The sequence below is a fragment of the Nonomuraea sp. ATR24 genome, from assembly GCF_041950485.1.
GTDB classification, from domain to species: Bacteria; Actinomycetota; Actinomycetes; order Streptosporangiales; family Streptosporangiaceae; genus Nonomuraea; species Nonomuraea ceibae.
In genome coordinates this window covers 1-110145 of the sequence record NZ_JBGNUU010000025.1, presented here as the reverse complement: position 1 = coordinate 110145, position 110145 = coordinate 1, and the positions used below count along the sequence as shown (strand labels likewise).

Annotated in this window: 113 protein-coding genes, 2 tRNA genes, 1 other RNA gene and 1 pseudogene (1 of these 117 only partly in view); 60 read left to right on the top strand and 57 right to left on the bottom strand. The window is 70.9% G+C overall.

Translation table 11 applies throughout. From position 1 onward, the window contains the following. The 5 genes from yidC to ACBI99_RS39480 form a co-directional block, all read left to right on the top strand. A protein-coding gene (gene yidC, locus ACBI99_RS39500; protein ID WP_219504366.1) for a membrane protein insertase YidC crosses the window boundary here: on the top strand, nucleotides 1-366 show its 3' end. 582 nt of this gene lie to the left of the window's left edge; the window shows 366 of its 948 coding nt (coding positions 583-948); the start codon falls outside the window, past its left edge; it ends in the stop codon at nucleotides 364-366. Nucleotides 367-386: 20 nt separating this feature from the next. Then, a complete protein-coding gene (locus ACBI99_RS39495; protein ID WP_219504368.1) occupies nucleotides 387-875 on the top strand; it encodes a R3H domain-containing nucleic acid-binding protein in 489 nt (162 codons plus the stop codon). Between the two features lie 195 nt (nucleotides 876-1070). Further along, the gene (rsmG, locus tag ACBI99_RS39490) at nucleotides 1071-1742 is read left to right on the top strand and encodes a 16S rRNA (guanine(527)-N(7))-methyltransferase RsmG (protein ID WP_219504370.1); all 672 of its coding nucleotides are present in this window, start codon (nucleotides 1071-1073) and stop codon (nucleotides 1740-1742) included. 137 nt (nucleotides 1743-1879) lie between these two features. Beyond that, on the top strand, nucleotides 1880-2800 hold the full coding sequence (locus tag ACBI99_RS39485) for a ParA family protein (protein ID WP_219504372.1): 921 nt from the start codon (nucleotides 1880-1882) through the stop codon (nucleotides 2798-2800). A gap of 1014 nt (nucleotides 2801-3814) precedes the next feature. Further along, on the top strand, nucleotides 3815-4777 hold the full coding sequence (locus tag ACBI99_RS39480) for a ParB/RepB/Spo0J family partition protein (RefSeq protein ID WP_219504374.1): 963 nt from the start codon (nucleotides 3815-3817) through the stop codon (nucleotides 4775-4777). Nucleotides 4778-5300: 523 nt separating this feature from the next. Here the strand turns inward: ACBI99_RS39480 and ACBI99_RS39475 are convergent. The 3 genes from ACBI99_RS39475 to ACBI99_RS39465 all read right to left on the bottom strand — a co-directional run bounded on the left by ACBI99_RS39475 (nucleotide 5301) and on the right by ACBI99_RS39465 (nucleotide 9637). Continuing rightward, a complete protein-coding gene (locus ACBI99_RS39475; RefSeq protein ID WP_375074797.1) occupies nucleotides 5301-6341 on the bottom strand; it encodes a threonine aldolase family protein in 1041 nt (346 codons plus the stop codon). Nucleotides 6342-7242: 901 nt separating this feature from the next. Then, nucleotides 7243-8199: a D-alanine--D-alanine ligase gene (locus ACBI99_RS39470; protein ID WP_219504378.1), complete on the bottom strand. Its 957-nt coding sequence runs from the start codon at nucleotides 8197-8199 to the stop codon at nucleotides 7243-7245. A gap of 205 nt (nucleotides 8200-8404) precedes the next feature. Beyond that, a complete protein-coding gene (locus tag ACBI99_RS39465; protein ID WP_246644667.1) occupies nucleotides 8405-9637 on the bottom strand; it encodes a PLP-dependent aminotransferase family protein in 1233 nt (410 codons plus the stop codon). Between the two features lie 266 nt (nucleotides 9638-9903). On the opposite strand from ACBI99_RS39465, the gene ACBI99_RS39460 reads away from it, so the two are divergent. After that, the gene (locus ACBI99_RS39460; protein WP_375074796.1) at nucleotides 9904-10521 is read left to right on the top strand and encodes a GNAT family N-acetyltransferase; all 618 of its coding nucleotides are present in this window, start codon (nucleotides 9904-9906) and stop codon (nucleotides 10519-10521) included. A gap of 87 nt (nucleotides 10522-10608) precedes the next feature. Here the strand turns inward: ACBI99_RS39460 and trxA are convergent, their stop codons facing one another. From trxA to ACBI99_RS39415, 9 genes and pseudogenes are all read right to left on the bottom strand, one after another. Next, nucleotides 10609-10923: a thioredoxin gene (gene trxA, locus ACBI99_RS39455; RefSeq protein ID WP_219504385.1), complete on the bottom strand. Its 315-nt coding sequence runs from the start codon at nucleotides 10921-10923 to the stop codon at nucleotides 10609-10611. 12 nt (nucleotides 10924-10935) lie between these two features. Beyond that, nucleotides 10936-11868 (bottom strand): thioredoxin-disulfide reductase, encoded by a 933-nt coding sequence (gene trxB, locus ACBI99_RS39450; protein ID WP_219504387.1) that lies wholly within the window; start codon nucleotides 11866-11868, stop codon nucleotides 10936-10938. Nucleotides 11869-11996: 128 nt separating this feature from the next. After that, the gene (locus ACBI99_RS39445) at nucleotides 11997-12710 is read right to left on the bottom strand and encodes a hypothetical protein (RefSeq protein WP_246644567.1); all 714 of its coding nucleotides are present in this window, start codon (nucleotides 12708-12710) and stop codon (nucleotides 11997-11999) included. 81 nt (nucleotides 12711-12791) lie between these two features. Then, a pseudogene (locus tag ACBI99_RS39440) lies at nucleotides 12792-12893 on the bottom strand (hypothetical protein); the annotation flags it as partial. Continuing rightward, on the bottom strand, nucleotides 12883-13518 hold the full coding sequence (gene sigM, locus ACBI99_RS39435; protein WP_219504391.1) for an RNA polymerase sigma factor SigM: 636 nt from the start codon (nucleotides 13516-13518) through the stop codon (nucleotides 12883-12885). The pseudogene ACBI99_RS39440 and the gene sigM, both read right to left, overlap by 11 nt. Nucleotides 13519-13533: 15 nt before the next feature. Further along, entirely contained in the window at nucleotides 13534-15051 is a 1518-nt protein-coding gene (locus ACBI99_RS39430) for a protein kinase family protein (RefSeq protein WP_219504392.1), read from the bottom strand. Between the two features lie 164 nt (nucleotides 15052-15215). Next, the gene (gene murJ, locus ACBI99_RS39425; protein ID WP_357592557.1) at nucleotides 15216-16820 is read right to left on the bottom strand and encodes a murein biosynthesis integral membrane protein MurJ; all 1605 of its coding nucleotides are present in this window, start codon (nucleotides 16818-16820) and stop codon (nucleotides 15216-15218) included. Beyond that, entirely contained in the window at nucleotides 16817-18919 is a 2103-nt protein-coding gene (locus tag ACBI99_RS39420) for a hypothetical protein (protein ID WP_375074795.1), read from the bottom strand. Before ACBI99_RS39420 ends, murJ begins: the two co-directional genes overlap by 4 nt. 47 nt (nucleotides 18920-18966) lie before the next feature. Continuing rightward, a complete protein-coding gene (locus ACBI99_RS39415) occupies nucleotides 18967-19482 on the bottom strand; it encodes a YbaK/EbsC family protein (RefSeq protein WP_357592559.1) in 516 nt (171 codons plus the stop codon). 147 nt (nucleotides 19483-19629) lie between these two features. Between ACBI99_RS39415 and ACBI99_RS39410 the strand changes: the two genes are divergently transcribed. Beyond that, nucleotides 19630-21027, top strand: a complete 1398-nt coding sequence (locus tag ACBI99_RS39410) for a CCA tRNA nucleotidyltransferase (protein ID WP_375074794.1) — start codon at nucleotides 19630-19632, stop codon at nucleotides 21025-21027. Here ACBI99_RS39410 and ACBI99_RS39405 read toward each other — a convergent pair. Beyond that, nucleotides 21017-22303 (bottom strand): MFS transporter, encoded by a 1287-nt coding sequence (locus ACBI99_RS39405; RefSeq protein ID WP_375074793.1) that lies wholly within the window; start codon nucleotides 22301-22303, stop codon nucleotides 21017-21019. The genes ACBI99_RS39410 and ACBI99_RS39405 overlap by 11 nt on opposite strands. An 86-nt stretch (nucleotides 22304-22389) precedes the next feature. Between ACBI99_RS39405 and idi the strand changes: the two genes are divergently transcribed. Beyond that, complete coding sequence (gene idi, locus ACBI99_RS39400) at nucleotides 22390-22983, top strand: isopentenyl-diphosphate Delta-isomerase (RefSeq protein ID WP_219504402.1); 594 nt, start codon at nucleotides 22390-22392, stop codon at nucleotides 22981-22983. A 22-nt stretch (nucleotides 22984-23005) separates the two neighbouring features. Here the strand turns inward: idi and ACBI99_RS39395 are convergent, their stop codons facing one another. Together ACBI99_RS39395 and ACBI99_RS39390 are read right to left on the bottom strand one after the other, a co-directional pair. Next, complete coding sequence (locus tag ACBI99_RS39395; RefSeq protein ID WP_219504404.1) at nucleotides 23006-24085, bottom strand: inositol-3-phosphate synthase; 1080 nt, start codon at nucleotides 24083-24085, stop codon at nucleotides 23006-23008. A gap of 13 nt (nucleotides 24086-24098) precedes the next feature. Further along, nucleotides 24099-24683 (bottom strand): PadR family transcriptional regulator, encoded by a 585-nt coding sequence (locus ACBI99_RS39390; protein ID WP_219504419.1) that lies wholly within the window; start codon nucleotides 24681-24683, stop codon nucleotides 24099-24101. 79 nt (nucleotides 24684-24762) lie between these two features. On the opposite strand from ACBI99_RS39390, the gene ACBI99_RS39385 reads away from it, so the two are divergent. The 4 genes from ACBI99_RS39385 to ACBI99_RS39370 all read left to right on the top strand — a co-directional run bounded on the left by ACBI99_RS39385 (nucleotide 24763) and on the right by ACBI99_RS39370 (nucleotide 30403). Next, nucleotides 24763-25209, top strand: a complete 447-nt coding sequence (locus ACBI99_RS39385; protein ID WP_375074792.1) for a DUF5318 family protein — start codon at nucleotides 24763-24765, stop codon at nucleotides 25207-25209. Between the two features lie 140 nt (nucleotides 25210-25349). Continuing rightward, complete coding sequence (locus ACBI99_RS39380; RefSeq protein WP_357592567.1) at nucleotides 25350-28016, top strand: transglycosylase domain-containing protein; 2667 nt, start codon at nucleotides 25350-25352, stop codon at nucleotides 28014-28016. Next, complete coding sequence (locus ACBI99_RS39375; protein WP_219504409.1) at nucleotides 28010-29335, top strand: glycosyltransferase family 87 protein; 1326 nt, start codon at nucleotides 28010-28012, stop codon at nucleotides 29333-29335. Before ACBI99_RS39380 ends, ACBI99_RS39375 begins: the two co-directional genes overlap by 7 nt. A 3-nt stretch (nucleotides 29336-29338) precedes the next feature. Further along, nucleotides 29339-30403 (top strand): mannosyltransferase family protein, encoded by a 1065-nt coding sequence (locus ACBI99_RS39370; RefSeq protein WP_375074791.1) that lies wholly within the window; start codon nucleotides 29339-29341, stop codon nucleotides 30401-30403. A gap of 63 nt (nucleotides 30404-30466) precedes the next feature. On the opposite strand, the gene ACBI99_RS39365 is transcribed toward ACBI99_RS39370, so the two are convergent. Further along, the gene (locus ACBI99_RS39365) at nucleotides 30467-31210 is read right to left on the bottom strand and encodes a deoxyribonuclease IV (RefSeq protein WP_219519980.1); all 744 of its coding nucleotides are present in this window, start codon (nucleotides 31208-31210) and stop codon (nucleotides 30467-30469) included. Nucleotides 31211-31286: 76 nt separating this feature from the next. Here ACBI99_RS39365 and ACBI99_RS39360 point away from each other — a divergent pair, with 76 nt between their 5' ends. Then, the gene (locus ACBI99_RS39360) at nucleotides 31287-31466 is read left to right on the top strand and encodes a hypothetical protein (RefSeq protein WP_219519978.1); all 180 of its coding nucleotides are present in this window, start codon (nucleotides 31287-31289) and stop codon (nucleotides 31464-31466) included. 45 nt (nucleotides 31467-31511) lie between these two features. Here ACBI99_RS39360 and ACBI99_RS39355 read toward each other — a convergent pair whose 3' ends face one another. Further along, nucleotides 31512-31823 carry a hypothetical protein gene (locus tag ACBI99_RS39355; protein WP_219519976.1) on the bottom strand — a complete coding sequence of 104 codons (312 nt, stop codon included), beginning with the start codon at nucleotides 31821-31823 and terminating at the stop codon, nucleotides 31512-31514. Between the two features lie 187 nt (nucleotides 31824-32010). Here ACBI99_RS39355 and rpsF point away from each other — a divergent pair, with 187 nt between their 5' ends. The 7 genes from rpsF (at nucleotide 32011) to ACBI99_RS39320 (ending at nucleotide 36305) form a co-directional block, all read left to right on the top strand. Continuing rightward, nucleotides 32011-32301, top strand: a complete 291-nt coding sequence (rpsF, locus tag ACBI99_RS39350) for a 30S ribosomal protein S6 (RefSeq protein ID WP_026214314.1) — start codon at nucleotides 32011-32013, stop codon at nucleotides 32299-32301. 78 nt (nucleotides 32302-32379) lie between these two features. Then, nucleotides 32380-32946 carry a single-stranded DNA-binding protein gene (locus ACBI99_RS39345; RefSeq protein ID WP_219519973.1) on the top strand — a complete coding sequence of 189 codons (567 nt, stop codon included), beginning with the start codon at nucleotides 32380-32382 and terminating at the stop codon, nucleotides 32944-32946. A gap of 62 nt (nucleotides 32947-33008) precedes the next feature. Beyond that, entirely contained in the window at nucleotides 33009-33245 is a 237-nt protein-coding gene (gene rpsR / locus ACBI99_RS39340; RefSeq protein ID WP_020543048.1) for a 30S ribosomal protein S18, read from the top strand. A gap of 14 nt (nucleotides 33246-33259) precedes the next feature. Then, nucleotides 33260-33706 (top strand): 50S ribosomal protein L9, encoded by a 447-nt coding sequence (rplI, locus tag ACBI99_RS39335; protein WP_219519971.1) that lies wholly within the window; start codon nucleotides 33260-33262, stop codon nucleotides 33704-33706. A 147-nt stretch (nucleotides 33707-33853) separates the two neighbouring features. Then, nucleotides 33854-34720: an ABC transporter substrate-binding protein gene (locus tag ACBI99_RS39330; RefSeq protein WP_375074790.1), complete on the top strand. Its 867-nt coding sequence runs from the start codon at nucleotides 33854-33856 to the stop codon at nucleotides 34718-34720. Then, nucleotides 34681-35565: an amino acid ABC transporter permease gene (locus ACBI99_RS39325; protein ID WP_375074789.1), complete on the top strand. Its 885-nt coding sequence runs from the start codon at nucleotides 34681-34683 to the stop codon at nucleotides 35563-35565. The genes ACBI99_RS39330 and ACBI99_RS39325 overlap by 40 nt, the downstream gene beginning before the upstream one ends. Then, nucleotides 35562-36305 carry an amino acid ABC transporter ATP-binding protein gene (locus ACBI99_RS39320; RefSeq protein ID WP_219508155.1) on the top strand — a complete coding sequence of 248 codons (744 nt, stop codon included), beginning with the start codon at nucleotides 35562-35564 and terminating at the stop codon, nucleotides 36303-36305. The genes ACBI99_RS39325 and ACBI99_RS39320 overlap by 4 nt, the downstream gene beginning before the upstream one ends. On the opposite strand, the gene ACBI99_RS39315 is transcribed toward ACBI99_RS39320, so the two are convergent. Next, a complete protein-coding gene (locus ACBI99_RS39315) occupies nucleotides 36302-37783 on the bottom strand; it encodes an APC family permease (protein WP_246645505.1) in 1482 nt (493 codons plus the stop codon). The two genes, ACBI99_RS39320 and ACBI99_RS39315, sit on opposite strands and share 4 nt — an antisense overlap. Nucleotides 37784-37850: 67 nt before the next feature. Then, entirely contained in the window at nucleotides 37851-39152 is a 1302-nt protein-coding gene (locus tag ACBI99_RS39310; protein WP_219508157.1) for an MATE family efflux transporter, read from the bottom strand. Nucleotides 39153-39433: 281 nt separating this feature from the next. Here ACBI99_RS39310 and dnaB point away from each other — a divergent pair, with 281 nt between their 5' ends. Continuing rightward, nucleotides 39434-41638 carry a replicative DNA helicase gene (gene dnaB / locus ACBI99_RS39305; RefSeq protein WP_375074788.1) on the top strand — a complete coding sequence of 735 codons (2205 nt, stop codon included), beginning with the start codon at nucleotides 39434-39436 and terminating at the stop codon, nucleotides 41636-41638. A gap of 13 nt (nucleotides 41639-41651) precedes the next feature. Here the strand turns inward: dnaB and ACBI99_RS39300 are convergent, their stop codons facing one another. From ACBI99_RS39300 to ACBI99_RS39280, 5 genes are all read right to left on the bottom strand, one after another. Beyond that, a complete protein-coding gene (locus ACBI99_RS39300) occupies nucleotides 41652-42683 on the bottom strand; it encodes a hypothetical protein (protein ID WP_375074787.1) in 1032 nt (343 codons plus the stop codon). 4 nt (nucleotides 42684-42687) lie between these two features. Beyond that, the gene (locus ACBI99_RS39295) at nucleotides 42688-43191 is read right to left on the bottom strand and encodes a SigE family RNA polymerase sigma factor (RefSeq protein WP_219508160.1); all 504 of its coding nucleotides are present in this window, start codon (nucleotides 43189-43191) and stop codon (nucleotides 42688-42690) included. Nucleotides 43192-43306: 115 nt separating this feature from the next. Beyond that, entirely contained in the window at nucleotides 43307-43786 is a 480-nt protein-coding gene (gene soxR / locus ACBI99_RS39290) for a redox-sensitive transcriptional activator SoxR (RefSeq protein WP_219508161.1), read from the bottom strand. Nucleotides 43787-43796: 10 nt separating this feature from the next. Continuing rightward, nucleotides 43797-44516, bottom strand: a complete 720-nt coding sequence (locus ACBI99_RS39285; RefSeq protein WP_219508162.1) for a metallophosphoesterase — start codon at nucleotides 44514-44516, stop codon at nucleotides 43797-43799. Between the two features lie 9 nt (nucleotides 44517-44525). After that, a complete protein-coding gene (locus ACBI99_RS39280; protein ID WP_357592579.1) occupies nucleotides 44526-44963 on the bottom strand; it encodes an Lrp/AsnC family transcriptional regulator in 438 nt (145 codons plus the stop codon). Between the two features lie 49 nt (nucleotides 44964-45012). On the opposite strand from ACBI99_RS39280, the gene ACBI99_RS39275 reads away from it, so the two are divergent. Further along, nucleotides 45013-45906 carry an SMP-30/gluconolactonase/LRE family protein gene (locus ACBI99_RS39275; protein WP_375074786.1) on the top strand — a complete coding sequence of 298 codons (894 nt, stop codon included), beginning with the start codon at nucleotides 45013-45015 and terminating at the stop codon, nucleotides 45904-45906. A 2-nt stretch (nucleotides 45907-45908) separates the two neighbouring features. Here the strand turns inward: ACBI99_RS39275 and ACBI99_RS39270 are convergent, their stop codons facing one another. Both ACBI99_RS39270 and ACBI99_RS39265 read right to left on the bottom strand, forming a co-directional pair. Continuing rightward, on the bottom strand, nucleotides 45909-46643 hold the full coding sequence (locus ACBI99_RS39270; protein WP_375074785.1) for an ABC transporter permease: 735 nt from the start codon (nucleotides 46641-46643) through the stop codon (nucleotides 45909-45911). After that, nucleotides 46640-47545 carry an ABC transporter ATP-binding protein gene (locus ACBI99_RS39265; protein WP_219508166.1) on the bottom strand — a complete coding sequence of 302 codons (906 nt, stop codon included), beginning with the start codon at nucleotides 47543-47545 and terminating at the stop codon, nucleotides 46640-46642. The genes ACBI99_RS39270 and ACBI99_RS39265 overlap by 4 nt, the downstream gene beginning before the upstream one ends. A gap of 109 nt (nucleotides 47546-47654) precedes the next feature. Between ACBI99_RS39265 and ACBI99_RS39260 the strand changes: the two genes are divergently transcribed. The 3 genes from ACBI99_RS39260 to dnaN all read left to right on the top strand — a co-directional run bounded on the left by ACBI99_RS39260 (nucleotide 47655) and on the right by dnaN (nucleotide 50900). After that, nucleotides 47655-49082 carry a sensor histidine kinase gene (locus ACBI99_RS39260; protein WP_375074784.1) on the top strand — a complete coding sequence of 476 codons (1428 nt, stop codon included), beginning with the start codon at nucleotides 47655-47657 and terminating at the stop codon, nucleotides 49080-49082. 3 nt (nucleotides 49083-49085) lie between these two features. After that, nucleotides 49086-49736: a response regulator transcription factor gene (locus ACBI99_RS39255; protein ID WP_219508168.1), complete on the top strand. Its 651-nt coding sequence runs from the start codon at nucleotides 49086-49088 to the stop codon at nucleotides 49734-49736. Nucleotides 49737-49802: 66 nt separating this feature from the next. After that, entirely contained in the window at nucleotides 49803-50900 is a 1098-nt protein-coding gene (dnaN, locus tag ACBI99_RS39250) for a DNA polymerase III subunit beta (RefSeq protein ID WP_219508169.1), read from the top strand. Here dnaN and ACBI99_RS39245 read toward each other — a convergent pair. Beyond that, entirely contained in the window at nucleotides 50886-51326 is a 441-nt protein-coding gene (locus ACBI99_RS39245) for a MarR family winged helix-turn-helix transcriptional regulator (RefSeq protein WP_357592587.1), read from the bottom strand. The genes dnaN and ACBI99_RS39245 overlap by 15 nt on opposite strands. 106 nt (nucleotides 51327-51432) lie before the next feature. Here ACBI99_RS39245 and ACBI99_RS39240 point away from each other — a divergent pair, with 106 nt between their 5' ends. Beyond that, on the top strand, nucleotides 51433-52269 hold the full coding sequence (locus ACBI99_RS39240) for an SDR family oxidoreductase (RefSeq protein WP_219508171.1): 837 nt from the start codon (nucleotides 51433-51435) through the stop codon (nucleotides 52267-52269). 4 nt (nucleotides 52270-52273) lie between these two features. Here the strand turns inward: ACBI99_RS39240 and ACBI99_RS39235 are convergent, their stop codons facing one another. The 5 genes from ACBI99_RS39235 to upp all read right to left on the bottom strand — a co-directional run bounded on the left by ACBI99_RS39235 (nucleotide 52274) and on the right by upp (nucleotide 56266). Then, the gene (locus ACBI99_RS39235) at nucleotides 52274-52954 is read right to left on the bottom strand and encodes a FadR/GntR family transcriptional regulator (protein WP_219508172.1); all 681 of its coding nucleotides are present in this window, start codon (nucleotides 52952-52954) and stop codon (nucleotides 52274-52276) included. A 101-nt stretch (nucleotides 52955-53055) separates the two neighbouring features. Beyond that, the gene (locus ACBI99_RS39230) at nucleotides 53056-54399 is read right to left on the bottom strand and encodes a helix-turn-helix transcriptional regulator (RefSeq protein WP_219508173.1); all 1344 of its coding nucleotides are present in this window, start codon (nucleotides 54397-54399) and stop codon (nucleotides 53056-53058) included. A gap of 96 nt (nucleotides 54400-54495) precedes the next feature. After that, nucleotides 54496-55029, bottom strand: coding sequence for a PH domain-containing protein (locus ACBI99_RS39225; RefSeq protein ID WP_219508174.1), 534 nt, complete (start codon nucleotides 55027-55029; stop codon nucleotides 54496-54498). Between the two features lie 253 nt (nucleotides 55030-55282). Beyond that, on the bottom strand, nucleotides 55283-55501 hold the full coding sequence (locus ACBI99_RS39220; protein WP_219508175.1) for a hypothetical protein: 219 nt from the start codon (nucleotides 55499-55501) through the stop codon (nucleotides 55283-55285). Between the two features lie 126 nt (nucleotides 55502-55627). Beyond that, on the bottom strand, nucleotides 55628-56266 hold the full coding sequence (upp, locus tag ACBI99_RS39215) for a uracil phosphoribosyltransferase (RefSeq protein WP_219508176.1): 639 nt from the start codon (nucleotides 56264-56266) through the stop codon (nucleotides 55628-55630). Nucleotides 56267-56424: 158 nt separating this feature from the next. Here upp and ACBI99_RS39210 point away from each other — a divergent pair, with 158 nt between their 5' ends. From ACBI99_RS39210 to ACBI99_RS39195, 4 genes are all read left to right on the top strand, one after another. Next, nucleotides 56425-56940, top strand: coding sequence for a tRNA adenosine deaminase-associated protein (locus ACBI99_RS39210; protein WP_219508177.1), 516 nt, complete (start codon nucleotides 56425-56427; stop codon nucleotides 56938-56940). A gap of 15 nt (nucleotides 56941-56955) precedes the next feature. Then, entirely contained in the window at nucleotides 56956-57432 is a 477-nt protein-coding gene (locus tag ACBI99_RS39205) for a tRNA adenosine deaminase-associated protein (RefSeq protein ID WP_219508178.1), read from the top strand. Further along, nucleotides 57429-57884 (top strand): tRNA adenosine(34) deaminase TadA, encoded by a 456-nt coding sequence (tadA, locus tag ACBI99_RS39200; protein WP_219508179.1) that lies wholly within the window; start codon nucleotides 57429-57431, stop codon nucleotides 57882-57884. Before ACBI99_RS39205 ends, tadA begins: the two co-directional genes overlap by 4 nt. 10 nt (nucleotides 57885-57894) lie before the next feature. Next, nucleotides 57895-57981, top strand: a tRNA-Ser gene (locus ACBI99_RS39195). 79 nt (nucleotides 57982-58060) lie between these two features. Here ACBI99_RS39195 and ACBI99_RS39190 read toward each other — a convergent pair. Continuing rightward, the gene (locus ACBI99_RS39190; protein ID WP_219508180.1) at nucleotides 58061-58357 is read right to left on the bottom strand and encodes a type II toxin-antitoxin system VapB family antitoxin; all 297 of its coding nucleotides are present in this window, start codon (nucleotides 58355-58357) and stop codon (nucleotides 58061-58063) included. Between the two features lie 48 nt (nucleotides 58358-58405). Further along, on the bottom strand, nucleotides 58406-59242 hold the full coding sequence (locus ACBI99_RS39185; protein WP_357592593.1) for a neutral zinc metallopeptidase: 837 nt from the start codon (nucleotides 59240-59242) through the stop codon (nucleotides 58406-58408). A gap of 61 nt (nucleotides 59243-59303) precedes the next feature. Here ACBI99_RS39185 and ACBI99_RS39180 point away from each other — a divergent pair, with 61 nt between their 5' ends. Beyond that, a complete protein-coding gene (locus ACBI99_RS39180) occupies nucleotides 59304-59945 on the top strand; it encodes a LysE family translocator (RefSeq protein ID WP_375074783.1) in 642 nt (213 codons plus the stop codon). 69 nt (nucleotides 59946-60014) lie between these two features. Then, a complete protein-coding gene (locus ACBI99_RS39175) occupies nucleotides 60015-60713 on the top strand; it encodes a DUF4097 family beta strand repeat-containing protein (protein ID WP_357592595.1) in 699 nt (232 codons plus the stop codon). A gap of 15 nt (nucleotides 60714-60728) precedes the next feature. Here ACBI99_RS39175 and ACBI99_RS39170 read toward each other — a convergent pair whose 3' ends face one another. Genes ACBI99_RS39170 through ACBI99_RS39160 form a run of 3 tightly spaced genes read right to left on the bottom strand, consistent with a single transcriptional unit; the run spans nucleotide 60729 to nucleotide 62397 of the window. Further along, entirely contained in the window at nucleotides 60729-60878 is a 150-nt protein-coding gene (locus tag ACBI99_RS39170) for a hypothetical protein (protein ID WP_375074782.1), read from the bottom strand. After that, complete coding sequence (locus tag ACBI99_RS39165; protein WP_375074781.1) at nucleotides 60817-61812, bottom strand: SigE family RNA polymerase sigma factor; 996 nt, start codon at nucleotides 61810-61812, stop codon at nucleotides 60817-60819. Before ACBI99_RS39165 ends, ACBI99_RS39170 begins: the two co-directional genes overlap by 62 nt. Before the next feature lie 48 nt (nucleotides 61813-61860). Beyond that, a complete protein-coding gene (locus ACBI99_RS39160) occupies nucleotides 61861-62397 on the bottom strand; it encodes a helix-turn-helix transcriptional regulator (protein WP_375074780.1) in 537 nt (178 codons plus the stop codon). 101 nt (nucleotides 62398-62498) lie between these two features. On the opposite strand from ACBI99_RS39160, the gene ACBI99_RS39155 reads away from it, so the two are divergent. Further along, on the top strand, nucleotides 62499-63545 hold the full coding sequence (locus ACBI99_RS39155) for a serine hydrolase domain-containing protein (protein WP_357592603.1): 1047 nt from the start codon (nucleotides 62499-62501) through the stop codon (nucleotides 63543-63545). A 3-nt stretch (nucleotides 63546-63548) separates the two neighbouring features. Here the strand turns inward: ACBI99_RS39155 and ACBI99_RS39150 are convergent, their stop codons facing one another. Then, nucleotides 63549-63902: a cupin domain-containing protein gene (locus ACBI99_RS39150; protein ID WP_219508188.1), complete on the bottom strand. Its 354-nt coding sequence runs from the start codon at nucleotides 63900-63902 to the stop codon at nucleotides 63549-63551. Nucleotides 63903-64096: 194 nt separating this feature from the next. Between ACBI99_RS39150 and ACBI99_RS39145 the strand changes: the two genes are divergently transcribed. Then, complete coding sequence (locus ACBI99_RS39145) at nucleotides 64097-65083, top strand: hypothetical protein (protein ID WP_375074779.1); 987 nt, start codon at nucleotides 64097-64099, stop codon at nucleotides 65081-65083. Nucleotides 65084-65228: 145 nt separating this feature from the next. Here the strand turns inward: ACBI99_RS39145 and ACBI99_RS39140 are convergent. Next, nucleotides 65229-65316: transfer RNA gene (locus ACBI99_RS39140), tRNA-Ser, on the bottom strand. 93 nt (nucleotides 65317-65409) lie between these two features. Here ACBI99_RS39140 and ffs point away from each other — a divergent pair. Further along, nucleotides 65410-65507, top strand: an RNA gene (gene ffs / locus ACBI99_RS39135) — signal recognition particle sRNA small type. A 30-nt stretch (nucleotides 65508-65537) separates the two neighbouring features. Further along, nucleotides 65538-68222 (top strand): DNA polymerase III subunit gamma and tau, encoded by a 2685-nt coding sequence (locus tag ACBI99_RS39130; protein ID WP_375074778.1) that lies wholly within the window; start codon nucleotides 65538-65540, stop codon nucleotides 68220-68222. A 100-nt stretch (nucleotides 68223-68322) separates the two neighbouring features. Here the strand turns inward: ACBI99_RS39130 and ACBI99_RS39125 are convergent, their stop codons facing one another. Further along, nucleotides 68323-69753 carry a GAF domain-containing protein gene (locus ACBI99_RS39125; RefSeq protein ID WP_219508190.1) on the bottom strand — a complete coding sequence of 477 codons (1431 nt, stop codon included), beginning with the start codon at nucleotides 69751-69753 and terminating at the stop codon, nucleotides 68323-68325. Between the two features lie 326 nt (nucleotides 69754-70079). Between ACBI99_RS39125 and ACBI99_RS39120 the strand changes: the two genes are divergently transcribed. The 5 genes from ACBI99_RS39120 to ACBI99_RS39100 all read left to right on the top strand — a co-directional run bounded on the left by ACBI99_RS39120 (nucleotide 70080) and on the right by ACBI99_RS39100 (nucleotide 73972). After that, entirely contained in the window at nucleotides 70080-70430 is a 351-nt protein-coding gene (locus tag ACBI99_RS39120) for a YbaB/EbfC family nucleoid-associated protein (protein ID WP_219508191.1), read from the top strand. 3 nt (nucleotides 70431-70433) lie between these two features. After that, nucleotides 70434-71033: a recombination mediator RecR gene (gene recR / locus ACBI99_RS39115; RefSeq protein ID WP_219508192.1), complete on the top strand. Its 600-nt coding sequence runs from the start codon at nucleotides 70434-70436 to the stop codon at nucleotides 71031-71033. Continuing rightward, nucleotides 71026-71556, top strand: a complete 531-nt coding sequence (locus tag ACBI99_RS39110) for a DUF5063 domain-containing protein (RefSeq protein WP_219508193.1) — start codon at nucleotides 71026-71028, stop codon at nucleotides 71554-71556. Before recR ends, ACBI99_RS39110 begins: the two co-directional genes overlap by 8 nt. 86 nt (nucleotides 71557-71642) lie before the next feature. Then, entirely contained in the window at nucleotides 71643-72917 is a 1275-nt protein-coding gene (locus tag ACBI99_RS39105; protein WP_219508194.1) for an aspartate kinase, read from the top strand. After that, a complete protein-coding gene (locus tag ACBI99_RS39100; RefSeq protein ID WP_219508195.1) occupies nucleotides 72914-73972 on the top strand; it encodes an aspartate-semialdehyde dehydrogenase in 1059 nt (352 codons plus the stop codon). Before ACBI99_RS39105 ends, ACBI99_RS39100 begins: the two co-directional genes overlap by 4 nt. Before the next feature lie 54 nt (nucleotides 73973-74026). Here ACBI99_RS39100 and ACBI99_RS39095 read toward each other — a convergent pair whose 3' ends face one another. Further along, nucleotides 74027-75043: a hypothetical protein gene (locus ACBI99_RS39095; RefSeq protein ID WP_375074777.1), complete on the bottom strand. Its 1017-nt coding sequence runs from the start codon at nucleotides 75041-75043 to the stop codon at nucleotides 74027-74029. Nucleotides 75044-75267: 224 nt separating this feature from the next. Between ACBI99_RS39095 and ACBI99_RS39090 the strand changes: the two genes are divergently transcribed. The 4 genes from ACBI99_RS39090 to ACBI99_RS39075 are packed head-to-tail and all read left to right on the top strand — an operon-like array spanning nucleotide 75268 to nucleotide 78792. After that, entirely contained in the window at nucleotides 75268-75936 is a 669-nt protein-coding gene (locus tag ACBI99_RS39090) for a TetR family transcriptional regulator (RefSeq protein WP_308125893.1), read from the top strand. Between the two features lie 57 nt (nucleotides 75937-75993). After that, nucleotides 75994-76953 (top strand): LLM class F420-dependent oxidoreductase, encoded by a 960-nt coding sequence (locus ACBI99_RS39085; RefSeq protein ID WP_219508197.1) that lies wholly within the window; start codon nucleotides 75994-75996, stop codon nucleotides 76951-76953. A gap of 5 nt (nucleotides 76954-76958) precedes the next feature. Further along, the gene (locus ACBI99_RS39080; RefSeq protein WP_375074776.1) at nucleotides 76959-78374 is read left to right on the top strand and encodes an amidase; all 1416 of its coding nucleotides are present in this window, start codon (nucleotides 76959-76961) and stop codon (nucleotides 78372-78374) included. Between the two features lie 58 nt (nucleotides 78375-78432). Then, nucleotides 78433-78792, top strand: coding sequence for a YkvA family protein (locus ACBI99_RS39075; protein WP_246645511.1), 360 nt, complete (start codon nucleotides 78433-78435; stop codon nucleotides 78790-78792). Here ACBI99_RS39075 and ACBI99_RS39070 read toward each other — a convergent pair. The 4 genes from ACBI99_RS39070 to ACBI99_RS39055 all read right to left on the bottom strand — a co-directional run bounded on the left by ACBI99_RS39070 (nucleotide 78789) and on the right by ACBI99_RS39055 (nucleotide 82147). Further along, nucleotides 78789-79985 (bottom strand): amidohydrolase family protein, encoded by a 1197-nt coding sequence (locus ACBI99_RS39070; protein ID WP_219508199.1) that lies wholly within the window; start codon nucleotides 79983-79985, stop codon nucleotides 78789-78791. The genes ACBI99_RS39075 and ACBI99_RS39070 overlap by 4 nt on opposite strands. A 134-nt stretch (nucleotides 79986-80119) precedes the next feature. After that, complete coding sequence (locus ACBI99_RS39065; RefSeq protein WP_219508200.1) at nucleotides 80120-80863, bottom strand: tyrosine-protein phosphatase; 744 nt, start codon at nucleotides 80861-80863, stop codon at nucleotides 80120-80122. A 10-nt stretch (nucleotides 80864-80873) separates the two neighbouring features. After that, nucleotides 80874-81671: an SURF1 family protein gene (locus ACBI99_RS39060; RefSeq protein ID WP_219508201.1), complete on the bottom strand. Its 798-nt coding sequence runs from the start codon at nucleotides 81669-81671 to the stop codon at nucleotides 80874-80876. A gap of 29 nt (nucleotides 81672-81700) precedes the next feature. Continuing rightward, the gene (locus ACBI99_RS39055; RefSeq protein WP_375074775.1) at nucleotides 81701-82147 is read right to left on the bottom strand and encodes a winged helix-turn-helix transcriptional regulator; all 447 of its coding nucleotides are present in this window, start codon (nucleotides 82145-82147) and stop codon (nucleotides 81701-81703) included. Between the two features lie 60 nt (nucleotides 82148-82207). Between ACBI99_RS39055 and ACBI99_RS39050 the strand changes: the two genes are divergently transcribed. Both ACBI99_RS39050 and ACBI99_RS39045 read left to right on the top strand, forming a co-directional pair. Next, nucleotides 82208-82729, top strand: a complete 522-nt coding sequence (locus tag ACBI99_RS39050; RefSeq protein WP_375074774.1) for a GNAT family N-acetyltransferase — start codon at nucleotides 82208-82210, stop codon at nucleotides 82727-82729. Next, nucleotides 82726-83316, top strand: a complete 591-nt coding sequence (locus ACBI99_RS39045) for a TetR/AcrR family transcriptional regulator (RefSeq protein WP_219508204.1) — start codon at nucleotides 82726-82728, stop codon at nucleotides 83314-83316. The genes ACBI99_RS39050 and ACBI99_RS39045 overlap by 4 nt, the downstream gene beginning before the upstream one ends. On the opposite strand, the gene ACBI99_RS39040 is transcribed toward ACBI99_RS39045, so the two are convergent. Then, complete coding sequence (locus tag ACBI99_RS39040) at nucleotides 83270-83614, bottom strand: hypothetical protein (protein ID WP_308125894.1); 345 nt, start codon at nucleotides 83612-83614, stop codon at nucleotides 83270-83272. The two genes, ACBI99_RS39045 and ACBI99_RS39040, sit on opposite strands and share 47 nt — an antisense overlap. 152 nt (nucleotides 83615-83766) lie before the next feature. On the opposite strand from ACBI99_RS39040, the gene ACBI99_RS39035 reads away from it, so the two are divergent. Next, entirely contained in the window at nucleotides 83767-85164 is a 1398-nt protein-coding gene (locus ACBI99_RS39035; RefSeq protein WP_219508205.1) for a class I SAM-dependent methyltransferase, read from the top strand. Nucleotides 85165-85469: 305 nt separating this feature from the next. Here the strand turns inward: ACBI99_RS39035 and ACBI99_RS39030 are convergent, their stop codons facing one another. The 3 genes from ACBI99_RS39030 to ACBI99_RS39020 all read right to left on the bottom strand — a co-directional run bounded on the left by ACBI99_RS39030 (nucleotide 85470) and on the right by ACBI99_RS39020 (nucleotide 90673). Beyond that, nucleotides 85470-88439, bottom strand: a complete 2970-nt coding sequence (locus ACBI99_RS39030) for a BTAD domain-containing putative transcriptional regulator (RefSeq protein ID WP_375074773.1) — start codon at nucleotides 88437-88439, stop codon at nucleotides 85470-85472. 171 nt (nucleotides 88440-88610) lie between these two features. Further along, nucleotides 88611-89267 (bottom strand): GNAT family N-acetyltransferase, encoded by a 657-nt coding sequence (locus ACBI99_RS39025; protein ID WP_219508207.1) that lies wholly within the window; start codon nucleotides 89265-89267, stop codon nucleotides 88611-88613. A 131-nt stretch (nucleotides 89268-89398) separates the two neighbouring features. Further along, complete coding sequence (locus tag ACBI99_RS39020) at nucleotides 89399-90673, bottom strand: pyridoxal phosphate-dependent aminotransferase (protein ID WP_357591145.1); 1275 nt, start codon at nucleotides 90671-90673, stop codon at nucleotides 89399-89401. A gap of 79 nt (nucleotides 90674-90752) precedes the next feature. Between ACBI99_RS39020 and ACBI99_RS39015 the strand changes: the two genes are divergently transcribed. The 3 genes from ACBI99_RS39015 to ACBI99_RS39005 are packed head-to-tail and all read left to right on the top strand — an operon-like array spanning nucleotide 90753 to nucleotide 93409. After that, a complete protein-coding gene (locus tag ACBI99_RS39015; RefSeq protein ID WP_219508209.1) occupies nucleotides 90753-91688 on the top strand; it encodes a LysR family transcriptional regulator in 936 nt (311 codons plus the stop codon). A gap of 11 nt (nucleotides 91689-91699) precedes the next feature. Then, nucleotides 91700-92371 (top strand): ribonuclease HII, encoded by a 672-nt coding sequence (locus ACBI99_RS39010; RefSeq protein ID WP_219508210.1) that lies wholly within the window; start codon nucleotides 91700-91702, stop codon nucleotides 92369-92371. Nucleotides 92372-92404: 33 nt separating this feature from the next. Further along, nucleotides 92405-93409, top strand: coding sequence for an LLM class flavin-dependent oxidoreductase (locus tag ACBI99_RS39005; RefSeq protein WP_375074772.1), 1005 nt, complete (start codon nucleotides 92405-92407; stop codon nucleotides 93407-93409). A 5-nt stretch (nucleotides 93410-93414) separates the two neighbouring features. On the opposite strand, the gene ACBI99_RS39000 is transcribed toward ACBI99_RS39005, so the two are convergent. Beyond that, the gene (locus ACBI99_RS39000) at nucleotides 93415-93801 is read right to left on the bottom strand and encodes an SCO5389 family protein (protein ID WP_219508212.1); all 387 of its coding nucleotides are present in this window, start codon (nucleotides 93799-93801) and stop codon (nucleotides 93415-93417) included. Between the two features lie 86 nt (nucleotides 93802-93887). After that, the gene (locus ACBI99_RS38995) at nucleotides 93888-94826 is read right to left on the bottom strand and encodes an ATP-binding protein (RefSeq protein ID WP_219508213.1); all 939 of its coding nucleotides are present in this window, start codon (nucleotides 94824-94826) and stop codon (nucleotides 93888-93890) included. Nucleotides 94827-94897: 71 nt separating this feature from the next. On the opposite strand from ACBI99_RS38995, the gene ACBI99_RS38990 reads away from it, so the two are divergent. The 3 genes from ACBI99_RS38990 to ACBI99_RS38980 all read left to right on the top strand — a co-directional run bounded on the left by ACBI99_RS38990 (nucleotide 94898) and on the right by ACBI99_RS38980 (nucleotide 97293). After that, the gene (locus tag ACBI99_RS38990; protein ID WP_357591149.1) at nucleotides 94898-95377 is read left to right on the top strand and encodes a tetratricopeptide repeat protein; all 480 of its coding nucleotides are present in this window, start codon (nucleotides 94898-94900) and stop codon (nucleotides 95375-95377) included. A gap of 112 nt (nucleotides 95378-95489) precedes the next feature. Continuing rightward, nucleotides 95490-96164 carry a VC0807 family protein gene (locus tag ACBI99_RS38985; protein WP_357591151.1) on the top strand — a complete coding sequence of 225 codons (675 nt, stop codon included), beginning with the start codon at nucleotides 95490-95492 and terminating at the stop codon, nucleotides 96162-96164. Between the two features lie 10 nt (nucleotides 96165-96174). Then, on the top strand, nucleotides 96175-97293 hold the full coding sequence (locus ACBI99_RS38980; RefSeq protein ID WP_375074771.1) for an aromatic ring-hydroxylating dioxygenase subunit alpha: 1119 nt from the start codon (nucleotides 96175-96177) through the stop codon (nucleotides 97291-97293). A gap of 108 nt (nucleotides 97294-97401) precedes the next feature. Here the strand turns inward: ACBI99_RS38980 and ACBI99_RS38975 are convergent, their stop codons facing one another. Further along, nucleotides 97402-98727: an LCP family protein gene (locus tag ACBI99_RS38975; RefSeq protein WP_246645513.1), complete on the bottom strand. Its 1326-nt coding sequence runs from the start codon at nucleotides 98725-98727 to the stop codon at nucleotides 97402-97404. 206 nt (nucleotides 98728-98933) lie between these two features. Between ACBI99_RS38975 and ACBI99_RS38970 the strand changes: the two genes are divergently transcribed. Together ACBI99_RS38970 and ACBI99_RS38965 are read left to right on the top strand one after the other, a co-directional pair. Next, nucleotides 98934-99611, top strand: a complete 678-nt coding sequence (locus tag ACBI99_RS38970) for a class I SAM-dependent methyltransferase (RefSeq protein ID WP_375074770.1) — start codon at nucleotides 98934-98936, stop codon at nucleotides 99609-99611. Nucleotides 99612-99654: 43 nt separating this feature from the next. Then, nucleotides 99655-101094, top strand: coding sequence for an MFS transporter (locus tag ACBI99_RS38965; RefSeq protein WP_219508219.1), 1440 nt, complete (start codon nucleotides 99655-99657; stop codon nucleotides 101092-101094). On the opposite strand, the gene ACBI99_RS38960 is transcribed toward ACBI99_RS38965, so the two are convergent. Together ACBI99_RS38960 and ACBI99_RS38955 are read right to left on the bottom strand one after the other, a co-directional pair. Further along, a complete protein-coding gene (locus ACBI99_RS38960) occupies nucleotides 101021-101629 on the bottom strand; it encodes a hypothetical protein (RefSeq protein WP_219508220.1) in 609 nt (202 codons plus the stop codon). The two genes, ACBI99_RS38965 and ACBI99_RS38960, sit on opposite strands and share 74 nt — an antisense overlap. A 51-nt stretch (nucleotides 101630-101680) precedes the next feature. Next, nucleotides 101681-102340: a hypothetical protein gene (locus ACBI99_RS38955; protein ID WP_219508221.1), complete on the bottom strand. Its 660-nt coding sequence runs from the start codon at nucleotides 102338-102340 to the stop codon at nucleotides 101681-101683. 642 nt (nucleotides 102341-102982) lie between these two features. Between ACBI99_RS38955 and ACBI99_RS38950 the strand changes: the two genes are divergently transcribed. Further along, a complete protein-coding gene (locus ACBI99_RS38950) occupies nucleotides 102983-103939 on the top strand; it encodes a serine hydrolase domain-containing protein (protein WP_375074769.1) in 957 nt (318 codons plus the stop codon). A 133-nt stretch (nucleotides 103940-104072) separates the two neighbouring features. On the opposite strand, the gene ACBI99_RS38945 is transcribed toward ACBI99_RS38950, so the two are convergent. Then, a complete protein-coding gene (locus ACBI99_RS38945; RefSeq protein WP_246645517.1) occupies nucleotides 104073-105512 on the bottom strand; it encodes a DUF234 domain-containing protein in 1440 nt (479 codons plus the stop codon). A 42-nt stretch (nucleotides 105513-105554) separates the two neighbouring features. Beyond that, a complete protein-coding gene (locus ACBI99_RS38940) occupies nucleotides 105555-106436 on the bottom strand; it encodes a LysR family transcriptional regulator (protein ID WP_357591162.1) in 882 nt (293 codons plus the stop codon). Between the two features lie 71 nt (nucleotides 106437-106507). Here ACBI99_RS38940 and ACBI99_RS38935 point away from each other — a divergent pair, with 71 nt between their 5' ends. Continuing rightward, nucleotides 106508-107386, top strand: a complete 879-nt coding sequence (locus tag ACBI99_RS38935; RefSeq protein WP_357591163.1) for a 4-hydroxy-tetrahydrodipicolinate synthase — start codon at nucleotides 106508-106510, stop codon at nucleotides 107384-107386. On the opposite strand, the gene ACBI99_RS38930 is transcribed toward ACBI99_RS38935, so the two are convergent. After that, on the bottom strand, nucleotides 107348-108493 hold the full coding sequence (locus ACBI99_RS38930; RefSeq protein ID WP_375074768.1) for an FAD-dependent oxidoreductase: 1146 nt from the start codon (nucleotides 108491-108493) through the stop codon (nucleotides 107348-107350). The two genes, ACBI99_RS38935 and ACBI99_RS38930, sit on opposite strands and share 39 nt — an antisense overlap. 84 nt (nucleotides 108494-108577) lie before the next feature. Here ACBI99_RS38930 and ACBI99_RS38925 point away from each other — a divergent pair, with 84 nt between their 5' ends. Together ACBI99_RS38925 and ACBI99_RS38920 are read left to right on the top strand one after the other, a co-directional pair. After that, entirely contained in the window at nucleotides 108578-109027 is a 450-nt protein-coding gene (locus tag ACBI99_RS38925; protein WP_246645519.1) for a MarR family winged helix-turn-helix transcriptional regulator, read from the top strand. Between the two features lie 149 nt (nucleotides 109028-109176). Beyond that, nucleotides 109177-110145 (top strand): ATP-binding cassette domain-containing protein (locus ACBI99_RS38920; protein WP_375074767.1); only part of this gene is annotated, 969 nt, incomplete at its 3' end.

Sequence of the window (110145 nt, the reverse complement as noted above, 5' to 3'; positions counted from 1 at the left end):
AGCGTCACCCGGTCCATGGCGCAGATGCCCGACAACCCCATGGCGCAGCAGCAGAAGCTGCTCATGTACATCTCGCCGCTGTTCGCCTTCTTCAGCCTGAACTTCCCGCTCGGTCTGATCATGTACTGGGTGACCACCAACGTGTGGACGCTCGGTCAGCAGCACTGGTTCTACAGCCGCAACCCGATGCCCCAGTTCGACGCCAAGGGCAACGTGATCCCGGTCAAGACGAAGCCCAGCCTCATGGCCAAGCTTCGCAAGACTCCCGAAGAGGAGCCCCCTCCTCCGCCTCCTGCGCCTAAGATCGTCAGGAACCAGCCCAGCCGCCAGTCCCGTAGCAAGCGCACCGGCAGCAAGAAGTCGTGATTACGAAGGAGAGGCCGGCCATGACCGAGGCCGAGCAGGAGAAGGCTCCTGACATCAGCGCGCTCGAGCAGGAGGGCGAGATCGCGGCTGACTACGTCGAAGGCCTCCTCGACATCGCCGACATCGACGGTGACATCGACATGGACGTCGAGGGCGACCGCGCGATGGTCTCCGTCGTCGGGCTCAAGGGCACCGAGTTGATCGGCCCCTCCGGTGAGGTGCTGGAAGCGCTCCAGGAGCTGACGCGGCTGGCCGTCCACCGCCAGACGGGGGAGCGGTCCCGCCTGATGCTCGACGTCGGCGGCTACCGCGAGCGGCGCCGGGCCGAGCTCACCAAGCTCGGCACCGAGATGGCCAACCAGGTCAAGGACCGGGGCGAGCCCAAGCCGCTGCAGCCGATGACGCCGTTCGAGCGCAAGATCGTCCACGACGCGGTGGCCGCCGCCGGGCTCCGCAGCGAGTCCGAGGGTGAGGAGCCCAACCGTTACGTGGTGGTCCTGCCCGCCTGACCGGCCCACGACCCGCCCGGCCGCCAGCCGCCTCGTGCGCCTGGCGGCCGTTCGCGTTTCGAACGCCTTTTCGATGCCCATGAGGCGGCGCGCTCCAAGGCTCCGTTCAGGGCATCCCGCTAGTCTTCGACAGTGCGATCTCCCGCCTAGCCTGGGGGGAGCATCCCGAATCCTTACGAAAGGGCCATCACAGCAGTGAGCGACGAGCTGCCGCCCCCGCCGGACATCGCGCGGGACGTCTTCACCGGCGACGCCTGGGACCGGGCGGAGGCGTTCGCGGAGCTGCTGGCCGGCCCCGGCGTCGTACGCGGGCTGCTCGGTCCGCGCGAGATCCCGCGCATCTGGGACCGCCACCTGCTCAACTGCGCCGTCGTCGCCGAGGCCATCCCGCCGGACGTGCGCCTGGTCGACATCGGCTCGGGCGCCGGACTGCCGGGGCTCGTGCTGGCGATCGTCCGGCAGGACATCACGGTCACCCTTCTCGAACCGCTGCTGCGCCGTACCGTCTTCCTCCAGGAGTGCGTCGAGACCCTCAAGCTGGACAACGTCGAGGTGCTGCGCGGCCGGGCCGAAGAGCTGGCGGGCAAGCGCGTCTTCGACGTGGCCAGCGCCCGCGCCGTGGCGCCGCTCGACCGGCTCCTGAAGTGGGCCATGCCCCTGCTGCGCGAGGGCGGCGAGCTCATCGCCATGAAGGGGGAGCGCGCCGCCGAAGAACTCGCCGAGGCTGAGCCGCAATTGCGCGCCAGCGGGGCGACAACGGCCGAGCTTGTGACCGTCGGGCACGGTAAGGTCGAGCCGCCTGCAACATTGGTTCGGGTGATAGCGGGTCGCCAGCCGGAGCACAGCAGGCGGCGACGAAGGAGGTGACGGTCGTGCCGGTCGCTCAGAGCGGTCTTGGCTGGCCGGACAGCCGTCTGTCCGAGAGCCCCCGAGGGGTCGGCTGGCCCGGATCGGGCGTTTCGCGACAGCAGATTCCCGGCTCCGATAAGCCACGGGTTGAAAGGATGGCGACCGTGACCAAGACCCCCCTGAACCCAGGTGATTCTCCGTTGGTACGAGAGGCGCTCAACTCAGTGGTTTCACGTGAAACACCTACCGCTCAGCTGCCCACCCAGACGGACACCGGCCAGGACTCGTGGCCCAAACCCGCCAAGTGCCGCGTGATCGCCGTTGCCAACCAGAAGGGTGGTGTCGGCAAGACCACGACGTCCGTCAACATCGCCGCCGCCCTGTCGATGAACGGCGAACGCGTCCTGGTCGTCGACCTCGACCCCCAGGGCAACGCCTCCACCGCCCTGGCCACCGAGCACCGTGGCGACATCCCCGACGTCTACCAGGTGCTCGTGGACGACCTGCCCATGGCGGACATCGTCAAGCAGGTCCCCGACATGCCCAACCTCTACTGCGCCCCGGCGACCATCGACCTGGCCGGCGCCGAGATCGAGCTCGTCTCCCTGGTCGCCCGCGAAGCCCGCCTCCGGCGTGCCCTCACCGCCTACGACGCGCTCGACCTCGACTACATCATCATCGACTGCCCGCCGTCGCTCGGCCTGCTCACGGTCAACGCGCTCGTGGCCGCGGACGAGGTCATGATCCCCATCCAGTGCGAGTACTACGCGCTGGAGGGCCTCGGGCAGCTCCTGCGCAACGTCGACCTCATTAAGGCGCACCTCAACCCCACGCTGCGCCTGTCCACGATCGTCCTGACCATGTACGACGGCCGCACCCGGCTGGCCTCGCAGGTGGCGGACGAGGTCCGGGCGCACTTCGGGGACACGGTGCTCAACACGGTCATCCCGCGCAGCGTCCGCCTGTCCGAGGCGCCCAGTTACGGGCAGTCGGTCATGACGTACGACCCGGGCTCCAGCGGTGCGATGGCCTACATGGACGCCGCCCGCGAGATCGCCCACCGCGCCCTGGTCTAACCCCGACCGGGGCTTCCCCATCGAGGACCCCTGCCCCGGTCTCCGCCCTCCGGTTTCCGGTTTCGGCGCTCGGTCTCGGCCCCCGGCCTCCCGCCTCCGGTGCCCGCCGTCTGCCGCTCTCGGCTTGCCGCCCGTTGCACCCGTCGCATGCGTCGCGTTTGTCCGTCCGTCGCGTGCGCCCCGGTCGCCCCTCCCGGTCTCGTCGCCCGCCGCCTGCTGCCTGCCCCGCCGGTCGCCCGCCGGCGGGGCGCCGACTGCCGGTCTCCCGCTGCACTGCTCGCGCCCGCCGACCGCCCGTCTCCCTCTGCACTGGTCGCGCCCCTGCACTGGCCGCGCTCGCCGCGCCAGCCCTTCGCCGCGCCGCGCCGCTCGCCGCGCCGCGCCGCTCGCCGCGCCGGCCGCTCGCCGCGCTGATCGCGCTCGCTGCACTGGTGGTCTCGCTGGTCGCGCGCGCCGGATCACTCGTCGCCGCCGCCGGCCGCCCGTCCCGGTCGCTCGTCGCCCGCCGTCGACTGCCCCGCGTGCGGCCGCCACCGACTGACGGTCGCCCGTCGGCGGGGCCATCGGTGAGCCGCCGACCGCCGGTCGCCCGCCGCACTGGTGGCGCCCGCCGGTCTCCCGCCGCGCCCGCCGTGCCCGCCGCGCTGGACGCGCTGGACGCGCGCTCCCGGGGTTACTCGTCACCCACCCGCCGCAGCTGGCCGAGCCTGTCCCGGTCGCCCGTCCTCCGCGTACCGTCCCGGCCGCGTCCTCCCGCACCCGTCCTCCCGCACCCGTATCCCAAGATGAGGAGCGAGCCCCGCGTGAGGGTCGAGTGCGCCCTTCCACCGAAACGGGCGGACGGGGACGCTACGTACGGCCGGGGGAGGGGCGCCGGTGCGGTGCTTTGTCTCATTGACGGCATGACGGTGCAAATCCGGTGGGACTGCGTGTGGCGAGGAGACACCCGGTCGGGTGGTCAACGGTAACCTCTCCTGGAGTGAACGGGTTCGGCCGGGTGAATGAGGAGACGCAGTGAGCCAGCAGCGGCGGGGATTGGGCAAGGGGCTCGGAGCGCTCATTCCGACGGGCCCCATTGTCGACGGCACGGGAACGGTTGCCCCCACGAACGGTGCGGCGACCGACGCAGGCCCGAAGCCGGTGGCGGGCGCGTACTTCCACGAGGTGCCCCTGGACGCCATCGTCCCCAACCCGCGCCAGCCCCGTGAGGTCTTCGACGAGGAGCGGCTCAAGGAGCTGCAGGCGTCGATCAGCGAGGTCGGCCTCCTGCAGCCGATCGTCGTACGTCCGGTGGGCGGCGGGCAGTACGAGCTGATCATGGGGGAGCGGCGGCTGCGGGCCTGCAAGCTGGCCGGTCTGGAGCAGATCCCCGCCATCGTCCGCAACACGCAGGACGACGACCTCCTGCGTGACGCCCTCATCGAGAACCTTCAGCGCGAACAGCTCAACCCCCTGGAAGAAGCCGCCGCCTACCAGCAGTTGCTGGACGACTTCCAGGCCACCCACGACCAGCTCGCGACAAAGGTCGGCCGCTCCCGTTCACACATCACCAACACGCTGCGCCTGCTCAAGCTCCCGCCGGAAGTTCAGCTGAAGGTGGCCGCCAACACGATCTCCGCCGGCCACGCGCGGGCGCTGCTCGGCTTGGAGAACCCCGAGGATCAGATCCGGCTCGCCACCCGCATCGTCGCCGAACTGCTCTCCGTACGAGCGGTCGAGGAGATCGTCGCGCTCGGCAGCGCGCAGGCCGCCCCTGAGAAGCCCACTCGCGAGCGCAAGACGGCCAAGCCCACCGCCCCCGGCCTCACCCACCTCGCCGACCGCCTCTCGGACCACTTCGAGACCAAGGTCAAGGTAGACCTGGGTCGCCGCAAGGGCCGCATCGTCGTGGAGTTCGCCACGATCGACGACCTTGAGCGCATCATCGGTACCATGGCCCCCGAAGCCGCCCGCGCCATGCGCGAAGCCGAGAGCTGACCCTGTTAGCCGGTGTTTCACGTGAAACACCGGCACCCGGCTTCTCGCCGAAGGACGCGGTCACGGTTTCACGTGAAACACGGCCGCCGTTACGCCACTCGCCTCATAGGGGCTCGGTTTCACGTGAAACATCGCAGCGCACCGCCCGTGGCAATCCCGCACGCTTGCCCGCCGCGATCCGCGCCCTGCGATCACGATCCACGCCTCGCGGTCACGGCCCTCGCCCTGCGACACGGTCCGCTCTTTGCGACACAGTCCGCTCCTTGCCGTCACGGTCCTCGCTTCCGCCGCCGCGATTCGCGCCCTGTCATACGTCTGCCCTAGCGGCGCAATGCCGCCAGGCGTGTTGTGCGCGACCTAGCTCCGCTTGCGCGTGTGGGCGTTGCATTCCTCCGCAGAGTTGACCCTTGCCTGTAAGTGGCGGGGACCTGAACGCGCCCACCCCCTCCCCCTTAGTTGGGCAGCGGGCTGGTTTCACGTGAAACGTGGGGGAGGTGGTTTCACGTGAAAGCGTGGAGGCGCGTCAGGAGGCGGCCTTGCGGAGGGCGTCCAGGAAGGCGTCCACGTCGGCGGGGGTGGTGTCGTAGGAAGTCATCCAGCGGGCGATGCCGGTGGACTCGTCCGGCGGGAGGAGCAGGAAGTGCTCCTGGAGGGCGGCGGCGACGGCAGGGGGAACAGTGGCGAAGACGGCGTTGGACTCGACCGGGTACGCCAAGGTGATCTGCGGGATGGAGGCGAGGCCGTCGGCGAGGCGGGCGGCCATGGCGTTGGCGTGGGAGGCGTTCCGGCGCCAGAGGTCGTCCGTGAGGAGAGCGGAGAGCTGGGCGGAGACGAAGCGCATCTTCGACGCCAGCTGGAGGGACTGCCGGCGGAGGTAGGGGACGGCTTCCGTGAGCGTGGGGTCGAGGACGATGACCGCTTCCGCCGCCAGGGCGCCGTTCTTGGTGCCGCCGAAGCTGAAGACGTCGACGCCTACGTCCGTGGTGATCGCGGACAGGGAGCAGTCGAGGTAGGCGGCGGCGTTGGCCAGGCGGGCGCCGTCGACGTGGAGGCGCATGCCTGCCGCGTGGGCGGCGTCGGCCAGGGCGGCTAGTTCGGCGGGGGAGTAGCAGGTGCCGAGTTCGGTGACTTGGGAGATGGAGACTACGCGTGGCTGCGGGTCGTGGTGGCTGCCGAGCGTGGAACGGGGGCCGGACAGGTCGTCGGGGCGGAGTTTGCCGTCCGGGGTGGGGATGGTGATGAGCTTCGCGCCGAGGAGGCGTTCTGCGGCGCCGGTCTCGTGGCTGGCGATGTGGGCGGTGGCCGGGCAGACGACCGCGTCGTAGCGGCCGAGCATGAGGGCGAGGCCGACCATGTTGGCGCCCGCGCCGTTGAGGACCGGGAAGCCTTCCGCGCGGGGGCCGAACACGTCCTTGATGTGACGGCCGAAGGCGGCGGTCCAGGCGTCTTCGCCGTACGCGGGGGCGTCGCCGTGGTTGACGGCGGTGATGGCGTCGAGGATGGCGGGGTGCACGCCGGCGTGGTTGTCGCTGGCGAAACTCTTGAGGTAGGTGGGCTCGATCACCCCGCCAGGTTACGCACCGCCGCGTGAGCCACCACGCCGCCGCCCCGGTACCGTGGGGCCCTGCGGGTTGCGGGGGTCCTTACGAAGCTCTGGGTCTCCGGTGCCTGCGAGTCCGCCGTTGTCCCCGGCGCCGGGCTTCCCGTGCCGGGCTTCCCGTGCCGGGCTTCCCGTGCCGGGCTTCCCGTGCTGGACTTCCCGCGCTGGGGCCACCCCCGCGCTGGGCGCCCCCTGACCCGTGAGGTGCACGGGCCGGTCGGGTTCTGGGCGCTATAACCCCGCGCCCCGCTATCCCCAGGCCGGGCTGTCCCCGCGCCCGCCGTCCCGGGCTGCGCTATCCCCGGCGCCGTGTGGTCCGGCCCGCGAGGTGCCCGGACAGCGCGGCCCCTGGCCCGTGAGGTGCCCGAGCCGTGAGGCGACTGGCCGTGAGGTGGCTGGCCCGTGAGGTGGTTGGCCCGCTTGGTGGTTGGCCCGTGAGGTGACTGGGCCCGAGGTGGCTGGGACGCGCGGCCCCTTGCCTGCGAGGCGGCTGGGCTGCGAGGCGACTGGGCCGCACCATCCCTGGACCCTGAGGCAGCCGGGGCCCCGCCGTCCCCGGGCCGCGATCACCGGGCCGCGAACACCGGGCCGCGCGGTCGCTGGCCCATGTGGTGGCTGGGCCGTGCGGCGCTGGGTCTACCACGGTCCCCACGTGTTGGGTCGTCGGGTTGTTGCAGTTCTGGGTGCGGGGCAGCTCTGCGGAGTGTCGGCTGGGGACAGCGGGGCGGAGAGAGGGACCGGAGGAGCGGCTGGGGGGATGGTGGGGCTGCCAGGGGCGTGGGCAGCCAGGGGCATGGGACTGCCCGGACGTGGGGCAGCAAGGGGCATGGGGCCGCTGGGGGAGTGGGGCGGGAGGCTGGTCCGGTTAGCGGGGAGTGCGGGTGGCGGCGTTTTGGAGGAGGATGCGGCAGAGTTCGCCGAGGTCCTGGCCCGCGGCTTCGGCTGCCATCGGGAGGAGCGAGGTCTCCGTCATGCCGGGGGCCACGTTGACTTCCAGGAAGTGCGGGCGGCCGGCGGCGTCCACGATGAGGTCGGTGCGGGAGATGTCACGCAGGCCGAGCGCCGTGTGTGCGGTCACGGCGGTCTCGGCGCAGGCTGACGCCGCTTCGGAGGAGAGCCGGGCAGGGGCGAAGAACTCGGTGTGCCCGGCGGTGTAGCGGGCGGCGTAGTCGTACACGCCCTCGTCGGGCACGATCTCCACGGCGGGGAGCGCGACGGGGCCGTCACCGAAGTCGACGACCGAGACCGCCACCTCGATGCCCTCGATGTAGCACTCGATGAGCGCCGTGTCGCCGTAGGCGAAGCAGCCGACCATGGCGGCGGGCAGTTCCTCGGCGGTGCGGACGATGGACGCGCCGAGCGCGGAGCCGCCGCGGGCGGGCTTGACGAACAGGGGGAGGCCCAGGTGCTCGACGATGCGGCCCAGGACGGCCGTGGCGCCGAGGTCGTGGAAGGTCTCCTTGGGCAGCGTGACCGAGTCGGGGGTGCGCAGGCCGACGGAGCGTACGACGGCCTTGGCGGTGGGCTTGTCGAAGGCGACGCGGCAGGCGTCGGGGTCGGCGCCGACGTACGGGACGTTGAGGAGCTCCAGGACGGAGCGGATGGCGCCGTCCTCGCCGGCGCCGCCGTGGAGGGTGACGAAGACGGCCTCGGGCGGGTCGGCGAGGATGGACGGGACGAGCGACGCGTCGGTGTCGCGGGCCTCGACGTCGATGCCGGCCGCACGGAGCACCTCGCTCACGCGGCGGCCCGAGCGCAGGGAGACCTCCCGCTCGTAGGAGAGACCTCCTGCCAGCACCAGCACGTGGCCCAGTTCGCTCATCACTTCTCCTCCGCTGACGGCACGCTGTCCAACCGTACCGGGGTGGGAGGTGAGGGCGGCACGCAGGACAACCGTACAGAGGGGGTGAGGGCGGCACGCCGTTCGACCGTACAGAGGAGGTAAGGGCGGCACGCCGTTCGACCGTGCCGGGGACGTGGTGCTTCGAAAAGGAAGGAGGGGAGCCGGTCGGGCTCCCCTCCAGGGGTCAGGCGAGGTCGGGGCCCGGGGTGTCGACGCCGGCGTGGCCGCGGGCGGAGCCGGTGCCGAACGTGTCGCGGAGCTGCATCTCCTGCTCGATCACCCCGGCGAGGCGGCGGACGCCTTCGCGGATGCGGTCGGGCTCCGGGTAGCAGAACGACAGCCGCATGTGGCGCGCCCCGCTCCCGTCGGAGAAGAACCCGGTGCCGGGCACGAACGCCACCCGCTCGGCGACGGCGCGCGGCAGGATGGCCTTGGAGTCGAGGCCCTCCGGCAGCGTCGCCCAGACGAAGAAGCCGCCGGCCGGCCGGGTCCAGGTGACCTCGGGCGGCATGAGCGATTCGAGCGCGCCGAGCATGGCGTCGCGGCGTTCGCGGTAGAGCTCCTTGAACGTCTTGATCTGCTCCTGCCACGGCTGCGTGGCCAGGTACTGGCCGACGGCGAGCTGGGTGAACGAGGAGTGTGACAGCACGGCCGACTCCATCGCCAGCACGAGCTTGTCGCGGATGGCGTGGGGCGCGAGCGCCCAGCCGACGCGGAACCCGGGGGCGAGGGTCTTGGAGAACGAGCCGAGGTAGACGACCCCGTCGGCGTTGTCGGCGCGCAGCGCGCGCATGGGTTCGGCGTCGAAGCCGAGGAGTCCGTACGGGTTGTCCTCGACGATGAGCACGCCGGCCCGCTGGCAGATGTCGAGCACCTGCTGCCGCCGGGCCATGTTGAGCGTGACGCCGCCGGGGTTGTGGAAGGTCGGGATCGTGTAGAGGAACTTGATCGGCGCCCCGGCGGTCTCCAGCGCGTAGATGGTCTGCGCCAGCGATTCGGGCACGATGCCCTGATCGTCCATGGCGATGTGCACGACCTTGGCCTGATAGGCGGCGAACGTACCCAGGGCGCCCACGTACGAGGGGCCTTCGGCCAGCACGACGTCACCCGGGTCGATGAAGATGCGGGTGATCAGGTCGAGGGCCTGCTGGGAGCCCACGGTGACGACGACGTCGTTCGCCCCGGCGTGGATTCCTTCGAGGCGCATGACGTCGCAGATCTGCTCGCGCAGATGCGGGTCGCCCTGGCCGGAGCCGTACTGCAGCGCGACCGGGCCGCGCCGCGTGACGAGCTCGGAGACGAGCTCGCCGACCATGTCGAGGGGAAGGGCCGTGACGTACGGCATGCCGCCCGCGAGCGAGACCACCTCGGGCCTCGACGCGACGGCGAAAAGAGCTCGGATCTCGGAGGCGACCATCCCGGTAGCTCGCGCGGCGTACCGATCGACATAGGCGTCGATGCGCGACCCTTGGGTCGCGGGCGTCTGACCGTGATCCTGCTCTGCTGTCACGGCCCACCTCCTAGGTGAGTGCTATCCGAGATACCAGATTACGCCAGCCGGACATGTCGCCCGTGACCGGGCTGACCGTCGTGGTACCCGCTGGCGTGACCGTCACTGGGCTACGATGCCAGCTGGGGACGCGGTTTTCGCGCGCTTTTCCGGGTCAACGATTGGGGCCGTAGTTGTCGCGTCGGCTGGTCAACATCACCCTGGACAATGTGGAAGATCTCCCTCGCCGCTGCCGCCGGTGCGTTTTCTGGGAGCTGGATCCCATGAGCGGGGAGCGGGCGGTGGAGTCGGGGGACCCTGGCCTGGAGAAGGAGGCCTGGATCTCCGGCACGCTGCTGGAGTGGGGGAGCTGCGGCAAGATCGTCTATGTGGACGGCGTGCCGGCGGGGTTCGTGCTCTACAGCCCGCCGCTCTACACGCCGCGTTCGGGCGCCTTCCCCACGTCGCCGGTGAGCGCCGACGCGGTGCTGCTGATGACGGCGCACATCATCCCGGAGTTCTCGGGCGGCGGGCTGGGCCGGATGCTCATCCAGGGCGTGGCCAAGGATCTGACGAGGCGCGGCGTGAAGGCCATCGAGGCGTTCGGCGATCTGAAGTGGGAAGAGCCTAGTTGCGTGGTTCCGGCGGAATACTTGCTTTCTGTGGGCTTTAAGACCGTTCGTCCGCATTTGCGGTTTCCGCGGCTTCGGCTGGAGCTGAAGACCGCCGTCTCCTGGCGGGAGGACGTCGAGGTGGCCCTGGAACGCCTCCTGGGCTCCATGAGCCCCGAGCGTGCCCTCCGACCCGTCTGACCCGCCACGAGCCCCGCAGAAGGCCGTACAAACGCATGCGAAAGCCCCCTGCGACCGCAGGGGGCTTTCGCATGGAGCGGGAAGGACCTAGATGATGCCCTCGAGCTCGCGCAGCAGCATGGCCTTCGGCTTGGCGCCGATGATCTGCTTGACGAGCTCGCCGCCCTTGTAGACGTTCATGGTCGGGATCTGGAGCACCCCGGCCTCGCGCGGCACGTTGGGGTTCTCGTCGATGTTGAGCTTGACGATCTCGAGCTTGTCACCGTGCTCGTTGGCGATCTCCTGGAGGATGGGCGCCACCTGACGGCACGGGCCGCACCACTCGGCCCAGAAGTCCACCAGCACGGGCTTGTCGCTCTTGAGGACGTCCGCCTCGAACGAGGCGTCGGTTACTGCCTTCACGGATGGGCTCCCTTACTTCTCGTTGTTGGCCAGCCAGCGCTCGGAGTCGAGAGACGCCGAGCAGCCGGTGCCGGCCGCGGTGATCGCCTGGCGATAGATGTGGTCGACGACGTCGCCCGCGGCGAACACGCCGTCGATGTTGGTGGCGGTCGTGGGGGAGGCGACCTTCACGTAGCCGTCCTCGTCGAGGTCGATCTGCCCCTTGACCAGGTCGGTGCGCGGGTCGTGGCCGATGGCCAGGAACAGCGCGTCGGTGGCCAGCTCGGACTCCTCGCCGGTCTTGACGTTGCGCAGCTTGACGGCCTCGACCCGGTTCTCGCCCAGGACGTCGATGACCTCGGTGTCCCAGATGAAGCGGATCTTGTCGTTCGCGAACGCCCGATCCTGCATGATCTTGCTGGCGCGCAGCTCGTCACGGCGGTGCACGACGGTCACCATGCGGCCGAACCGGGTCAGGAACGTGGCCTCCTCCATCGCGGTGTCGCCACCGCCCACGACCACGATGTCCTTGTTGCGGAAGAAGAAGCCGTCGCAGGTGGCACACCAGGAGACGCCCCGGCCGGACAGGCGCTTCTCGTTCTCCAGGCCGAGCTCGCGGTAGCCGGAGCCCATCGCCAGGATGACCGACTTGGCGTAGTAGGTCTTGTCGTACGTCTTGATGACCTTGGGGTTGGCCTCCAGGTCGACCTCGACCACGTCGTCGGCCACGAGCTCGGCGCCGAACCGCTCGGCCTGCTTGCGCAGGTTGTCCATCAGGTCGGGGCCCATGATGCCGTCGGGGAACCCGGGGAAGTTCTCCACGTCGGTGGTGTTCATGAGGGCGCCGCCCGCGGTCACCGAGCCCTCGAAGACCAGCGGGTTCAGCTCGGCGCGTGCGGAGTAGACGGCCGCGGTGTAGCCCGCCGGGCCCGATCCAATGATGATCACGTTACGAACGTCGCTCAACGCTCCCACGCCTTCCTCTTCTGCTGTTGCCAGTCGCGTCAACAGATCCTAGGCCGCAGTGATTCCCGCCCCCCACCCGCAACGCGAAAGAGCCCGCCGAAGCGGGCTCTGACGTGGGAAGAAGGCTGCTACCAGCGGCCCATGGCGGGCTTGCGCAGGTTCTTGCAACTGAACGGGTCGACGACGTCGATGCGGATCCGCTTGGCGGCCTTCGACTTCCTCGACGCCATGACGATGGCTTCCTGGCCGTTGTACTGGCCCTGGTCCACGGCGAAGACGCTGAACTTGGTGCGGCTGGTCAGCTTGCCGACGCACTTGTCGGCCTGCTCGGCCTCGGACGGCCCCTGGATGATCGGGGCCGGTGCGAGGAACTTGCCCAGTGGCAGCGCCAGGTTCTCGTCACTGTAGTTGTGCTGGCTGTCGGTCAGCGCGTATGCCCTGGCCCGTACCGGCACCTCGGTCGGCGTCGTCACCGCGGGGGCGGCCGAGCTGGCCGCGATCACCGATGGAGCGACCGTGCCCCCTCCCGAGGCGAGCAGCCCGGTCGAGACGACCGCCGTGCCCACGACCGCCGCCGCCGCGGCAGCCGCCACGGCCGGCACCGCCCACCGTGGGCGTCGCGCGCTGCGCCGCCTGGCCGGGACGATCGTGCCGTCGTCGGCGACCACCCCCAGCCGCACCGGCTCGGGCGCCGGCTCGTCGGAGGCCGCGACCGCGGTCTTCTCCCAGGGGGAGTCGCGCATGAGCTCGTCCCAGTCGGGCGCCTGCGCGAGGCCGACGCCTCCGCGGGACGACCCGGCCTCGGCGGCCAGCGCCTTGTCGATGCGCAGTGCGACACCCATCGGCATGGCCGGTGTTGGGGTCGCCGCGAGCACCTCTCGAACCGCCGCGAGGTCTGCCAGTAGCTCCCCACAGGGGTCGCAGACCGCGAGATGCTCGCGGACCTGGCGGGCCTGGCCGGCGTCTAGGAGACCCTCGGCCAAATCGGCCAGGGTATCCAGATCGTAGTGCGTATCACCCGTCACGAAGTTCTGCTCCCTTCGCGGATGAGACGCGACTGAGGTCCGATCGGTTCCGCAGATGCGAAAGAATCGGGGCAAGTTTCGCGCGTCCTCTCGCACACCTGCTTTTCACCGTACCGCTGGGCACTTCGAGCACCTGAGCTGCGTCTTCGACGGAGTAGCCCATCATGTCCACCAGGACGAGGGCGGCTCGCTGGTCGGCGGGCAGCAGCTTGAGCGCGGCCGAGACCTCCATGGAGACCTCGCGCTCAAGGGTCTGATCGGGCCCCGGCGTCTCGCGTTCGGCGGCCTCGATGAGCTCGTCGTCGGCCACCGGGCGCACCGACTTGCGGCGCATCCGGTCGAGGCAGGCGTTGACGACGATGCGGTGCAGCCAGGTGGTGACGGCGGCCTCGCCGCGGAACGTGGCGGCCTTGCGGTAGGCGGAGACGAAGGCGTCCTGGACGGCGTCGGCGGCCTCGTCGGGGTCGCCGAGCGTGCGCAGGGCGACCGCCCACATGCGATCACGGTGCCGCTTGACGATCTCGCTGAAGGCGTGTGGATCCCCGTTGATGTGCGCGGTCAGCAGCTCGGCGTCGCTGACCGCGGGCCGATCCGCTGCTGAAGGTGTCTCGGGTGGGGAGTTCACAAGAGGGATTCCTGATTATGCCGATCCTGGAGAATGCACCACTACTTCATAGATGGTGCCATGAAACTTGCCTGCATCCGCCGGAAGACGCGTAAACCAGATCAAAACGTACCGACCGCTTGCGGCCTGATCAGGCTTGAACGTCACCTTTCCGGAGGCGTTCTCCTCGCGGGCGACGGTCTTGAGCGACGACAGGTCGGGACTGTCGCCGACCTTGAGCTCGACCTCGGCCCCCGAGGCGTCGGCCAGCGTAGCGACCACGTCGCTGATCTGCCGGGACTTGCCCAGGTCGAGAAGAAGCCCGACACCGTCCTTGAGATTGCCCAGCTCGGCGTTGTTGTAGTTGTCGGTCTTCCAGAAGGTGCTCGGCTTGCCGTCGATGGTCAGCGCGGCGAGCTCGGCCTTCTCCTCCTTGTCGCCCAGCGGGTCGAAACCGGTCGCCTTCTCCGGCTTGACCGCCTGGACCCGCGCCGGCGCGGACGCCTTGGAGCTGGGCGAGGGGTCGGCCTCACGGGTGCCGGGACTGCCCAGGCTCCGGCCTATCGTCCAGGCGCCGACGCCCACGGCCACGATCACCAGCAGCACCACGACCGTCATGAGCACCCGGCCGAGCACGCTGGGGCCCCCTCGCGGGGGCATGGTGCTGTGGACGACCTGCGGGCGCTGCATGGTGGCGGGCCCCTGCTGCCCGGTGTCGGGACCCTCCGAGCGGGAGGCCGTCGTCACCACCGACGGCGGCGACGAGTCGTACGGGATCGGGATCGGCATGGGCCTGGCCACGCCCGACAGCGACTCGGCGAGCTCCGCCGGGCTGGCGAGCGCGCCCTGGCCCCGGCGCGACTCGGGCAGGCACGCCCGGACCGTCACCGTGTCGAGATAGCTGGGCACCCCGGCGGTGACCTGGCGCGGGGTGCAGAAGTGCCCGTCGTTCATCGGGGCGGCGGGCAGGCCGCCCTCCTCCTCGTCGCCGGGCCAGTGGCCGGTCAGCCCGGCGTAGAGCAGCCGGCCCAGCCCCTCGGCGTCGTCGAGCGCCGGCTGGTCGGTCGTCAGGCCGGACAGCGCGGCGTCCACCGCCACGCCCAGCACCTTGACCGTGTTGCCGGTGGTCCACACCAGGTGCTCGGGCCGCAGGCACAGGTGGTAGAGGCCGGCCTCGTGGGCATGGGTCAGCGCCTCGGCCGCCTCGGCGACCAGCCCGGCGGCCCGCTCGGGGTCCAGCGGCCCCCCGGACAGCAGGTCGGCCAGCGTGTCACCGGTGACCCACTCGCTGACCACGTAGGAGCGCCCGTCGTCCTCGGCGGCGTCGAACACCTGGGTGAGACGCGGGTCGGTGAGCCGGCTCGCGGCGCGGGCGGCGGTGACCACCTCGTGCACACGCGGGAACTCGGGGGCGAAGGTGAGAACCCCGACAGGACGGGCAAGGATCTCGTCGATGGCCTTCCAGAATGTGGCGCCTTCGGACTCGCTGACCCGGTCCTCAAGTCGGAAGCGCGAGGACAGGCGCGTGCCCGGCTCGACGGCAGATGTGCTCACTGGCTCTCTCCGCTCGGCCGTACAGGCGTGCGCATGACTCGGCTCGCCTGCGTGCTGTCCCACGTAGGCACGCTATGCCGGGTGGATCCGCCCACGCCCCTCCTGCTTCCATTCGCGCGTGTCGGTCACCATGCTAGTGCCAGCGCCTCCGCCGCCCGCGCCCTTTATCGGCGTACCCTCCCCGCGACCATCCCAACGATGGAGCTGACCTCCGGAATCCGCATCCGGTGCGCCACGGCCAGATAGAGCAGCATCCCCAGGCCACCGCCCACGGCGAGAGTGATCACCGAGTTGAGGAAGTCGGGCCTGCCGAAGATCTCCTGCATGCTCCAGACGGCCGCCAGGGCGAGCACGGCGGTGGGCAGCGAGGCCAGGTACATCCTGGTCATCGCCATGCCGACCTGCCAGCCGCCCAGCCCTCCGACCCGACGGCTGGCCAGGACCCACGCCACGACCGTGCCCAGCGCGTAGGCGACGGCGTAGGCGAAGGCGAGCCCCATGACCGAGTAGGCGGGCGGCAGCAGCGCGTGGAAGAGCAGCATCAGCACCGCGTTGAGCGCCGTCGCGCCGGCTCCGACGAACACGGGAGTACGGGTGTCGCCGAAGCTGTAGAAGACCCGCAGCAGGAGCTGGAAGAGCGAGAACGGCACCAGCGCCAGCCCGTAGACCTGCAGCACGTTGCCGATGTAGACGGCGTTGGCCACCGTGTTGGAGCCGTGGCCGAACAGCGGCACCGTGATCGCCGGCCCGAGCACCATGAGCAGCAGCGACACCGGAACCATGATCGAGCAGACCAGCCGCACGCTCGACCCGAACTCCGAGCGCACCTCGTCGAACCGCCCATCGGCGACGGCCCGGCTCATCCTGGGCAGCATCGCGGTGATCACCGAGACGCCGATGATCCCGTACGGGAGCTGGAAGAGCTGGAACGCCACCGTGTAGGCCGAGATGCCGTGGCTGGGGAAGGCCGCGGCGGCGGAGCTGGCGAGGTTCAGCGTGAGCACGAGCCCGAGCTGGGTGACGATCACGTAGCCGATCGTCCAGATGCCGGCCTTGGCCATCTCGCCGAGCCTGGCGTTGCGCACGTCGAAGCGGGCCACGAAGCGGAAGCCGGCCCGCTTGAGCGCCAGGACCAGGACGGTGGCCTGGGCCACGATGCCGGCGGTGGTGCCGAGGCCGAGCAGGGCCAGCTCGCCGTTGGTGACGTTGCCGACGCCCTTGTCGCCCACGATCACCAGGTAGGCGACCAGCACGCCGATGACGACCAGGTTGTTGACTACCGGCGCCCACATCGGCGCGGCGAACCGGTCGCGGGTGTTGAGGATGGCCCCGGCCACCGCGCCGATGCCGAAGAAGGCGAGCTGCGGCAGGATGAACTGGGCCAGCCGGACCGCGACCTTGTACTCGTCGGAGCGATGGTCCCAGACGGTGTAGAGGTCGATGAGCAGCGGCGCGGCGAGCACGGCGGCCGCCGCGACGACGATGAGCGCGACCGTCGACAGCGTCAGCAGCCGCTGCTCGTAGGCGCGTCCGCCGTCGGGGTCGCTCTGCTGGGCGCGGACGATCATCGGCACCACGACGCTGCTCAGCACGCCGAGCAGCAGCAGGTCGAGGATGCTGTAGGGGATCGCGTAGGCGGTGTTGTAGGCGTCGCCCAGGAGCGAGGTGCCGATCGCGGTGGTCAGCACGACGGTCCGGATGAATCCGGTGGCCCTCGACACCATCGTGCCCGCGGCCATGATGGCGCTGGCACGGAGCATGCGGCTCATCGGCTCTCACTTTCGCGTGACTTGGCGGCCCGCGCCGTGCGCCGCTCGGATCGGCGCCTGAGCACCCGGGTCGCCACCGCGGCCAGCATGACCGTCAGCGCGGCCCCCACGATGACCAGCGCGATCCCGGTGTAGCCGGTGGTGCGCACGATCAGCTTGACCGGCTCCCCGTAGGGGGTGCCGTCGGCGGTCAGCAGCCGGACGGTCACCGTGGCGTCGCCGCCGCCCCCGGAGGTGTTGACGGTCATCGGCACCTGCACCGTGCCGCTCTGGTCCGCGCCGATCGTCAGCGGCTCGCGGTGCTTGACCTGCAGCAGCTCGCGGTCGTTGGAGGTGACCTCGACGAACAGGGAGATCTGGGCGGTCAGCGAGTTCTTCACGCTGATGGGCACCACGCCGTCGCGCCCGGCCAGCGTGCGCGGCCGGTCGGGGCCGGCGCCGGTGATCTCGACCTTGTCGATGCGCTTCTCGACCTCGGCGCTCACGTCCTTGACGACGGCGCGGCCGGTCTTCTGGCGGCCCCGCCAGGCCGAGGAGGCGAGCCGGAGCACGGCGGCGTCGAAGTCGGAGCCGGCGCTCGCGGTGACGAGCCCGGTGACCCTCGCCTGGCCGGCGACCTCCTTGACGGCGGCCAGGTATTTGGCGCCGAGCTCCTGCTTGCGGTCCTGGTGGGTGTAGGTGAGGCCGGCGCGGGGCACCTGGGTGCGGGTCGCCTTGATCGAGTCGAGCGGCGTGAGCGACAGCCAGGGCAGCTTGCCCGCGGTCCTGAGCAGGGTGGTGACGAGCGTCGGGCTGGGGTTCCAGCGCCGGGACGGGGCCACGACCAGCGACCTGGGCTGTGTCTGGCCGGGCTCGGCGGAGATCGTCGCGGTCTCGGCGACCAGGCGCTGCTTGCTCAGCACCGTCGAGCCGCCGGCGTCCGGCTCGAAGACGCGGCTCAGCTCGGCGTCGGCGGTCAGCGCGGTGACCGGCCCCATGACGCTGTAGAGGGTGCTCGCCGCGTCGGGAGTGACCGGCACGGGGGCCTGGGGCGGCAGGTTGGCGGCGTCGAGCAGGACCCGGTCGATCCGGGCCACGTTCGGCTCGCCGACGGCCAGCAGGTCGAGCGCGTCGGCGTCGAGCCGGCCGTTGGCCGGCCAGTAGGTGGACGTCTTCACGTCGCGCTTGACGAGCCGGGTGGCCTCCTTGGCGCCCAGCGCCAGCGCCCGTCCGGCGAGGTCGTCGAGGCCCTGGTGGGCCAGCGCCGTCACGTCGGGATCCGCGTACGGGGTCGCGATGACGGGGTTGTCGGCCAGCGCGGCGCGCATGGAGGTCAGCCAGGCGGCGGCGGCCGGGTCGGCGGCCCGCTCCTGGGACTCGCCCTTGACCCGGAACTTCCTGGTCATCGCGTCGGCGTCGGCGAACAGCGCGGGGTCGACGACCCAGGTGACGGACGCGGGCGCGGCCTCGGCGATGCGCGCCAGGTCGGACAGCCGGCCCTTCTCGGTCATCGAGGCGGTCAGCTTGTCGTCGACGAACGTGCCGTCGTCGGCCCGGTGCGGCTGGTCGACGACCGGCAGGACCACGGACAGCCGGTTGCGCACGGGCTTGGCCGGGGTCGGCGGCGCGTAGGTGAGGAACGTGCGCTGCGAGGCGAGCTGCACGGTGTCCCACTGCACGACCTCGACGGCCAGCGGGTAGGCGCCGAACTGCGTGAGCTGGAACTGGGCGGGCGTCATCGTCAGCTCGAACGTCTGCGAGGCGTTGGCGGCCAGCTCCGGGATGACCATGCTGGACTGCGAGGAGACGTTGGGCGGCTGGGTGAGCGTCGTCTGGTCGGCCTGGTAGGCGCTCATGCTCGCGCGGTCGGTGAAGCGCTGGCTGGAGTAGCGGACGCGCACCCGCAGCCCGGGCAGCGCGGTGCCGCCGGCGTTGTGCACCCGCCCGGTGACCTTGATCTCGGTCGCCCGCTCGGTGGCGTAGTCGGGCGTGATGGAGGTCAGGGTCAGCTCGACCCCCTGCCTGCTCGAGATCGCGGCAGCCGCGCCGGGCGCCACCGCCACCGAGGGGGCGAGCAGCGCGGCGGAGAGCACGGCGAGCAGCGCGGCCTTACGGATCACGCGTCTGCCCGAGCTGGATTACGACGCACGCCCGCAATGGTACGGGCTCAGTGCCGCGGCGCGACCGCCTCCAGGGCTCCGCGGCCCCGTAGATCCACGGTCTTGCCCGCCACGAGCGCGAGCAGGTCCAGCGCGCGCATGGTGAGAGCGGTGTGGCGGTCCCCGGTCGCCGTGTGGACGGGTTCGGTGTCGGCGTCCAGCCGGTCGTCGACGAGCACCGGCAGGTCCTCGGGCAGCAGCAGCGGGCTGACCAGCCCGGCCGCGTAGTCGGTCGCCGCGTTGACGAGGTGCGCCGGGGCGGGACGCACGTTGCGGACGCCGAGCAGGCCCCCCACCGCGCCGGAGGGCGGCGGCGTGGCGACCGTGGAGACGACGGCCACGACGAACTCGCGCCCGACCCGCGGGGCGACCTCGAACACCGTGACCGCCACGCACCGTTCAGGCGCGGCCGGGATCGCGCCGGGTAGTTCCTCCGCGCGAGTCATGGGGCGCGGAAGGCGTACGATCTCATGGTGGACCTGGTGTGTGAGGAGCCAGCGGTGGATCGCGAGGGCGTCCTTCATAAGACCTCCTTGCCTCGTTCCATGGCGCCGTCGGTCCCCTGACCGAAGGTAACCCGGACCCGATGTGGCTCGGGGGATATGTTCCGGAATCCGAAGGACCTACTGAGTTTGTCCGAGTCAACTCTGACCGAAAGCCAGCAGCGCGCCATGGGCGATCTGTTCCGCAAGATCGCGCCCGTGGCCGACGAGCTCGGCCGCCTGTTCGCGGCCAAGGGCCACGAGCTCGCCCTCGTCGGCGGGCCCGTGCGCGACCTGCTGCTGGGCCGCATCGGCAACGACCTCGACCTGACCACCGACGCCCACCCCGAGCGCGTGCTGGAGATCGTGCGCGACTGGGCCGACTCGGTGTGGACGATCGGCATCGACTTCGGCACCGTCGGGGTCCGCAAGGGCGACAAGCTCCTGGAGATCACCACTTACCGGAGCGAGTCGTACGACCCCAAGTCCCGTAAGCCGGACGTCATGTACGGCGAGACGCTGGAAGCCGACCTGGAGCGCCGCGACTTCGCCGTCAACGCGATGGCGGTGCGGCTGCCTGGACACGAGTTCGCCGACCCCTACGGCGGCCTGGCCGACCTGAGCGCCAAGGTGCTGCGCACGCCGGGCACGCCCGAGCAGTCGTTCGGCGACGACCCGCTGCGGATGCTGCGCGCCGCCAGGTTCGCCTCGCAGCTCGGGTTCCGGGTCGACGAGGCCGCGGTCGCGGCGATGACCGCGATGGCCGAGCGGATCGAGATCGTCTCGGCCGAGCGCATCCGCGACGAGCTCGACAAGCTGATCTGCGGCCGCCACCCGCGCGAGGGCCTGCGCCTGCTCGTCGAGACCGGGCTGGCCGCCCACGTGCTGCCCGAGCTGCCCAAGCTGCGGCTGGAGATCGACGAGCACCACCGGCACAAGGACGTCTACGAGCACACGCTGACCGTGCTCGACCAGGCCATCGCCCAGGAGGAGGACGGCAAGCCCGACCGCATCCTGCGCTGGGCCGCGCTCATGCACGACGTGGGCAAGCCCAAGACCCGCCGCCACGAGCCCGGCGGCCGCGTCTCCTTCCACCACCACGAGGTGGTCGGCGCGCAGATGACGAAGAAGCGGATGGCGGAGCTGCGCTTCCCCAAGGACGTGGTGTCCGACGTGTCGCGGCTGGTCGAGCTGCACCTGCGCTTCCACGGCTACGGCACCGGCGAGTGGACCGACAGCGCGGTGCGCCGCTACGTGCGCGACGGCGGTCACCTGCTCTCCAGGCTGCACAAGCTGACCAGGGCCGACTGCACCACGCGCAACAAGCGCAAGGCCGCCGCCCTGTCGCGCACCTACGACCAGCTCGAGGAGCGCATCGAGCGGCTGGCCGAGGAGGAGGAGCTGGCCAAGATCCGTCCCGAGCTCGACGGCAACGAGATCCAGCGGGTGCTCGGCGTCGGGCCGGGCCCGGTGGTGGGCCAGGCCTACAAGTTCCTGCTGGAGCTGCGCCTGGACAAGGGCGTGATCGGCGCCGAGGCGGCCACCGAGGCGCTGCTGGAGTGGGCGCGCGACAACGTCACGGGGTGACCGGCTGGCGCGGCTGGGTGATCGCCCGGTAGGCCAGCGCGCTCAGCAGGTAGCCGGCCACGATGATGGCCACGGCGAGATAGGACTTGCCGTTGGCCGGCAGGATGGCCGCCGACAGCGCCGCCGCCAGCACGTACATGCCGTTGAAGAGCATGTCGTAGACGGAGAAGGCGCGGCCTAGGTAGACGTCCTCGACGTCGCGCTGCACGGTCGTGTCGGCGCAGATCTTGACGCTCTGGCCGGCGATGCCGAGCACGAACCCGGCCACCGGCAGCCCCCATTCCTGGAACGGGATGACCAGCACGCCTGCCAGCACCCCGGCCGTGATGAGCGCGATCGGCACCCAGCGGGTGATCGTGAACCGCTCGGTGGCGTACGGGGTGATGATCACGGCGAGGAAGTAGCCGACGCCGGAGGTGGCCACGACCAGGCTGGCGCCGCTCAGCGCCGCGTCGGGGTCGCCGTCGGTGAAGTAGTAGCGGTAGAGGATGATGCCGAGCGCTGTCGCGATGCCGTAGAAGAACCGGTGCGCGGCCATCGCGCCCATCGTGGCGGCGGCCGTGCGGTGGCTGAGCAGGTGCCTGGCGCCGTCGGCGAGCCCGGCCACCACGTTGCGCAGCGCCTCGCGCGTCTGCGGACGCCCGGGGTCGTGGGCGGGGCCGAGCAGCGAGCGCTCCATCGTGCGCGCGACCAGCGCGCTGAGCACGGACACCACGCCGGACGTGGTCAGCAGCAGCGCCACCCCGAGGTCGCCGCCGCCGAACAGCCCGCGCAGCAGGAACCCGGCGCCCACGCCGACGAACGTCAGCACGGTGCCGGAGGTCGGCGTGACCGCGTTGGCGGCCATCAGCCGGTCCTGCGGCACCACGTGCGGCAGCGAGGCGCCCAGCGCCGCCAGGAAGAACCGGTTGACGCCCAGCACGGCCAGCGCCGCCGCGTAGAACACCGGATCGGGCACGTCGGCCGCCACCAGCGCGGCGGCGCCGCCCAGCAGCACACCGCGCACGATCGGCGCGATCATCAGGATCTGCCGCCGCGACCAGCGGTCGATGAACACCCCGACGAACGGCCCCAGCACGCTGTAGGGCAGCAGGAGCACCGCCAGGCCCGCCGCGACGCCCAGGGCGGTGGTCTGGTTTTCGGGGCTGAAGAAGGCGAATCCGAGAACGCCGAACTGGAAGATCCCGTCGGAGAACTGGGAGACCAGCCGCGTGCCGAACAGCCGTCTGTAATCCCGCCCCTGGAGAACGACGCGGAGATCGGCGACGAAAGACACGGCCTCAGCCTAGCCCGCGAAGAGGTTGGCACAGCAGGTTCGCATTCCGGTCCTGCCGCTGCTCATGATCACGTACGCTTCATAGCGTGACGACTGTGGAACACGTGGTACTCGTTGACGGCTCCGGCCACGCGCTCGGCACCGCCCCCAAGCTCTCGGTGCACACCGAGCACACTCCGCTGCACCTGGCCTTCTCCAGCTACGTCTTCGACCGGGAGGGCCGGGTGATGCTCAGCCGTCGGGCCTCGCACAAGCTGACCTGGCCCGGCGTGTGGACCAACAGCTGCTGCGGCCACCCGATGCCCGGCGAGCCGCTCGACCACGCCGTGCTCCGCAGGCTGTCGTTCGAGCTCGGCCTCAAGGTCGAGCGCGCCGACCTGGTGCTGCCCCGCTTCTCCTACCGGGCGGTCATGGACAACGGGGTCGTCGAGCACGAGCTGTGCCCGGTCTACCGGGTGGTGGCCGACAACGCCGAGTCGCCCAATCCGGACGAGGTGGACGAGACGCGGTGGATGCCGTGGCCGGTGTTCGCCGACGGCGTGCTCAACGGCCTGCTCGCGATCTCGCCGTGGTGCCGCGAGCAGGTGCCGCTCCTGGCCGCGCTCGGCCCCGACCCGCTGGCCTGGCCGGCCGCGCCGGACGACGAGCTGCCACCGGCAGCCCGCGTCCGGCTCGACTGAGCTTCGGCCCTGACCCGGAGGGTCAGCGCTCGACCTCGCCGCGGATGAACTTCTCCACGTAGTCGCGGGCCTGGTCGTCGGAGTACTGCTCCGGCGGCGACTTCATGAAGTACGAGGACGCGCTGAGGATCGGGCCGCCGATGCCGCGGTCGAGCGCGATCTTGGCGGCGCGGACGGCGTCGATGATGATGCCGGCGGAGTTGGGGGAGTCCCACACCTCCAGCTTGTACTCCAGGTTGAGCGGGGTGTCGCCGAACGAGCGGCCCTCGAGGCGCACGTAGGCGAGCTTGCGGTCGTCGAGCCACGGCACGTGGTCCGACGGGCCGATGTGCACGTCGGCCTTGGCCATCTCGTGCGGGATCTGCGAGGTGACCGACTGCGTCTTGGAGATCTTCTTCGACTGGAGGCGCTTGCGCTCCAGCATGTTCATGAAGTCCATGTTGCCGCCGACGTTGAGCTGGTAGGTGCGCAGCAGCTCGACGCCGCGGTCCTCGAACAGCTTGGCCATCACGCGGTGCGTGATGGTGGCGCCGACCTGCGACTTGATGTCGTCGCCGACGATCGGCACGCCCGCCTCGGTGAACTTCTCGGCCCACTCGGGGTCGGAGGCGATGAAGACCGGCAGCGCGTTGACGAAGGCGACCTTGGCGTCGATCGCGCACTGCGCGTAGAAGCGGTCGGCCTCCTCGGAGCCCACCGGCAGGTAGGACACCAGCACGTCGACCTGGGCGTCACGCAGCGCCTGGACGATGTCGACCGGGGCCTCGTCGGACTCCTCGATGATCTCGCGGTAGTACTCGCCCAGGCCGTCGAAGGTGTGGCCGCGCTGGACGGTCACCCCGGACGGCGGCACGTCCGTGATCTTGATGGTGTTGTTCTCGCTGGCGACGATCGCCTCGGACAGGTCGCGGCCGACCTTCTTGGCGTCGACGTCGAACGCGGCGACGAACTCGACGTCGCCCACGTGGTAGTCGCCGAACTTGACGTGCATCAGGCCCGGCACCCGTGTGGCCGGGTCCGCGTCCTTGTAATAGTGAACGCCCTGGACCAGCGACGCCGCGCAGTTGCCGACACCGACAATGGCCACGCGAACCGAACCCATCGCACTCGCTCCCTTACTCATCACTTGACGTGGTATCCCTCTCAGGCCTCTCGGAGGCCCGTCTCTCCGTTGCGATCAGCTCGTTGAGCCAGCGCACCTCCCGCTCGACCGACTCCAGCCCGTGCCGTTGCAGCTCGAGCGTGTAGCTGTCGAGCCGTTCGCGGGTGCGTGCCAGAGCGGTGCGGACGCTGTCGAGTCGCTCTTCGAGCCGGCTACGGCGGCCTTCGAGAATGCGCAGGCGCACTTCGGCCTCGGTGTGCCGGAAGAACGCGAAATGGACGCCGAAGCTCTCGTCCTCCCAGGCCGAGGGGCCGGCCTGGGTGAGCATGTCCTGCAGGCGTTCCTTGCCCTCCGCGGTCAGCTTGTAGACGATCTTCGACCGGCCGCCCACGATCGTCGAGGGAGCGGGCTGCTCCTCGGCGATGAGTCCTTGCGCCAGCAGGGAACGCAGGCAGGGGTAGAGCGAACCGTAGGAGAACGCGCGGAACATCCCGAGCAGAGCGTTGAGCCGTTTGCGCAGCTCATAGCCGTGTAGCGGCGTCTCGTGCAGCGACCCGAGCACGGCGAGTTCCAGCACCCTGCCTTGTCCGGCGGCCACGGGAATCGCCCCCTCTCGCGTCGATGTATCGAGCCGATACATCCCGAGGATACGTCGCTCCGCTATATGCCCGCAATCAATGAGTTCACCAAGGCGTTGGGATGAATCAGTAAAAAGCCGTAGTCTGGCGCTCATGTGGTCACAGAGAAGGGTGGTGGATTGCGGCCTTGCCAGACGGGCGGTCGTCCACTCCCCGCGTTCCGGGCGCGCCGCGTCCGGCGATCTCTGTGACGCACAGCCCAACCTCCTCCGGGCACGGGCAATTCGCCGCTTCGGCGAGCCGACCGAACGCCTCTGCCCGGTGTGCGAGGGGGAGAACGTCACCAACGTGACCTATGTCTACGGGGACTCCCGGAGCCGCCATGCCGGTCGGGCAAAGGTCACGTCAGGGCTCGCCGCAATGGCCCATGATTACGACGAGTTCCGGGTGTACGTGGTCGAGGTCTGCCAAGGTTGTTCCTGGAATCACCTGACGGTCTCGTTCGTCCTCGGGAACGGGCCGCCAGACGTGGCCGCACGACAGTAGAAGATCTAGACGAGGACGGCGAGGAGCCACGCCCTGAAACGCCGTGCTATCCGACGACGATGCGAGGACGTGTGAGTTACAGCAGCAACGAGGGGACGGCCCGCCCTGGTAGGCGCCGTCGTTCCGGCTCGTCCCGTTCCGTGCCCCAGGATCCCGCGCCGCAAACCGGCGATTCCGGCTGGGGCTCCACGCCGCCCGCGCGTCGTCCCGAGGCGGCCTACGAGCAGACCGGGGCGATGGCCGCGCAGCCGTACAACGAGCCGCCGGGACGCGAGAACCCGCGCCCGCAGCAGCCTCGGCCGGACCTGCGGCCCCCCTCACAGCCTGTGACGCCTCCCCACCCCGGCGCGCCCGCGCACCCCGGGACGCCCTCGCCGTCCGAGGCCCCGGAGCCGCGCCGCCGCGCGGCCGGGTCCCGCAGGCGCTCCGAGCAGGCGCCGGCCCGCTCGCACGCCGACCAGGAGACCATGATCAGCGAGTCGCCCCCGAGGCGCTCGCGCAGGAGCGGCGGCGGCCCCGGCGGGCCGACCGAGCCGCCCGGCCCGCCCAAGGGCGGCGACAGGCCAGGCTGGCGGCGCTTCATCCCGAGCTGGAAGCTCGTCGTGGCCAGCTTCGTGGTGCTCTCCGCCGGCGTCTTCGGCATGATCGCGGTCGCGTACGCCAACACCCCGGTGCCCCGAGAGGACCAGGTGCAGGACGGCGTCTTCGACCAGGAAAGCATCATCTACGACGTCCACAAGAAGGAGCTGGCCCGCCTCGGCACCAAGCGCCTCCCGCTCGAGTTCGAGCAGATCCCGCGGCACGTACAGGACGCGGTGATCGCCGCCGAGAACAGCTCGTTCCGTGAGGACTCCGGCATCTCGTTCTCCGGCATGGTCCGCTCGCTGTGGAGCACCGTCTCCGGCCAGCAGGTGCAGGGCGCGTCCACCATCACCCAGCAGATGGCGCGCGGCTACTACGACGGCCTCTCCAAGGAGGTCACGATCCAGCGCAAGGTCAAGGAGATCTTCGTCGCGGTCAAGCTGAACAAGGTGCTGACCAAGGACACCATCCTCAAGCAGTACCTCAACACCATCTACTTCGGCCGGGGCGCCTACGGCATCGGCGCCGCAGCCGACGCGTTCTTCAACAAGAAGGTCGGCCAGCTCACCCCCGAGGAAGCCGCCTACCTCGCGGGCCGCATCCAGAACCCGAGCGCCTTCGACTCCGCCGAGAAGTCCGGCAACCTCGCCCCCACCGAGGAGCGCTACGTCTACGCGCTCGGGCAGATGGCCAAGCTCGACCCCAAGGCGTACGGTCACCTGCCTGCCAAGTCGCCCAAGTCGCCCAAGCGCATCAAGGACAAGCCCAAGCAGATCTTCGCCGGCCTCAAGGGCTACATGGTGCAGACGGTGCTCAACGAGCTGGAGAGCACCCTCAAGATCGACCGCGAGGAGGTGGAGAAGGGCGGCTACCGCATCTACACCTCGCTCGACCCCAAGCTCATGCGCGCCGCCCGTGACGCGGTCAGGCAGCACACCAAGGGCCTGCCCGAGGAGATCAGCACCACGATGGCCGCGGTCGACCCGCGCAACGGCCGGATCATCGCCTTCTACGGCGGCGACGACTACACCAAGGACGCCTGGAACGACGCCTTCCTCTCGCAGAAGCAGGCGGCCTCGGCGTTCAAGCCGTACGTCCTCGCGGCCTGGCTCGACGCCGGCTACAGCCTGCGCAGCTACGTGCCGACCAAGGGCCCGGTCAAGCTGCCCGGCACCACCCCGATCGACAACGACCACGGCTTCAAGACCTCGGCCGTCGACGTCGTCACCGCCACGGCCAGCTCCGTCAACACCGCCTACGCGAAGATGGGGGAGAAGGTCGGGCTCGACAAGGTCATCGAGATCGCCTCGAAGGCCGGGCTCAGCAAGCAGCGGCTGGAGGACGCCGAGTCGCGCCACCACTACCTGATCACCATCGGCAGTGGCCAGGTCACCGCCGTCGAGCAGGCCGGCGGCTACTCGATCTTCGCCAACGCCGGCAAGCACTACGACAACCACGTGATCATCCAGGTCAAGGACCGCAACAAGCAGACGATCTGGAACGAGAAGAAGAGCTTCGCCCAGGTCATCACGCCGGAGGCCGCCGCCGACGCCACCGCCGCGCTGCAGGCCGTCGTCAAGTCCGGCACCGGCGGCAACGCCGCGCTCTACGACCGGCCGGTGGCCGGCAAGACCGGCACCAACAACGACAACAAGGAAGCCTGGTTCGTCGGCTTCACCCCGCAGGTGTCGACCGCCGTCGGCCTGTTCCGCCAGGAGTGCCGCACCAAGACCGGCAAGGTCGTGCAGCCGGTGAACGACAACTGCCCGTGGTTCCGGGGCAAGAACCCCGACCGGGAGAAGAAGTACACGCCGCAGAAGCCGTACAGCACGGCGTTCGAGGTGCCTCTCGGCGCGGCGTTCCAGGGAGCGACCTACCCGGCGGCGATCTGGAAGACCTTCATGACCGAGGCCATGAAGGGCAAGGAGGTCATCCAGTTCCCGGCCCGGGTCGACGCCGGGATCTCCGAGGACCTGGTGCCCAAGCCGGAGCCCACCCCGACGCCCAGCGACACGCCCGACCCGGACGCCGAGTTCCCCGGCGAGGACTGCGGCTTCGACAGCCCGTGCGACGAGGACTCCGACGTCTCCAACGAGACGACCGAGAACCCGTTCCCCGAGGATGAGGAGGACGGCGGCTTCCTCGGCGACAGCGGCGGCGACGGCGGCGGTGGCGGCGCGGCCGTGCCAGGGCCGACGCCCGGCAACCGCCAGTTCCCATGGTGAAGTCCGACACGGCGGTGCGCCGGCCGTTCGTCGCGCGCGCCGTCCCGTACCTGCCCCTGGGACTGTTCGCGGCCCTGGGGGCGACGCTGGCCTACCTGGTGCGGCTGCCCTGCCGCTCCGGGGGCTGGAACGACCAGGTCACCGTCTACACCAACTTCTGCTACACCGACATCTACCCGCTCTACTTCGACCGGCAGCTCGCCACCGAGAACCCGTACTTCGCCGACGTCATCGCCGAGAAGCACGTCGAGTACCCGGTGGTGCTCGGCGAGGTGATGCAGGTCATCGCCTGGCTCGTGCGCCGCTTCGAGCAGGACGTGACCGGCCAGGCGGTGCTGTTCTACGACCTCACCGTCATCCTCATGGGGATCTCGCTGGTGGTCGGCGTCCTGCTGATGGCCGCCGTCGCCGGCCCCACCCGCCGCTGGGACGCCCTCTGGTACGCGCTCGCGCCCGCCGTGGTGCTGGCCGCCTACATCAACTGGGACCTGGTCGCCGGGGCGCTGTCGATGGGCATGCTGCTGGCCTGGGCGCGCAAGCGGCAGGTGCTGGCCGGGGTGCTGCTCGGGCTGGCGATCGCCACCAAGTTCTACCCGCTGATGTTCCTCGGCGCGCTGTTCCTGCTCACGCTGCGCACCGCCCGGTGGCGGCCGTTCCTGGTCACGCTGGCCTCGACGGCGGTGGCGTGGCTGGTGGTCAACCTGCCGTTCATGGTGCTCGCCTGGGACGGCTGGCGGCGCTTCTACGTCTTCTCGCAGGAGCGCGGCGTCGACTGGGGATCGCCGTGGCTGTTCTTCCAGCGCAAGGGCTGGCCGGTGCTCGGCACCCTGGACGTGAGCGTGCTCGGCATGGCGTCGCTGGCGCTGTGCTGCCTGGCCATCGCGGTGCTGACGCTGACCGCGCCGCAGCGGCCGAGGCTGGCGCAGATCTGCTTCCTGGCGCTGGCCGCGTTCATGATGACGAACAAGGTGTGGTCGCCGCAGTTCGTCCTCTGGCTGGTGCCGCTGGCCGTGCTGGCCAGGCCCAACTACCGGCCGCTGGTGCTGTGGCAGCTGGCCGAGGTCTGGTACTTCTTCGCCATCTGGCTCTACCTGCTCAACCAGGCGCCGCTCAGCCGGACCGATCTCGGCATCGGGGACGACACGTACTTCACCGCCGTGTGGGGGCGGGTCATCACGATCGGGATCATGATGGCGTTCGTGGTGCGTGACATCCTGCGGCCGGCCAAGGACGTGGTCCGGCAGGCGGGGGTGGACGACCAGGTGGGCGGGGTGTTCGACGGAGCTCCCGACCGGTTCACGTTGCGAGCTGCCGGCTAGTTCATGATCACCCGCTCCACCGGCAGGGACGCGCTGCTGATCTGGTTCGCCACGCGTGCCGGGTTGCTGGTGACGACGCTGCTCGGCGTCACGCTGCACGAGTACGTGGACCGGTGGCGGCAGTGGGACGCCGGGCTGTTCGTCACCATCGCCGAGCACGGCTACGACGGCGACCCCGGGCAGCCGCGCGACGAGGGGCTGCCGGCCTTCTTCCCGGGGCTGCCGCTGGCGCTGCGCGCGGTCCATCTGGTGGTGCCCGACTGGTCGGCTGCCGGGCTGATCGTGTCGCTGGCGGCCGGGGCGGTGGCGATGGTGGCGCTGGCCCGGCTGGCCGAGTTCGAGGGGGCCCGCGGGTGGGTGGCGGTGCTGGCGCTGGTGCTGTTCCCGCCCGCGGTGTTCCTGGCCGCCGGCTACAGCGAGTCGCTGTTCCTGGCGTTCGCGATCCCCGCCTGGCTGGCGGCGCGGCAGGGGCGCTGGCCGGCCGCCGTGCTGCTGGCGGCGGGGGCGTCGTGCGTGCGCATCACCGGGCTGTTCCTGGCCGCCGCGCTCGTCGTGGAGTTCGCGGCGAGCCGGGAGCCGGTGCGGAAGGCGGGCTGGCTGCTGGTGCCGTTCCTGCCGCCGGCCGCGTACTCCGCCTTCCACTTCGCCCGCTCGGGCGACTGGCTGGCCTGGAAGCACGCGCAGGAGGCCGGCTGGGGGCGCGAGCTGGTGTGGCCCTGGGAGTCGTGGGCGGTGACCTGGGACTCCGCGATGGGCGACGGCGACATGGCGGCGGCCTTCCGGATGGAGATCGCCGGGGCCGTGGCGGCCGTGGCCGTGCTGGTGTGGCTGCTGGCGCTGCGCCGCTGGAGCGAGGCGGTCTACGTGGGGCTGCAGGCCGGGGCGCTGATGACCTCGGCCTACTACCTGTCGCTGCCGCGCTCGCTGCTGCTGTGGTTTCCGCTGTGGGTGGCGATCGCCCAGGTCGCCACCCGGAGGCAGTGGGTGATCATGGCCTACGCGCTGGTCTCGGGGCCGCTCATGGTGCTCAACACCGCCCGGTTCCTCTCGGGCGCCTGGGCGGGCTGAACCCCTTACCCACTTTGCCGCGTCGACAATCCAGGGAAGTTATCCACAGGCTGTGTGTTTCCGCTAGAGATTCTTCCTCAGGAAGGCGATGTCCTCGGCTTGACCTTCGGCTGGGGTCTCCACCACGATCGGCGCGCCGGCCGCCCGGCACACCTCCAGGATCAGCTCGGGGTCGATCTTGCCCTTGCCGAGGTTGGTGTGACGGTCGGCGCCCGAGCCGAAGTCGTCACGCGAGTCGTTGCAGTGCACCAGGTCGATCCGGCCGGTGATCGCCTTGACCCGGTCGACCAGGCCAGGCAGCTCCTCGCCGCCCGCGTGCGCATGGCAGGTGTCGAGGCAGAAGCCCACGTCGAAGCCGTCGAGCGCGTCCCACAGCCGGGCCAGCCGGTCCAGGCTGCGCGCCATCGCGTTGTCGCCGCCCGCCGTGTTCTCGATCAGCACCGGGATCGGGCACTCCAGGCGCTCGAACACCTTGCGCCAGTTGTCGAAGCCCGCCTGCGGGTCGTCGTCCTTGTTGAGGTGGCCGCCGTGCACGATCAGGCCCTTGGCGCCGATGCTCGCCGCCGCCTCCAGGTGTTGCGACAGCAGCTTGCGGCTCGGGATCCTGATGCGGTTGTTGGTCGAGGCCACGTTCACCAGGTAGGGGGCGTGGATGAAGATGTCGACGCCCTCGACCGGCCGGTCCGGCAACTCCGGCTTCTTGTAGCCCTGCGGGTTGCCGAGGAAGAACTGCACCACGTCGGCGCCGATGGCCGCGGCGTGGGCGGCTGGGTCGTCCTGGCCGACGTGAGCTCCGATGCGCACCATGTCAGCGAGCCTATCCGTTTGGACGGCGTGCCCAGGGGAAGTCGCCTTGCACCCCCTGACCCCCGAGGAGCACGGCATGAGCCGCTGGCGCTGGCGATCCCTGATATTCCTGATCTACGTCGTGATCGGCATCTACGTGGCGTGGGTCTACGACTACATCACCCCCGCCGTACTCAGGGACGTCGCCGAGGCGCTGCTGGCGGTCTTCCTGTGGTTCCTGATCCTGCTCGGCGTCGACCTGCACATCGGCGGCTGAGGACGCCGCGCGGACTTACGGGCGGACTTACGGCAGGAAGCGGAGTTACGGCAGGAAACCGCCTCTGGCGATGCCCAGCGCGGCGCCGACGAACGAGGCCACCAGGCCCACGATGTTCAGCGAGCGCTGCGGCGTGGTCGCCGAGACGTACTGCGAGTAGAGGCCGATGCCGAAGCCGAGCGTCCCGGCCCAGGACGCGATGACGTGGCCGCCCGGGAAGAACGTGGCGCCGAAGGCCACGAGGCCGCACACGAGCGTGGCGACCGCGAAGGCGTTCTCGACCGGATGGGCGCGGCCGTCGGTGTTGAGCGTGAGCCGGACGCGTTCGCGCTGCGTGGGCTGGAGGACGTGTGGCATTGCGAACCACCCCCTTGTTTATCTGTGCCTTCCCATCCACGAGCTGCTGGTAACCTGAACGACGCTGCGTTGTGATGGGTGACCCGTCACCCCCGGGCGCCGAAAGGGGCGGCCAGGGCCCGCGCAGCGTCCTCCTGTCACGGCAGAGTGTCGTGACCGCAGAGTCCAGAGGAGGTTGGAGTCCCGCATGCGTCGTTACGAAGTAATGGTCATTCTGGACCCTTCGCTCGATGAGCGCACCGTGGCGCCGTCCCTCGACCAGTTCCTCACCGTGGTCCGCAACGACGGCGGCACCGTGGAGAAGGTCGACGTCTGGGGCCGTCGCCGTCTTGCCTACGACATCGACAAGAAGTCCGAAGGCATCTACGCCGTCATCGACCTGTCCGCGGAGCCCGCGACGGTCAAGGAGCTCGACCGGCAGATGAACCTCAACGAGGGCATCCTGCGCACCAAGGTCCTGCGTCCCGACGTGCACTAAGCACCGGCTTTTGTCGGAGCAGCCCCCTACTCTGGGCCGTAACCAAAGCGAAGGCGTGCAGGAAGGCGAGCGCTGGCCATGGCAGCAGGCGACACCGTAATCACCATCGTCGGCAACCTTGTCGACGACCCGGAGCTGCGCTTCACCCCGACGGGGCAAGCGGTGGCTCGATTCCGCATCGCGTCCACTCCGCGGTTCATGGATCGTCAGACCAACGAGTGGAAAGATGGCGAAAGCCTCTTCCTGACCTGCAACGTGTGGCGGCAGGCGGCGGAGAACGCCGCCGAAAGCCTCCAGCGCGGCATGCGGGTCATCGTTCAGGGGCGGCTCAAGCAGCGGTCTTACGAGACCAAGGAAGGCGAGAAGCGCACCGTCTACGAGGTCGAGGTCGACGAGGTCGGCCCGTCCCTGCGCAACGCCACCGCCAAGGTCAACCGCACCTCCCGTCAGGGTGGCGGCGGTGGCGGCTTCGGCGGCGGTCCGGCCGATGACCCCTGGGCCTCTGCCTCGCCCGCTCCGCCTCAGGGCGGCGGCGGTTTCGGTGGCGGCGGCGGCGGTTACCAGGGCGGCGGCCAGCAGCAGGGCGGCGGCAACTCCGGCGGCTTCGGCGGCGGCGGCGATTTCAGCGACGAACCGCCTTTCTAGACCCAGTCCACCAGCCCGAGTCCATTCCCGCCTGACGGCGGGGCTCTGAAAGGAGCACCACGATGGCAAAGCCGGCACTGCGCAAGCCCAAGAAGAAGGTTTGCCTGTTCTGCCACGACAAGATCTCCTACGTCGACTACAAGGACACGGCCCTGCTGCGGAAGTTCATTTCCGACCGTGGCAAGATCCGTGCGCGCCGGGTGACGGGCAACTGCACCCAGCACCAGCGCGACGTGGCGACGGCGATCAAGAACGCCCGTGAGGTGGCTCTGCTGCCTTACACGAGCACCGCGCGCTAAGGAGGCCTGTCGAAATGAAGCTCATCCTCACGAACGAGGTCTCCGGCCTCGGCGCCCCCGGCGACGTTGTCGAGGTCAAGGACGGCTACGGCCGTAACTACCTCATCCCCCGCGGCTACGCCATGCGCTGGACGCGTGGCGCCGAGCGGCAGATCGAGTCCATCAAGAAGGCTCGTGACGCCCGCGAGATCCGCGACCTGGGCACGGCCAAGGAGGTCGCCGGTCAGATCGGCGCCCTGCGTGTCCGTCTCACCACCCGCGCGGGCGACTCCGGCCGCCTGTTCGGCTCGATCACCACGGGCGACATCGCCGACGCCGTCAAGGCTGCCGGTGGCCCGGTGCTCGACCGCCGCCGCATCGAGATCGTCAACCCGATCAAGAGCGTCGGCTCCCACAAGGTGACCGTCAAGCTGCACCCCGAGGTCTCGGCGTCGGTCGACGTCGAGGTCGTCGCAGGCTGACGCTCTCCCGCTTCGCCGGCGGCCCCCTCCCGTTCCCGGGAGGGGGCCGTCGCCGTCTCGCCAGCCGGACCGCAGGTGGGGGCGGTTGGCGCGCAGCGTAGAATCCCTTTTCGTTCTTTTCTTCGCGTTCCCCCTGGAGGCTCCGCCATGGCCCGTCCCTCGATGCTGCTCGCGCTCGGCGCGCTCGCGGCGGCGGCCGTAGCCTGTGCGCCCGTCGACAACACCGCCGACACGGCCGCCCCGGCCCCGACGGTGTCCACCGCGTGCACCAAGGACCAGCTCAACCTCGTCAACGCCGGCAAGCTGACGATCGGGACCGACAAGCCCGCCTTCGAGCCGTGGTTCAAGGACGACGACCCGAGCAACGGCCAGGGCTTCGAGAGCGCGGTCGCGTTCGCGGTGGCCGGCGAGCTCGGCTTCGACCGGGACGAGGTGCAGTGGACCACGGTCAAGTTCGACTCGGCGTTCGCCCCGGGGGCCAAGCAGTTCGACTTCGACATCAACCAGGTGTCGATCAGCCCGGAGCGCGCCCAGGCGGTCGACTTCAGCAAGGGCTACTACACGGTCAAGCAGGCGGTCGTCACCGCGGGCGACGGCAAGTACGCCGGGGCCAAGACACTGGCCGAGCTCAAGGACGCCAAGTTCGGCGTCCAGGTCGGCACCACCTCGCTGGCGGCGGTGCAGGAGGTCATCAAGCCGGCCAAGGAGCCCAGCGTCTACAACGACCAGGGCGACGCCGTCAGCGCGCTCAAGAACGAGCAGGTCGATGCCATCGTGGTGGACCTGCCCACGGCTTTCTACGTGACGGCCGCGCAGGTCGAGGGCTCCAAGATCGTGGGCCAGTTCAGCTCGACGGGCGGCGCGCCCGAGGAGTTCGGCCTGGTCATGGAGAAGGGCAGCGCGATCAAGTCGTGCGTCGACAAGGCCGTCGAGACGCTCAAGTCCAAGGGTGAGCTGGCCAGGATCGAGCAGGAGTGGCTGAGCTCGGCGGCGGGCGCGCCGGAGCTGAAGTGACCGCCGGCCCCACCTGGGTCAAGAGCGAACGGCAGCAGGAGCGCGAGCGGATCCGCCGGTCACAGGGCCGGCGGAACGCCTCGATCGCCACCGCCTCGGTCCTCGTGTTCGTCGTGCTGCTGGCGACGATCGTCACCAACGCGCCCGGCTGGACGAGGGTGCAGGCGGCGTTCTTCAACGCCGACAGGTTCCGCGAGTCGCTCCCGGACGTGGCCGAGGGGTTCCTGCTCAACATCAAGATGTTCCTGATCACCGAGCCGCTGGTCCTGGTGGTGGGCCTGTTGGTGGCGCTGGCCAGGAACGTCAAGTCGCCGGCGTTCCTCCCGATCCGCGCGCTGGCCACGCTCTACGTGGACGTGTTCAGGGGCGTGCCGACGCTGCTGGTCATCTACCTGGTCGGGTTCGGGCTGCCCGCGCTCCGGTTGCAGGGCATCCCGAGCGACCCCGCGACGCTGGGCATCATCGCCCTGACGTTGTCCTACGGCGCGTACGTGGCGGAGGTGTTCCGGGCCGGCATCGACTCGGTCCACCCCAGTCAGATGGCCGCGGCCAGGTCGCTGGGCCTGAGCCAGGCCAAGGCGATGCGGTTCGTGGTGCTGCCGCAGGCGACCCGCACGGTCGTGCCGCCGCTGCTGAACGACTTCATCTCGCTGCAGAAGGACACTGCGCTGGTGGCGACGATCGGGGCCCTGGAGGCGCTGCGGCAGGCGCAGATCCACACGTTGGACAACTTCAACTACACCCCCTACCTGGTGGCGGCGCTGCTGTTCATCCTGCTGACGATCCCGATGGCGCGGTTCACCGACCATCTGGCCGAGCGGACACGAAGGAGGCGGGGCGCGTGAGCCTGCTCAGCATCGAAGGAGTGTGGAAGCACTTCGGCGACCACAGCGTGCTGCGCGGCGTCGATCTGGAGGTGCACGCGCACGAGGTGGTGACGCTGATCGGGGCGTCCGGGTCGGGCAAGTCGACGCTGCTGCGCTGCGCGAACCTGCTGGAGACGGTCGACGACGGCGTGATCCGGCTGGACGGTGAGGAGATCACCGATCCGCGCGTGGACGTCGACGGGGTGCGCAAGCAGCTCGGCATCGTGTTCCAGGCGTACAACCTGTTCCCGCACATGACGGTGCTGGCGAACATCACGCTGGCGCCGCGTCAGGTGCACGGGGTGCCGAAGGAGCGGGCTGAGGAGGAGGCGCGTGACCTGCTGTCCAGGTTCGGGCTGGCGGACAAGGCGGGCGCGTACCCTGACCAGCTCTCGGGAGGGCAGCAGCAGCGGGTGGCTGTGGTGCGGGCGCTGGCGACGCGGCCGAAGCTGATCCTGCTGGACGAGGTGACGTCGGCGCTGGACCCGGAGCTGGTGCGGGAGGTGCTCGGCATCATCCGTGAGCTGAAGGAGTCGGGCATGACGATGCTGCTGACGACGCACGAGATGTCGTTCTGCCGGGAGATCTCCGACACGGTGTGCTTCCTGGACGGCGGTGTGCTGCTGGAGAAGGGGCCGCCGGAGCAGTTGTTCGACGATCCGCACCACGAGCGCACCCGGGCGTTCCTCCAGGGTGTGCGGGAGTCGGGGCGGCTCTAGCGCCGGTGCCGGCCGCGCCCGTGGGGCAGGGGCGGGGGTGGCCGCTCGCCGCCTGCCAGCAGGCTGTGGCGGCGGCCGTACGCGAGGTAGACGAGCAGCCCGAAGGCCATCCACAGGGCGAACCACGCCCAGGTCTGCACTCTGAGGTTCACCATGAGCCAGAGGGTGGCCAGCAGCGACAGGACGGGCAGCAGCGGGGAGAGCGGCACCCGGAAGCCGCGTTCGAGCTCCGGCATGCCGCGCCGCATGGTGATCACCCCGGCCGCGACGAACAGGAACGCGAACAGCGTCCCCATCACGACCAGCTCCTGCATGGTGAGCACGGGCACGAACTCGGCCAGCAGGATCGCGGTGGCGCCGATGACGAGGGTGACGCGGGAGGGCGTGTGGTAGGCGCGGCTGATGACGGCGAGCCGGCGGGGGATGAGCCCGTCGCGGGCCATGGAGAACAGCACCCGCGTCTGCCCCACGATCAGCACGAGGATCACCGTGGTCAGCCCGAGCACGGCTCCGGCGTCGATGACGTGGACCATCCAGTCGATCCCGGCGGCCTGGAAGGCGCTGGTGAGGGGCGCGGCGACGGCGATGCCGGTGTGCGGCACCATGCCGACCATGACGGCCGCCACGGCGATGTAGATGACGGTGGCGACGACGAGTCCGCGGATCATGCCCTTGGGCACGACGGTGCGCGGGTTGACGGTCTCCTCGGCGGCGGTGGCGACGATGTCGAAGCCGATGTAGGCGAAGGCGATGGCGGGCGCCGCGGCGAACACCCCGAACCAGCCGAACACCTGCCCCTGCCCGGTGAACAGCTCCAGCACGGTCGCCGACGGGGTGGCGGCGGGCTGCGGCTCCGCGTAGAAGCCGGCGTAGTTGGCGGGGTCGACGTGGAGGACGCCCACGACGACGACGGCGCCGATGGCCAGCAGCTTGGCCGACACCATGATCCACAGGGCGCGCAGCCCGATCCGGGCGCCCATCGCGACGACGGCGGTGAGCAGCACCAGGATGAGCAGCACGAGCCCGTCCTCGACCAGCTCCGGGTACGGGACGCGTACCCCGGTGTTGGCGATGGCGCCGACGGCGATCCGGCCCCACGCGCGGGCCACCACGGCGGCGGCGAGCTGCAGCTCCAGGATCAGCGCGCAGCCGATGACCCACGCCCACACCTCGCCGAAGATGACGTACGTGAACGTGTAGGCGCTGCCGGAGGCCGGCATGGTGGACGACAGTTCGGCGTAGCAGAGGCAGGCCAGCAGGCAGGCGATGCCCGCGATCATGAAGGAGAGGATGACGCCGGGCCCGGCCACGGTGGCGGCCTGCTGGCCGGCGATGCTGAAGATGCCGGCGCCGATCATCACGCCGAGGCCGAGCACGACGAGGTCGCCGGTCCGGTAGACCTGGGCCAGCCTGTGCCGGGCGCCGGTGCGTAACCCGGTGGCCTCGGCCGGTGGCAGACGTCGTGTGATTGTGGACAAGACACACCCCGCTCGTGTGACTCGCCCACAGTGCATCACCACTCAGGCAACAGCAAGCACGGTACGGTCACGCCCCGGTCACCAGCCAGGCGGTGCCGGAGGCCCGGAGGGTCAGCGTGATCAAACGTGCAATCATCCACAGGCCGAGCGCGCACCAAAGTGCAACGATGCCGAATCCGGCGGCGAGGAAGGCGGCAGGCAGGTACGCCAGCGTCGTCCACACGCCCGCCCAGGCGAGGTAGCGCTGGTCGCCCGCGCCGATGAGGACGCCGTCGAGGACGAACACCACGCCGCAGATCGGCTGGAACAGCGCGACAGGCCAGAGCACGGCCAGCAGTTCGGCGGTGACCTGTGGATCGGCGTCGAACAGGCCGGGCAGCAGCGGCCGTGCCGCGACGACGACCAGCGCGAGGGCCGCGCCGGACCAGACGCCCCACACCACCATGCGCCGGGTGGCGGCCCTGGTGGCGGCCACGTCGCCGGCGCCGAGCGCCCGCCCGGTGATGGCCTGCCCGGCGATGGCGATGGCGTCGAGCGCGAAGGCCAGCATCGTCCACACCTGTGTGGCGATGGCGTACGCGGCGAGCTCGGCCTGGCCCATCCGGGTGGCGATGACGGTGGCGACCAGGAGCACGATGCGCAGGCAGACGGTCCTGATGAGCAGGGCGAACCCGGCGGTGCCCGCCTGCCCGATCCCGGCCGGGTCGGGGCGCAGCGGCGTGCCCAGCCGCCGCGCGCCCTTGACGACGACGGTCACGTACACGACGGCGCCGAGCGTCTGCGCGAGCACGGTGCCCCAGGCGGAGCCGGCGATGCCCCAGCCGAGGCCGAGCACGAACCAGGCGTTCAGGATCGCGTTGAGCGCGAACGAGCCGATGGCCACCACGAGCGGCGTGACGGTGTCCTGGAGACCGCGCAGCACGCCGGTGCCCGCGAGCACGACGAGCATGCCGGGGGTGCCCAAAAGGCTGATGCGCAGGTACGTGACGGCTTCCTGGGACTGCTCGGGGCTTGCGCCGAACAGGTCGACGATGGCCGGGGCGAGCGGCCAGCAGGTGACGATGAGCGCCGCGCCGATGGCCAGCGCGAGCCAGATGCCGTCGACGCCGCTGCGCATGGCCCGGTCGTGGTTGCCGGCGCCGGTCTGCCGCGCGACGGACGCGGTGGTGCCGTAGGCGAGGAAGACGCACAGGTTGACGAGTGTCGTCAGGACGGCGCCGGCGACGCCCAGCGCGCCGACCGCCTGGGTGCCCAGCCCGTGGCCCACGATGGCGTAGTCGGCGAGCAGGAAGAGCGGCTCGGCGACCAGCGCGCCGAACGCGGGCACGGCAAGCCGGAGGATTTCCCGGTCCTGTCGGGTAATGGGCATCTGTACAGTATGCCCCTTACTCCGCGTGTCGGGCCAACTTTCTTTCCTCCACAGCCGGTGGATACTGTCTTCGCAGGTCAGAATAGGTGTGAAGGATCTTTTCCACAGTTATCCCCAGCTCCGTCCACAGGCATTTCACACCCTGGGGCGGTTCGTACACAGCTTGACCACAGGGTTTTCCACAGGCCGCGTTGCCGTCAGGGCGCAGAGCCGCGAAACTGTCACCCCGGTCGACTACAAGTGGGGGTGGTGCGACCGCCTGCAAGTCTCGAGGGGGCGCGGTGAGCATTGACGAAGAGGTCGGCGCAGGGCCGGGCTTCGAGCGCACCCCGCCGAGCAACATCGAGGCGGAGCAGTCCGTCCTCGGCGGCATGCTGCTGTCGAAGGACGCGATCGCCGACGTGGTCGAGATCATCCGTTCCGACGACTTCTACCGGCCCGCCCACCAGATGATCTACGAGGTCATCACCGACCTCTACGGCCGGGGCGAGCCCGCCGACGCCGTCACGGTCTTCGACGAGCTGCAGAAGCGCGGCGAGATGGCCCGCGTCGGCGGCGCCGCCTACCTCCACACGCTGACGGCCGTCGTCCCCACCGCCGCCAACGCCGGCTACTACGCGAAGATCGTCCGTGAGCAGGCGATCCTGCGGCGGCTCATCGAGGCCGGCACCCGCATCGTCTCCTTCGGCTACGGCGGCCAGAACGAAGAGGTCGACGACCTGGTCGACCGCGCCCAGGCGGAGATCTACAAGGTCACCGAGCGGCGCACCTCCGAGGACTACGCGGCGCTGGCCGACATCATGCCCGGCGCCCTCGACGAGCTGGAGGCCATCGGCAGCCGCGGCGGCCAGATGGTCGGCGTGCCCACCGGCTTCCAGGACCTGGACCAGCTCACCAACGGCCTGCACCCCGGCCAGATGATCGTCGTCGCGGCCCGCCCGGCCATCGGCAAGGCGCTCGCCCTCGACACCCCGCTGCCCACCCCGACCGGCTGGACCACGATGGGTCAGGTCGAGGTCGGCGACCTGCTCATCGGCGCCGACGGCAGGCCGACCCGGGTCGTCGCCGCGACCGAGGTGCTGCACGACCGGCCCTGCCACGAGGTGGAGTTCGCCGACGGCACGGTCATCGTCGCCGACGCCCAGCACCAGTGGCGCACCGCCGACGGCGTCCTGCGCACCACCGAGGAGCTCGACCCCGGCCACGACGTGGCGCTGCCCGCCGCCTTCCGGCTCGACGAGCAGGAGCTCCCGCTCGACCCCTACCTGCTGGGCCTCTGGCTCGGCGATCGGGCCGGCGCGGGCGTGAGCGACCCGGCGCTCGCCGAGGTGCTGCGCTCAGACGAGCTGCACAAGGGCCTGGCCGCGCTCGGCCTGCTCGCCGCCGACCGCGTCCCCGCCGCCTACCTGCGCGGCTCCGAGCGGCAGCGTCGCGACCTGCTGGCGGGCCTGCTCGACGCCGACGGCCACGTCAACAGCGCCGGGTGGGTCCAGTTCGCCGCCACCGACCGGCGCCTCGCCCACGACGTGCGCGAGCTCGCGCTGACCCTCGGCTACCACGCCACGATCACCACCGAGCCCATCAGGGGCCGCGCCGGCGTGCCCTCCGCCCGCTACACGATCGGGTTCGCCACCGCCGACCGCGTCTTCCGCCTGCCCGGCCGCCAGCCCGGCGCCGCGGGCCGGCCCTCCCACGAGATCGTCGCCGTCCGCCCGGTCGAGACCCGCCCCGTACGCTGCGTCGAGGTCGACAACGCCGACCACCTCTACCTGGCGAGCCGCGCCTGCGTGCCCACCCACAACAGCACGCTCGGCCTCGACTTCGCCCGCTCGGCCGCCATCAAGCACGGCATGACCACGGTCATCTTCTCCCTGGAGATGTCCCGCAACGAGATCACCATGCGTCTGCTGTCGGCCGAGGCCCGCGTCGCCCTCCACGCCATGCGCTCGGGCATGATGGGCGACGACGACTGGACCCGCCTGGCCCGCCGCATGAGCGAGGTGGCCGAGGCCCCGCTGTTCATCGACGACTCGCCCAACATGTCGATGATGGAGATCCGGGCCAAGTGCCGCCGCCTCAAACAGCGCAACGACCTGCGCTTCGTCGTCATCGACTACCTGCAGCTGATGAGCTCGCCGAAGAAGACCGAGAGCCGCCAGAACGAGGTCTCGGAGATCTCCCGTGCGATCAAGCTGCTGGCCAAGGAGCTGGAGGTCCCGGTCATCGCGATCTCCCAGCTCAACCGTGGCCCCGAGCAGCGCACCGACAAGCGCCCCCAGGTGAGCGACCTGCGCGAAAGTGGATCGATCGAGCAGGACGCCGACATGGTCATCCTGCTGCACCGCGAGGACGCCTACGAGCGCGAGTCCCCGCGCGCCGGTGAGGCCGACCTGATCGTGGCCAAGCACCGTAACGGCCCCACGGCGACGGTGACGGTCGCCTTCCAGGGCCACTACAGCCGCTTCGTCGACATGGCCCAGCACTAGGCCGCCCGGCGGCTCACTCCGTCGTCTGGTAGACGGCCAGGGTCAGCGTGCCGGGGCGGCGCTCGTACGCGGTGACGCCGCCGGCCGAGACCCTGAGCCGGACGGTCACCTTGCCGTCGGCGCCGGGCCGCACCGTGCCGAGCTCGCCGACGCTGAACGTGCCGCCCGAAGGCGGCTCCCAGCACCTGGCGGAGCCCTTGGGCGGACGGCCGTTGACGCTGGTCTCCGCGTGCACCCGGCCGGCGATCGCGCCCGTGCAGTAGGCGACCACCGTGAGCGGCCGGTCCGTGGGCGGGAGCGTGAGCGTCACGCCGTGGCTCTCGGGCCAGGAGACCGTCCTCGCGGTGAGGAGCCGGTACCGGTCGCCGATCGTCGCGGGCGGCGTCTCCGTCGGCGCCGGACCCGGGGACGCGGGCGGCGTCCACTCGTAGATGCCGAACCGCCACCTGCCCGGCCGGCCCGGCACGTCCTTGGCGGCCTTGCCCATCGTCATCGTGAACGTGACCTCACGCGCGCCGCCGGGCAGCGGCGCGAGGTCGGCCGGCCGGTTCTGCTCGCACGAGCCGTGCAGGCCGTCGAACGTCAGGGGGAACCACCGGCGCGTCCCCGCCACCTTGGCGGTGACCGTGGGCACGTAGAACGGCGTGCTCGGCGGGCAGTCGGCCATGACGGCCAGCGGTTTCCCGCTCACCGGCACCTTCGCCGACACCGTCCTGGCGGCCGGCGCGTCCAGCGTGACCGTGGCGAGACGGCGGTAGACGGTCCCGTCCGCCGCCTCGAACCGGGCCGGGAGCTGCTTCGGGGCACTGGCGGTGATCGTGCCCTCCTTCTCGGGCGCCGGGCGTACGCCGAGCAGGCTCCAGCCCACCGCGACCGACGCCACGACCGACGCCGCCACGACGCCCGCGACCGCGACGACGGCGGCGCGGCGGCGTCGCGCCGCCGGCGCGCGGGCGCGCAGCCGCTCCCACGGGATCGGACGGTCCAGCGCCGGACGGCTGCGCTCCTCCAGCAGCTCGTACAGGTCCCTGTGGTCGATGGGCACGCCCTTACCCCTTCCTCGCGTACGCGGCCGCGAACGATGCGTCGACGCGCAGCTTGGCCAGCGCCCTGCTCGTCTGGCTCTTGACCGTCCCCACGCTGCAGCCCAGCGTCCTGGCGGTCTGGACCTCGGTCATGTCCTCGAAGAAGCGCAGCACCACCACGGCCCGCTGGCGGGCCGGCAGCCGGCCCAGGAGCTCCCAGACGAGCCGGCGCTCGTCCGCCTGATCCATGCGGTCGGAGTCCTGCGCCCGGTCGGGCGGCGCGCCGGTGGTGATCTCGGCCTGTCTCCAGCGCCGCCGCCACCATGACACGTGCTCGTTCACGATGATCTTGCGTACGTACGCCTCATGCTCCTCGCGAACGCGCGGCCAGACCACCCAGACCTTCATCAACGCCGTCTGCACCAGGTCCTCGGCCACGGCCCAGTCCCTGGTCAGCAGATAGGCGGTGCGGAGCAACCGATGCCATGCCGCCGCGACGAACGCGTCGTACTCCGATCGATCCGCCATCCCCCGAGCCTTTCCTCAGTGACAATCACCGGTACTACGCGGCCGGGGCGCGGAAAGGTTGCCTGGGGGAGAGGGGCAGCGGCCGGGGCGCGGAAAGGTTGCCTGGGGGCGGGGGTCAGCGGCAGGAGGCCGGAGGGCAGATGCGGGTGTCGATGCGGCGGGCGCCGGGGCCCTCCTCGCCGAGGCGGTCGTGGGCGTTGGCGAGCGCGCACCGGTCGAGCGACAGGCAGCCGCAGCCGATGCAGTCGGTGAGGTCGTCACGCAGCCGCTGGAGCTGGACGATGCGGTCGTCGAGCTCCCTGCGCCAGGCGGCCGACAGCCGCGCCCAGTCGTCGCGGGTGGGGGTGCGCTCCTCGGGCAGCTCGGCGAGGGCGTCGGCGATGGTCTTGAGCGGGATGCCGAGCCGCTGCGACAGCCGGACGAACGCGACCCGGCGCAGGGTGTCGCGGGTGTAGCGGCGCTGGTTGCCGGCGGTGCGGCGGCTGGAGATCAGGCCCTTGGTCTCGTAGAAGTGCAGGGCCGACACGGCGACGCCGCTGCGCTCGGCGAGCTGGCCGACGGTCAGCTCCTTGGAGTTCCATGCCACGTTGGTCACAACCTCAAGGCTACTTGAGGATGACCGGGCGGAAGTGGGTCACCAGCCGTTCGCCGTCGAAGAAGTGCAGGGCGAAGCCGGGCGGCAGGTCGTAGGTGACGGGGAAGGCGGCGTCCGTCTCGACCTGGGTGAGGCAGGTGGAGACCACGCCGGGGGCGACGGCCACGGGCAGCCCGGCGAACCTGGCCGTCGCGCCGGTGTGGGCGTGGCCGGCGAGCACCGCGACGACGTTCGGGTGGGCGCGCAGCAGTTCTTCGAGCCGCTCCGGCTCCCGCAGCCGGATCTCGTCCACGTACGGGATGCCGAGCTCGACGGGCGGGTGGTGCATGCCGACCATGGCGGGGACCCCGGGCCGTTCCGACAGGACGGCGTCGAGCCGGGCCAGCGTCTCGTCGGCGAGGAACCCGTACGGGCGGCCGGGGACGCTGGAGTCGGCGAGCGCGATCGTCAGCCCGTCGAGCCGGATCGCCTGGTCGGCGGGCCCGATCCGCTTCTCGAACTCGGGGACGGAGTCGTGGTTGCCGGGACACACGGCCAGCGGCACGTCGGCCCGCAGGATCCCGGCGGCCACCTCGTACTCCTCGGCGAGCGCGTGGTCGGCGACGTCCCCGGTGACCACGACGGCGTCGATCTCGAGCGTGGCGAGGTGGCGCATGACGGCCTCGGCCCGCGTCACGCTCGCGTCGGAGCCGCCGATGTGGATGTCGCTGATGTGCGCGAAGACCGTCATCCGTGCACCTTACGCGATGGGGATCGGGCGCTCGAAGAAGGTCTCCAGCACCACGATCGACTGCGTGCTGGTGACGCCGTCCACCTCGAACACCCGGCGCAGCGCGTCCTGGAGGTCCTTGGTGGTCGCCGTACGGAGCTTGAGGAGCACCGAGGCGGGACCGGCGATCACGTGGGCCTCCTCGACGGCGGCGATCGCGGCCAGCCGGTCGGCGCTGCCGCCCATCCACGTGGCGCCGTCGACCAGCACGTACGCGACCACGCCGAGGCCGACGGCCTCGGGGTCGACCTCGATGGTGGTGCGCCGGATCACGCCGCGCTCGCGCAGCTTGCGCACGCGCTCGTGCGCGGCCCCGGCCGACAGCCCGACCGCTCTGCCCAGGATCGCGTACGACTGGGTGGCGTCATCCTGGAGGAGACGGATCAGTGTCTTGTCAATGTCATCCATAGCCATATGCTATTAGGAAATTTCCGGCTTTGACCGAAGGACATTCAGCATGATCCCCACCGAATTCGAGGTGCTCGACGAGCGGTTCGCCACCGTGGGCGGCGACTCCTGGCTCGAACGGCTGCACACCGGCTCCCGCTGGGCCGAGGGCCCGGTGTACGTCCCGGCGGGCCGCTACCTGGCATGGAGCGACATCCCCAACGACCGGATGCTGCGCTGGGACGAGATGAGCGGCGCGGTCGGCCCGTTCCGTCAGCCCGCCGGCTACACCAACGGCAACACGCTGGACCGCGAGGGCCGGCTGGTCTCGTGCCGTCAGGGCGAGCGCCGGGTGGTCCGCACCGAGCACGACGGCTCGATCACGGTGCTGGCCGAGCGGTGGCAGGGCAGGCGGCTCAACAGCCCCAACGACGCAGTGGTGCGCTCCGACGGCTCGCTCTGGTTCACCGACCCCAACTACGGCATCACCAGCGACTACGAGGGGGTCAGGGCCGAGCAGGAGATCGACGGCTGCCACGTCTACCGGGTGGACCCCGTCACGGGCGAGGTGCGGATCGTGGCCGGCGACTTCGAGCGGCCCAACGGCCTGGCCTTCTCACTGGACGAGACGCGGCTGTACGTGGCAGACACCCGTAGGGGCCACCTGCGGGTGTTCGACGTGCGTGAGGACGGCACGCTCGCCGGCGGCGAGGTGTTCGCCGAGGGCGGCGGCCGTTACGACGGGATGCGCCTGGACGACCAGGGCCGGGTGTGGGCCGCCGCCGGCAAGGCCGTGCACTGCTACGCGCCCGACGGCACCGCGCTCGGCCGGCTGCACGTGCCGGAGGACGTGGCCAACCTGGTGTTCGGCGGCCTCAAGCGCAACCGGCTGTTCATCGCCGCCACCTCCTCGCTCTACTCGCTCTACCTCAACGTCACCGGCGCCCGTCCGGTGTGGGCCTGAGCTCACTCCCACTTGAACAGCTTCACGGCCAGCCCGCCGAACAGCGCCAGCCCGACCAGCATCACGGCCAGGTGGGGGAGCTGCGGCCAGTCGCCCGCCCAGGTGTCGCGCATCGCGTTGACGAACGGGCCGACCACCGAGTAGTCGCTGACCGTGCGCAGCGCGTCGGGCATGATCTCGCGCGGGAGCCACATCCCGGCCAGGAACAGCAGCGGGAACATGACGACCGAGCCGATGCCCGGGGCGGCCTTGCTGCTGGGCGCGACGGAGGCGATCACCAGCCCGAGAGCCAGCATCGCCGCCGCCCCGAGCAGGAAGACCAGCACGAACCCGATCAGGTTCGCCGGCACGTGGGAGCCGAGCACCAGCGCCCCGAGCACGATCACCAGGACGGCGGCGATCGCGGCGACGGCCAGGTTGATCACCAGTTGCGCGCCGAGCAGCCGCCCTGGGTGCACCGGCGTCGTCGACATCCTGCGCAGCACGCCCTGCTCGCGGTAGGCGGTCAGCACGCCGGGAAGGGCGGTGAAGGACATCGTCATCAGGGCGAGCAGGATCATCTGCGCGGGCAGTTGCGCGTCGACGAACCGGGCCCCGCCGAGGTTCGGGTCGGGCTTGCCGAGGTCCGGGATCTGCCCCAGGCCCAGCAGCAGCCCGATGGGCAGCACGAGGCCGAACGCCAGGATCGGCCAGTCGCGCAGGTGGAGCTTGGTCTCCATCAGGAGGATCTTCTTCATGCCAGCTTCCTTCCGGTGAGAGCGAGGAACGCGTCGTCCAGCGTGGCCTGCTCGATCCGCAGGTCGCCGGGGATGACCTGCTGGTCGGCCAGGGCCATCGTGACCGCGTGCGCGAGGTTGCCCTTGCCGGTCACGACCATCTGCTGGCCGCTCCTGCTGACGTCGGTGACCTCGGGCAGGGCCAGCAGCACCGCGTCCGAGACGGGGGCCGACGGCCGGAACCGCAGCCGCTGCTCGCCGCCCACCCGCTCGATCAGCCCGGCGGGGGAGTCGACGGCCACCACGCGACCGGCGTCGATGAGCGCGATGCGGTCGCAGAGCCGCTCGGCCTCCTCCATGAAGTGCGTGACCAGCACGATCGTCACGCCGGAGTCGCGCACCTGCTCGACCAGCTCCCAGGTGTCGCGGCGGGCCTGCGGGTCGAGCCCGGTGGTGAGCTCGTCCAGCACCGCGATGCGCGGCTTGCCGACGAGCGCGAGGGCGACCGACAACCGCTGGCGCTGGCCGCCGGAGAGCTTGCCGAACATGGCGTCCTTCTTGGCGCCGAGCCCGACGCGTTCCAGCAGCTCCCGCCAGTCGGCCGGGTCGGGGTAGAAGGACGCGTACAGGTCCAGGGCCTCCCAGACCTTGATCTTCTCCGGCAGCGCGGAGCTCTGGAGCTGCGCGCCGAGCACCCGGCGCAGGTGGTCGCGCTCGCGGTGCGGGTCGATGCCGGCGACGCGGATGGCGCCGCCGTCGGGGACGCGCAGCCCGGAGACGCACTCGACGGTGGTGGTCTTGCCGGCGCCGTTCGGGCCGAGGATGCCGAAGATCTCGCCCTCCGACACCTCGAACGACACGTCGTGCACCGCCACGTGGTTGGGGTAGCGCTTGTGGAGGTTCTCGACCTCGATGACGTTCATGGCTTCGACGCTAGAGTTCGCGCAGGTCACCGGGAATGCGGTTGGTTGCCGGGCAAGGGTGTACCTAGGTGCAATGTGAGAGTGCGCCTGGATCACGCACACTGGTGACATGCTCCGGAAGTACGGGATCGTCCTGGCGTTGCTGACGCTGGCCGCTTACGAACTGGTCGTGATCGTGGCCGCGTTCCTCACGGTCATGGCGACGTTCGGCCTGGGCATGGTGTTCCTGTTCCCGCCGGCGGTCCGGATGATCAGAGGGGTGACCGGGCTCACCAGGAAGCTGGTGCGCACCTCGTCCGGCATCGAGATCGAGGCGCCCTACCTGCCCCCGCCGCCGCCTCCGCAGCCGCAGTCCGACGGCATGTACCGCCACGGCCGGACCCTGTACAAGTCGCCCCGGGTGCCCGCCTGGAACGACCGGTGGAAGTGGATGCTCACCGACCGGGCGACCTTCCGCGACGCGCTGTGGCTGCTGCTCGACCCGCTGGTCAAGGTGGCCTTGGTCCCGTTGCTGCTGCTGATGCCCGAGCGCGGGCTCCGGCTGTACGGGCTCTGGTGCGAGCTGCTGCTGGGCCCGACCGCGGCCAGCAGGCTGGCCAGCCAGGTCAGCCACCTGAGCCGGGTGCGCAACCTGGCCGTCGACACGCAGGCCGCCGAGATGCGCCGCATCGAACGCGACCTGCACGACGGCACCCAGGCCAGGCTGGTGGCGATCGGCATGACGCTGGGCGCCGTCGAGAACCTGGTCGACACCGACCCGGCCGCCGCCAAGGCGCTGCTGGCCAAGGCCCGCGACGCCTCCGCCGAGACGCTGACCGAGCTGCGCCGGGTCATCCGCGGCATCCACCCGCCGGTGCTGGCCGAGCGCGGCCTCGGCGACGCCGTGCGGGCGCTGGCGATGGACAGCGCGCTCAAGGTGACGGTGGAGGTGGACCTGCCGCACCGGCCGGAGGCTCCCGTGGAGGCCGCCGCCTACTTCGCCGTGAGCGAGCTGCTGTCCAACGCCGCCCGCCACGGCGGCGCGACCCGGGCCACGGTCGACATCAGCACCAACGGCCCGAGCCTGCGCATCACGGTGAGCGACGACGGCTGGGGCGGCGCCGATCCCGCCAAGGGCAGCGGCCTGACCGGCATCGAACGGCGGCTGGCGGCCTTCGACGGCGTCATGGCGCTGCACAGCCCGCCCGGCGGGCCGACCACGGTGACGATGGAGCTGCCCCGGGTGCTGCCCGAATACTGGGCGGGCGACCTGCCCAAGCTGCCGCGCTGGAAGATGATCACCGTGGTCACCCTGTGGGCGACGGCCTGGTGCCCGCTGTTCCCGCAGGGGATCGTGACGGCCATCTTCAAGGTCTTCGGAGTCGAGGAGAAGACCTGGTTCCTGGCGCTGCACCTGCCGGAGCCCTACCAGTGGCCGGTCATCGCGTTCATGGTCGTGCTCGGCACCATGATGTACGTGGCCGCGGTCGCCATCCCCGCCAACCACAACCGTGACCTGTGGATGTGCAACGCGACGCCGACCAACCTATGGTTCTGAGTGATGAACCGCGTACTCGTCGCCGAAGACCTCTATCTCCTCAGGGACGGCCTGGTCCACCTGCTGCAAGCGCACGGCTTCGAGGTCGTGGCCGCCGTGGAGACCGGCCCGGAGCTGCTCAGGGGGCTGCTGGAGCTGCGCCCTGACGTGTCCATCGTCGACGTGCGGCTGCCGCCGACCAACACCGACGAGGGCCTGCAGGCCGCGCTGGCCGCCCGCAAGCAGGTGCCCGGCCTGCCGATCCTCGTGCTCTCCCAGCACGTCGAGCAGCTCTACGCCCGCGAGCTGCTGGCCGACGGCTCCGGCGCGATCGGCTATCTGCTGAAGGACCGGGTGTTCAACGCCGAGCAGTTCGTCGACGCGGTGCGCCGGGTGGCCGGGGGCGGCACGGCCATGGACCCCGAGGTGATCGCCAAGCTGCTGGCCAGCAACGCCACCCACGAGCCGCTGGCCACGCTCACCCCGCGCGAGCGCGACGTGCTCGAAGCGATGGCCGAGGGGCGCTCCAACGCGGCCATCTCGCAGCGGCTGTTCCTCAGCGAGAGCGCGGTGGCCAAGCACACCGCGGGCATCTTCGCCAAGCTCGGCCTGGCCCCCTCCGACGACGACAACCGCCGGGTCCTGGCCGTTCTCGCCTACCTCAACAGCCGCTAGCGGGATTCTTTGTCGGTAGGCTCGGCTATTTTCTAGAGGGCAGGCCGCGAAGAAAGGGTGGATCAGGTGAAAATCCGGGTTAACCGTGACGTGCTGGCCGACGCGGTCGCATGGGCGGCCAGGGTCCTGCCCAGCCGGCCCGTGACGCCCGTGCTCTCCGGGCTCCTGCTGGAGGCGGGCGAGGAGCTGAGCCTGTCCGCGTTCGACTACGACGTGTCGGCGCGCGCCCTGGTCGACGCCGACGTGGCCGAGTCCGGCAGTGTGCTGATCCCCGGCCGGCTGCTCGCCGAGATCAGCAGGAGCCTGCCCGCCGACGACGTCGAGCTGGTCACCGAGGGCCAGGAGGCGGTGCTCACCTGCGGCAGCGCCGAGTTCGGGCTGATCACCATGCCCGTCGAGGACTTCCCGAGCCTGCCCGCGATGCCGCCCGCCATCGGCGCGATCGGCGGCGGCGTGTTCGCCTCGGCCGTCGGTCAGGTGGCCCCGGCCTCCAGCCGCGACGACACGCTGCCGATGCTGACCGGCATCAGGGTCGACGTCGACGGCGACCTCGTCACGATGGCCGCCACCGACCGCTATCGCATCGCGGCCCGCGAGTTCGCCTGGCGTCCGGCCAGCCCCACCGCCTCGGTCTCGGCCATGGTGCCGGCCCGCGTGCTGGTCGAGGTGGCCAAGTCGCTGCGCGGCGGCGAGGTGTCGGTCGCGTTCGGCGACGGCGTGGCGGGCTTCGAGAGCGTCGGGCGCAGCACCACGGTGCGGCTGCTCGACGAGCAGTTCATCGACTACCGCACCCGGCTGACCGCCGACTGGTCGATCCGGGCCGACGTGCCGGTGGCGCCGTTCGTGGCGGCCATCAAGCGGGTGGCGCTGGTGGCCGAGCGCAACACGGCGATCCGCCTGTCGTTCAGCCAGGGCCAGGTGCGCATCCAGGCGGGGGGCGGCGACATCGGCCGGGGCTCGGAGGTGGTCGAGTGCGAGCTGCGCGGCGACGACATCCAGATCGCCTTCCAGTCGCAGTTCATCCTCGACGGGCTCGTCGGCATCGAGACCGACCTGGCGCGCATCAACATGGAGTCGCCGACCAGGCCCGCCCTGATCCAGGACGTGCCCGGTGACGCCGAGCCCGCCTTCCGCTACCTGGTGATGTCGCTACGGCTGAGCTGAGATCAGCCTGAAGACCCTCTTGAACTCGGCGTAGGTCTCCTCGCCGACGGCCTTGGCGTAGCGGTCCTCGATGGCGGCCACGATCGCGTCGGAGCGGGCCATCTCGTCGAGCCCCTTGCGGGTGGGCACGATGAGCTTGGCCCGGCGGTCGGCCGGGTCGGGTTGCCGCTCCACGTAGCCGAGCTCGACGAGCTCGTCCACGAGCGTGCCGACGACCTGCTTGTGCTGCCCCGACAGGGCGGCCAGGTCGGTGGCCCGGCTGCCTTCCTCGTTCAGGTAGGCCAGCACGGCCCCGTGGCGCGGCCTCAGCCGCGGATGCCCCTGCTCGGCAAGGGTGGAGAAGAGCTCTCGCTGCAGCCGGAAGAGCATGCGGCTGCTCAGGACCCCGATGTCGGGGTCGGCTTGCTTGTTGTCACTGCGGCGCACGGCCACATCCTCCTATTAGTCACCAAACTTGACCGTCATTATTTCTTACTATACGTTGGCTGTATGAGCGGGACGCACCGGTTCCGCCTGATGAGAGAGAGCCGACATGACGATCTTGATCACTGGCGCGACCGGCACCGTCTCCAGTGCCCTGCTGCGCGCCCTGCCCGGCACCGACGACGTCCGCGTGCTCGTCCGCGACCTGGCCAAAGCGCCTGACGGCGTCGAGGCGGTGGCCGGCGACCTGGACCGGCCCGACACCCTGGAGCCCGCGTTCAAGGGCGTCGACACGCTCTGGCTGCTCACCGCGATGGGCCCGCAGGCGCCCCACGCCAGCATGAACGCCGTCTGGGCCGCCCGTCAGGCGGGCGTGCGCCACGTGGTCCGCATGTCGGCCATCGGCGCCTCCCATGACGCCCCCACCCGCAACGGCCGCCTGCACGCCCTGTCCGACGTGGAGCTGACAGCCTCCGGGCTCGACTGGACGATCATCCGCCCGGCGTTCTTCATGCAGAACCTCTTCGGCTCGATCAACGGCACGACCCTGTACGGGTCCACCGGCGAGGGCAGAATTGGCCTGATCGACGTGCGCGACATCGCCGAGTTCGGCGCCCGCGTGCTGGCGGACCCGTCGGCGCACCGGGGCAGGACCTACACGCTCACCGGGCCGGAGAGCATCTCGCTGCGCGAGGCCGCCTCCCGGCTGACCCCCGTCTACGGCACGCCCATCGGCTACGAGCCGGTCACCCCGGAAGGCGCCTACGAGGCGATGCTGGGCGCCGGGCTGCGCGAATGGGACGCGGCGGTCAACACCGAATACGCTCGCGCCTACGCGAGCGGCTGGGGCGACTACACCACCGAGGACTTCGCCGGCGTCGTCGGCCGTCCGGCGCGCTCCTTCGAGGAGTTCGCCGCCGACCACGCCGACAGGCTCAGGCCCTGAGCTCCTACGGCTCCGACTCCGTCAGGGCGATGAGGATGTGCTCCATGCAGGCGTGCCCGGCCCGCTCGGCGGCGCTGACGTCGCCGGCGGCGATGGCGCGGGCGATCGCGTCATGCGGGATGTAGCTCTTGTTGAGCGAGGTGCCCGCCGCGGTGATGCTGGCCCGCAGCGCCGCGGAGAAGTCCTCGTAGAGGTCGATGAGCACCAGGTTGTGGGTGGCGTGCGCGACCGCCATGTGGAAGGCCAGGTCGGCCTCGACGAACCGGTCGGGGTCGTCCAGCTCCCAGGCCCGGTCACGCTCGGCCAGCGCGGCCTCGATGAGCCGGATGTCCTCGTCGGTGCGGCGGGTGGCGGCCAGCCGGGCCGACTCGACCTCCAGCGCGCGGCGCACCTCGAAGATCTCCAGCTGCTCGGCCTGCCGCAGGCGCCTGAGCATGGCCCCCGAGAGCTCGCTGGTCGCCCGTACGTAGGTGCCGTCGCCCTGCCGGCACTCCAGGAGACCGGCGTGGGTGAGCGCGCGTACGGCCTCCCGAACGGTGTTGCGCCCGACTCCGAGTTGCTCGGCGAGCACGGTCTCGGTCGGGATCTTGCCGTTCATCGGCCACGACCCTGAGGTGATCTGTTCCTTGAGCTGGTCGATCACCTGGTCGACGAGCGAAGCCCGCTGCGCCGTACGCAGACTCACAGTCCGCCTCCTCCGGGGGAAACCAATCATCCTATGAGTCAATGACTGGGAAACCCTAGTGTATTCCAGCCGCTAAATGCTGGAGCCCCCGGAGGGTAGGTTCAGCGGGAAACTGTGGAATCGGCGGTCAGCCCGGCCAGCATGGAACGGACCCCGGCGGCTTCCAGCGCCTTACGATAAGCGGCGGTCTGCTGTGCTCGGTCCGCCACCTGGCCGTAAAGGTCGCCCAGCTCACGCCAGCAGCGCGCGGCGGGCCGGTCGGAGCCGAACGGCTGCCGGTTGCGCCCGGCGAGCAGCGTGTGGGCCGCCCCCAGGTGCGCCGACGGGTCGCCGCCCAGACCGATCGCGACCGTGGCGTGCAGCAGGTGCGCCTCCGCCGTGGCCGTGCCCGGGACGTCACGCAGCAGGCCGAGCGCCTGCGACGCGAGCTCGCCGGCCCGCACCAGGTCGTTGGCCCGCAGCCGGACCCGCGCGTGCGCGATCAGGCTCTCGCCGTGCTCGCGCTCGTTGCCCGGGTGGGCGCCGAACGTCCGCGCCGCCTGCTCGACCAGGCGCTCGGCCTCGTCGATCGGCGCCGTGGCCAGCCGCGCCCAGTGCATCGCCGTACGGGCGAGCTGCAGCGCGAGCCGTCGCTGACGGCCGGCGTTGATGGCGTCGTCGGCGAGCCGGACGGCCAGCGCGGAGTCCTCGCCCGCGGCCGCCGCGTTGCTCGCCTGCCAGAGCGAGCGCACCTCTCCGGAACGGTCCACATCATCGGGCGCCTCGCTGAGATCGAGCACCTTCTTGACGTAATCCAGCTCGGCGGAGTGGCCTTCGCGGTCGCCGCGCGCCTCGACCAGCACGGCGGCCAGGTCGACGGCGATCTCGCCCTGCGTGATGGACATGCGCTCGGCCTGCTCCAGCGCGCGGACGGCCAGGTCACGGGCGCGCAGCCGGTCGCCGGCCCGCTGGTAGCAGCGGCTCAGCGCGATCGTCAGCGGCAGGTCGGCCAGGCGCTCGGGATGCGCGGCGGCCTCCCGGCGCAGCCGCTCGAAGGCCTCGACGGCCTGCCCGAGCCGGCCCTGCGCCTCCAGCGCACGGGCCCTGCCGAAGCGGGCCTGCGCCGTGAGCATGGCGTTTTCCTCGTCGGCCGCCTTGACGATCTCCGTGTAGCGCTCGGCGGCCACCACCGGGTCACCGTGCTGCAGCTCCAGCTCGGCATGACGGAGCCCGAGCTCGGTGTCGATCCGTTGCCGAGGCTCGATCCCATGCAGGAGGAACTCGGTGGTGCATCCCAGCCTCTCGGCCAGGAGACGGGCGACGACGGGAGTCGGCGTGCGCTTGCCCGACTCGATCAGCGAGACGTAACTGTCCGACAGGTCGGGTCCGGCCAGCTGGGCCTGCGACATCCGCCTGTTCAGCCGCAATCCTCGGACGCGGTCACCGATGGTTCCCTGACTCGGCATCTCATCTCTCAAGGCGGGGAAGGGTCAACAACACGCAATGATTGCACGAAGTAGCCGAATCTGGTATCCCCGGGTGAAGAATTCCCCACCTGGAGATTAATCGTCTCCGTCATCCTTGCCGGGAAATAGCATCTGGCAGACCTCCAGGTACAAGGTCTCCGGATACGGAATGTACTCCACGTTGGACAGTGCCTGGTCCTGGCCGGCGGACTCCAGGATGAACTCTCCGTAGCCGAGCATGCGCCCAAGCAGAGATCGCTGGAAGCTCATGTCGGTGACTTTCGCCAACGGCATCATCGCCACTTTGCGCGTGATCAGGCCGGTGGTCAAGAGCATCCGTTTCGAGGTCACCACAAAGTAATCGACCGACCACTCCGCGACTTTCCATACGAAACGGATCAGCAGCAGCAGCCAGAGCCACCACACGACGACGAGGGCCGTGCCGCCCCCCTCGCCGCCGCCGAAGAATCGGCTGAGCAGTCCGGCGATGATCAGGCCGCCGAAGACCTCGGCGACCGGACGGAGCAGCACGGCTGGGTGACGCCGCACCATGATGACCTGTTGTTCGTGGGGGAGTAGGTAACGGTTGACCGACGACGGAGCAGAGTCCCCGTGGGTCACAAGTCTCATGCGAGGTTGTTCACGAATTGAGCCAGCGAGTCGGCCGCGTTGAACACGGTGTCGAACGCCCCTCTGACCGCGTCAGCGGCGTCCGCTGGTCGCGCGAACAGGTAGTACGCGACAAACGCGATACCACCGTATGTGAGGACTTTTTTGACCTGCACTGTCGCCTCCGTACCACTTACCCACTACACCCGCCGTATACATTACCCACCCTGTTGCCGGGGTAAAGGTGCTCTTGGCGAGCTAGTTATGATCTTGCCTAGCCTCGGTCACTGGCCACCAGAGCGAGGACGTGGAGGTGTTTGCGGGCGATCCGCTCGACGAGGCTGGGGTGGGCATAGCCGGTGACCTCCAGCGCCCCGTAATGAGCGGCCTCGACGCAGCGCGTCACCGTCGCGGAGGAGTGGACGCCCGCGAACTCCTCGCACAGGGCCGTCTCCACCTCCGAGTACGGGCTCGGATCCGCCTCGGTGCTCACGACGCCACCCCGGCGGTCTGAATAACGCTCATCGTGCTCCCCCACGCCCTGCGGAAGTTGCCTTCCTCACTCTACGTACCCACACAAGTACAGTATGTAACGAAGAGGTCGCAGCGCGTGGGTCGTTCAGACGACTCCGTAGAGGCGGTCGCCCGCGTCACCCAGTCCGGGGACGATGTAGCCGTTCTCGTTCAGCCGCTCGTCGAGCGCTGCCGTGACGACCCGGACGGGCTTGCCGGAGCTGGCGAACACCTTGTCCATGTACGCCAGGCCCTCGGGGGCGGCCAGCAGGCACAGCGCCGTGACGTCCACGGCCCCCCGGTCGAACAGGAACTGCACCGCGGCGGCCAGCGTGCCGCCCGTGGCCAGCATCGGGTCGACCACGTAGCACTGCCGCCCGGACAGGTCGTCGGGCAGCCGCGTCGCGTACGTCTCGGCCTGCAGCGTCGACTCGTTGCGGATCATGCCGAGGAAGCCGACCTCGGCCGTCGGCAGCAGCCGCGTCATGCCCTCCAGCATGCCGAGCCCGGCACGCAGGATCGGGACGACGAGCGGCGCCGGCTTGGCCAGCCGGACGCCCTTGGCCGTGGCTACCGGGGTCTGGACGGTCACGTCGGTGACGCGGACGTCGCGGGTGGCCTCGTACGCGAGCAGCGTCACCAGCTCGTCCGCGAGCCTGCGGAAGGTGGGAGAGTCGGTGCGGACATCGCGCAGCGTGGTGAGCTTGTGCGCCACGAGCGGATGGTCGACGACGAGGGTTTCCATAAGGGACAACGCTATCTTGTGTGACACGTACCGGCACGTTGTGGTCTTGGTTTTGATCACAATTTGGTCGGAGCGGCACACGACGGCAGGCCGGTTCTGGAACGATTGGAAACCGGCTAGAGGCTATGGTCCGACAGGGCCGGCTGTGGGGGATGGCGATGGCGATGACAGACGAAGACGCGCTCGATTTCGCCATCGTGGTCTACCGCGAGGACGAGTGCTGGGACGCCGAGCTGCTGCCGGTCGCGCTCACGTCCGACCTCCAGGGCCTGATCAAGGCCCTGCGCCAGCAGCCGAGCGAGAGCGGCACGATTGGCCTGGTCGCCGTGGGGGATGAGTTCTTCGTGGCGCTGCGCGTGCTCGGCGATCGGGTCGATGTCTTCCTCTCCGACATCGCCGCGTCCTGGGACTTCCCGCTGGCCAGGCAGGTTCTCGACTACCTCGACGTGCCCGTGCCCGACGAGGAGGAGCTCGACGAGATCCTGCAGGACGAGGACACCGCGCTGCCCGCCGGTGACCTGTCGATCTTCGCCGACCTCGGGCTCGACGAGATGGAGCTGGGCATCCTGTCCGGCGACGTCGACCTGCTGCCCGACGAGGTGCTGTCGAGCGTCGCCGCACGGCTGGGCTTCTCCGAGCCGTTCGAGCGTGCCATCGAATCGGTCTTCGACTGACCCCCTGGAGCGCACATGGCGGCCAACACCTTCTCTGCGGCCTTCGTCAAGACCGCCGGCGGCTGGAGTGGCGCCGAGGTCGACCTGCGTGACGCCGAGATCGTCGACGACCTGGGCGACGCCGTGACCGAGGCGCTCGGCCTGGCCGGCGACGAGCTGGCGCTGCTCTGTGTCGAGGTGGAGGACGAGTGGTTCGCCATCGTCCGCTACCGCGACGACGACGAGCCCCGGGTCTTCCTCTCCGACGCCCACGCGGTGCCCGCCGACCACCTGGGCGAGCTGTTCGCCGAGTTCGCCGGCGTCGTGCCCGACAAGGAGGGCAACGAGCTCGGCGTCCGCCCCGCCGGCGACTTCGAGCTCCTGTCCGACCTCGGCGTCAGCTCCGAGGAGCTGCTGGAGCTGAGCATGGAGGAGGGCATGCTGCCCGCCGACATCCTCTCCGTGCTCGCCGAGAAGCTGTCGTTCGCCGACGAGCTCGACCGGCTGAGATGAGCCACGAGGCCGCGATGCGCCTGGCCCTCGCCCAGGCCGCCGCGGCCGGCGCCCGCGGCGAGGTCCCCGTCGGCGCCGTCGTGCTCGGCCCGCGGGGCGAGGTCCTCGCCGAAGCCGGCAACGACCGCGAGGCGAGCGCCGACCCCACCGCGCACGCCGAGGTGCTCGCGCTGCGCGCCGCCGGCCGCCTGCTCGGGAGCTGGCGCCTGACCGGCTGCACGCTCGTCGTCACGCTCGAACCCTGCACGATGTGCGCCGGCGCCGCCGTCCTGTCCCGCGTCGACAGGATCGTGTACGGGGCCGTCGACGAGAAGGGCGGGGCCGCCGGGTCCCTCTGGGACGTGGTCCGCGACCGCCGGCTCAACCATCGGCCCGAGGTCGTCATGGGAGTCCTGGCCGGGGAGAGCTCCGAGATCCTTAAGAAGTTCTTCGGCACTCGGCGGATCCGGTAAGCTCGTCGGCGGTGGTGTCGCCTAGTGGCCGAGGGCGCACGCCTCGAAAGCGTGTGATGGGGCAACTCATCCGTGGGTTCAAATCCCACCACCACCGCTCACGACGAAGAGCCTCCCCGCGGGGAGGCTCTTCGCATTTGCGCACACGAAAAAGGGCCGCGGATTCGCGGCCCTTTTCAGCTCGGCAGTTCGAGCACCCTGGCGTGCAGGATCGATCGCTGGTGCAGCGCCGCGCGCAGCGCCCGGTGCAGGCCGTCCTCCAGATAGAGATCGCCCTGCCACTGCACCACGTGCGGGAACAGGTCGCCGTAGAAGGTGGAGTCGGCGGCCAGCAGCGAATGCAGGTCCAGCATGGCCTTCGTGGTGATCAAAGAGTCGAGCCGGACCTGCCGCGGCGGTATCTGCGCCCACTCGCGGTTGGACAAACCATGTTCGGGATAAGGCCGTCCATCGCCGACCAGCTTGAAGATCACCCCCCTCATTTTAGGAGAGATTTCGAATACATGCGCTCTCGACGGCCGTCACAGCAGGTCGGAGGGGGTGCATCGGCCGGGCTGGCCGGTCTTGTAGCCGACCTGGAAAGCCGCCACGCGCTGTTGCGAACTGCCGTGGGTGAACGACTCCGGGTCGACCCGGCCGCCGCTGCGCCGCTGGATCCGGTCGTCGCCCACGGCCGCCGCCGCGTCGAGCGCCTGGGCGATGTCGGCGTCGGTGAACCGCTGCTCGTAGAAGCCGCCCTCGTAGGCGTTCCTGGCCCACACGCCGGCGTAGCAGTCGGCCTGGAGCTCGGTGGCCACCGAACCGCCGCCTTCCAGCGCGCCGAGCAGGTTCTGCACGTGGTGGCCGTACTCGTGGGCGATCACGTACGCCTGCGCGAACGGGCCGCCCTGCGCGCCGAACTGGGTGCGCAGCTGGTCGAAGAAGCTCAGGTCCAGGTAGACGCGCTGGTCGCCGGGGCAGTAGAACGGCCCGACGGAGGAGTCGGCCGCCCCGCAGGCCGTGCGGACGCCGCCCGTGTAGAGGACGGTCTTGGCCGTCGTGTATTCGGGCAGCTCCTTCTTCCAGTAGTCCTGGATGCTGTTGACCACGCCGACGACCTGGCACTTCTCACTCTGGTCGGCGTCCCTGCCGGTGCGGCACTGCTCGGCGAGGTTGGCGGGCGGTTGCCGCTGGGCGGGCTCGGGCTCGCCGCCGACGTTGCCGAGCAGGGCGAACAAGACGAACGCGATCAGCGTGACGATGCCGCCGCCGCCGATGACCATGCCGCCGGGGCCGCCGGGGAACCGGCCGCCGCCGCCTCGGCCGCCGGCGTCCTGCACCTGCGAGGCGTCGAGGTTGACGTCGTCCCTGAAATCCATGCGCGCCCCTTTCCTGGGGCTGGTCCGCTTCCCAGAAAGCCGTCCTGGGTAACATGCGACTATGTCGACCGGAATCGTAGGAATCGCGCTGATTTCTCTGGGAATGGTGCTGACCCCGGGACCGAACATGATCTATCTGGTCTCCCGGTCGATCTCCCAAGGCCGCCGCGCCGGCCTCATCTCCCTCGGGGGCGTCTTCGTCGGGTTCTCCACCTACCTGGCCGCCACCTGCCTCGGCCTGACCGCCGTCTTCGCGTACGTGCCCGCCGCCTACACCGCGCTGAAGCTCGCCGGCGCCGCCTACCTGCTCTGGCTGGCCTGGAACGCGGTCAAGCCCGGCGGCACCTCCGCCTTCGAGGCCCGCGAGCTGCCCGTCGAGGCGCCGCGGCGGCTGTTCGCGATGGGGCTGTTCACCTGCCTGCTCAACCCCAAGATCGCGATCCTCTACCTGTCGCTGCTCCCGCAGTTCATCGACCCGGCCCAGGGCCACATCCTGCTCCAGAGCCTCGTGCTCGGCTCGGCCCAGATCGCCGTCGGCACCCTGGTCAACGCGCTGATCGTGCTCACCGCGGGCAGCCTCGCCGTGTTCCTGGGCCGCCGCCCGCTCTGGGTCCGCGTGCAGAGGTACGTGACCGGCACCGTCCTGGGCATCATCGCCATCCGCATGGCCACCGACCGGTCCAAGGCCCTGACCGCCGCCTAGGCGTACTCAGGGGAAGTCTCAGGGACTCACCGGAGGTTCGCCCCGGCGCGATCGAGAACAATCGACGTCATGAACCTGAAGAGAACGGGCGCGATCGCGGCCCTGCTGGGGCTGGCCGCGATGACGGTGGGCTGCGGGGTCGTGGGCGGCCCGCAGCACGAGGACACGGTGTCCTACGACGTCACCGGCACGGTGACCGCGCTTCAGGTCGAGGCCGACTCGGGCGAGATCGAGGTGGTCGAGTCCGATCGGCAGGGCGTGCACGTCACCGAGCACCTCACCTGGAACAAGAGCAAGCCCACCCCCACCCACGAGGTCCACGACGGCACGCTCGTGCTCAAGTTCACCTGTCCGAGCGGCTGGGTGGGCAACCTGAGCTGCGAGGTCGGCTACAAGGTCGAGATCCCGCGCGGGCTGCGCGTCAAGGCCGGCAGCGACTCGGGCGAGGTGACGCTGCGCGGCCTGTCCGGGCAGGTGGAGGTGACCAGCGACTCCGGCGCCATCGAGGCCACCGGGCTCACCGGCAAGCAGGTCGCGGCCAGGACCGACTCCGGCGGCATCGACCTGGCCTTCGCCGGCGCCCCGGACAGCGTGGAGACGAAGTCCGACTCCGGCAACGCGCTGATCCGCGTGCCGGACGGGTCGTACAACATCACCGCCAAGTCCGACTCCGGCAACAAGGACGTCGGTGCCACGCACGACCCGTCGGCGGCCAGGACGATCCGCATGGTCACCGACTCCGGCGACGTCGAGGTCCGGGCCGCGTAAACGGTCAGGGCCCGTTCACTGGAGGGTGACGTCCCGCACCTGCCCGGCCGTCGCGCCCGCCTCGTCGTAGGCGGTCACGGTGACGGGCGGGGTGTCGATGACCTCAAGCGGCCTCTCCAGCGCGTCCAGGCGGCCGCGCGGGTCGGGGCGGTGCGTCGCGGGCACGCGCCCGACGAAGAACCCGTTCGCCACCACCGCGTCGGCCTGCCGCCCGGGGGACCACTCGATCGCCACCACGCCGCACGCCCGGCCCGACCCGACCGGCCACGACCCGGAAGTACCCGCTCCGCGGCCGTTCGCTGCGGATGGCGCGTTCGTCCGTCTGCACCACGTACGCGTCCACGGTGAGGTCGCCCGTCAGCCCGGCGGCCAGGCCGCCGGGAGCCTTGTGGCCCCAGTACGTGAACGCCGCCGGCTCGCCCCGTTCGCCCTTCGGCACGGGCGTGCAGAAGACGAACCCGGCCGTGCTGCCGAGCAGCGCCGTCGACCCCTCGCCGTCGGTGAAGCGCGCCAGCACCCGGAAGTCCTCGACGCCGCCCAGCTCGGGCAGCCGGCGGCCGGGGTCCATGCCGTGCACCGGGCCGCCCTCGGGCATGCAGTCGCGGATCATCCGCGCCTGCTCTGGGGTGCTGGCCGGCAGCTTCGCGACGGCCTGGTGGGTCTGGCTGCGCACGGTCCCGACCGAGGAGCCCATGATCTTGGCGACCTCCGACTCGGGCAGGTCCTCGTAGTAACGCAGCACCAGCACCGCGCGTTTGCGCGCGGGCAGCGCGCGCAGCGCCTCCTGCATGGTGATGCGGGTCTCGATCTCGTCGGGCCGCTCGGTCTGCGGCCGGTCGGGGAGGGCCGCCGTCGTGTGCTCCCGGCCCCAGCGCGGACTGCGCCACCGGCTGACCTGCTCGTGGTACATCACCCGCCGCACGTACGCCTCGGGCGCGGAGCGGATCTTGCGCCAGCGGCCGGCGGTCTTCGCGAGAGCGGTCTGCAGCAGGTCCTCGGCCGCGTGCTGGTTGCCGGTCACGACATAGGCCAGCCGGATGAGGCTGTCCGAGCGAGCCGACACGAACTCGGCGAACTCGCTCTGGTGGTCGGAATGCAAGAGGCCTCCTCTGGTCTCACCCGCATAGATGCGGCGGAGACGGCGGATCTATGGCGTGTCGCGGCTCAGTCGTTCGGCGTGGTCGCGGAACCAGTCGAGCATGAACCGGCCCGAGGCGATGCCGTAGGAGAGCGCGGCGCGCTGGTGGGTGGCCAGGTCGCGGTGCTCATCGGGGACGTTGAGGGCGTCGAGGCGCTCGTCGAGGTCCGTGAGGGTGGCGAGCTCCGCCTCGATGCGCGCCGTGATGCGGCGCATCACCGGCAGGCGTTCGGGCTGCTCGACCAGGCCGAGGAAGTAGAGCCTGGCCAGCGCCGCGGTCTCCAGGTCCGGCCCTGCCGGGTCCGCCGTCATCCAGGTGCGGAACTCCTCGCGGCCGGCGTCGGTCACGCGGTAGACCTTGCGCCCGCGGCCGCCCTCGACGCTGGCCACCTCGATGAGCCCCCGGGCGAGCAGGCTGTCGAGGGCGCGTTTGATGCTGCCTGAGCTGGCGCTGTAGAAGAGCGCGACTCCACTCTCGAACGCCTTGATGAGGTCGTAGAAGCTCATCGGGATGATCAGGAGCAGACCGAGGATCACGTGGGCCACCGGCCGAGTCTAGCCCGGTTGACTCTCATAGACATGTCTAATAGATATGTCTATGAGAGATGTCTATGAGAGATGTCTACGAGAGATAAGGGGTCGCGCTCATGGTTCCCGCCGACATCGACGCCCGCATGAACCGCCTGCTGGACAAGCTCGCCGCCCGGCGCGGCCTCCACCACGTCAACCTCGCCGTCGCCCGAGGGGACCGGCGCTGGTCCGGCGCCGCCGGCTTACCGGGCCCCGACACGCCGTTCTTCGTCGCCAGCGTGACCAAGCGGTTCATCATCACGCTGGTCCTCCAGGCCCACGAACGCGGCGAGCTCGCCCTGGACGCGCCCATCACCGCCTACCTGCCCACGGAGATCACCGACCGGCTCCACGTCCTCGACGGCGTCGACCGCACCCCTGAGATCACCGTGCGCCACCTGGCCAGCCACACCTCCGGGCTGCCCGACTTCTTCGAGTACCGAGGCGACGGCCCCAGCCTCTTCAAGCACCTGGCCGCCGGAGAGGACGTCTCCTGGACGTTCGAGGAGGCCATCGAGATGGCCCGGCGGCAGGGCCCGCACTTCGCGCCCCAGGACCTCACCGCCCCCCGGCAGAAGGCCCGCTACTCCGACACCGGCTTCCAGCTGCTCATCCGCATCGTGGAGACGGTCACCGGCCGGTCGTTCGCCGATCTGCTCGCCGACCGCGTCACCGGACCGCTGGGCCTGACGAGCACCGGGCTCCCGGACCGTCCCCTGCCCCTCTACGCCCGGCGCCGCCGCGTGGACCTGCCCGGCCTGGTGAGATCGTCCAACGACCTGACCAGCACCACCGGCGACCTTCTCACCTTCCAGCAGGCGCTGCTCAAGGGGGAGCTCTTCAAGGACCCGCGCACGGTGGGCCTCCTCACCGAACGGCGCAACCGCCTGCGCAACGTCCCCGTGCTCACGTACGGGCTGGGCACCATGTTCTTCACCGTGGGCCGCCTGGCCGCGCCGAGCCGCCACCCCGCCACGCTCGTGGGCCATTCGGGGGTCACCGGCACCTGGCTCTTCCACTGCCCGGAGCTCGACCTCCACCTGGCCGGCACCGTCGACCAGCTGGAAGGCAGGGCCGTCCCGTTCCGGATCATGGCCCGCTGCCTGAGCATCTGGCGAACCTGACCGTCAGCTCCCGTACTGCTTGGTGTCCGGGTGCTCGACGAGCAGGACGTGGGCGGTCTCCTCGGCGACGGGACGGTGCCGCATGCCCCGGGGGACGACGAACAGCTCGCCCGCCTTCAGCACCACCGGGTCCTGCTCCTCCAACTGGATCTCGAAGCTGCCGTCCCAGCACAGGAAGAGCTCGTCCTCGTCGTGGTGGTGCCACGGGAACTCGCCCTCCAGCCGGGCCAGGCGGACGACCGTGGTGTCGTTCACCGCGGCCAGCTGGTGCTGCTCGAAGGGGCCGGGGAGCGCGGCGGCGGCCTCGGCCACCGAGACCGCGGCAAGCCGGGGCGCAGCGTCATGTCGTGTGCTCATGCCACGATCCTCGCCGTGAGGACGGGCCGGCTACAGAGCCAATCCAGGCAGATTGGTCCTTTCGGCGGACCAATCCACTGGAGGGGAGCCTCTAGCTGCGGCGTCAGCCCTGACGCCGACCTCGCTGAACCTCCTGTATGCGGCACTAGTCTGATCCCGGCCGTTGATCGAATGGAACGAGGTACGTCCGGTGGGTGCCAGGCCCCTGGTTGTCGGTTGGTTTGCTGTTGACCGTTGGCTCGCTGCCCTTGACGGCGGGAAGCGCGGCATCCGAGGTCGTCCGTCCGGCCGGCGCCTCGCCCTTGGGCACTCGGATCGGTGACACCCTCAAGGGGCACACCGGTCCTGTACTGGCCTTGGCCGTCGGTAAGCGCAGCGATGGCACGCCGGTCATCGTCTCCGGCGGCGAAGAGGACAGCACCGTACGGATCTGGGACCTGGACAGCGGGAAACCGCTCGGGAAGCCCATCGTGTCCTCACGCGACATCATGTGGGGCGTGGCAACGGAGAGACTCCGGGACGGCACGCCCGTCATAGCCGCCACCGCAGGGGGAGTCAGGTCAGTCGTCGGCCTGTGGAACTTGAACACCGGCAAGCACATCAAGAGGTCGTTCTCCGAGCCGTTTCCCACCACCACGTCGAACTTGGCGACAGGAAGGCGCAGCGACGGCACCCCTGTCGTCGTCACCGGCAACACTGAGGGCCGTACGCGCATCTGGAGTATGGAGACGGGAAAGAAGCTCAGCACGTACCTCTTCAGCTGTCACGAGTGCCAGGCCCGAGCCTTGGCGATCGGGAAGCGCCGAGACGGCACACCCGTCGCCGTCTCCGCGAACACCGACTATCCCCTTCTGGATGAAGACGTGCCGGATGGCAAGATCTGGGTGTACAACCTGAACACGGGAAAGTCTGTCGGGAAGTCCATCCGGATTCCTGCCACCGCGTTCGCCGGCATGGCGGTGGGGCAGCGCCGTGACGGCTCCACCGTTCTCGGCTACGGCGATGACTCCGGCAACGTGTCGGTCTGGGATCTCGACACAGGAAGTGTGGTGGGAGAGCCCTTCACCGCTCATTCCGGCACGATCTTCACCGTGGCGATGGGCAAGCGCAGCGACGGGACTCCTGTCCTGATCACCGGTGGCCGGGACAAGGCGATACGCGTCTGGAGCCTGGGGTCTTGATGTCAGCGCGCAGGGACAGTCGACTCCACTGTCCTGTTGATGCCGGTACCAGCACGTCAATGACGGCATCGGTGGCCAAAGCCGGTTGATGGCTGCAGGAAAGCCAGAAGGGGTGTGCCGTGATCACGGCACACCCCTTCTGGGCTGGCGGAGGATGGGGGATTTGAACCCCCGAAAGGTTGCCCTTTACACGCTTTCCAAGCGTGCGCCCTCGGCCACTAGGCGAATCCTCCGCCGACGAGCTTACCGGACTTCCGGACGTGTGAAGACCACCATTTCCCCGGAGCGAGCGTGGAGCGAGCACTGCCGCATCCCGCTAGACTGTCGGTGGACCCCTCGCGCGGCGTCATCCTGTGAACCTCCCCAGGGCCGGAAGGCAGCAAGGATAAGCGGGCTCTGGCGGGTGTGCGAGGGGTTCTCTTCGTTAGGAGCCCCTCGCAGGCGGGATGGTCGCATGAGCCTTGCGCTTTACCGCAAGTACCGGCCCGGGACCTTCGCCGAGGTCAAGGGTCAGGAACACGTCACAGACCCGCTGCGGCAGGCGCTGCGCACCGGCCGAGTCAACCACGCCTACCTCTTCAGCGGCCCGCGCGGCTGCGGCAAGACCTCCAGCGCCCGCATCCTGGCCCGCTCGCTCAACTGTGAGAAGGGCCCGACGCCCGACCCGTGCGGCACCTGCGAGTCCTGTGTCGCGCTGGCTCCGACGGGTCCCGGTCACCTCGACGTGATCGAGATCGACGCGGCCTCCCACGGTGGCGTCGACGACGCCCGCGACCTGCGCGAGCGGGCCTTCTTCGCGCCGGTCTCCGCGCGCTACAAGATCTACATCATCGACGAGGCGCACATGGTGACCCGCGAGGGTTTCAACGCGCTGCTCAAGCTCGTCGAGGAGCCGCCGCCGCACCTGAAGTTCATCTTCGCGACGACCGAGCCGGAAAAGGTCATCGGCACCATCAAGTCGCGTACCCACCACTACCCGTTCCGGCTGATGCCGCCCGCGACGCTGCGCGCGCTGATGGAGGAGATCCTCACCTCCGAGAGCGTCCCGTACGAGCCGGCCGCGTTGCCGCTCGTCGTCCGCGCCGGCGCCGGGTCGGCGCGTGACTCGCTGTCGATCCTCGACCAGCTCCTCGCCGGGGCCGAGGACGACGGCATCACGTACGCCAAGGCCGTGTCGCTGCTCGGCTACACCGACGGCGACCTGCTCGACGACGTCGTGGCCGCGTTCGCCGAGCGTGACGGCGGCCGGGTGTTCCAGACGGTCAGCCGGGTCATCGAGGGCGGCCACGACCCGCGCCGCTTCGCCTCCGACCTGCTGGAGCGCTTCCGCGACCTGGTCATCCTGGCCAACGTCCCCGAGGCCGCCACCAGCGGGCTGCTCGACCGGCCCGCCGACGAGCTGGAGCGTCTCGTCGAGCAGGCCGCGTCCATGGGGCCCGCCGAGCTCACCCGGGCCGCCGAGATCTTCAACGCCGGGCTCACGGAGATGCGCGGCGCGACCTCGCCGCGGCTCCTGCTGGAGCTGATGTGCGCCCGCGTCCTGCTCCCGGCCGTCTCGCAGGACGAGACCGCCCTGCTCGCCCGCCTCGAACGCCTCGAACGCGGCGGCGCCGTCGCCCAGATGGCCGCCCGCGCGTCCGCCCCTCCGCTCCCGCAATCCGGCGGTACGGGTCACGGCGCAGCGGGGCACGGCGCGGCGGGGCACGGTGGGCCGGTGCGTGAGGCCGTGCAGGGCGGGGTGGCGGTTCCCGCCCAGGGCGCGGCGTCCTACACGACAGGCGGCCCCGGCGGTGGCGCCCCTGCCGGTGGCACGTCGCAGGGAAGTGGCTCGGGCGAGGCGGCGGCGCAGGAGGCCGGTCCGGGGGAGGGGCGCGTGGCGCGGCCCTCCGGCGACGACTGGCCCGAGACCGTACGCCCCGGCGCCGCGCCCCCGGCCGCTGCCGCACCGGCCGCTCCCGCGCAGAGCGGCGCCGGGCCCGTGTCCGGCGGCGCTTCCGGGGGGCCCGTCGCCGGCGGGGCGGGGGCGATCCAGCAGCAGTGGCCCGCGGTCCTGGCAGCGCTCAAGCAGCGCAGCATCGTCGTGTGGGCGAACGTGAGCACCAACGCCCAAGTGGTCGGCGTCGAGGGCAACCTGGTCACTCTCGGCTTCACCCAGGTCGGCGCGATGAAGAACTTCACCGGCGGCGGCAAGGACGCCGTGGTGGCCGGCGCGCTGGGCGACGTGCTGGGCGGCACCTGGCGCGTGGAGGCCGTGGTGGGCGGCGGCCCGCAGGCGGCCCCGCGCGGTCCTCAGCCGGGCGGCTCCCACCCGGGCGGCTCGCATTCCGGCGGGCCTCAGGGGCATGCGCCGGGGTCGCACCCGGGCGGCGCTTCCGGGTCCCATCCCGGCGGGGCGTCGGGGTCGCATCCCGGGGGCGGATCGGGTTCTCATCCCGGCGGTCCGTCCGGGGCGCAGGGCGCATCCGGCGGTGACGCGGCGGACGGGCAGCATGGCGGCTCCCACGTGGGCGGCGCCGAAGGGCGCACGGGCGGCCCTTCCGGGCCGCCATCCGGGCCTGCGGGCGCGCGTCCCGAGGGAGGCGCGGGATCACGCCCCGGCGGCCCCGCAGGGTCGCACGCGGGCGCTGCGGGGCCGCACGGGGCTGCCACGAGCTCGTACGGGGACGCGGACGGCCGGGGAGGCGCCGCGGGCGGTCCGCACGACGCGGCGGGCGCCCAGGCGGCACAGGACGGCGCGCAGGGGCCCGGTGGGGCGGCGGGCGGCCCTCAGACGACGGACGAGTCGTGGCCGACGGCGCCCGACGACCCGGGGCTCGGCTCGCCTCCCACGCCCGACCCCACCCAGACGGCTCCCGGACGGTCCGGGGGCGGCGCGGTGGGCGCCGGGCTGGCGGCGGCCCGTTCGGCGGCCAGGGCGGCTGCGCAGGCGGGTCCCCGGACCGGCGCTCGTGCCGGCGGCGGCCGGGCGGGGGCGGCGTCCGGGTGGCCGGACGCGGTGCCCCGGCGGGACAAGAGCCTGGAGACGGACGACGTCGACCCGCTGAACGACGCGGACGCCGACGTGGACGCCGTCTCGGGCATGGCGCTCCTCCAGCGCGAGCTCGGCGCCCAGGTGATCGGCGAGATCGACCACACCTGACCCCCGTCGGAAGGCCGCCGTCCGCGGCGGGCGCGAACCCGGTGGCGGGCGCGGATTCTGACGGTGTCGCGGTTACCTGTCAGTAGCGGGTGGCGAAGGATCAGGGGGCGCGGAGGCGGGCGTGGGCTGCGGCGGCGCGGGGGTCGCAGGCCGGGAGTCCGCGGGTGATGCGTTCGAGGACCTGGTGGTCGTCGCGGCCGCTCTCCGTCTGGGCGTAGGCCCACAGGTCCTGGGGAGTGCCGTGGCGCAGCAGCGTGGTGCGGACCTGGACCTCCAGCTCGTCGCGGGCGCGGCGGATCTCGGGTGACTCCGAGCGCGGCAGCAGCGGCCCGGCGTAGGCGCGGGCCAGCGCCGCCGGGTCGCCGGCCGACAGCAGGCGGCGCAGCTCCAGGAAGTCGGCGTCGACGGGCGAGGTCAGCCGGTACGGCTTCGCCTCGACGATGGCGCCGAGCTGGGCGCGCAGCCGGTGCACCTCGGCCCTGATGGTGACGGGGTTGCCCGCGTCCCCGTACAGGTGGAAGGAGAGCTGGTCGGCCGAGAGGCCGCGCGGGTGGAGGGCGAGGAGGGCGAGGATCTCGGCGTGCCGCAGGGACAGCGGCAGCTTGCGGCCGTTGACGACGGCGGTCGGCGGGCCGTCGCCGAGCAGGGTGAGGCCGAGCGGGGAGGCGGTGACGGTCGGGGTGGCGCGCAGGAGGTAGCCGCCCGAGAAGGGCTCCAGGACGGCGACGCGGCCGTCGCGCAGGATCATGCGGTCTCCGGTGGTGGGGAGCGGGACGCGGGAGCCGAGGCGGCCGGAGGGGTCGCCGGCGATGACGCGGCCGGTGGGGGAGAGCAGGATGGTGGAGCGGGCGCGCAGGCCCTCGTAGCGGCGGCGCAGCGCGTCGTCGCGTTCGTGCATGCGCAGCGCGAGCTGGGTCTCGGCGAGCTTGGCCGCGGCGCCGACGAGGGCGACCGTGGCGGGGTGGAGGCTGGGCGCGGTGCCGCTGACGTCGACGCAGCCGAGGATCTGGCCGGAGTCCGGGTCGATGATCGGGGCGGCGCTGCACGACCAGACGTGCAGCACGCGCATGAGGTGTTCCTCGGAGTAGACGTGCACGGGGCGGCGCAGGGCCAGGGCGGTGCCGATGCCGTTGGTGCCGACGATGCCCTCGCCCCAGTGGTGGCCGGTGGCGAGGCCGACCTGGTCGGCGCGGCGCAGGGTGGCGGCGTGGCCCTCGCGCCACAGCACCCGGCCGTCGGAGTCGGTGACGAGGACGATGTTCTCGCTCTCGTCGGCGGAGCGGCCCAGGGTCTGGGCGAGGAGCGAGAGCAGCGGCTGGAGCGGGTGCGAGGCGCGCACGTCCTTGATGGTGGCGCTGTCGAAGGCCAGCGGGGCGGCGGTGGCGTCGAGGTCGATGCCGGCGTCGAGGGAGCGCCTCCAGGAGGCGCCGATCATGCCGCGGGGCTCGGCGGGGGTCACCTCGTCGGCGCTGAGGCTGTCGTGTGCCGCGCGCAGGCGGCGGGAGTATGCGTTCAAGTGAGCGTAACTCATCGGCCACTCCATGTAATCGGCCCCCAAGGCGAGCATCCGTTGTACAGGGCTTCCGGCGCAACCCGTTCGAGGGATTGCTTAGGGTGATTGAACGATCGCAACCTGTGTGCAACGTGGTGACGTCTACCGTTCCTCTCGACGCACCGGCATGGTGCGGCCGCTCCGGCCGGTGTGATGGCCGGGTCCCGGACACTGGAGGGGGGCCGGGATCCGGCCAGAATGAGGCCGGAGCGCGAAACACCTGCATGCCTGCCAGTACATGACCGCGCCCAAACACCGTAGGCTCGTGGCAGTCAAGAACGCGGAGCCACGAGGAGCGCACGACGGTGAACCCAGGGGATGTCAACCTGCAGCAGCTGCTGGAGCAGGCCCAGCTCATGCAGCAGCAGCTTGTGAGCGCCCAGCAGGAGCTCAACGATGCGCAGATCGAGGGCTCGGCCGGTGGCGGGATGGTCACGGCCGTCGTCAACGGCTCGGGCGAGCTGCTCGAGCTCAAGATCAATCCGAGCGTGATCGACGCCGCGGACCCGCAGGACACGGCCGACACGATCGCCGACCTGGTGATCGCCGCCGTGCGCGACGCCATCAGGGCGGCCTCCGACCTGCAGCAGGAGAAGCTGGGCCCGCTGGCCCAGGGGCTCGGTGGCGGCGGCCTCGGCCAGTTGCCGGGGTTCTAGACGATGTACGAAGGGGTCGTCCAGAACCTGATCGACGAGCTGGGTCTGCTTCCTGGCGTCGGTCCCAAGAGCGCGCAGCGGATCGCCTTCCACCTGCTGGCGGCCGATCCGGCCGACGTCAAGCGGCTGGCGCACGCGCTCCTGGAGGTCAAGGAGAAGGTCCGGTTCTGCCGGGTGTGCGGCAACGTGGCCTCCGAGGAGGAGTGCCGCATCTGCCGTGACGCGCGCCGCGACACGCATGTGATCTGCGTGGTCGAGGAGTCGAAGGACGTCGTCGCGATCGAGAAGACGCGCGAGTTCCGCGGCACCTATCACGTGCTCGGCGGCGCGATCAGCCCGATCGACGGCGTCGGCCCCGACGACCTGCGCATCCGTGAGCTCATGACCCGGCTGGCCGACGGCCGGGTGACCGAGCTCATCCTCGCCACCGATCCCAATCTCGAGGGTGAGGCGACGGCGACCTATCTCGCCCGTCTGGTGAAGCCGATGGGTGTGAAAGTGACACGACTGGCCAGCGGTCTGCCTGTGGGCGGTGACCTCGAGTACGCCGACGAGGTGACCTTGGGCCGCGCGTTCGAAGGACGGAGGCTGCTGGATGTCTGACGAGTGGAGCATCCTGGCGGAGGAGATCGCCGGACACGCGAGCAACTATGTGGACGGCCTGGCGAGAGTGGCGGGCGGCGAGGGCGGCGACGCCATCTGGTCGCTGCTGCTGGTCGAGGTCGCGCAGGTGAGCCTGGCCGGGGCCAAGCTCGGCGCGAACCGCGACGTGATCCTGTCGGGCAACTACGAGCCGCCGCTGAGCGAGGACCCCGACATCGACGGGGTGCGCACGGCGCTGGCCGAGAGGCTCGGCCCGGTCGACGACTACGCCGAGGTGTTCGACCCGTACAAGGACACGGGGGTCACGCCGTACAGGCTCTCCGACGACCTGACGGCGGTGGCGGCCGACCTCATCCACGGGCTGCGTCACTATCAGGCCGGGCGGCCGGCCGAGGCGCTGTGGTGGTGGCAGTACTCCTACTTCAACACCTGGGGCAACCACGCGGGCGCGGCCATGCGGGCGTTGCAGGCTCTGGCCGCGCATTCGCGGCTCGACGTGGCGGAGGAGGCCACCACCGTCTGACGGGTGTCCACATAGTGGTTGAGCCATCAGTGGCATGAGAGCCCCCAAGTAGACTGGCACCTCACAGTCCAGACCGGGAGACTCTCGTGGCGCTCGTTGTGCAAAAGTACGGTGGTTCGTCCGTCGCCGACGCGTCCTGCATCAAGCGGGTCGCGCAGCGGATCGTCGCGACGAAAAAAGCCGGCAACAACGTGGTCGTCATCGTCTCCGCCATGGGTGACACGACGGACGAGCTGCTCGACCTGGCTCAGCAGGTGTCGCCGCTGCCTCCGGGCCGCGAGCTCGACATGCTGCTGACCTCCGGCGAGCGCATCTCCATGGCGCTGCTGGCGATGGCGATCGCCAACCTGGGGCACGAGGCCCGTTCGTTCACGGGCTCGCAGGCGGGTGTGATCACCGACTCGACGCACGGCAAGGCGCGCATCATAGACGTGACGCCGAGCCGCATACAGGAGGCTCTCGACCAGGGCCACATCGCGATCGTGGCCGGTTTCCAGGGTGTCTCGCAGGAGTCGAAGGACATCACGACGCTGGGCCGCGGCGGCTCCGACACGACGGCGGTCGCGCTGGCGGCGGCCCTGGAGGCCGACGTCTGCGAGATCTACACCGACGTCGACGGGATCTTCACCGCCGACCCGCGGATCGTGCCGGCCGCGCGGCAGATCCCCAGGATCTCCTACGACGAGATGATGGAGATGGCGGCCTGCGGCGCGAAAATCCTGCACCTGCGCTGCGTCGAGTATGCTCGCCGCTTCAACCTGCCGATTCACGTACGCAGCTCGTTCAGTAACAGGGAAGGCACGTGGGTCGTCTCCGACCCTTACCACGAAGGAACCGAGATGGAGCAGCCGATCATCTCCGGCGTCGCGCACGACCGGAGCGAGGCCAAGATCACTGTTGTCGGGGTGCCCGACAAGGTCGGTGAGGCTGCCACGATCTTCAAAACTCTGGCCAACGCCGAGATCAACATCGACATGATCGTGCAGAACGTCTCGGCCGCTGCGACCGGTCGCACCGACATCTCCTTCACGCTGCCCACGGCCGACAGCCAGACGGCGCTGACGGCGCTGAAGAAGATCCAGAGTGAGATCGGCTACGAGTCGCTGCTCTTCGACGACCAGATCGGGAAGGTGTCGCTGATCGGCGCGGGCATGCGCTCGCACCCCGGCGTCACGGCGACGTTCTTCGCGGCTCTCGCCGACGCGGGGGTCAACATCGAGATGATCTCCACGTCGGAGATCCGCATCTCCGTGATCGTCGAGCAGGACGGTGTCGACGCGGCCGTGGCGGCCGCCCACCGTGCCTTCGATCTCGACTCCGACCAGGTCGAAGCCGTTGTGTATGGAGGTTCAGGACGATGAGCAGGCCCAATCTCGCCCTGATCGGGGCCACCGGAGCCGTAGGCACCGTCATGCGGGACATCGTCTCCTCGCGTGACGACATCTGGGGCGAGGTGCGCCTGGTGGCGTCGCCGCGCTCGGCCGGCAAGGTGCTCCAGGTGCGCGGCGAGGACGTCGTTGTGCAGGCGCTGGCCCCCGAGGTGTTCGACGGCATCGACATCGCCATCTTCGACGTGCCCGACGAGGTGTCGGCCGTGTGGGTGCCGATCGCGGCCGAGCGCGGCGCGATCGCGATCGACAAGTCGGGCACGTTCCGCATGGAGCCGGACGTCCCGCTGGTGGTGCCCGAGGTCAACCCGCTCGACGCGCGCGAGCGGCCGCGCAACATCATCTCGACGCCCAACTGCACGACGCTGTCGATGATGGCGGCCATGGGCGCGCTGCACGCCGAATACACGCTGACCGAGCTGGTCGTCGCCTCCTACCAGGCGGTCTCCGGCGCGGGCGTGGCAGGCTCGGCCCGGCTCTACGACGAGGTCGAGGCGCTGGCCGGCGACCGGTCGATCGGCCAGACGGCCGGTGACGTGCGCAAGGCGCTGGCCAACAAGCTGCCCGACGACTCGCCGTTCCCGGCGCCGATCGCGTTCAACGTGGTGCCGTGGGCGGGCTCGTACAAGGACGGCGGGTGGGCCTCCGAGGAGCTCAAGCTGCGCAACGAGTCGCGCAAGATCCTCGGCATCCCCGACCTCAAGGTCTCGGCGACCTGCGTCAGGGTGCCGGTGATCACCACGCACTCGCTGGCCGTGCACGCGCGGTTCGCGCGCGAGATCACGGTCGCCGACGCGCACCGGGTGCTGGGCGCCGCGCCGACGGTGGTTCTCATGGACGACCCGGCCAACGGGGTCTACCCGACCCCCGCCGACGTGGTGGGCACCGACCCGACCTATGTGGGCCGGGTGCGGCAGGCGGTCGACTTCCCCAACACGCTGGATCTGTTCGTGTGCGGTGACAACCTGCGCAAGGGCGCCGCGCTGAACGCGGCGGAGATCGCCGAGCTGGTCGCGTCCGAGTTCTGACGGGTTTCTGAAGTCCGGGCTCCGTCCACCGGGTGGTGGACGGAGCCGGCCCTGTCACCGGAACAGGATGTCCCAGTGGTCGCCTTCGTCGGCGAAGATGTCGCCCGACGGGGAGCGGTAGAGGGTGGCGCCGTCACTCCGCACACCGGTCCGGTGATGATTCTTCGTGATGTACCGGTCGATGCACTGGTTGTGTGAGATGTCGAGCTTGTAGCCGTTCCCGTGGCTGAACCGGCCCGAGGCGTGGCCCGCCTCGGTGCCGCCCGTCACCGTGATCGGGCACCGGCTGCGCCGCTTCAGCTCCACGGCCTTGGCGACGGTCCGGGTGCGCACCGAGTCGAGCGACGTGCAGTGGCGCAGGTGCTTGCTGGTGCAGTTGCCCGTCGACTTCCAGCGCAGGCCGGCGTCCTTGAGCCAGTCCGAGGCGTGCGCGTGCGACAGGTGCACGGTGGCGTGCCTGGGCCGGGCCCGGTGCAGGTCCACCGCGGGACGGCGGTGCCGCCTGGCCTCCGCCTTGCCGCCCTTGCTCTCGCGGGCCCGTGATTCGGGCCGCTCGGCCTGGCCGGCGTCGAAGCGCCTCAGGTAGAGCTCGCGGAACTCGCGCTCGTCGCCCGGCTCCCGGAAGTCGCCGGGGTGGCCGCTGGGCTCCTGGAAGTCGCCGGGCCGGCTGCCGGGCCGCCGGAGCTCGCGGGGTTCCCGCAGCTCTCCGTGCTCTCGCGGCTCTGCGGGGTCCCGCAGCTCTCGCGATTCCCCGTGCTCCCGCGGTTCTTCGTGCTCCCGCAGGTGGGAGAGCTCGCGCGGGTCGGTGGGTTCGCGCATATGGGTGAGCGCGCCCGGATCGGCGTGCTCGCGGGTCTCCGGGTGGTGCGCGCGGAGCCCCGCCAGCCCGTGGACGGGGCCGAGTTGGGCGTGGTAAGCCCGTTCCAGGCTCGTCGCGGTCTTCTCGAGCATGGCGTACCAGCGAGGGGCGTTGTACATGTCACCGGCTTCGTACACCCGGATGACCGGGTCCGGAGCCTGGCGTGGCTCGTCCGCCGGCGTCCTGGGGGCGGCCGAGGCCGCAGACGCCATCGCGATGATGGTGATCTCGATACCAAAGAGCGCGACCACGAGGAGCCGCACTGTCCTACGTATCCACATGTCGATGCCTTTTCGCGGAATAGCCCTTCCGCTGGAATCATCAATCCCACCCTTCACACCGGATAACCCCTGTCCCACCGGGATCTTTGCCTTGTGGCGGCGATCACCGTGCGGCTTCATGACCTAACCCGGAAATAAGCCGTAAAGTGACGAACGTGTCCGAAGCCCGAAACCGAGGATCGGAGAGCACTCGAGAGGTCATCGTCGAGACGGCCTTGCGACTGTTCCGGGAGCGCGGCTTCGAAGCGACGACGATGCGCGCCATCGCCGCCGAGGCCGGGGTGTCCGTGGGCAACGCCTACTACTACTTCGCCAGCAAGGAGGCGTTGATCCAGGCGTACTACGACCGCGCCCAGGCCGAGCACGAGCAGGCCTGCCGTGAGCTGCTGGCCACCGAGTTCACGCTGGCCGGGCGGCTGAGCGGGGTGCTGCGCGAGTGGGTGCGCGTCTCGGAGCCGTACCACGAGTTCGCGGTGAAGTTCTACAAGCACGCGGCCGAGCCGACGAACCCGCTGAGCCCGTTCAGCGAGCAGTCCTCGCCGGCCAGGGAGGCGTCCATCGGGATCTACCGGCAGGTGGTCGAGGGGGCGCGGGACCGGATGAACGCCGAGCTGCGCGAGGAGCTGCCCGAGCTGCTGTGGCTGCTGTCGATGGGCATGGTGCTGTTCTGGGTGCACGACACCTCGCCGGGGTGCGCGCGCACGTATCGGCTGATCGAGGTGACGGTGCCGCTGGTGGACCGGCTGGTCGGGCTGTCGCACCTGCCGGGGCTGCGCGGGATCACCAAGGACTTCATCGCCGCGGTGCACGAGCTCCGGGCGTAGTCGAGGCTACAGACCGGTTGGTATGGTCAGGGCACACCCGGATCCCGGAGGCGCGCGATGACCCAGAACTGGGGCATGACCATCCCCTTCTACGACCGTTCGCTGGCCCGTTCGCGGGAGCTGATCGAGGAGCTGCCCGCGCTCGGCTACACCGACCTGTGGTCGGCCGAGGTCAACGGCACGGACGGGTTCACGCCGCTGGCCCTGGCCTCGCAGTGGGCGCCCGGGGTGCGGCTGGGCAGCGCCATCGTGCCCGTCTCCACCCGCGGCCCGGCGCTGCTGGCCATGTCGGCGGCCACGCTGGCGGACCTGGCGCCGGAGCGGTTCGTGCTCGGCATCGGCTCGTCGTCCCCGGCGATCGTGGAGCGCTGGAACGCCGTCGAGTTCGCCAAGCCCTACGCGCGCACCCGCGACACGCTGCGCTTCCTGAAGCAGGCGCTGACCGGCGAGAAGGTGTCGGAGACGTACGAGACGTTCCAGGTCAAGGGGTTCAAGCTGGAGCGGGCGCCGAAGACGCCGCCGAAGATCGTGCTGGCCGCGCTGCGGCCGCGGATGCTGAAGCTGGCGGCCGAGGAGGCCGACGGCGCGATCACCAACTGGCTCTCGCCCGACGACGTGCGCAAGGTGCGCGCCGAGATCGGGCCCGAGACCGAGCTGATCGCCCGGCTGTTCGTCTGCGTGAGCGAGGACACCGACCGCGTACGCGAGCAGGCCCGGTGGATGCTGGCCTCCTACCTCACGGTGCCCGCGTACGCGGCCTTCCACGACTGGCTGGGACGCGGCGAGGTGCTGCGGCCGCTGCACGAGGCGTGGGCGGCGGGCGACCGCAAGTCCGCGCTCCAGGCCATCCCCGACGAGGTCGTCGACGCGCTGATCGTGCACGGCGACGCGGCGACCTGCCGGGCGCGGATCGAGGAGTACGTCGCGAACGGCCTCAACACACCCGTGCTCGCCCCGATCCCGGGCGGCGAGGTCTCCATCACCCAGGCCGTCCGCGACCTGGCTCCGAAGGGCTGAGGCGCATGGACGACATCCTGCGGCTGGACGCGGTCGGCCAGGCCCGGGCGGTGCGCGAGCGGCTGGTGTCGCCGCGCGAGCTCGCCGAGGCCGCCATCGCCCGCATCGAGGCCCGCGACGGCGAGCTGAACGCGGTCGTGCACCCGCGCTTCGAGCGGGCCCTCGCCGAGGCCGACGACCTGCCGGAGCACGCGCCCTTCCGCGGCGTCCCCATCCTGCTCAAGGACCTGGGCTGGCAGCAGGCCGGCGAGCCGTACAGCGCGGGCTCGCGGGTCTGCGACGGCCTGCGGATCGACCGGGACGGGCACGGCGTGACCCGGTTACGCGAGGCCGGCTTCCTGATCCTGGGTCGGACGAACACGCCCGAGTTCGGCAGCACGATCAGCACCGAGCCCGTCGCGTTCGGCCCCACCCGCAACCCGCACGACCCCGCGTACTCGGCGGGCGGGTCGAGCGGCGGCTCGGCGGCGGCCGTGGCGGCCGGGATGGTCGCGCTCGCGACGGCCAGCGACGGCGGCGGGTCGATCCGCATCCCCGCCTCGTTCTGCAGCCTGGTGGGTCTCAAGCCCACGCGCGGGCGCGTCAGCCTCGGGCCCGCGCAGGGTGAGGGCTGGAACGGCTTCTCCTGCCCGGGGTTCGTGACCAGGACCGTGCGGGACACCGCCGCCGCGCTCGACCTGGTCTCCGGGTACGTGCCCGGCGACCCGTACGCCGCCCCGCCGCTGCCGCGCCCGCTCGCCGAGGAGGCCGGAGCCGACCCGGGACGGCTGCGGATCGGGTACGTCACCGCGCACCCGAGAGGCGACGTGCCGGAGGTCCCCGAGCTGGTCGAGGCCGTGACGGGGGCGGCGGCGCTGCTGTCGGCGCTCGGGCACGACGTGGCGCCCGGCTGCCCCGAGGCGCTGGGCGAGCCGGACTTCCCCCTGCACTTCGGCGCCATCGTGGCCGACAACCTGGCCGCGCTCGTCGAGAGCCTGGGCCCGGCCAGGGGCAGGGCCGTCGAGCTGGACGAGCTGGAGCCGCGCAACGCCGCCATGGTGGCCACGGCCCGGGGACGCAGCGCGGCGGCCCACCTGCTGGCCGCGCAGTGGATCGACGGCTTCCGCAGGCGGATGGCCGCCTGGTGGGCCGCCGGGCACGATTTGCTGCTCATGCCGTCGGTTGGCGTGGCGCCGTTCCCGCTCGGCTGGATCCCGCCGGAGGACCTGAGCACCGCGTTCGGCAGGACTGCGCACGTCGTGGCCTTCACCTCGCCCGTCAACGCCACCGGCCAGCCGGCCGTCTCGCTGCCGCTGCACCGCACCCGCGACGGGCTGCCCGTGGGCGTCCAGCTCGTGGCCGCGGCCGGGCGGGAGGACCTGCTCATCAGGGTCGCGGCGCAGATCGAGGCCGCCAGGCCGTTCGAGCATCCCGCGCTGTGAGGAACTCCTTGCCCCCGGTAACACGTTATGTCGTGAGAGACGGGGTAAGGGGAAACACATGATGGCGAAAGCAGCGAAGGCCGCGGCGGCCTATCGGGCGTACCGGGACGTCACCAAGCCCGGCACGCCCGGCCTCATGCCGCGGCTGCGGGCGATCCCCCGCATGCTCGGCGCCGCGCTCCGGGGCCGGTACGACGGGCTGGGCAAGGGCAGGCTCACCATGATGGCGCTCGGCGTCGTCTACCTGGTCTCGCCGATCGACGTCGTGCCCGACTTCCTCATGCTGATCGGCGTGGCCGACGACTTCGGCGTGTTCCTGTGGCTGATGGCGTCACTGCTCGGCGAGAGCGGACGCTACGTCGACTGGGAGCGCCGGATCATCACCGGCCGGGTGGAGCCGGCCCCGCAGGAAGGCTAGATCTCCTCCATCCTCAGCCACGCGCGTGACGGCAGCGGGTGCCCGAACAGCCGGGCCGCGTTGCCGTAGGCGACCCTGGCGATGTCGGCGGGCGGCAGCGCGCCGAGGTTGCGCGCGACCGACTTCTGCGTGTCGGGCCAGGTGGAGTCGGAGTGCGGATAGCCGCTCTCCTGCAGCACGTGGTCGAGGCCGACCGCGAGGCGCACCCCCGACAGCGCGTGGTCGTCGAGTGTGCCGAAGAAGAAGTTGCGGCGCAGCACCTCGCTGGGCTTGAGCCCGCCGTCCCACTGCGCCTCGCCGGCCACCGGGTGGTCGAGGGCGTAGTCGGCCCGCTCGGCGAGCACCGGCAGCCAGCCCACCCCGCCCTCGGCGATGAGGATGCGCAGGTTGGGGAAGCGCAGCGGCAGCCCGGACCACAGCCAGTCGGCGCAGGCGAACATGGCGCTGGTCGGCAGCAGCGTGGTGATCGCCTCGATGGGGGTGTCGGGCGACGGCACCGGCGACCAGCTCGACTCGCCTATGTGGAGGCAGACGACCGTGCCGGTCTCCTCGCAGGCGGCGAAGAACGGGTCCCAGTGGCCGGTGTGGATCGACGGCAGCCGCAGCCGGGTCGGGAACTCGGGGAACACCACCGCCTTGAAGCCCCGGGCGGCGTTGGCGCGGATCTCCTTGGCGGCCACGTCGGGGTCGGGCAGCCAGGGGAGCTGCAGGCCGATGATCCGCTCCGGGTAGGTGCCCGCCCAGACGTCGATGTGCCAGTCGTTGTAGGCCTTGACCAGCGCGAGGCCGAGCTCCTGGTCGCGCGTCCTGGCGAACGGCATGCCCGACTGGCCGGCCAGCATGCCGGGGAAGCACAGCGCGGCCCAGACGCCGGCCACGTCCATGTCCTGGACGCGGGCCTCGATGTCGTGGCAGCCGGGGCGCATGGTCTCGAACCTGACCGGGTCCAGGGTCCACTGCTCGCGGGGCAGCCCGGCGCCCACGTCGAGGCCGGCGCACGGGTAGGTGGCGCCGCCGTAGCGCCAGACCTGGTGACCGGCCTCGGTCTCCACGACCTTGGGCGCGACGTCGGCGTATTTCTCCGGCAGCCTGTCCTCGAAAAGGTCAGGGGGCTCGATCAGATGATCGTCGGCGGAGATGATCACGTAGTCGCGCCGCCTCGGCTCTGGATCGGGAAGCAGCGGCGTAGTCACGCAGGTAACCGTACGACGGCGGGATAACGTCGAACAAGCTGCGACGTATCCGTTGGGTATCCGGGCATATCCGAGGGCCGTTCGGACCCGGGATCGCCGGGAGGGGGACGGCTGGCGATCCCGGGGCCCCGCCGCTACCCGCGCGGGCCGGGTTCAGTCAGGAGATGGGCGCGCAGTTCGCCGACGGCGTCGGGGGAGAGGCCGACCACGCCGGTCACGTACGACTCCACCGAGCCGTGCCTGTCCGCCAGGTCGGCGAGGAACAGCCGCATGGCCTCGGCGGGGGCCAGGCCGAAGCCGGGCCACAGCTCCTCGTCCGGGTGGCGGGCCCGCCAGTCGGCGATGAACCGCTCGGTGGCCAGGCCGGTCAGCTCGTAGTCGGCCACGATGTCGTCGTCGGCCACGCCCGCCACGGCCAGGATCATCGCCGTGAGCAGGCCGGTGCGGTCCTTGCCGGCGGCGCAGTGGATCACGGCGGGGGCGCTGTCGGCGCGGCAGACCGTCTCCAGGGCGGTGCGCAGGTTGTCCACGCCGTCCTCGGTGACCTCCAGGTAGCGGTCGGCCAGGAAGCGGGGGACGCCCTCCGCCTCGTCGAAGGTGGCGAACTGCCAGCGCCGGCCCTCGATCGGCAGGTTGTGGTAGGCCAGGCCGTGCTCGTCGGGGACGCGCCCGTGCCTGTCGACCTCGAAGGGGTGGCGCAGGTCGATGACGGTGCGCACGCCCAGCGCGCGGAACGTCTCCAGGTCGGGTCCGGCCAGCCAGCCGAGGGAGTCGGCCCGGTAGAGCCGCTGCCAGCGGACGGTCCGGCCGTCCTTGGTGGCATATCCACCTATGTCGCGGAAGTTGTGGATATTTGCGAACTTGATGTGGCGGCTCACGCTCACCACCTTAGTTCGCGGACATTTCCGCCTGCTGGTCATCGGCGGCGCGGGCCTCCTGCGCCTTGCGGTCGGCCAGCTCGCGGCGGATCAGCAGCACCCAGCCGCCGATCGCGATGCCGATGAACAGCCACCACTGCACGCCGTAGGCCAGGTTGAGGCCGCCTCCGGCGCCCACGTCGGGGGCCGGCACCGGCTCGGGCGCCGCCGCGGGCGCGGGCTTCTGCTCGACCAGCTCCACGAAACCGCCCACGAGCCGGTACGGCAGCGCCTTGCCGATCTTGGCCGGGTCGATGAGCAGGACCTGGCCGGGCGGCAGCCCGGAGCGCTCGCGGATCCCGCTGTTGGCCTCGGTCTCGCCGGTACGTAGCCGCCCGGTGACACTTACCTCACCCGGCGGCGGCGGGGGCACGTCCGGCGGGGTGTCGGCGGTCGCCCCGGCCTTCACCCAGCCCCGGTTGACGAGCACCGCCTGGCCCTGGCCGATCACCAGCGGGGTCAGGACGTAGTAGCCGTTGCGCCCGTCCTGCGGCCTGCGGCGCACGACCAGGCCGTGCCCGGCGTCGTACGTGCCGCTGACCACGACCTTCCTGAACCGGTCGGACTCCTTGACCGGCTCGCCCGGCCGGGCCAGGGTGCCGAGCGGCACCGGGGCTGCCTCGATGTTGGCGGTGACCAGGTCGCTGTTGGCCGAGCGCTCCTCGAAGCGCCCGAACTGCCACCGGCCCAGGAACACGAAGGCGGGGATCACGAGCAGCACGACGACGTGGAGCGCGATCCAACGGGGCGTGAGCAGGAACCGGTACACGCTACAAGGGTAGGCACCGATGCCGGTGGTCAGGCGCCCGGCACCGCTGTGACCTCGCGCGGGCCGCCCACGTCGTGGCCGTCGGCGCAGCGCAGGTGTTGCTCGACGGGGGCGCCGCAGTCGCGGTGGGTCAGCAGGACGGGCGGGCCCTCCTCGCCCGCCAGATACTTGTCGCCCCAGTGCATGAGCGCGACCAGCAGCGGATAGAGGTCGCGCCCCTTGTCGGTGAGCCGGTACTCGTCGCGCTGGCGCTGGCCGGGCTCGCGGTAGGGCTCCTTGCGCAGCAGGCCCTCGTCCACCAGCCGGGTCAGCCGGGCGCTGAGCACCTGGCGGGGGGCGCCGGTGAACGCCTGCATGTCGGCGAAGCGGCGTACGCCCCGGAACGCCTCACGCAGCACCAGGAAGGTCCACTTCTCCCCGACGATGTCCAGGGTCCGCTCGATGGAGCAGTTGGCCACCCGGAAAGGCACGTTCATGGTGCACATCATACCTGAGTTCAGTTGACAGACTCAGATCGTTGAGGGCAGGCTGGGTCTGTGATCCGAACTCAGGAGCCGCTGATCCGCCCGGCGCGGGCCGACGACGACGAGCGCGTCCGGCGCTTCCTGGCCGGGCTGTCGCCGCAGACGCAGGCGCTGCGCTTCTTCACCGGCGTCACCCGGCCCTCCGCGAGCCTCGTGCGCACGATGGTCGAGGTGGACGAGCGCCGTGACGCCCTGGTCGCGCTGCACGGCGACGAGATCGTCGGCCACGCCATGAGCTACCGGGGAGGCACCGCCGACGTGGAGATCGCCGTGGTCGTCACCGACCAGTGGCAGGGCTTCGGGCTCGGCCCCAGGCTCCTCGGCACGCTCCTGATCAGAGCCGCCGTGCGGGGCGCCACCACCGTGGGCATGGACGTGCTGGGGGAGAACAGGCGGGCGCTGCGGATGATCCGCAGGATCTGGCCGGAGGCCGGCATGAAGGTCGCGTCCGGCGCGGTCGAAGTGACCGCTATGATCCAACAGGCGGGAGTATTTGCGGAACAACGTTCTGGTGGCTCACCATTGACAGCGTGAAGAGTGTCAAGAACGGACGCGACGGACGGACCCGGATCATCGAGGGCGCGCTCCGCCGTTTCAGCCAGGACGGCGTCTCCGCCACGACCCTGGCCAGCCTCCGCGAGGAGAGCGGCGTGAGCGTCGGAAGCTTCTACCACCACTTCGCCAGCAAAGAGCACGTCTTCGGCGTGCTCTACGGCGAGATCCTGGCCTCCTACCAGAGCGAGTTCCTCGCCGAGCTGGTCGGGCACGACGACGCCCGTGCCGGGATCGAGGCGATCGTCGCGTTCCACATGCGCTGGGCCGGAGAGCACCCCGAACGGGCCCGCATCCTGGTCAGCGAGCGCCCGCCGCGCAAGCACGAGCCGGGCGGCGCCGAGGTCGCCGAGGCCAGGCGCGGCTTCTTCCGCCAGGTCTCCGACTGGTGGCGGCCGCACATGAAGAACGGCCTGCTCCAGCCCGTCCACCCGACCATGTGCTACGTGCTGTGGCTCGGGCCCGCGCAGGAGATGTGCCGGCTGTGGTTCGCGGGCGCCCACACCCCCACCGACGAGGAGATCAGGGGGCTCGGCGAGGCCGCCTGGCAGAGCCTGCGCCAGCCCTGACCGGCGGCCCCAGCCGGGCGGGCACCCGCCAGCTCGACCGGTCGAGCGAGATGTCCAGCCGCAGCTCACCGCGCTGCCTGCGCAGGCCGGGCACCCGTACGCGATCGTGCACCGCGAACCGGCCCCGGTGCCGGTAGCCGAAGCCGAGCTCGCCGGGAAGCACCCGCATGTCGTCGTGGTTGCCGCAGCGCGGGCACGTCCACGAGACCAGGTCCAGCCACCGGTTGTAGCCCGAGCAGGCCGCGAAGTATTCGTCCGGCGCGAAACGGGACTGGCAGGTCAGGCAGGGGATCAGCACGAATCCGCTCCTCGTCGAACGGCACAGCGGCTCCCCAGAAGTATCGCGCCCCACTTGTTCCCAGCTTGCGGAAAACTTGGATGTCTCGGTAACAGTATGATCACTGACGGTATCGGAGGTTCCGTTGTGATCTGCGGTGAAAGGATGGTCTCGTGGAACGACTGCGTGAGCACCTCCTGGAGACCGGCTACACGATCGACGGCGTCCGCGACCGGCTGGGCGACATGGCGGCCACGGCGCTGGCCCGCGAGGAGCTCGTGCCGGCCCTGCGCGCCACCGCCGCCGGCGACCCGCTGGGCACGCTGATCCGCCTGTGGTGGCTGGGTGCCCCCGTGGAGACGAGCGCGCTGCACCCGTCCGTGCTGGAGTCCGGCCTGATCGCCGTCTCCGGCTCGCAGGCCCGCGCGACCGTCCACCTCCAGCCCTGGGAGACCGGCGGCTACGTCGTCTCCGACCGCAAGGTGCGGCCCGGCGACCCGGCGCTGCGCCCCGACCACGTGGTCGGCGCGGGCGGCGCCTCCGCCAACCTCGCCCAGCTCGTCACCCGCCGCCCCGTCGGCCGCGCTCTCGACCTCGGCACCGGCTGCGGCGTCCAGGTGCTCTCGCTGGCCGGGCGGGCCGGCCACGTCACCGCCACCGACGTCAACCCGCGCGCCGTCGAGCTCGCCCGGCTGAGCTGGCAGCTCTCCGGCCTGACCGGCGTCGAGGCCCGCACCGGCTCCCTGTACGAGCCCGTGGCGGGCGAGCGGTTCGACCTGATCGTCTCCAACCCGCCGTTCGTCATCTCGCCCGGCGGCCGGCTGACCTACCGCGAGACCGGCGGCGACGGCGACGGCTTCTGCCGCGATCTCGTACGGGACACGCCCCGGCACCTCAACCCCGGCGGCCAGGCCCACTACCTGGCCAGCTGGCTGCACGTCGAAGGCGAGGACTGGCGCGACCGCGTCGGCGGCTGGCTCGGCGAGACCGGGTGCGACGCCTGGGTGGTGCAGCGCGACGCGCAGGACCCCGCCGAATACGTGGAGCTGTGGCTCAAGGACGCCGCCGAGCAGGGCACCCCCGGCTACACCGAGCACTACGACCGGTGGCTCGCCTGGTTCGAGGAGCACAAGGTCGAGGGGATCGGGTTCGGCTGGATCAGCATGCGCAGCTCCGGCACCCTGGACCCGGTCGTACGCCTGGAGGAGCTCACCCACCAGGTCACGCTGCCCGTCGGCGGCTACGTCGACGACGTGCTCGACGCGATCGGCGCCGCCCACCGGGTCCGCGACCTCGGGTCCGCGCTGCTGCGCACCGCCGACGGGCTGCTCGACGAGCGGGTGGGGCTGCCGGGGGCCGAGGACCCGATGCGCATCGTGCTCCGCCAGACGACCGGGCTGCGCCGCAGCAGGGAGGTCGGCACCGTCGAGGCGGCGCTCGCCGGGGTCTGCGACGGGGAGCTGGCGCTGGGGCCGCTGCTCAACGTCATCGCCGAGCTGGTCGGCGACGGCGAGATCCCGGACGCCGACGCCATCCGCCCCCTCATCGCGGAGGGCTACTTCCTGCTCTAGGCCTTTTCGGTTGCCCAGGCTCAGCGCCTTTGATTCGCCGTTGATCGGTTGTTGACGCCGCCGGTGGAAGCTTCTGACTACGACACGGACCTGGGGGGTTCGAGGACCGTGTCGGGTCCGGCCGGTCGTCGATGTGAGGCGGCTAGCCGCTACGCGGAGCATCCGGATAACCGGGCCCCCTAGCGACGCGTGGCGGTCAGATGGCCGGCCGGGCCGCGTATCTCATCGGCCACGGGGGTCGTGACTCCAAAGGGACAGCCTTGTTTAACCATGTGTGGATGACACGTCTGGACGACGAGCTGTACTCAGGACTCGACGACCTGAGCGCTGTCGAGGAGGACCTTGATGTCCCCGGCCTCGGGCGCGCCCAGCCTGGTGAAGATGGCGAAGGCCTGGCGTAGGCAGTCGACGCTCCTGGAGACGCTGCCGAGCCCGCGCAGCGCCTTGCCCAGCACCGCCAGCGACAGCGCCTCCCCGAACGGATGGCCGATCTCGCGTGACACGACCAGCGCCTGCTCGGCGTGGCGTACGGCGTCGGGGTAGCGCTCGGCGGCGATGAACGTCTCGGCCAGCCGGGAGCAGACCCGCTGCTCCCACACCCGCTGCTTGCTGGCGCGGAAGAAGGCCAGGCACTCGGCGTGGTGGTGCACGGCCTCGGTGAGCCTGCCGACGCGCGACAGCACGATGCCGAGGTGGTAGCGGGCTCTGGCGGTGCCGGCGCCGCTGCCGATCTCGGTGAAGATGGCCAGGCCCTTCTCGGCCGCGGCGATCGCGTCGTCGGGGCGGCCCAGGCCCAGGTGGTCGCGGGCGGAGTAGCTGAGCACCAGCCCCTCGCCGGCGGGCACGCCGTTCTCCCGGTAGAAGCGCATGGCGGCGTCGAACCAGGCGAGCGCCTCGGTGTGGCGGCGCTGCCGGCCGACGACGACGGCGAGCGCGTTCAGCACCTCGCCGGTGACGACCTTCTCCTTGCGCTCGACCGACAGCGTGTGGACGATCTCGAACTGCTCCTCGGCCTCCGGCAGCCGGTTGCCGGCGAACAGCACGCGGCCGAGCACGTAGCGGGCGCGCAGCTCGCCGGCCTGGTCGCCGAGCCGCAGCGCGGTGGCGAGCACGGCGCGGGTGCCGAGGTCGAACTCGCGGGTGTGGGTGCCCGACTCCAGCAGCGGCTCCATGGCCACGAGCAGGTCGCCGGCGGGCAGGAGCTGCTCGCCGGTGCGCGAGGACGCGGCGGCCTGGTTGATCGCGGCGAACAGCGAGTCGCCCTCGGCGATCAGCCAGGCGACGGCCTCGTCGGCGGTGCCGAACGTGCGCCCGCTGCCGACCACCACCAGGTTGTCGGAGATCATGCTGCCCTCGTAGGCCAGCCGGTGGGCCGACTGGGCGGAGGCCAGGTAGAAGCCGAGCAGCCGCCGCAGCGCCATCGTGCGGGCTTGGGGGCGTTCGCTCTTCTCCAGCGCCCGCCTGGCGAACAGCTTGAGCAGGTCGTGGAAGCGGTAGCGGCCGGGCGCCGGGGCCTCCAGCAGGCTGGCGTCGACCAGCGACTCCAGCACGTCCTCGGCCTCGATCACCGTCGTCGAGAGCACGGCGGCTGCGGCGCCCGCCGAGATGTCGGGCCCGTTGGGCAGCGACAGCAGCCGGAAGGCGCGGGCCTGGGCGGCTTCGAGCTGGCCGTAGCCGAGCGCGAAGGTGGCCTCGACCGCCAGGTCGCCGACGCGCAGCTCGTCGAGCCTGCGCTGCTCGTCGGCCAGCCTGGGCACCAGGGAGGCGACGGTCCACGAGGGCCGGGCGGCGAGCCTGGCGGCCACGATGCGCACGGCGAGCGGCAGGAAGCCGCAGGCGGCGACCACGTCCATGGCGGTGGCGTGCTCGGCGGCGACCCGTTCCGGCCCGGCGACCGAGGCGAACAGCGACAGCGCCTCGTCCGGCTCCATCACGTCGAGGTCGATGAGCTTGGCCGACGGCAGGTCGGCCAGCTTGACCCGGCTGGTGACGATGGCCGCGCAGCCGGGCGAGCCGGGCAGCAGCGGGCTGACCTGCCGGGCGTCGCGGGCGTTGTCGAGCAGGACGAGGATGCGCCGGTCGGCGAGGATGGACCGGTACAGCGCCGAGCGTTCGGCCAGTCCTTCGGGGATGACGTCGGTCGGGATGCCGAGCGCGCGCAGGAACGCGCCGAGCGCCGATTCGGGCGCGGTCGCCTCGTCGGTGTAGCCGCGCAGGTCGGCGTAGAGCTGGCCGTCGGGGAACAGGTCGCCGGTCGCGTGCGCCACGTGCACCGCCAGCGCGGTCTTGCCGACGCCGCCGATGCCGCAGATCGCGGCGACGGGCACGCCCTCGGCGGGCGACTGGGCCGACAGCAGCGTACGCAGCCGCCGGGCGATCTCCTTGCGGCCGGTGAAGTCGTTCACGGCGGCCGGGAGCTGCGCCGGGCGGGGCAGCTCGGGCGCGTGCTCCTCCTCGGCGGGCGGCTCGTCGGGGGCCACCTCGGCGGCAGCGAGCGTGGGGTCGGCGGCCAGGATGCGCTGGTGCAGCGAGGTCAGCTCGTGGCCGGGCTCGATGCCGAGCTCCTCGACCAGCGCGTCGCGCGTCTCGGTGAACACGGCCAGCGCGTCACCCTGCCGCCCGCACCGGTAGTAGGCCAGCATGAGCTGGGCGCGCAGGCGCTCGCGCAGCGGGTGGTCGGCGGTCAGCGCGATCAGCTCCGACACGACCGCGGCGTGGTTGCCCAGCTCCAGGTCCATGTCCATGAGCGTCTCGATGGCGCTGATGCGGCGCTCGATCAGCCGGTCGCGCTGGTGCTCGGCGTACGGGCCGACGGCCCCGGCGAGCGGTTCGCCCTCGAACAGGGCGAGCGCGGCCCGCAGGCCGGTGGCGGCGGCGGACAGCCGGCCTGACCTGCGCGCGCTCTCGGCCTCGGCCATGCCGCGCTCGAACCGGGTCAGGTCCAGCGCGTCGCCGGGCAGTCGCAGCGCGTAGCCCCTGCCGACGGAGGTGAGCAGCTCGGGACGTGAGCGGGCGGGCCTGTCGGGCTCCAGCACCGTGCGCAGCCGGGACACGTACGTGCGCAGCGCGCCGAGGGCCCTGGGCGGCGCTTCCTCGCCCCACACGGCGTCGATCATCTCGGCCGGGGTGACCGCGCGGCCTTCCCGCAGGAGCAGCATGCCGAGAATGGAGCGCTGCAGCGGCGTGCCGAGGTCGAGCTCCTGACCATCGCGCCACGCGCGGACGGGACCCAGTACGGCGAACCGCAGCCCGCCTTCGATGTCCTGACCAGCCATGCCGCCTGTCCCCACATCAATGGAACGATTTGTTACCAAATGATAGATCCAATGACGCCGAGCACCTAGGAATGCGGGCATTCGTTAACCGAAGCGTTGGCCGCCTTTTGACGACACGGCCTTTACGACACAGGCCCCGCCCATTCCGGGCGGGGCCTTCAACGGATTTTCCTATGCTGCTTCGACTGCCGTCTCGACCAGACCGAGCCTGTGGAGCAGCCGTTCTCGCACGGCCGGCCATTCGGAGATCAGGATCGAGTAGAACGCCGTATCTCGGACCGTGTCGTCGGCGCCTCGGCTTTCCGCTCGCCGCACCCCGTCGAAGTGTGCGCCGAGGGCCTCGATGGCGGCCCGGGATCGGACGTTCCTCACGTCGGCCTTGAGCGTGATGCGGTGGACCTGCCAGGTCTCGAAGGCGTGCGAGAGCATCAGGAACTTGCTCTCCCGGTTGGCACCCGTGCCCTGGGCGGAGGCGCCCAGCCAGGTGTAACCGATGTCGGCCACGGACGGGACCTCGCCCACCGCACCACGCGTGCCCGGAGGCCAGGGCATGGGACCCTGCCAGTACTCCAGGTTCATGAGACGGGTGGCACCGACCACGCGGTCGGTGTGCAGCCACCGGATGGCGAAGGGCACCGTGCGGCCCTCCGCCTGCTCAGCCAGCGCGGCCTCCACGTAGGAGACCATCTCGTCCCGGTTGCCCGGGACCCGAGTGAAGCCGTAAGTGGACCGGTCTTCACTCGCCGCGGCGATCAGGTCATCGACCACCGCGAGGCTGAGAGGTTCCAGGCGCACGAGGCGCCCGGACAAGGTGACAAGAGCGGACATGTGCACATGATGGGGGTTGCTCGGAGTCCGCGGAACCACGCTATCGGGGCCGTCGTCCCCGCACCTCGGAAAGCACGGTGTTTCCGCAGGTCAGAGGGGTAATTCGGAAGGATCTCCGGGGAAGATTTCGCCTAACCGTGACATCCGGTCGGCACCAGCGCCGGACGCCGTTCACGCGACGCCAGCGAGAGCTCCTTCAGGCCCATCGAAAGATGGTCGAGCGAGGCCGCGATCCACGGCAACTGGAGCGGATCGGGGCTGGTCAGCGCGGTCAGCCGGTCCTCGGTCGTGTCCCCGTACAGCAGGCTGACCGCAACCCGCACGCGCGCGGCGGCCGGGTCGTCGCCGAAGGCGTGACCGGGCAGCACCCCGAGGCCGTGCTGGTCGAGCAGGAGCCGGGTGACGTCGGCCGAGCCGCCGAGCCGCAGATGGCTCAGGTCCGGGTAGAGGTAGAAGCCGCCCTGCGGGGCCGGCACGGAGGCGCCGATCTCCACGAACCTGTCGTGTACGGCGCGGGCCAGCGTGCCGTGCAGCCGGCGGCTCTGCCTGACGCGCTCGGTGAGCTCGCTGGGGTCGGTGAAGGCGTACGCCGCGGCCTCCTGGATCGGGGCGGCCGGGGCCGACCAGATCTCGCTGGCCACCGCGAGCAGCCGGGCGCGCAGCTCGTGCGCGTCGTCGGGCAGCCGCGCGACGCCGATCCGCCAGCCGCCCAGAGCCAGGCTCTTGCTCAGCCCGGTGGTGACGATCGTGCGCTCGGGCGCCAGATCGGCCGGGGAGGTGAAGGACGTGGAGGGGTCGTGCAGCAGGTCGCGGTAGATCTCGTCCGAGATGACGTACAGGTCCAGTTCGCGGGCGAGCGCGACCAGGCGGCGGATCGCCGAGCGCGGCGCGAGCCGGCCGGTGGGGTTGTCCGGCAGCGTCACGAGCAGGGAGCGTACGGTCCGGCCCTGGGCGCGGGCGTCCAGCACGGCCGCCTTCACCAGGTCGGGGTCCGGCACGCCGCCCTGGCCCGAGGGCGCGGGGACCAGGATCGGGCGTGACCCGACGAGGTCGGCCTGCGCGGCGTAGCTGACCCAGCTGGGCATGGGCAGGACGACGTCGCCGCCGATCGCCAGGAGCAGGCCGTACAGCAGGGATTTGCTGCCTGGCCCGCAGACGACCAGCTCGGGGTCGGTGATGAGCCCCCGTCGTGTCCAGTAGCCCGCCGCCGCCGTCCTGAGCTCGGACGCCCCCGCGACCGGCCCGTAGCCGTTGCGTTCCGATGCGGCGGCCAGCTTGTCGCGCAGCGCCGGGTGGACGGGCAGTCCTGCCTCACCGAAGGCGAGGTTCAGCACGCGTTCCCCGGCGCGTCGTCTTCGTTCGATGTCCTCGTTCGCCGCCAGGGTGGCGGAGAGAGTCACGGTCATGTTTGTCACGTTCCCAGGGTGGTTGTAGGAAGGCATCAGGACAAGCGAGGCTTTTTGTGGGTAGGCGTAAGGAAGTCCGATGCTCGATTTGCGGCGTTTGACGTTGATCTGCGAGTTCGCTCGGCGCGGCAGCATCGCCGCGACCGCGGAGTCGCTGGGCTACAGCCCCTCCGCGGTCTCGCAGCAGCTCGCCGCGCTCGAACGCGAGACCGGCACCGCGCTCATCGACCGGACCGCGCGCAGTGCCGAGCTGACCGACGCCGGCCGCAGGCTGGTGGCGCACGCGGAACGCATCCTTTCCATGGTCGAGGAGGCTGAGTCGGACCTTTCGGCTCACGCGGGCAGCCCCGCCGGACGTGTCGTGGTTACCGCCTTCCCCACAGCGGCCGTCGCATTCGCCCCGGCCCTCGCCAGGTCCCTCCGCCGCCACACCGAACTCACGCTCAGGCTGGGGCAGAGCAGGTCGGGAAAGGGCATGCGGGAGGTGCAGTCCGGCGAGGTCGACATCGCGCTCGTCGACGACTGGTACGGCATGGCGCGCGACAGCGAGAACCTGCGCGTCTTCCCGCTCCTGCACGACCCCCTGGTGCTCGTCGTGCCGCGCAAGCACCGGCTGGCCGACCCCGACGTGCCGCTCGACCTCAGGGAGCTGCGCGACGAGCCGTGGATGGCCACCCCCGACGGCGAGCCGTCCCGCCTGGCGGTGGACCGGCTGTTCGTGGACGTGGGCGGCACCAAGCCGACGCCGTGGGAGTTCGAAGGGCTCGGCACCATCCTGTCGCTGGTCGCCAAGGGCATCGGCATCGCCGCCGTGCCCGCGCTCGCGCTGGCCGCCGGCGTGCGCGGGCTGTCGGTCCGCCACTTCCCCGGCAACCCCGTCGGCCGCGACGTGCACGCGGTGGCGCGCGTCTCCAGCGTCAACCGGCCCTCGGTCTCGGTGACCCTGCGAGCCATCCACGTGGCCGCCCGCTACATCGCCGCCGATCTGGATCCGGTACGGTTCGCAGACCGGTAGCGTTCTGCGCCATGGCGCCGACGTACGACATCGAGACCCTCCTGCTCGCCCAGCCGAGCGTGCGCACGGTCGCGGGCGTGGACGAGGTGGGCCGCGGAGCCTGGGCCGGGCCGGTCACCGTGTGCGCCGTGGTCACCGACCTGTCCGCGCCGCCCACCGGGCTCACCGACTCCAAGCAGCTCTCCGCCGCCAAGCGCGACAAGGTCGCCGCCGAGCTGGAGACCTGGGCCGCCGGCATCGGCTTCGGCGAGGCGGGCCACGACGAGATCGACCGGCTCGGCATGACCGAGGCGCTGCGCAGGGCCGCCCGCCGCGCCCTGGAAGCGCTGCCCACCAGGCCCGACGCCGTCATCCTCGACGGCAAGCACGACTACATCGGCGCGCCCTGGCCGGTGCGCCTGGAGGTCAAGGGCGACGCGGCCAGCATCTCGGTGGCCGCCGCCTCGGTGCTGGCCAAGGTCAGGCGCGACGCGTACATGGCGGAGATCGGATGTGAGGCGTACGGGTTCGCGGAGAACGCCGGATATCCGTCGCCGCAGCACCAGCAGGCGCTCGCCGAGCTGGGGCCGACGGCGCACCACCGGCTCTCCTGGTCCTACTTGGACGACCTGCCGGCCTGGCGGCACCTCAAGCGGCACCGCGACCCGGCCGCCGTCGAGGGGCAGGTCAGCCTCTTCGGCTGACACCGGGCTGCGGCGTCGGCCATCATCGGTGGGATGCGCATCGGCATCTTCCTCGTCGCCGCCCAGTTCCCAGGCGGGGAGCCGGGCCGGATCCTGGCCGACACCGTCGAGCTGATCGTCGCCGCCGAGCGGGCCGGGTTCGACGACGCGTGGATCGCCGAGCACCACTTCATGACCTACGGCGTGTGCCCGTCGCCGATCACGCTGGCCGCCGTCGCCGCCGGGCGCACCACCAGGATCGGGCTCGGCACCGCCGTCAGCGTGCTGTCCACGCAGCATCCGATCGCCCTGGCCGAGCAGGCCGCCATGCTGCACCACCTGTCGGGCGGGCGCTTCACGCTCGGCGTCGGGCGTGGCGGGCCGTGGGTGGACCTGGAGGTGTTCGGCACCGGGCTGGACCGGTTCGAGCGGGGCTTCCCGGAATCGCTCGACCTGCTGACGGCCGCCCTGTCACGCGAGACGGTGTCGGCCTCCGGTGAGTTCTTCGCCTTCCGCGACGTGCGGATGGTGCCGTCGGCGCGGCTGCGGCCGGTGGTCGCGTGCACGTCGGGGTCCACGATCGCGCTGGCGGCCGGGCGCGGGCTGCCGATGCTGCTCGGCGTGCACGTGGGCGACGAGGAGAAGGCGGCGGCGGTGCGGGCTCATGGCGCGTCCGGTGTTCCCGGCTCTTCCGGGGGGCACGTCGCCGCGGCGGTCGCGCACGTCGCCGACACGACGCCGCAGGCCGTGCGGGAGCTGAAGGAGTCGATGCCCGCCTGGCTGAAGCCCGGCCTGGCGAGCTACACGCCGGTGGACGGGCGGCCACGACCCGAGCGGGACGTGGACGCGTACGTGGACTTCCTGGCCCGGATCCACCCCGTGGGCTCGCCCGAGCACTGCGCCCGCACGCTGCTGCGCACCGCCGAGACGACCGGGATCGACCACTTCATCCTGATGGTGGAGGCGGGCGGGAACGCCGCGGAGGACGTGCGGCGGCTCGGCGCCGAAGTGCTGCCGCTGCTGAGAGGCCGCCCGCCCGGAGCGGCGGGCGGCCCCTGAACGGATCAGCAGTCCACCAGCTCCGGCTTCTGGTTGAGGATCTGCGCCCGCGGCGTGACGAACTCGCTCAGCGCCTCGCGCGCCGCCGGGTCGAACACGGCCACGCGGTGGCAGTTCTGGAAGGCCAGCTTCATGCCGAAGTGGCGCTCCAGGGCGCCCCGCATCGCGTCGCTCGCCAGGCAGCGCAGGAGCTGCCCTCGGGCCTCCTCGTCCGGTGGCGGCACCTGGTTGTCGGCGAACTCGGCGCCGGTCCTGTCACGCTGCTCGACCAGCTCGGTGATCACCGACCAGGCGTAGGGCAGGGAGTCGCGGACGCAGGCGACGAACGCCGCGTCGTCGACGTCCCCGGCTCTGGCCTGGTCGAGGAGATCGTTCGGAACGGTCAGCGACATGCTGTCTCCTTTCGAAAGACATCAACTTGACGCTAGGTGAGCCTCCGGAAACGCTCCAGATGGCCGTAGGGCGACAGTCGTGTGGGTCAGGCGGCCGGAGGGCCGTAGACGAAGTCGGGGTCGACCTGACCGGCCAGGTCGAGGCCGGTCCTGGCGTTGGCCCAGGCGCGGGCGTTGCGCAGGTGGAACTCGGCGGCCTGGCGGCCGAACCGCACCCAGTCCTTCTCCTGCTCGTCGACGTGCTTGAGCAGCACGGCGAGCGCGTCGGAGTTGGCCGGCTCCAGGTCGTCGAGGCTGAAGGCGCGGCCCTGCTCCATGGCGCGCACGGCGGAGGAGTGCTCCATCCAGGTGAGCAGGTCGTCGCCCACGTGCTCGCGCAGGAAGTCGACGTCGGAGGGGCCGTGGACCTTGTTGCCGACCACGGCCAGCGGCACGTCGTAGTCGGCCGCGTAGTCGCGATACTGCCGGTAGACGCCGACGCCCTGGCGGGTCGGCTCGGCGACGAGGAACGTCAGGTCGAAGCGGGTGAACAGGCCGGAGGCGAAGGAGTCGGAGCCCGCCGTCATGTCGACCACCACGTACTCGCCGTGGCCGTCGACCAGGTGGTTGAGCAGCAGCTCGACCGCGCCGACCTTGGAGTGGTAGCAGGCCACGCCGAGGTCGTCGTCGTTGAACGGGCCGGTGGCCATCAGGCGGAAGCCCTCCGGCGTCGGGGCCGCGTAGCGGTGCTCGGCCAGGTCCTTGACGGACACCAGCCGGGAGCCGCGGCCCGGCGGGGTCGTCTTGACCATCGCGTCGGCGGAGGGGATGCGCGGGTTGTCGCCGCGCAGGAAGTCCTTGATCTCCGTGAGGTGCGCGCCGAGCGGCTCCGGTGGGCTGTCGAGCCCGAGCACCAGCGACAGGTGCTGGTTGATGTCGGCGTCGACCGCCACCACCGGCGCGCCCCTGCCCGCGACGTATCTGGCGAACAGCGCCGAGATCGTGGTCTTGCCGCTGCCGCCCTTGCCGACGAACGCCACCCTCACGAGAACCTCCTGGCGATGATTATGAAAACCGTTTCCGCTCGTACGGGTGACCATCATGCCACACTCGGTGCATGCGAAACGATGATTTGGCGATGGCCGTGCGGTTGCGTGAAGAAGGCAGGAAGGAGGAGGCCAGGACGGTGCTGCTCGCCCTGGCGGAGCGATATCCGGACGACGCCGAGGTCGCCTGCCACACCGCCTGGGTGCACGACTCGCTCGGGCTGGAGGCCGAGGCGGTGCCCTATTACGAGCGGGCGCTGGCGGGTGACGGGCTGACGCCCGGCGACCGGCTGGGGGCCTTCACCGGCCTGGGCAGCACGTTGCGGGTGCTGGGACGGGTGGCCGAGTCGCGGGCGCTGTTCCGGCGGGCGCTGGAGGAGTTCCCCGGAGACCCGGGGCTGCGGGTGTTCGAGGCGATGGCGCTCTACAACGCGGGGGAGTCGCGGGAGGCGGTCTCCACGCTGCTCAAGCTGCTCGTGGAGGCCGGGCACGTGGGCGGTTACGAGCGGGCCGTCGCCTATTACGCGGACAATCTGGACGAGACGGTCTAGCGCGTCAACCTAAGGATGTAGCCGGGATCAGACCCTGGGCCGATGTGACGGCAGGTGATCGCGTCGTAGCGTTGAGCTGACCAATCGGGGGATCGACTCGGGGGTGACCGCGATGACCCTGACAGCCCGGCCGGCGGCGCGTACGGCGTCCTGGCAGGTGTTGCTGGCCATCATGCTGGTGGTCTTCGTGGTGGTGCCCGTCGCGGCCTTCTACGGGCTGCGCGCCCTGGGAGTGAGCCCGTGGCTCGCTCTCATGGCCGGGGCCGTGGTGCCCGCGGCGGTGCTGGCGCACAAGGTGATCGCCGGCGGACGGATCGACGGGCTCGACCGGTTCACGATCGCCACGCTGGCCCTGACCGGCGTCAGCTCGCTGTTCAGCGGCGATCCGCGGCTGCTGCTGCTCAGGGACGCGCTCACCGGCGCCGTCGCGGGCGGCTGGGCGCTGATCACCGCGATCTCGTCCCGGCCGCTCGCCCTGGAGCTCACGCTCCAGCTCGGCGCGCCGGAGCGGGAGGCCGCCTGGCGGACCTCCCCGGCCTACCGCGGCGCCATCCGCACGATCACTGCGCTGTGGGGCGCGGGGCTGCTGCTCGACGCGGCCGTCTCGGCGGTGGTGACCTTCACGGTCCCGCCGGACCTCGTGCCGCTCGTCCGGCTGTCGGGGCTGGCCTTCGTGGCCGCCGCCGTCACCGCGGGCGTCATTTACGCGCGCCGCTACCACCGGCGTAACGGCCACCGCCTGGTGATCCCCGACAACGGCCGCATCGTGCTCGACTACCCGACCTGAGGGGGCACCCATGACGACCACCCAGCTCACCGCCGAGGTGCGACGGATCGCCGGCCTGCCGTTCGACGAGAGCGAGACCCTGCCGCCCGAGGCCTACACCTCGCCAGAGTTCCACGCCCTGGAGCTGGAGCGGATCTTCCGCAGCGACTGGCTCTGCGTCGCCCGCGCCGACCAGCTCGCCGACCCCGGCGCCTACCTGCGGCTCGACCTGCCCGGGCGGCCCCTGGTGCTCACCCGCGACGAGGACGGCACGCTGCACGCGCTCTCGCGGGTCTGCCGCCACCGGTTCATGGACATCCTGCCGCCCGAGACCACCCCGGAGCAGGGCCGGCTCAAACGCCTGACCTGCCCGTACCACACCTGGACCTACCGGCTCAACGGCGACTTCGCCGGACGGCTCGCCGGGGCGCCGCTCATGCGCGCCCCCGGATTCGACCGCGCCGCCTGCCGCCTGGCCGCCTACCGGCTGGAGGAATGGCACGGCTTCGTCATGCTCAACCTCGACCCCGGCGCGCCGCCGCTCGCCCCGGAGCTGACCGGCCTCGACGCCGTGCTGGGCGGGTTCGACCTGGCGTCCTGGACGCACGCCGCGACCATCCGCTGGGACGACGTGCCCGCCAACTGGAAGGTCGCCCTGGAGAACGGGTCGGAGAACTACCACCACATGGGCACCCACGCCGACACGCTCGAACCCGTGGCGCCCGCCCGCGCCACCCGCGTCGACGAGTGCGACGGCCGCTGGTTCACCATGCACACCCCCGACCCGGCCGACCCCGGCACCGGGCTGACCATCGCCGGGATCTTCCCCAACACCGTCCTGGCCCTGCAATCGGGGCTCGCGGTGTGGGCCACCTGGTGGCCGACCGGGCCGGTGACGCACGACGCGGTCTTCCACGTCCTCGTCCCGCCGGGCGCCGCCGGGCAGCCGGGCTTCCCGGCCTACCTGGACTCGCTGGTCGCCGGGCTGCGGCTGATCCAGGACGAGGACCTGGTGGCCATCCACGGCGTCCAGCGCGGGCTGTCGGCCGCCCCCGACCCGCCCGCGGGCCGCTTCTCCCACCTCGAACGCCCCCTGTGGCAGTTCCAGCGCTACCTGGCTTCCCGCCTCGACGCCGAGGCGCCGGGGTGACGGTCGGGCCGGTCGTCCCCGTGGGGCGGCCGCGCTGGCGCACCGGAAGATGTGGCTCGACGGCTACCGTGGCCGGCTGGGGTTCGTGACGATGCTGCTGCGGCGGGTCTAGCCGCAGGCGCTGTCCAGGGTCAGCGGGCGTTCGGGGCTCGGGGTGGCGTCGGACGACCGGTCGGGCGTGGCCCCGCGCGCGGCGGTCCCGTCGGGGGCGGTGTGGCCGGTGGCGATCGTGGGGCGCTCGGAGAGCACCTGCGAGACCTTGCGCCGGATCAGGTGCCAGTCCGGGTCACCGGTGCTGATCAGGGGCGGGACGAAGCTGAGGCTCCTGATGTGGGTGTCCTTGACCTTCTGCGACAGCTCGACGAGCGCCGGGAGCACGTCCTGCGGCAGGTCGGTGGAGATGGCGCGCTTGGTGGCGGAGGCGAGGCTCTCGAAGCTGTTGAGCACGGTCACCGGGTCCGCCTGCTTGACCACGGCGTTGAGCAGGCACTTCTGGCGGCCCATGCGCACGTAGTCGTCGCTGTCGGTGCGGGAGCGGCCGTACCAGAGGGCTTCCTCGCCGCTCAGCTTGCGGGTGCCGGCGGGCAGCAGCCCTTCGCGGTGCCTGCCGTAGACGATGGGCTCCTCGACGGTGACGCGGACGCCGCCCATCGCGTCGACAATCTCGGCGAAGCCCTTCATGTCGATCATGGCGTAGTAGCTGACCGGGATGCCGAGAATACCGCTGACGGTCTCCTTCAGCAGCGCCGGGCCGCGCTTGCCGTCAGGCTGGCCGGGGACCATCTCGGGGTGGTCCTCGGCGTACTGGAAGACCTCGTTGAGCAGGCCGGGCGTGGCCGCGCCCGCGCCGGTGAAGCCGTAGGGGAACAGGTCGCGCGGCGGGCCGGCCGGCATCGGGACGTTCTGGAGGTTGCGCGGGAGGCCGAACAGGGTGGTGGCGCCGGTCGCGGTGTCGACGCTGGCCACGGTCATGCTGTCGGTGCGGACGCCGGGCCGGTTGGGCGCGGAGTCGGCGCCGATGAGCAGGAAGTTGACGCGCTGGGCGCCGTTCCACGGGTCCTGGGCGACGACGGGCGAGGAGTTGCCGGCGAACAGGGTGTGGACGACGTCGCGCGACAGGTAGGCCAGGCGGGCGGCGTACGCGGTGGGGGCCAGGACGAGCGCGCACAGGGCGATGGTCAGGGCGGCGGTGAGGCCGCGGGCGACCGCGTGCGAGGAGGCGGGCCGGACCAGCAGGTACGACCAGATGATCACGGTGGTCCAGGCGACGGCGAGGACGGCGAGGGCGAGCGCGAGCACGGTGATCCAGCGCGGCTGCACGGCGAGCGACAGCAGCCGGGCGCTGAACGCGGTCAGCACCGTGAGGATGAAGCCCAGCATCAGGACATATATGGACATGAGCAGGATGCCGGTCTTGTGGCGGTGTGTTGCCATGTGTGCCACGCCCCACAGCAGGGCCGAGCCCAACGTGAGCACGATGCTCGCTCCGGGCCCGAAACCGCGTTCCTTACCTGTCATGCCTGGTCAAACCCCCGCTTCTGGCCAATCCCTCCCACGTTAGTGACGCTTTGCCGTTGTATGACCTGCCCTCAGGGAAGGGGCGTGCCAATATCCGGTCAAGAGATTCTTTGAGTTATAACGTGATTGTGCGTGGAAACTACGGGTTCGACGCGGCTTGGGCTCTGGCAGGGCTCGTCGCGGGAGGCGTGCTGCTGGCCGCCCTCGCGGCGCTCGCGTACGCCAACGACGTCCCCGAGGCGGGCGTCGCCTTCGTGTTCGCCGCCTGCTACACGCTGGCCAGCGCGGGCAGCTACTTCTACACCGCGCGGCGCGGCAGGTTCGCCGTGTGGGAGCGCGAGCTGGCGCGGCTCAAGGGGGACGAGGAGCTGCTCGACCTGGGGACGGGCCGCGGTGCCGTGCTCATGACAGCGGCCAGGCTGCTGGAGGGCGGACGGGCCACCGGCGTCGTCTGGCACGCGCGGGGCGAGGCCGCCGTACGCGCGAACGCCGAGGCCGAAGGCGTCGCCGACCGGGTCGAGGTGGTCACCGGCGACCCCGGCGAACTGCCGTGCCCCGACGAGTCGTACGACGTGGTGGTGTCGAGCCGGCCGACGCGCGAGCTGACGATCCAGGAGGCGTACCGGGTGCTGCGGCCCGGCGGGCTGCTGCTCGTCGCCGACGACAAGCACACGCAGGCGTACGAGGCCACGCTGCGCGAGCTCGGCGTGACCGACGTGCGCAGGCGCGACCTGGGCGCGCGCTTCTGGTACGGCGGGCCGTGGGCCGCGACGTGGCTGCTGGAGGCGCGTAAGCCGTAACCGCCGGGTTTGCCGTTCGCCACGCGGGTATCGACGTGACCTTATGAGCGACGTGGAGATCGGCACGATCAGCACGAAAGTGCCCGCCCGGCTGGATCGGCTCCCCTGGTCGCGCTGGCACTGGATGATCGTGATCGGTCTCGGCACCGTCTGGATCCTCGACGGCCTAGAGGTCACGATCGTCGGCAACCTGTCCGCCCAGCTCGCCAAGCCGGGCAGCGGCCTGGACATCACCCAGCAGCAGGTGGCCGGCCTCGCCGCCGCGCTCTACGTGGCCGGGGCCTGCTCGGGGGCGCTGTTCTTCGGCTGGCTGACGGACAGGTTCGGCAGGAAGAAGCTGTTCATCATCACGCTGATCGTCTACCTCGTGGCGACGCTGATGACGGCGTTCTCGTTCAGCGCGTGGTGGTTCTTCCTGTTCAGGTTCCTCACCGGGTTCGGCATCGGCGGGGAGTACGCGGCCATCAACTCGGCCATCGACGAGCTCATCCCCAGCAGGCACCGGGGGCGCATCGACATCCTCATCAACGGCAGCTACTGGCTCGGCGCGGCCGGCGGCGCGCTGCTGACCGTGCCGCTGCTGAACGACCTGCCCGTCAACATCGGCTGGCGGGTGGCGTTCGGGCTCGGCGTGGTGCTGGGCCTGGCGATCCTGCTCGTACGCAGGCACGTGCCGGAGAGCCCGCGCTGGATGTTCATCCACGGGCGTGAACAGGAGGCCGAGGCGATCGTCGACGACATCGAGCGGCAGGTCGGCGGACACCTGCCGGAGCCCGCGCAGTCGATGACGATCCACCAGCGCAAGTCGATCGGGTTCGTCCGGATCGCGCACACGATGGTGGCCCTCTACCCGAAGCGCACCGTGCTGGGGCTTTCGCTCTTCATCGGGCAGGCGTTCCTCTACAACGCGATCACCTTCGGGTACGCGCAGATCCTGTCGACGTTCTACGGCATCGACACCCACACGGGCTACTACTTCGCGGTCATCGCGGTCGGCAACTTCCTCGGGCCGCTGCTGCTCGGGCCGCTGTTCGACACCGTAGGACGGGTGCCGATGATCTCGGCCACCTACGTCGGCTCAGGGCTGCTGCTGCTCGGCACCGCGTGGCTGTTCAACGAGGGAGTGCTCACCGCCGTCACGCTGACGGCGTGCTGGTCCGTGGTGCTGTTCGTGGCCTCGGCCGGAGCCAGCTCCGCCTACCTGACGGTCAGCGAGATCTTCCCGATGGAGACCAGGGCCATGGCCATCGCGTTCTTCTTCGCCATCGGCACCGCCGCCGGAGGCATCGCCGGTCCGCTGATCTTCGCCGAGCTGGTCTCCAGCGGCGTCCCCGGCGACACGGCGCTCGCCTTCGCCATCGGCGCGACGTTGATGATCCTGGCCGGCGTGGTCGAGCTGATCTTCGGCATCAAGGCCGAACGTCGCGGCCTGGAGGACATCGCGGCCCCGCTCTCAGCGGCCTCGACAGGCAAGGACGCATGACGCGCAGCACCTGCGTGCTGTCGGCCAGATAGAGGTGCGGCACGTCCACGAACACCCGCATCGGGCCCAGCGTCAGCCCCAGCTCGTGCGCCATCCCCGCCTGCACCTCGGCGAGCGGCAGGTAGTTCAGGTAGCTGGTGAAGGCGTTCTGCGAGCGGAACGTCGCCGTCATCACCAGCGCGCCCTCCCTGATCCGGAACGCCAGCCCGATCAGGCACGGCACGCAGTCGTACGGCTCGCCCGGCACCGTGAGCGAGATCCACGCGCTCTTGCTGTACGGCTTGACGCGCAGCAGATCGGCGGCCCAGCGCAACTGCCCCTTGATCCGGGCGCCATAGCTGTACTTGAACGGCGCCACCACCGTGTCCTGGCTGAACTTCCTGCCGTACAGCGCCAGCCGCTCGGCGTCACCGTAACGCTCCACGATCGGGTCGTCCCGGCGCACCTCGGCGATCTCGAACAGCACCGACGGCCCCTCCATCACCGGGCCCCGGTCGTCGTCGGCCAGCGCCCCCTCCGTCCACACATGGCGCATCAACCAGATCCACGCCTCCCCACATGACGCCCACTCCGCAGGATCGGGCATTCAGGTCTCCAGATTCGGGAACTCGTACGGGTTACGGGGGAGCCGGCGCCGCCGCGACACGTTGCACCGCACGTAATAGACCGAGTAGTGCACCAGCGCCACCATCAGGACGCCGAACAGCAGCAGGAGCGCGTTCGGCTCCTGCCTGGCCAGGCCGGTCACGCCGACCGTCAGGTAGGCGGAGTTCACCAGCGACAGCACCATGACGTTCACGCCCGGCCAGGCCAGCGGCGCGTACGTCTCGGGGAAGCGCGGGTCGACCGGCAGGTTCGGCGACCAGCCGAGGTCCGCCGCCAGGCGGGTCGCGTACAGGAGCCGGAAGTTGTTGATCGCGCGGGCCGTCCTGGCGTGCGCGTTGACCGCCTCGATCAGCCGCAGGAACGGCAGCACCGCCAGCACCCCGAACGCCACCACCAGCGCGAACAGGTACCAGGGCACGCTCTGCCAGGCGGTCAGGCTCTCCGGGTCGACGACCTTGGCGCTGGTGAGCGCGATCGCCGCCAGGAACGGTCCAGACAGCAGGCTCATCGCGAGCCTGGTCATCTTCAGGCGCTCTTCCTTGGCGGCGAGGTGGACCGCGTAGATCCCGGTGAAATCGGCCGTGGCCAACTGGAGGAACTGGGCCGGGCCGAGCCCGTCGGCCGGGGGTGGTTTCCGCATGAGCGTGCTCCCGCATTCTCCCTTAACCCCAGTATGAGCACACTCTTTGGGAAATGACGGGGATTCTTACCATTGGTACCAACAAATCGTCAGGAAGTCGCCTTCGCAGCGGCGACCAGCCTCGGCAGTGCCCCATCGTGTCGCTCGTCCCCGTCGGCAAAGGGCTCGCCCGTCAGGCGCTTCGCGCCCTCACCCGCTCGGCGTGCTTCCCGGGGCCTTCGGCCCCTCCACGAGGCGAGGGCAAGCCCTCGCGCTCCGCCGCCCGTCACGCGGTCGGGGTGGTTGGGGTGGCTGGGCCGATACCGGAGCGGCAGATCGCCCACAGGGGGTGCGGCAGATCGCCCACAGGGGGTGCGGCAGAACGCCCACCGGTACAGCGGCAGAACGACCACACACCATGCGGCAGATCGCCCACACGCGCACTCTCACCAGCGATAACCCGCCCGAAGCCAAGGAACTGGACCCTCGACGATCCGGCGGCCCCGGACGCGTCCACGCCGCCTTCGTAGAGGCGCGCATGCCGACGCCAAGATGGCCGCGCTCTGGCGGCTCGAAGCGTGACTCCCGGGGCGTCTGGACCGCGAAATTGACTCTCACACCGTGTGATGCCCTATGCCAGGATGTGCCGAATCCTGGGAGGTCATGATGGCAATCGAAGAGCGCGTCGAGGCCGTGCTGAGGGCGGGTGAGGCGCCGAACCTGCACGGGCTGGTCGTCCGGCGGCACGGTGAGGTGCTGGTGGAGCACTACGGGGCGGGGGAGGACTACCGGCTCGGTGACGCGCTCGGGCATGTGACGTTCGATGCCGCGACGCTGCACGACGTCCGGTCCGTGAGCAAGAGCGTGGTCGCCCTGCTGTACGGGATCGCGTTGAAGGACGGACTGGTGCCGGAGCCGGGGGCCGGGCTGGTGGCGCAGTTCCCGGAATATCCGGACCTGGTGGCCGATGAGTCCCGGGCGCATCTCACGATCGAACATGCCCTGACCATGACGCTCGGCCTCGACTGGGACGAGAGCGTCCCGTACACGAGCACCGCCAACAGCGAGCTCGCCATGGAGGAGGCGCCCGACCGTTACCGCTACGTCCTGGAACGTCCCGTCGTCGAGGAGGCCGGGAAGCGGTGGTCGTACTGCGGGGGTGGCACGACGCTGGTCGGCGGGATCATCGCGCGGGGCGCCGGGCGGTCGCTGGCCCAGTACGCGCGTGAGGTGCTGTTCGAGCCGCTCGGGATCGGCGCGTTCGAGTGGACGACCGGCGACGACGGGGTGCCGCTGGCTCCGGCGGGGCTGCGGCTCAGGCCGCGCGACCTGGCGACGATCGGGGAGATGGTGCTGGACGGCGGTCGCGGCATCGTGCCGGCCGAATGGCTCGACGAGATGCTGCGACCCCGCGTGGAGATCGGGGAGAACTTCGCGTACGGCTATCACTGGTACATCGACACCGGCGAACCGCGCAAGATCGGCGCGCACGGCAACGGCGGGCAGCGGCTGTTCCTGGACCCGTCGCAGGGGCTGGTGGTGGCCGTGACGGCGGGCGACTACAACGACTTCGGGCAGCCCAGCACCACGGCCGTCATGAAGGCGATCGAGCAGGACTAGGAACGGGCCCTCCGGCCGACTCGATCGCATGGCCGAGGCCGGGGTCACGGGCGTGCCGGTGCCGGCGACCTTGGCGGCCGACCAGCGGCAACGCGCACTGGGCGGGTGTCCCGGCGATCCGGCAGCGTCCCCGCTAGTGAGCCTGCCAGGCGGCCAGCAGATCGTCCGGGCCCCACTGCTCGACCGGGAGGCCGGGCTCGAAGCCGGACCTGGAAACGGCCACCCAGGCGGTCCGGCCGGTGACCCCCGGCACGGACGCGGCGCCCCGCGTCAGCTCGTCGTAGTCGTGCCGGTCGAACCGCCGTTGTTCGAGCCACTTGATGGAACCGACGAAGTGGATGTTCTTCGCCACAGGCGCCCGGTCCGCGCCGACCAGGTCGATCTCCGGGTTGTTCTGGCGGTTCCACCAGCCGCCGACTTCTTCGGTGTCCGGCCACCGGTCGTTCGGCAGGGCCCTGGCCAGGGACTCGCGGATGATCGGCTCCACCGCGCGCCCCCGCCAGGCCGTCCAGGATCGCTCGATGCGGCGCAGTGCCACGTCGGGGCGTCCCCGCTCGCTGTCGACGACCGCCTTCTGCAGGAAGGACAGCCAGAACCGCAGGTAGTGGTCGGCCACCCGGTAACGCTTGTTCTTGTCCTCGGGTTTGGTGGAGAGCGGGACTTCCGCCGCCACCACCCGCTTCTCGACCAGGGTCTTGAGGATCGGAGCGAGCGTTCCGGAGGGAAGCGCGGCGTTGTTGCCGACCTTCTCGGCGATCTTGCCGAACGTGCGCTCGCCGGCGCCGATGACCTCCAGCACCGCGCGGACGTGCGTGCCGGCGGGAAACTCACCGAGGAGGGACAGCTCCCCTGCGGCGAGAAGAGGCGACAGCGGCGAATCGAGGCTTCGGCGGAGGAAGTCGAGGCGGGACAGCCCCGGCTCCCAGGACTGGACGATCTCGGGGAACCCGCCGGTGATGAGGAGCGCGTCCACGGCGTCGGCCGCGGGCAACCCGGTCATCTCGGCGACGTCGGCAAGAGACAGCGGCCGGATCGTCATGCCGGCCGCCCGCCCGAAGAACGGGCGCCCGTACTCCTGGAGGGCTTCCATCATGGTGAGATCGCTGCCTACGAGGATCAGCAGGATCGGCTTGTCGGACAGGAAGCGGTCCCAGACCGTCTGGAGAGCGCCTTCGAACTCGTGATCCTGCTCGATCAGCCAGGGGACCTCGTCCAGGACCACGATGCAGGGTGAGTCCGCGGCCGCAGTGGCCAGCGCCCTGAGCGCGCCGTTCCAGTCCGCCGGCTCGACCCCCTGGACGAGCGCGGCTCCGGGAAGACCGGCACAAACGGCGGCCTCGACGAAATCGCGCCGCTCCGCCGCCGGGGCGCGGCCGCGGGTGGCCTGGAAGATGACGTACGGGAGCTTCGACCGGTCGCAGAACTCCTGCACGAGGCGTGACTTGCCGACCCTGCGCCGACCGCTCATGATCAGCGCGCGCCCTCGGGTCGGATGCCTGCCCTCGGCTACGCCGCGGAGCTGGTCGTCGAGGATGCGGAGATCGTGGGCACGCCCGGTGAACGTGGTCGCCATGTCCGCCTCCGAAAGTCGATTTCATCTTAGTAAGAAGCAATCTTACTTAGATGGATCCGACTTAACCTCGCCGATCGCCGTGTGGAAGGCCGCGAGGGCGGCTCGGATGGCCGGGTGGTCGCCGTGTCCGCGTCTGAAGGCGGCCAGGGTGCGGCGGCTGAGGGGGAGCGGGGTGAGGGTGACGCCGGGCGGTGGCGACAGGGCGGCCAGGCGCGGGACCAGCGCGACGCCCGCGCCTGCGGCGGCGAAGGCGAGGACGGTGTCGAAGTCGTCGATGCAGTGCCGGACGAGGGGTTCGAAGCCGGCGGCCTGGCAGGCCCGGATGGTCATGGTGTGGCAGAGGGTGCCGGGTTTGCCGACGATCCACGGGTCGCCGGAGGCGTCGGCGATCGCGGTGCGGTTCGTCAGGTACATCGGCTCGCTGAACAGGGGCTCGGTCTCCAGCGACGTGTCGGTGACGGGCGGGACGAAGTCGTACTCGTGGACCAGCGCCACGTCCAGCTCGCCGGCGCGCAGGGCGGCGGAGACGTCGGCGGGGTCGATCTCGGAGATCATCGGGATGACGGCGGGGTGCGCGCCGGTGAGTGCGGCGAGCGCGGGCGGGAGCAGGACGCGGGCGGCGGTGGGGAAGGCGCCGATGCGCAACGGACCGGCGGGTCCGCCGCGGACGGCGGCGAGCGCGGCGGAGGCGCGTTCGAGCTGTTCGAGCACGGCCTGGGCGTGCTCGACGAGGAGGTGTCCGGCGGGGGTCAGCGTGACGGTGCGGCCGGTACGGCGCAGCAGCGGCACGCCCGCCTCCCGTTCCAGGGCGCTGAGCTGCTGGGAGACGGCTGACGGGGTGAACGCGACGGCCTCGGCGACGGCGGCGATGGTGCCGCGCCGGGACAGTTCGCGTAGAAGGTGCAGCTTGCGAGGGTCGAGCATAAGTCGAGCTTACGGTGGACGTCACAAATCATCGCTGGACCTACCGAATGCCCAGGGGCCAAGCTCGAAGCATGCTGAGTGGAATCCATGTGCCGCTGATCACGCCGTTCGACGAGACGGGGGCGGTGGCGTACGACGCGGTCGAGAAGCTGGCCGGGCACGTGCTCGACCAGGGGGCGGCCGGGCTGGTGGCGCTGGGGACGACCGCCGAGGTGGCGGCGCTCGACGCCGACGAGCGGGCCGGGGTGATCGAGGTGTGCGCGCGGATCTGCGGCGAGCGCGGGGCGCCCCTGACCGTGGGCGTCACGGGCAACGACACGCGATCCGTCGCGCGGGCGCTGAGCGAGCTGCCCGACGGGGTCGCCGCGGCGCTGGTCACGGTGCCGTACTTCCTGCGGCCGTCGGAGCGCGGGGTGATCGCGCACTTCGAGGCGCTGGCCGAGGGGACGCCGGTGCCGCTGGTGATCTACCACATTCCCTACCGGACCGGGCAGGCGGTGGGCGCGGCCACGCTGCGGCACCTGGGCGCGCACCCGATGGTCGCCGGCGTGAAGTACGCGGCCGGGGGGATCGACCAGGACGCCGTCGACCTGCTCGGGGACCTGCCCGACGGGTTCGCGGTGCTGGGCGGTGACGACGCGTTCATCTCGCCGCTGCTGGCGCTGGGCGCGGCGGGCGGCATCCTGGCCTCCGCACACCTGGTGACCGACCGGTTCGCCGAGCTGGTCGCCGCCTGGCACGCCGGGGACGTGGCCCGGGCCAGGGCGCTCGGGCACCGGCTGGCCACGATCTCGGCCGCGCTGTTCGCCGAGCCGAACCCCACGGTCATCAAGGGCGTCCTGCACGCCCGGGGCCTCATCCCGACCCCGGACGTGCGGCTGCCGCTGCTGCCCGCGAGCGCCGCGGCCGTCTCACAGGCTGACCTGGTGGCGGTACATCCAGGCCAGTGACTCCTGGCTGGCGCTCTTCTTCAGGAAGAACGGCATCAGCGCGTCGCGGAACACCCGCGCCACCGGCCCGGCCGCCTTGCTGTTGCTGATCGTCTTCGCGTACGCCACCACGCGCTCGACCCGGCCGCGCCGCTCGGCCTCGAACCGGCGGAACGCGGCCTCGTGGCCGGCCTCGTCACGCAGGCAGCGGGCCAGCACGACGGCGTCCTCGACGGCCAGCGAGGCGCCCTGGCCGGAGCTGGGCGAGGTGGCGTGCGCGGCGTCGCCGGTCAGCACGACCCTGCCCCGGTGCCAGACCGGCACGGGCGGCAGGTCATGGATGGGCAGCATCGGCCCGATCTCGGCCCGCCGGACCAGCTCGGCCGAGAAGTTCGCGTCGTTCTTGAACGCCTCGACCAGAACCGGCCGCCAGTCGTCCGGCACGTCGCCGAGCGCGCGTGGCAGGTTCGCGAACCACCAGGTCTCACCCGATTCGGCCACCGAGTAGCCGAAGAACGCCCGCTTCCCGAACACCATGTGGTAGACGCCCGGTTCGCCGGTGAAGTCCTGGTCGTGGATGATCCCGCCGCCACTGTAGAGCCCGGCGTAGCGCGGGGCGGGCGCCTGCGGGTCGAGCAGGTGCCGGGTGCGCGACCGTACGCCGTCGGCGGCGATCAGCAGATCGCCCTTCGCCCGCGTCCCGTCCTCGAACGTGGCCGTCACCTGGTCGCCGGTGTCGTCGAAGGACACCATGCGCTTGCCGTACGAGACCCGCACGCCACGGCGGGCGGCCCCGTCGCGCATGATCCGGTAGAGGTCGGAGCGCAGGATCGTGTGGCTGACCGTGCCGTCGTCCAGGGCGAGCCCGTTGGCCACCGTGCCCAGGCGCTTGCCGGTGCCGCTCCACATGACCATGGCCGGCGTGGGGATGCCGGCCGCCATGACCTCGCGGTGCAGGCCCAGCGAGCGCAGCGCGTCGAGGCCGTTGGACGCCAGGTTGAGGAACGAGCCGACGCCCTGCGCGGTGTCGCCGTACGCCTCGTAGATCTCCGCCTCGATGCCCACCTCGTGCAGTGCCATCGCCAGCGCGGGGCCGCCGATGCCGCAGCCTATGACCAGAGCCTTCATCGTGATAACCTTTCGTTCGGCTGAACGAAATATATGACGATGGAGGCGCCGATGTCCAGAGATATTTCGGAACACCGAAAGAAATTGCTCGACGCCCTGTCCGACGCCGGACGGGCCAACAGCAACGCCGCCGTGATGTACCACACCGCCATGGGCGAGCGGATGGGCCTGGGGATGAGCGAGGAGAAGACGCTCGACCTGCTGCAACGCCTCGGGCCGCTGACCGCGGGGGAGATCGCGCAGCACACCGGGCTGGCCCCCGCCTCGGTCAGCGGGCTCATCGACCGGCTGGAGGCCAAGTGGCTCGTCCGGCGGGTCCGCCACCCCAAGGACCGCCGGCGTGTCATCGTCGAGGTCAACTACGAGCGGATCGCCGGGTTCGGGGAGCTGTTCGAGCCGCTGGTGACCGGGCTGACCGAGCTCTACGCGGGCTACTCCGACGAGGAGCTGGAGGTGATCGTCGACTTCCTCCAGCGCGCCACCGCCATCCAGGTCGCGGCCACGGCGAAGCTGACGGAGGGAAAAGGGTCTTGACTTATCCCGATTTATCGCCTTAGATCATCGCCCTATGGGTTACTGCTTCCTGTGATGTTCGCGCCGGGCGCCCCCGCGTAGAGCCGTACCGCTCCGCCACGCGCCCGCTCTGCCGTCATGTTCGCGCGAAAACAGGAGGTGGTGCTTCCTTGCGTACCCAACTTTCCCTCTCCCAGGTCACCAAGCGTTACGACGACCGCGTCGTGCTCGACCGCGTGTCGTTCACCGTCAAGCCCGGCGAGAAGACCGGCGTCATCGGCGAGAACGGCTCCGGCAAGTCCACGCTGCTCAAACTCCTCGCCGGAGCCGAGCGGCCCGACAACGGCGAACTCACCGTCGCCGCGCCCGGCGGCGTCGGCTACCTGCCCCAGGCGCTCGAACTGCCGCCCGGCGCCACCGTCGGCGACGCCGTCGACCACGCCCTCGCCGACCTGCGCGACCTCGAAGCCCGCATGCGCGCCGCCGAGCAGACGCTCACCGAGGACACCCTGGACGCGTACGCCGCCCTCGTCGAACGCTTCGAAGCGCGCGGCGGCTACGAGGCCGACGCCCGGGTCGACGCCGCCCTGCACGGCCTCGGCCTGCCCGGGCTCCCCCGCGACCGGCCCGTCGCCACCCTGTCCGGCGGCGAACGCTCCCGGCTCGCCCTCGCCGCCACGCTCGCCTCCGCGCCCGAACTGCTGCTGCTCGACGAACCCACCAACGACCTCGACGACCAGGCCGTCGCCTGGCTCGAACAGCACCTGCGCGCGCACCGGGGCACCGTCGTGGCCATCACCCACGACCGGGTCTTCCTCGACCGGGTCACCACCAGCATCCTGGAGGTCGACCACGGCGCCGTCCGCCGCTACGGCAACGGCTACGGCGGCTACCTCGCCGCCAAGGCCACCGAACGGGCCGCCCAGGCGCTGGCGCACGAGGAGTGGAAGGCCGAGCTCGCCCGGCACGCCGGCCTCGTCACCGCCAACGCCGGCCGGCTCGCCGCCATCCCGCGCAAGGTCGCCAAGGCCGGCATGGGCACCGGCGCCTGGCGCGCCCGCTCCCGCACCCACGGCGCCGCCGGGCGCATCCGCCAGTCCCACCAACGCGCCGCCTGGCTCCGCGCCCACCCCGTCCCC

Bases quoted from the DNA above. Each gene is read 5' to 3' on its own strand.
- ACBI99_RS39255 (WP_219508168.1), top strand. From the start codon at position 49,086: ATGAACCGCGTACTCGTCGCCGAAGACCTCTATCTCCTCAGGGACGGC.
- ACBI99_RS39355 (WP_219519976.1), bottom strand. From the start codon at position 31,823: ATGCCACACGTCCTCCAGCCCACGCAGCGCGAACGCGTCCGGCTCACG.
- ACBI99_RS39110 (WP_219508193.1), top strand. From the start codon at position 71,026: ATGTCTGACGAGTGGAGCATCCTGGCGGAGGAGATCGCCGGACACGCG.
- ACBI99_RS39020 (WP_357591145.1), bottom strand. From the start codon at position 90,673: ATGACCGTGACTCTCTCCGCCACCCTGGCGGCGAACGAGGACATCGAA.
- ACBI99_RS39495 (WP_219504368.1), top strand. From the start codon at position 387: ATGACCGAGGCCGAGCAGGAGAAGGCTCCTGACATCAGCGCGCTCGAG.
- ACBI99_RS39180 (WP_375074783.1), top strand. From the start codon at position 59,304: ATGTCGACCGGAATCGTAGGAATCGCGCTGATTTCTCTGGGAATGGTG.
- rpsF (WP_026214314.1), top strand. From the start codon at position 32,011: ATGCGTCGTTACGAAGTAATGGTCATTCTGGACCCTTCGCTCGATGAG.
- ACBI99_RS39130 (WP_375074778.1), top strand. From the start codon at position 65,538: ATGAGCCTTGCGCTTTACCGCAAGTACCGGCCCGGGACCTTCGCCGAG.
- ACBI99_RS39445 (WP_246644567.1), bottom strand. From the start codon at position 12,710: ATGGGTGTCGCACTGCGCATCGACAAGGCGCTGGCCGCCGAGGCCGGG.
- ACBI99_RS39230 (WP_219508173.1), bottom strand. From the start codon at position 54,399: ATGCCGAGTCAGGGAACCATCGGTGACCGCGTCCGAGGATTGCGGCTG.
- ACBI99_RS39175 (WP_357592595.1), top strand. From the start codon at position 60,015: ATGAACCTGAAGAGAACGGGCGCGATCGCGGCCCTGCTGGGGCTGGCC.
- ACBI99_RS39375 (WP_219504409.1), top strand. From the start codon at position 28,010: ATGGTGAAGTCCGACACGGCGGTGCGCCGGCCGTTCGTCGCGCGCGCC.
- ACBI99_RS38960 (WP_219508220.1), bottom strand. From the start codon at position 101,629: ATGCGCCATGTGTGGACGGAGGGGGCGCTGGCCGACGACGACCGGGGC.
- ACBI99_RS39345 (WP_219519973.1), top strand. From the start codon at position 32,380: ATGGCAGCAGGCGACACCGTAATCACCATCGTCGGCAACCTTGTCGAC.
- ACBI99_RS39030 (WP_375074773.1), bottom strand. From the start codon at position 88,439: ATGGCTGGTCAGGACATCGAAGGCGGGCTGCGGTTCGCCGTACTGGGT.
- tadA (WP_219508179.1), top strand. From the start codon at position 57,429: ATGAGCCACGAGGCCGCGATGCGCCTGGCCCTCGCCCAGGCCGCCGCG.
- ACBI99_RS39010 (WP_219508210.1), top strand. From the start codon at position 91,700: ATGGCGCCGACGTACGACATCGAGACCCTCCTGCTCGCCCAGCCGAGC.
- ACBI99_RS39025 (WP_219508207.1), bottom strand. From the start codon at position 89,267: ATGTCCGCTCTTGTCACCTTGTCCGGGCGCCTCGTGCGCCTGGAACCT.
- upp (WP_219508176.1), bottom strand. From the start codon at position 56,266: ATGGAAACCCTCGTCGTCGACCATCCGCTCGTGGCGCACAAGCTCACC.
- ACBI99_RS39225 (WP_219508174.1), bottom strand. From the start codon at position 55,029: ATGAGACTTGTGACCCACGGGGACTCTGCTCCGTCGTCGGTCAACCGT.
- ACBI99_RS38990 (WP_357591149.1), top strand. From the start codon at position 94,898: ATGCGAAACGATGATTTGGCGATGGCCGTGCGGTTGCGTGAAGAAGGC.
- ACBI99_RS39295 (WP_219508160.1), bottom strand. From the start codon at position 43,191: ATGGCGGATCGATCGGAGTACGACGCGTTCGTCGCGGCGGCATGGCAT.
- ACBI99_RS38950 (WP_375074769.1), top strand. From the start codon at position 102,983: ATGATGGCAATCGAAGAGCGCGTCGAGGCCGTGCTGAGGGCGGGTGAG.
- rplI (WP_219519971.1), top strand. From the start codon at position 33,260: ATGAAGCTCATCCTCACGAACGAGGTCTCCGGCCTCGGCGCCCCCGGC.
- ACBI99_RS38965 (WP_219508219.1), top strand. From the start codon at position 99,655: ATGAGCGACGTGGAGATCGGCACGATCAGCACGAAAGTGCCCGCCCGG.
- ACBI99_RS38985 (WP_357591151.1), top strand. From the start codon at position 95,490: ATGACCCTGACAGCCCGGCCGGCGGCGCGTACGGCGTCCTGGCAGGTG.
- ACBI99_RS38975 (WP_246645513.1), bottom strand. From the start codon at position 98,727: ATGGCAACACACCGCCACAAGACCGGCATCCTGCTCATGTCCATATAT.
- ACBI99_RS39150 (WP_219508188.1), bottom strand. From the start codon at position 63,902: ATGAGCACACGACATGACGCTGCGCCCCGGCTTGCCGCGGTCTCGGTG.
- ACBI99_RS39270 (WP_375074785.1), bottom strand. From the start codon at position 46,643: ATGAAGAAGATCCTCCTGATGGAGACCAAGCTCCACCTGCGCGACTGG.
- ACBI99_RS38940 (WP_357591162.1), bottom strand. From the start codon at position 106,436: ATGCTCGACCCTCGCAAGCTGCACCTTCTACGCGAACTGTCCCGGCGC.
- ACBI99_RS39095 (WP_375074777.1), bottom strand. From the start codon at position 75,043: ATGGCGTCTGCGGCCTCGGCCGCCCCCAGGACGCCGGCGGACGAGCCA.
- ACBI99_RS39210 (WP_219508177.1), top strand. From the start codon at position 56,425: ATGGCGATGACAGACGAAGACGCGCTCGATTTCGCCATCGTGGTCTAC.
- ACBI99_RS39280 (WP_357592579.1), bottom strand. From the start codon at position 44,963: ATGGATGACATTGACAAGACACTGATCCGTCTCCTCCAGGATGACGCC.
- ACBI99_RS39155 (WP_357592603.1), top strand. From the start codon at position 62,499: ATGGTTCCCGCCGACATCGACGCCCGCATGAACCGCCTGCTGGACAAG.
- ACBI99_RS39365 (WP_219519980.1), bottom strand. From the start codon at position 31,210: ATGGTGCGCATCGGAGCTCACGTCGGCCAGGACGACCCAGCCGCCCAC.
- ACBI99_RS38955 (WP_219508221.1), bottom strand. From the start codon at position 102,340: ATGCGGAAACCACCCCCGGCCGACGGGCTCGGCCCGGCCCAGTTCCTC.
- ACBI99_RS39240 (WP_219508171.1), top strand. From the start codon at position 51,433: ATGACGATCTTGATCACTGGCGCGACCGGCACCGTCTCCAGTGCCCTG.
- ACBI99_RS39080 (WP_375074776.1), top strand. From the start codon at position 76,959: ATGGACGACATCCTGCGGCTGGACGCGGTCGGCCAGGCCCGGGCGGTG.
- ACBI99_RS38980 (WP_375074771.1), top strand. From the start codon at position 96,175: ATGACGACCACCCAGCTCACCGCCGAGGTGCGACGGATCGCCGGCCTG.
- ACBI99_RS39285 (WP_219508162.1), bottom strand. From the start codon at position 44,516: ATGACGGTCTTCGCGCACATCAGCGACATCCACATCGGCGGCTCCGAC.
- ACBI99_RS39410 (WP_375074794.1), top strand. From the start codon at position 19,630: ATGGGCGATCTGTTCCGCAAGATCGCGCCCGTGGCCGACGAGCTCGGC.
- rpsR (WP_020543048.1), top strand. From the start codon at position 33,009: ATGGCAAAGCCGGCACTGCGCAAGCCCAAGAAGAAGGTTTGCCTGTTC.
- ACBI99_RS39125 (WP_219508190.1), bottom strand. From the start codon at position 69,753: ATGAGTTACGCTCACTTGAACGCATACTCCCGCCGCCTGCGCGCGGCA.
- ACBI99_RS39000 (WP_219508212.1), bottom strand. From the start codon at position 93,801: ATGTCGCTGACCGTTCCGAACGATCTCCTCGACCAGGCCAGAGCCGGG.
- ACBI99_RS39310 (WP_219508157.1), bottom strand. From the start codon at position 39,152: ATGCCCATTACCCGACAGGACCGGGAAATCCTCCGGCTTGCCGTGCCC.
- ACBI99_RS39470 (WP_219504378.1), bottom strand. From the start codon at position 8,199: ATGAGCGAACTGGGCCACGTGCTGGTGCTGGCAGGAGGTCTCTCCTAC.
- ACBI99_RS39385 (WP_375074792.1), top strand. From the start codon at position 24,763: ATGAGTTCACCAAGGCGTTGGGATGAATCAGTAAAAAGCCGTAGTCTG.
- ACBI99_RS39260 (WP_375074784.1), top strand. From the start codon at position 47,655: ATGCTCCGGAAGTACGGGATCGTCCTGGCGTTGCTGACGCTGGCCGCT.
- ACBI99_RS39015 (WP_219508209.1), top strand. From the start codon at position 90,753: ATGCTCGATTTGCGGCGTTTGACGTTGATCTGCGAGTTCGCTCGGCGC.
- ACBI99_RS38930 (WP_375074768.1), bottom strand. From the start codon at position 108,493: ATGAAGGCTCTGGTCATAGGCTGCGGCATCGGCGGCCCCGCGCTGGCG.
- ACBI99_RS39265 (WP_219508166.1), bottom strand. From the start codon at position 47,545: ATGAACGTCATCGAGGTCGAGAACCTCCACAAGCGCTACCCCAACCAC.
- ACBI99_RS39395 (WP_219504404.1), bottom strand. From the start codon at position 24,085: ATGGGTTCGGTTCGCGTGGCCATTGTCGGTGTCGGCAACTGCGCGGCG.
- ACBI99_RS39330 (WP_375074790.1), top strand. From the start codon at position 33,854: ATGGCCCGTCCCTCGATGCTGCTCGCGCTCGGCGCGCTCGCGGCGGCG.
- ACBI99_RS38945 (WP_246645517.1), bottom strand. From the start codon at position 105,512: ATGGCGACCACGTTCACCGGGCGTGCCCACGATCTCCGCATCCTCGAC.
- ACBI99_RS39185 (WP_357592593.1), bottom strand. From the start codon at position 59,242: ATGGATTTCAGGGACGACGTCAACCTCGACGCCTCGCAGGTGCAGGAC.
- ACBI99_RS38935 (WP_357591163.1), top strand. From the start codon at position 106,508: ATGCTGAGTGGAATCCATGTGCCGCTGATCACGCCGTTCGACGAGACG.
- recR (WP_219508192.1), top strand. From the start codon at position 70,434: ATGTACGAAGGGGTCGTCCAGAACCTGATCGACGAGCTGGGTCTGCTT.
- ACBI99_RS39075 (WP_246645511.1), top strand. From the start codon at position 78,433: ATGATGGCGAAAGCAGCGAAGGCCGCGGCGGCCTATCGGGCGTACCGG.
- ACBI99_RS39275 (WP_375074786.1), top strand. From the start codon at position 45,013: ATGATCCCCACCGAATTCGAGGTGCTCGACGAGCGGTTCGCCACCGTG.
- ACBI99_RS39085 (WP_219508197.1), top strand. From the start codon at position 75,994: ATGACCCAGAACTGGGGCATGACCATCCCCTTCTACGACCGTTCGCTG.
- ACBI99_RS39485 (WP_219504372.1), top strand. From the start codon at position 1,880: ATGGCGACCGTGACCAAGACCCCCCTGAACCCAGGTGATTCTCCGTTG.
- ACBI99_RS39465 (WP_246644667.1), bottom strand. From the start codon at position 9,637: ATGGTCGCCTCCGAGATCCGAGCTCTTTTCGCCGTCGCGTCGAGGCCC.
- ACBI99_RS39415 (WP_357592559.1), bottom strand. From the start codon at position 19,482: ATGAAGGACGCCCTCGCGATCCACCGCTGGCTCCTCACACACCAGGTC.
- ACBI99_RS39360 (WP_219519978.1), top strand. From the start codon at position 31,287: ATGAGCCGCTGGCGCTGGCGATCCCTGATATTCCTGATCTACGTCGTG.
- ACBI99_RS39370 (WP_375074791.1), top strand. From the start codon at position 29,339: ATGATCACCCGCTCCACCGGCAGGGACGCGCTGCTGATCTGGTTCGCC.
- ACBI99_RS39205 (WP_219508178.1), top strand. From the start codon at position 56,956: ATGGCGGCCAACACCTTCTCTGCGGCCTTCGTCAAGACCGCCGGCGGC.
- ACBI99_RS39100 (WP_219508195.1), top strand. From the start codon at position 72,914: ATGAGCAGGCCCAATCTCGCCCTGATCGGGGCCACCGGAGCCGTAGGC.
- ACBI99_RS39005 (WP_375074772.1), top strand. From the start codon at position 92,405: ATGCGCATCGGCATCTTCCTCGTCGCCGCCCAGTTCCCAGGCGGGGAG.
- murJ (WP_357592557.1), bottom strand. From the start codon at position 16,820: ATGAGCCGCATGCTCCGTGCCAGCGCCATCATGGCCGCGGGCACGATG.
- ACBI99_RS39055 (WP_375074775.1), bottom strand. From the start codon at position 82,147: ATGAACGTGCCTTTCCGGGTGGCCAACTGCTCCATCGAGCGGACCCTG.